The following is a 115343-nucleotide window of genomic DNA, read 5'->3' as shown; positions in this document are numbered from 1 at the left end:
GGTGCGCATCCAGACGGCCCGGACGGGCACCTCCATGCCGAGCATCCGCTCCACCGCGAGCACGACGCCCAGCTCGTTGGCGAACGCCGACAGCCAGTCGTGCCGGTTGGCCAGCACGATGATCTGCCGGTAGTCGCGCACCTCGAACAGCTTCTCCGCGCCGCGGTGCATGTAGCCCACGATCGGCTCGGCCGCGCTGATCCGCTCCCCGTCCAGCGTGAGCCGCAGCCGCAGCACCCCGTGCGTGGACGGATGCTGCGGCCCGATGTTGAGGACCATGTCCTCGGTCGCGAGCTCCTTGCCGCGCACTCCGTGCACGGCGTCCGCTCCGGCGCCGATCCCTACGCTGATCTCCCGGGGCGCGCCTGCGGCACGACGCTCAGTCATAAGGCCATGCTGTCACGTCAGTCCCGGTTGAGGAGATCCCGCAGAGCGGTGACCAGACGGTCGACGTGCTCCTCGGTGGTGCCGATCCCGATGGAGGCGCGGACGGCGGAGGCGGTGACGTCGTCGCAGCCGCCGTCCTTGGCGCCGAGGAGGTGGCGGACGAAGGGGTGGGCGCAGAACTTGCCGTCGCGCACGCCGATGCCGTACTCGCCGGACAGGACCTCGGCGACCTCGCGGGCGGTGAAGCCGTCCACCACGAAGGAGACGATGCCGACGCGGGGGTGGTCGGGGCCCCACAGGGAGAGCTCGTGGACGCCCTCGATGCCGGCGAGCCCGGCGCGGAGGCGGCCGATGAGACGCTCCTCCTCGCGGATCAGGGCGCTCCAGCCGGTGGCGCTCAGCGCGTCGCAGGCGGCGGCCAGGGCGATGGCGCCCAGGACGTTCGGGGTGCCGGCCTCGTGGCGGGCCTCGGGGTCGGTGTGCCACTCGGTCTCGTCGTCGTTGACGGCCTTCACCGCGCCGCCGCCCCGCAGGTACGGCTCCGCCGCCGCCAGCCAGTCCGTCCGGCCGATCAGGGCGCCCGTGCCGAAGGGGGCGTAGAGCTTGTGGCCGGAGAAGACCACGTAGTCCAGGTCCAGCGCGGTCAGGTTGAGACGGCGGTGCGGGACGAGCTGGGCGGCGTCGACGAGGATGCGGGCGCCGTGGCGGTGGGCGATGTGGGCCAGGGCGGCGATCGGCCAGAGCTCGCCGGTGACGTTGGAGGCGGCGGTCACCACCAGCAGCTTGGGGCCGTCGATCCCGGCCAGCGCCTCGTCGGCGGCGCGGACCGCCTCGCCGGGGAAGGCGGGGGGCGCCAGCCGTACGGCGTCGGCCCAGGGCAGGAGCGAGGCGTGGTGCTCGGTGTCGAAGACCACGGCGGTGGTCCCCTCGGGCAGGCTGCGGGCCAGCAGGTTGGTGGCGTCGGTGGTGTTCCGGGTGAAGATCACCGAGTCGTCGGGGCGCGCCCCGACGAAGGCGCGGACCGTGTGCCGGGCCTGCTCGTAGCGGGCGGTGGTGAGCTGGGAAGCGTATCCGGCGCCGCGGTGGACGCTGGAGTAGGCCGGGAGCGCGGCGGCGACGGCGGCGCTCACCGGCTCCAGACAGGGCGCGCTGGCGGCGTAGTCGAGGTTGGCGTAGGGGACGAGCCTGCCGCCCTTGACCGGGACCTCAAGGTCCGAGCCGAGCACGGCGGGGATCCGCCGGCCCCCGGAGGCGCGGGTCGCCGGGACGGTCACGGCTGCGGTGGTGGTGGCGGAGGTGAAGATCGTCAGTGCGGACACGCCGAGGCTCCCTAAGAGGTCATCGGACCCCAAGCCGTGGCGTTGGTGCGTGGAGCCCGCGCTTGCCCGGCACACATCGCGCCGGACCAGGTCCTCACCCGGGGCACCCCGCCGCGGACGCGAGGGTTGCCGGCCAGCGAGCCGGGGCTTGTCACTGGCACTCATGACCTACAGCGGAACTATAACCGACACCCGGCCGGGCTCCGCAAGTCTCCAAAATGCGCAGATGTGATCCCGGTTCAGGAACTCCTGGAGGTGCTCACCCGTCTAGGCAGTGACCCCGCAACGCCTGCTGAAGGAGTGAACGATGGATTGGGTGACCAACCCGGAGATCTGGATAGGGTTTGTCACCCTTGTCGGTCTGGAGATCGTGCTCGGCATCGACAACATCATCTTCATCTCGATCCTGGCGGGGAAGCTCCCGCCGGAGCAGCGGGACAAGGCGCGCAAGCTGGGCCTCCTCGCCGCCCTGCTGAGCCGGCTCGCGCTGCTGCTGGCGCTGTCGTGGGTGGTGAAACTCACATCACCCCTGTTCGAGGTCTTCGACCAGCCGGTCTCGGGGCGCGACCTGATCCTGATCTTCGGCGGTCTCTTCCTGCTGGGCAAGAGCGTCTTCGAGATGCACGACAGCCTTGAGGGCAAGTCGGGTCACGCCAGCGGCAAGGTCGCCGCCTCCTTCACCTCGGTGATCCTCCAGATCATGGTCCTGGACATCGTGTTCTCCCTCGACTCGGTGATCACCGCGGTCGGCATGGTCGACGAGCTCGGCGTCATGGTCGCGGCCGTCGTCGTCTCGGTCGTCGTGATGCTCTTCGCCTCCGGCCCGATCAGCCGCTTCGTGGACAAGCACCCGAGCATCAAGATGCTCGCCCTGTCGTTCCTGGTCCTGATCGGGGTGGTGCTCATCGCCGAGGGCTTCGAGCAGCACATCTCCAAGGGCTACATCTACTTCGCGATGGCGTTCTCGCTCGCCGTGGAGCTGCTGAACATCCGGCTGCGCAGCAAGTCCAACGGGGAGAAGCCGGTCGAGCTGCACCAGCGTTACGAGGCGGACAAGCAGACTGAGTCCTAAGTCAACATTACGATGTTGACGTGCGCTTTGATCCTTGGAATCCGGAATTCGTCGCCCATCCCTATGACGTCTACGAGGAGCTGAGGCGGGAGCGGCCGGTCAGCTTCTTCGAGCCGACCGGCCAGTGGCTGATCGCCCGGCACGCCGACGTCAACGCGCTGCTGCGCGACCGCAGACTCGGCCGCTCCTACCTGCACGTGGCCACGCACCAGGAGTTCGGCAGGCCGGACGACCCCGGGTTCCAGGACCCGTTCTGGCGGGTGGTCAGGGCCGGGATGCTCGACGTCGAGCCGCCGGTCCACACCCGGCTCCGGCGGCTGGTGTCCAAGGCGTTCACCCCGCGCATGGTCGAGGCGCTCCGCCCCAAGGTCGCCCGGATCGCCGGGGAGCTGGTGGACCGGTTCGCCGAGCGCGGCGGGGGAGACCTGATCGCCGAGGTGGCCGAGCCGCTCCCGGTGACCGTGATCGCCGAGATGCTCGGCGTGCCCGAGGCCGACCGGCACCTGCTGCGGCCCTGGTCGGCCGACATCTGCGGGATGTACGAGCTCAACCCCTCGGTCGAGGCCCAGCACACCGCCGTGCGCGCGGCCGAGGAGTTCTCCGGCTACCTCGTCGAACTGGCCCGCGCCCGCCGGGCCGACCCCGGCGACGACCTGATCAGCGCGCTGGCCCTGGTGGCCGACGAGGGCGACAAGCTCACCGAGGAGGAGCTGGTCGGCACCTGCGTGCTGCTGCTCAACGCCGGGCACGAGGCCACCGTCAACGTCACCGGCAACGGCTGGTGGTCGCTGTTCCGCAACCCGGCCGAGCTGGAGCGGCTCCGCGCCGACCACGGCCTGCTCCCCACGGCGATCGAGGAGCTGATGCGGTGGGACACCCCGTTGCAGATGTTCGAACGCTGGGTCCTTGAGGACATCACGGTGGGCGGGGTGGACATCCCGCGCGGCACGGAGGTGGCGCTGCTGTTCGGCTCGGCCAACCGCGACCCCGGGGTGTTCGCCGACCCCGACCGCCTGGACGTCGGCCGGGTGGACAACCCGCACATCTCCTTCGGCGCGGGCATCCACTTCTGCCTGGGCGCGCCGCTGGCCAGGATCGAGCTGATCGAGTCGTTCGGCGCGCTGCTGCGCAGGGCGCCGAAGCTGGAGCTGACCGCCGAGCCCTCGTGGGGACCGGGCTACATCATCCGGGGGCTCACCTCCCTCGACGTGCGGGTCTGACCCTGGGGTGAGGGTCTGAACCGGCCGCTCGCCCCCGAGCTCTTCGGGGGCGAGCCGCCCGGACGCTCTGGGCGGGCGCGCGGACCGGGGCGCCGGCCGTACGTGCGCGCCGGTGGCGCGGTCGGTCAGAGAGCGGTCGGTCAGGGAGCGGTCGGTCAGAAATGGGCGATGACGCGCCGGGCGGGGCCGTCCACGGTCACCAGCCCGCCGTACGGCAGGACCCACTGGGGATCGGTGTGCCCGAAGTCGACGCCGAACACCGCCATGGCCTCGGGACTGTAGTGGTCAAGCGCCCGAAGGATCGCCTCGCGCTGCTCGGCGCGGTAGCCGTCCCGCTCGTCGGACGCGGTGCGGCGCTGCAGGCTGCTGGCTTTGGCCGTGCCGACGAGGATGGCCGGGAACTGCGCGAGCAGCCCGCGTTCGCCCGCGTTGCGCAACATGTGGAACACCTCCGGGGCCGAGGGCATCTCCTCGGAGGTCTCCAGCAGCAGCACGCAGCCGGCATAGTCCTCGACCGGACGGATCCATCGGTCCGCGGCCAGGTTCCAGTGCAGGATCTCCAGATTGCCGCCCCAGGTGGGGGCGGTGACGACCCGGTCGGGCCGGTGCCAGGTCCAGCCGGGGCTGGGCCGGGTCGGCGCCGCGCGGTTCAACGACGCGGGATCGCCCCAGTCGAGCTCGTCCTCGCTGAACACCTCGACCGGATGCAGCTCCATGTCCCCGCCGGTCAGCAGCGCCGCCCGCAGCGAACCGGCCGACACCGGGTGCAGACCGCCACCGCGGCCGAGGTGCACCATCGTCGATCCGCCGTGATAGCCCGCCACGCCGAGGTTCCACAGCCAGTTGAGCAGGTTGGTGTTGTCGCTGTAGCCGACGAACGGCTTGGGGTCGGCGGTGACCACGGCGGGATCCAGGAAGGGCAGCACGCCGAGCTGGTCGTCCCCGCCGATCGTGGCCAGCACCGCGCGGATGCCCGGGTCGGCGAACGCGTCCATCAGATCGGCCGCCCGATCCCGCGCCGTGGCGCCCAACCGGCGGGTCGTCGGATATTCCACGGGCTCCAGCCCGAACTCGTCGCGGAGCCGCCGCATCGCCAGCTCGTGCACGGCCGGGAACATCCCCGGCGCCGCGAAGGAGGGCGACACCACCGCCACCCGGTCTCCGGCCGTCAGCTTCGGGGGGAGAGTCAGATCAGGACGCATGTCCTCATCTAACCGGGTTGCGCAACCGGAAAATTCGACCGGGCCACGCACCTGGGAACGATGCTCTCCTCAGAGGTGTGTCTGTGACAGCCAGCCGAATCCGCCGAGCCCCTCGACGGCGATCAGTTCGGCCTCCTCGGAGGCCCTGGCCAGGGCGCGGAGATAGCCGCGCGGGTCGCTGCGGGCCTGCTCGACGGGCGGGCGAGCCCCGGTGACGCCGAGGGCGCGCAGCGCCTGCCGCTGCGTGGTCAGGGCTGTCGTGGCGGCCCCGGCACGCTCTCCGGCGGCCGCGCAGGCGTCCAGGGCCACGTGCGCGGTGATGTCGCACGATCCGTCCGGCACGGGTGCGACGGCCGCCCCGTCACGGTAACCGGCCAGCGTCCCGCACGGCGGGCGGTCGTCCACAGGGTGTGCGTAGTCGATCGCGACCGCACGCCCGCGGGCCAGCCGTACGATCACCGATGCCCAGGCCTCGTCGCGTGGCCTGCCGATCTCGGCCCGCTCGCCCGCCGCCCGCATCGGCCACCAGCGGGCCAGCCAGGCCAGGTCGGCGGCCTGCGGCCTGTCTCCGAGCCGTTCCGCGCCGTTCGACGGGTCGACCAGGACCAGCCGGGGGCCGTCTGCCGTCTGCTCGGCGATGTCCACGGGCACGTTGTCCAGCCACTCGTTGGCGATCACGAGCCCGTGGATCCCGTCCGGCACGGACGCCGTCCACCCGATCTCCTCCGGCAGCCGGGCGGGCCGGTGGGCCAGGTCCACCCCGGTCACCCGCAGCCGGGAGCGGAGGCCGGGCGGTGCGGCGGCGAGCACGCCGGACGCCAGGAGGCCCTCGCCCGCGCCGATGTCCACCAGGTCGATCACCGGCGGGGCGCCGAGTGCGTCGTCCACCGCGACGAGCTCGCGCAGCACCGCCTCGGCGAAGACAGGGGAGGCGCCGACCGAGGTCCGGAAGTGCCCCGAGGGGCGCTCCCGCAGGTAGAAGCCGTTGTCGCCGTAGAGCGCATGCTCCATCGCGTCGCGCCAGGTGAGCCACACGTCAACAGACGCTACAGCGCCCGGCCCGCTCACCTGAGGAGTACGGCTCAGGTCGCCTCATGACCGGCCGGATGCCCGGCCGAAGGGGACAGGCGCCCGTCGCCGTCCGCCGATTCACGCCGTGACGTGGCTGGAACGGCTCGGCCCGTTACGCTGGTCACCTGGGCAAGGAGCCCAGGCGGTCGAAGGACGGGACGTCGTGACTCCTCCACTCCCTGAAGGGAGTGGCTTCTCGCTCTCCTCAGCCGAGGTGGGCGACGGACAAGCCCTACCCGTTTCGGATGAAAGAACGCTGATGAAGCGATTCCCCTGGCGGATAACCCCGGCAGTTCGCTCGCTAGATCTGATGGGCATCTGATGGACACACGTGATCGCCCGGCACGGCTGGCCGTCGGAGTGGTCGGCGCGGGCCGGGTCGGCTCGGCACTCGGCGCCGCGCTCGCGCGAGCGGGCCATCGAGTCGTCGCCGCGAGCGGGGTCTCCGACTCCTCCAGGGAACGAGCGGCGGAGCGGCTCGGCCTGACACCCACCCGCCCCGAGGACGTGGTGTCGAAATCCGACCTCATCCTCCTGACGGTCCCCGACGACGTCCTGCCCGACCTGGTCTCCGGCCTGGTCGGCACCGGCGCCGACCTGCGGGGCAAGCTGGTGGCCCACACCAGCGGCGCGTACGGCCTGGCGGTGCTGAACCCGGCGATCAAGGCGGGGGCGCTCCCGCTGGCCCTCCACCCGGTGATGACCTTCACCGGCAGGGACGACGACCTCCGCCGGCTCGTCGGCATCTCCTACGGCGTCACCGCGCCCGACCCGCTCCGCCCGGTGGCCGAGGCGCTGGTCATCGAGATGGAGGGCGAGCCGGTCTGGATCGAGGACGAGGACCGGGCGCTCTACCACGCGGCCCTGGCGGGAGCGGCCAACCACATGGTGACGCTCGTCGCGGAGTCCTCCGAGCTGCTGGAGAAGATCGGCGTGGAGCAGCCGGGCCGGATGCTCGGCCCGCTGCTGGGCGCCGCCCTGGAGAACGTGCTGCGGCTCGGCATCGCCGGGCTGACCGGCCCGGTGGTGCGCGGAGACGCGGGGACCGTCCGCAAGCACGTGGACGCGCTGATCCTGGCCGCCCCCGAGGCCGCGGACGCCTATGTGGCCCTCGCTAGGCTCACGGCGGACCGGGCGCTGGCGGCCGGGCTGCTCAAGCCCGAGGCCGCCGAGCGCCTCCTGGACGCCCTGGGAGGCAACATATGGACGTGATCGTGGCGGGTGACCGCGCCGAGCTGGCCGAGGCGAGGCGGGCCCTGGGGATCGGCGGGCCGGCATCCCCGGGGAAGGCCGCCCTGGCGCTGGTGCCGACCATGGGCGCGCTGCACGAGGGGCACCGTTCGCTCATGCGGCTGGCCGGCGAGCACGCCGAGCACGTGGCCGTGAGCATCTTCGTGAACCCGCTGCAGTTCGGCCCCGGCGAGGACTTCTCCCGCTATCCCCGCACGTTCGACGACGACCTGGAGGTCTGCGCCGCGGAGGGCGTGAGCATGGTGTTCGCCCCCGCCGCCGAGGACATGTATCTGCCGGACCGGCAGGTCGGCGTCTCGGCGGGGAAGATGGGCGCGGTCGTCGAGGGGGCGTTCCGGCCGGGGCACCTCGACGGCGTGCTGACCGTGGTGCTCAAGCTGTTCAACCTGGTCCGGCCGGACGTGGCGGTGTTCGGGCAGAAGGACGCCCAGCAGCTCGCGATGATCCGCCGGATGGTCGCCGACCTCGACCTGCCGATCTCCGTCGTCGGGGCGCCCACGATCAGGGAGGCCGACGGCCTGGCGCTGTCCAGCCGCAACCGCTACCTGTCCCCGCAGGACCGCCAGGCGGCGCTGGCCCTGTCCCGGGCCCTGTTCGCGGGGGCCGGGCAGCGGACCCCGGGGGAGATCCGGCGGGTCGCGCGTGCCGTGCTGGCGGAGGAGCCCTCGGTGGCCGTCGACTACCTGGTCCTGGTGGACCCGGCGACCTTCGCGGAGGTCGGCGAGGGCCACACGGGCGAGGCGATCCTCGCCGTGGCCGCAAGGGTCGGCTCGACCAGGCTGATCGACAACGTGACGATCGGCCTCTAGGGACAGCCGGGCTTCAGGGACGGCGGGTCTTCAGAGGTGACCGGGCTTCAGAGGTGACCGGGCTTCAGCGGTGGCCGGGCTTCAGGGACGGCCGGCACCGAGACCGGCTTTCAGCGGTGACCGGGCTTCGGGGGTTCGGGGGCGGAAGCACTGCGGCGTTTCCGGGGTGTCGGATATATTCCGCGCAGGCGTGCACGCCACCAGGCGGCGCGACCGAGTGAGAGGTGATCGACACATGCTCCGCACCATGCTCACGTCCAAGATCCATCGTGCCACCGTCACCCAGGCCGACCTGCACTACGTGGGATCGCTGACCGTCGACGAGGATCTGCTGGACGCGGCGGGCCTGCTCCCCGGCGAACAGGTCCACGTGGTGGACATCGACAACGGCGCCCGGCTGGTGACCTACACGATCGCGGGCCCCCGCGGTTCCGGGATCATCGGCATCAACGGCGCGGCCGCCCGCCTCGTCCACCAGGGCGACCTGGTGATCATCATCGCGTACGGCCAGCTCGACGACGCCGAGGCGCGGACCTTCCGGCCCAGGGTCGTCCACGTCGACGGTGGCAACCGGATCGTCGAGCTCGGCCACGACCCCGCCTCGGCCCCGGAGCCCGTCACCGATCTCCTGCGCGGTGACGTGCTCCACCGGCCGGCGGGCTGAGAGCCTTTTTCGCGGGGAGACGCGTGGGCGGCGGAGCGGAGGGCCCTCCAGCGCCTCTCAACCCCTCCCACCGCCCGTATGCGGACGGGCTCCGTCAGTACACCGGCTCGCCGGAGTCCAGAGGCCGGTTGTAAGTGATCATGGAATCCCAGTAGTCGCTGCCGTCCTTGAGCCCATCACCCTTGTAGGCGCTCTTCGCGTCTTCGCTACGGGGGGTGGGGACGATGGTCTCGATCTCTGCGGGAAGCATGTCGTAGGCGGCTTTCACGTACTGGTTGAGGTCGCGCAGGTAGTCGCGGGCGCGGTCGTGCGCGCCGCCGCCCGACGGGAGCAGCCAGTCCGGCAGGTCGTCGTCGAACTCCCAGTCGCCCAGCTTGACCACGGATTCGAAGTTCACCTGATATCGGTGGATCACGTTGGCCAGCCAGATGATCGTTTCGCCGGTCGTGCCGACAGAGTGGGCCAGCGCCCTGGCGGTGGCGTGCACCTTGCGGAAGGCGTCCAGGGCGAGTTCGGCCGGCTCGCCCCGCCAGGCGCCGGCCAGCTGCCTGGCGTGCTCCTCGACGAGGGACTGCAGGCTGGTCAACCACGTGGCCAGATCGGCGCACGCGCAGCCCTTGCGCAGCATGCTCGTCACATCGATGCTGGACAGCATGGACTTGATCTTGGGCGCGTCATAGTCCGAGACGTCGTCCCCTGGCCACCCCTCCTTCGTGGGCGAGGTCTGGTGGCGGACGCCTGCGCCGTTGACGGTGTATCGCAGCACGGAGATGTTCTTGTCGAAGACGCTGTCGGCCATGGCGTAGTTCGCCGAGGTCGCGAAGATCATGTTGCCGAAGCTGTCGTAACTCTCCAGGGCGAACTGGGTTCCGTCCGTGACACGGCCGCCGATGAGCCCCAGCGTCCACTGGAGTGCCCTGAACGCAGTCCAGTCCAGCCAGGCCAGGGAGTCGAGCTCCGTGATCATGTCGAGGTGGCCGACCTCGACGGCCATGTCCCTCCAGGGCTTCAGGGCGGAGGATTCGTAGCCGCGCGCGCCGTCCACCTCCATCGTGATCGCGTCACCGACCTTCCTGAGGCCGGCGGTGTCGACGTCGATGTCCGTGTGGGGGGAGGGCCACGAGCGGGAGAGCTCGGGCCCGCCGTCCCACTCTCGCCACTGTTGCGATTCTGGTTCACGCGTCACGGCGACGCCTCCGCTGCGATGGGTTGGGGATGATCATCGACTACATGCATGTTATGTAGGGCGGTTGCGTGCATGTCAACGACAGGTGAATAAAGATCAAGAAAATCACGAGTCCTGGAAGTGGCCGGCCCGACGTCGCAGATCTTCGAACATGCGCCCCAGGGAGTCCCGGTGGCCGCGGCGGGCTCTCGGCCCGCGCCCCCGCGACCCGCCGGCGGATGAGGTCGCCGCCCACCGGCCTCGCCGGGGAACGGACTCGACAGGGCCCCCGGGGAAGAAGCACGACGGCGCGCACGTTATCGTCAGGTTGACGAAATGAAGCCTCTCAACCCCCGCGAGGAGACGGTCATGGCGATCCCTGCCATTCCCCAGAGGTTGACCGCGCCCGCCCCGGGCTGGACGGTCGAGGCCGACGTGGTCGTGGTGGGATCCGGCATCGCGGGGCTGACCCTGGCGCTGCGGTACGCCGGTCTCGACCCCGAGGCGAAGGTCCTGGTCGTCACCAAGGACGTGCTGTCGTCGGGATCCACCCGCTGGGCGCAGGGCGGGATCGCCGCCGTGCTCGACCCGCAGGACACCCCGGCCGAGCACCTGTCCGACACGCTCGTCGCGGGGGTCGGCCTCTGCGACGAGGAGGCCGTACGGGTCCTGGTGACCGAGGGGCCCGGTGCGCTGCGCGGGCTGATCGCGGCGGGCGCCCGGTTCGACACCGACGACTCGGGAGAGCTCCAGCTCACCCGGGAGGGCGGCCACCGGCGCAACCGCATCGTGCACGCGGGCGGGGACGCCACCGGCGCGGAGGTGCAGCGGGCGCTCGTCCAGGCCCTCCGGGAGTCGTCGATCGAGGTGATCGAGCACGCGCTCGTGCTCGACCTCCTGAAGGACGCCGGCGGCCGGGCCGCCGGGGTGACCCTGCACGTCATGGGCGAGGGCGAGCGCGACGGCGTGGGCGCGGTCAGGGCCGGGGCCGTGGTGCTGGCCACCGGTGGCATGGGCCAGGTCTACGCGGCCACCACCAACCCCGTCGTCTCGACCGGAGACGGGGTGGCGCTGGCGCTGAGGGCCGGCGCCGTCGTCAGGGACCTGGAGTTCGTCCAGTTCCACCCGACCGTGCTCTGGCTCGGCGAGGACTCCACCGGCCAGCAGCCGCTGATCTCCGAGGCGGTCCGCGGCGAGGGCGCGGTGCTGGTCGACGCCGAGGGCGTCCGCTTCATGAAGGACGTCCACGAGCTCGCCGACCTCGCGCCCCGCGACGTCGTGGCCAAGGCGATCATGCGGCGGATGCGCGAGACCGGCGCCGACCACATGTATCTCGACGCCCGTCACTTCGGCGAGGAGAAGTGGCGCACCCGCTTCCCGACGATTCACGCGGTCTGCCGGGAACACGGCATCGACCCGGTCACCCAGCCCATCCCGGTCGCCCCGGCCGCCCACTACGCCAGCGGTGGCGTCCGTGCCGACCTGCACGGCCGTACCAGCGTGCCGGGCCTGTACGCCTGCGGCGAGGTGGCCTGCACCGGCGTGCACGGCGCCAACCGGCTGGCCTCGAACTCGCTGCTCGAAGGCCTGGTCTTCGCCGAGCGGATCGCCGCCGACATCCACGCCGTACGGCGGGCCGCATCCCCGGCCGCCGTACGGCCCGCGCCGGGCGAGCCGGCGGCCGACGACCGGCCCACCGGCCTGGTCGACCCCAGGGCCAGGCCCAGGATCCAGGGGCACATGAGCCGGGGGGCGAGCGTGCTGCGCGGCCAGGACTCCCTGAACGAGGTCGCCAGGGCGCTGGTGAGCACCCGGTGGACCCCGGTGGCGGTCGAGCCGTGCACCGAGTCATGGGAGGCGACCAACCTGCTGACGGTCGCGTCGGCACTGGTGGAGGCCGCCCGTAATCGCGAGGAGACCCGCGGGTCGCACTGGCGCGAGGACTTCCCCGAACGGAACGATGCCTGGTGGCTGGGCCACCTCGACGTGACTCTGACAGCGGAGGGAATGACCATGACGTACGTGCCGCACGGACAGCGCGCGACCGTGCTACCGCCCCGGGTGGAGACGGACCTGATCGAGGCGGGGCTCGACCCTGCCACGGTGACGGCCCTCTTCAGGGTCGCCGAGGACGAGGACCTCCAGGCCCCGGGCGACGTCACCAGCCTCGCCACCATCCCGGCCGGGCAGACCGACACCGCCGACGTGGTGGCCCGCGCGGACGGGGTGGTCTCCGGGCTCGCCGTCGCCGAAGGCGCGTTCTCCCACCTCAGCCAGGGCCGCCTCACGGCCGAGCGGCTGGTCAAGGACGGCGAGCGCGTCACCCGGGGCGACGTGCTGATGACCGTCACCGGCCCCACGCGGGACCTGCTGACCGCCGAGCGGACCGCGCTCAACCTGCTCACCCACCTGTCCGGCATCGCGACCCTCACCGACCGCTGGGTCCGGGCGGTGGAGGGGACCGGGGCGCGGATCAGGGACAGCCGCAAGACGCTGCCCGGGCTGCGGGCCCTGGAGAAGTACGCCGTGCGGTGCGGGGGCGGGGCCAATCACCGCATGTCGCTTTCGGACGCGGCGCTGATCAAGGACAATCACGTGGTGGCCGCGGGTGGGGTGGCCGAGGCGTTCCGGGCGGTGCGCGACGCCTACCCCGGCCTGCCGATCGAGGTCGAGGTCGATCGGATCGACCAGATCGAGCCGGTGCTCGCCGAGGGAGCCGAGGAGATCCTGTTGGACAATTTCACCGTGGACGACCTGGTGCTGGCCGTACGGCTGGTGGACGGCAGGGCGCGGCTGGAGTCCAGCGGCGGGCTGACCCTGGACACCGCCCGTGATGTGGCCGAAACAGGCGTTGACTACCTTGCGGTGGGTGCGCTCACCCACTCGGCGCCGGCTCTTGACATCGCATTGGACCTTCGGGGGAATTGATGCTGCTCGCCATCGACGTCGGTAACACGCACACCGTTCTCGGCCTGTTCGAGGGCGACGAGGTCATCGAGCACTGGCGGATCGCCACCGACGCCCGGCGCACGGCCGACGAGATAGCCGTCGTGCTGCAGGGGCTGCTCGGGCAGTCGCCGCTGCTGAAAGGCGCCGACGTCGACGGCATAGCGCTCTGCTCCACGGTGCCGTCGGTGCTCAACGAGATGCGCGAGATGTGCCGCCGCTACTACGGCGACGTCACCGCGGTGATCGTCGAGCCCGGCATCCGGACCGGGGTGCCGGTCAGGATGGACAACCCGAAGGAGGTCGGCAGCGACCGGATCGTCAACGCGCTGGCGGCCATCCAGCTGTACGGCGGGCCGTGCATCATCGTCGACTTCGGCACCGCGACCTCCTTCGACGCGGTCTCCGCCAAGGGCGAGTACATCGGCGCGGTGACGGCCCCCGGCATCGAGATCTCGGTGGACGCGCTGGCCGCGGCCGGGGCGCAGCTGCACAAGGTGGAGCTGATCCGGCCCCGGTCGGTGATCGCCAAGAACACGGTCGAGGCGCTCCAGTCGGGCATCATCTACGGGTTCGCCGGCCAGGTCGACGGGATCGTCGAGCGGATGGCGGCCGAGCTGGCCGACGACCCGGACGACGTCACCGTCGTCGCGACCGGCAGCGCGGCGCCGCTCGTGGTCAGCGAGGCGCGCTCGATCGACGTGCACGAGCCGTGGCTCACACTGATCGGTCTCCGGCTGATCTATCACCGCAACACCGCTTAGCACGGACATCGGTAACCTTGCCCTGTGACCGATGAAGTGACGAACCCAGCCGAGGATCTGCCCGAGCAGATGCGCGTGCGCCGGGAGAAGCTCGACCGCCTCCGTTCCGAGGGCGTCGACCCCTACCCGGTGAATTTCCCGCGCACCGCGACCAACGGCGAGATCCGTGAGAAATACGCCGATCTCGCCGCTGACACCGCGACCGGCGACCGGGTCGGCGTCACCGGACGGGTCATGCTGTCCAGGACCGGAGGCAAGCTCTGCTTCGCCACGATCCGGGACGGCTCCGCCGACCTCCAGGTCATGATCTCCCTGGACAAGGTGGGCGAGGAGTCCCTGGCGGCGTGGAAGCGCGACGTCGACCTCGGCGACCACGTCGGCATCGAGGGCGAGGTCATCACCTCCCGCCGGGGCGAGCTGTCCATCCTCGCCGACCGCTGGGCGATCACCTCCAAGTGCCTGCGCCCGCTGCCGGAGAAGCACGCCGGGCTCACCGACCCCGAGGCGCGGGTCCGCCAGCGCTACCTGGACCTCATCGTCAACGACGAGGCGCGGAAGATGGCCTACACCCGTAGCGCCGTCGTGCGGGCGATGCGTGACTTCTGGCACGGTGAGGGCTACCTCGAGGTCGAGACGCCGATGCTCCAGCCGATCCACGGCGGCGCGACGGCCCGGCCGTTCAAGACCCACATCAACGCCTACAGCATGGAGCTCTACCTCCGCATCGCGATCGAGCTCTACCTCAAGCGGCTCGTGGTGGGCGGCATCGAGAAGGTCTTCGAGATCAACCGCAACTTCCGCAACGAGGGCGCGGATGCCACCCACAACCCCGAGTTCACCATGCTCGAGGCCTACGGCACGTATCTCGACTACAACGACATGGCCGACCTGACCCAGCGGATGATCCAGAGCGCGGTCGTGGCCGCGCTCGGCCACTCCGTGGTGACCCACGAGGGCCAGGAGATCGACCTGGGCCTGCCGGAGTGGCCGAGGATCACCCTCTACGGGTCGGTCTCGGAGGCGCTGGGCGAGGAGATCACCACCGAGACGCCGCTGGAGCACGTCCGCAAGCACGCCGACGCGCACGAGATCCACTGGGACCCGAAGTGGGGCCAGGGCAAGCTCGTCCAGGAGATCTTCGAGGCGCTCGTCGAGCACACCCTCATCCAGCCCACGTTCGTCATGGACTATCCGCTGGAGACCTCCCCGCTGACCCGCCAGCATCGGGACAACCCGCTCCTCACCGAGAAGTGGGACCTGATCGGCTTCGGCACCGAGCTCGGCACCGCCTACTCGGAGCTGGTCGACCCGGTCGAGCAGCGCCGCCGCCTCACCGAGCAGTCCCTGCTCGCCGCGGGCGGCGACCCCGAGGCCATGCAGCTTGACGAGGACTTCCTGACCGCCCTGGAATACGCGATGCCGCCCACCGGTGGCATGGGGCTCGGCGTGGACCGTCTCGTCATGGCCTTCACCGGCAAGAACATCCGCGAGACCATCCTGTTCCCGCTGGTCAAGCCGGCGGGCTGAGCCCGCGGGCAGCCGGTGCCGCGCGGCGGGAGACTCAGCTCTCCCCGCCGGGCGGCACCGACTTCCCACGCCGTGCCTCCGTACGGCGGTGCCGGGCCGGTCCGGCCGGACCCGGGTGCCGCCGTCGGAGGACGGCGGCACGAGCGCGTCCGCGCGGCGTGCGCCCACGGCGTGCGCTCACGCCTCCGCGGAGCCCGCGCACCGGGTGGCCGCGCTCCCACGGAGCCCGTACGGCGCGCGGGCGGAACGGGGGCGGAGGGACACTCCCCTGGAGGCCGGCGGCCCTTCAGGTGCCTCATGGCGGGTCTCCCGGCGTTGCCCACGGCCGGTCTCCCGGCGCGTCCGGTGCCCACGGCGGGTCTCCCGGCGCGTCCGGTGCCCATGACGGGTCTCCCGGCCCTTCAGTGCCTCACGGTGGCTCTCCCGGCGTGTCCGGTGCTTAGGGCGGGTCTCCCGGCGTGTTCACGAGGACCTCCCGGCGTGCTTACGGCCGGCCTCCCGGCATGCCGGCCGCGGGGGCTGCGGCGGGTTGGCGGCCGCCGGTCCGGGAGGGTGGGCGAGTCCGGCCGTAAGCCAGCGCAGCGCCTCGGCGAACAGTTCGGACGGCACCGCGGCGCGGTCGACGCGGCGCTGCGTGACGAGCCCTTCGAGGAGCCCGATGATCGCGGTCGAGACGGCGACCGGGTCGTGCGCGGCGCAGTGCGGGGCCACCAGGCGGGCGACGGCCGTACGGGGAGCCCGCCAGTGGGCCGCCAGACGGTCGAGCAATTCCGGACGGGTCAGCGCGTAGCGCAGAAACTCCATTTCCAGTGTGCTCCATACCGTGTGGCGATCGGCGATCTCGGCCAGATACTCACCGAGCGCGGCGAAAACGGTCTGGTCCTCCTCCCATTGGGAGGCGATTTCCTCGACGCTGTCAAGGCGGTGGGCGGCGTGCTCGTCGAAGAGAGTGAGGAACAACTCATCTTTCCCGGCGAAATGGGAGTAGAGGGCACCGACCGTGTGGCCCGCCCTGGAGGCGATCTCGTCGACGGAGGCCCCAGCGAAACCTTGTTCTGCGATGACTTCGGCGGCCGCGGCCAGCAGGCGGTTGCGGGTGCGCGCCTTGGCTTGGCCGCGACTTAACCGCAAAGGCACCGACATATCATGAGTACTTCACGTAGCGCCCGCTATGTCAATAGCGCTCGCCGCCTCTATGAAGAGGGGAACTTGACGACCTTTGAACAAGGCGTTTACCGTTCCTGACGGGCGACATTGATATCCAACATACTCACGCCTGAGTTCCAGTGCGGGGGGAGCGACTCTAGATGGCATATCCAGAAGTGGATTCCCGTCGCGGCGACAGCCTCCTGGGCATGGGCGAGATCGGTCTCAGTGACGAAGATCTCGTGCTCCTGGCAGAGCTTGCCAAGGGCGTCACCGTGGACCGGGTGGGTCGTCGCCTCGACATCAGCGGCCGGACCGTCCGGCGCAGGCTCCGCGGAATCTGCGACCGCATCGGCGTCGCCACGGCGATCGAAGCCGTGGCCTGGGCGGCTCGCCGCCGCCTGATCTAGCCGCGGGGTCCGTCGCCCGGTCTGTCCTGGTCGCGCGCTCCGCCGCGGTCCGACCGGATCGGGTGGTCCGCGGTCTGTCGTGGCCGCGTGGTCCGTCGCACTCCGATCCGATCGGACGGTCCACCGTCCGGTCTGGTCGGGCGGACCTTCGCCCGTCTGACCGGACGGTCCGCCCGTCTGATCGGGCGGGCCTTCGCCCTCCGGTTCAGTCCGCGACCCGCACGCCACCGGCGAAGGGCCGGTTGTCGATCGAGGCGATGTGGATGACGTCGCCGGTCCGGGGCGCGTGGACCATCAGGCCGGCGCCGATGTAGATGCCGACGTGGTGCAGGTCGTTGTAGAAGAAGACGAGGTCACCGGGGCGCAGCTCGTCCCTGGAGATGTGGGTGCCCGCGGTCCACTGGTCACCGGTGTAGTGCGGCAGGCTGATGCCGACCTTCTGGTAGGCCCACATGACCAGGCCGGAGCAGTCGAAGGAGTTGGGGCCCTCGGCGCCCCAGACATACGGCTTGAGCTGCTGGGAGAGTGCCCAGCGGGCGGCCTCGGCGGCCTTGCCGCTGCCGACGATCGGCACGCTGATCTTCACCCGGCTGCCCCGGCTGTTGGACTTGGCCCGGCTGCGCACCTCGCTGAACAGGTCGCTCTCGACCTTGTCGACGAGCCCTTCGATCTTGGTGCGCTTGGTGCCGATCTCCGACAGGAGGTCCTTGACCTCGGTGGTCCGGGCCTTGGCGCTGGCCTGCGCCCGCTCGGCGGCCTCGATCGCCCGGGCGACCTGGGCGACCTCCTCGCTCTGCTGCTGCTGGAGGGCGTAGTTCGTGGTGGCCTGGTCGAGGAAGGTGTCGGGATCGGTCGGCTGGCTGAAGACCATGGCGGCGCCCAGACCTCCCGACATGTAGGAGCTCTGCGCGAGGAGGGTGGCCTTGGCGCGCCGGGACGCCAGCTCGGACTCGCTGACGGCGAGGGTCTTCTTGGCGCTCGCGGCGGCGCGCTGCGCCTGCTTGAGCTTGACGCGCTCGCCGTTGTACTGCTCGGTGAGCGTTTCGATGTCGGTGTGCAGCTTCTCGACCTGCTTGGCCAGCTCCGGAAGGCTGGGCTTCGGGTCGGCGGTGGCCGCGACGACAGGGGTGCCGAGGGTCAGGGAGGCGAAGGCCAGTCCGATGAGCGCCATCCGGCGGGTGAGTCCACGCGGGGCGTGTTCTCGACGGCGGGCATGTCTGCCCGTGTTTTTCCCCCCACGGTCACGCGTGCGCTTCACCAACAGGCTCCTCTCTCGGCCGCCTACCGGGTTAGCTGACGGGTTCGGGCCGGAGGTAGCCCTACCGAGGGTGCGGGGGCACCTCGGATTCACCCCAGGGGACTAAAGGGTGGGTCCCCGGTTCCCCGGGTCCGGGGATTCGGCGGTTCAGCGCTTTAACGTCGCTGACATCGAGCACGGACATTAGTGCAATTGGAGGTTCATGCTCAACCAGAACTACAAACTCGGTAGAGCTTTCACAACCGGAATGTCACAAGAAGATCACACATCTCCATGATCAACATGTGCATTACGCTGGTTTTATGTGCTCTCGGTCAAGGGGAGGTGGAGGTCTTCGCAGCTCCAGGACCATGCGAAAGGCGAGTTTTGGCCCGTCACCGGCGCCCGCGGCCCAGCGTCATGGCGTGACTACCATCTGTCATCTGTTGGCCGTGGGGCGTGAGTTAAGGGTGAGCCGTAATTCGCGCGTGCCGAGGACGTACGCTGATCGGTTATGGAGCAGGTTGCGGAGCATTCCCCCACCCCGGCCGTTCGCGACACCGAGATCGCGGGACGACGCGCAGTGGCCGGGGGCGGAGACGTGGACGCGGAACGGGACCCGCGGGACCGCCCGGCGGACGCGGCGGAGGCCGCGGCCGAGATCACGGTACGGCGCGCCCGCACTCCGGACGTGCGCGCCATCCGGCGGCTCGTCGACACCTACGGGGGAGCCGGCCCGCGCCTTCTGGAGAAGGCCACGGTCACCCTGTACGAGGACATCCAGGAATTCTGGGTGGCCGAGCGGGCGGGCGCCGTCGTGGGCTGCGGGGCGCTGCACGTGCTCTGGGAGGACCTCGCCGAGATCCGCACCGTCGCCGTCGACCCCGCCTGCCGAGGGCTGGGCATCGGCCACCGGATCGTCTCGGAGCTCATCCGCACCGCCGGCGGGCTCGGGCTCCGGCGGGTCTTCTGCCTCACTTTCGAGGTCGGCTTCTTCGCCCGGCACGGCTTCCGTGAGATCCAGGGCACGCCCGTCGCACCGGAGGTCTACGCCGAACTTCTCGCCTCATATGACGAGGGCGTCGCGGAGTTCCTCGACCTGGAGCACGTCAAGCCGAACACCTTGGGAAACACCCGAATGCTGCTCCACCTGACCCGGGATCGCGACTGACGTGACCTTGACGGTTACCGATCAGAAAGATGACTGTTGATACCTATGTCGATACCTTGTGCTGCAGCAAGCATGTGAGTCTCACGTATGCCACATGCGCCGTCGAAGTAGTGAGGTGACGCGGTGAGCACCGGACAGCCGCCGTATCAGGATGATCCCGACCGCGATCGCACACCGTCGGGGCAGCCAGAGTACGGACAGCACAATGCGGGTCGAGCCCCTGGCGAACATGACCCTGACATGACAATTGTGGGATATCGATCGGAGACCTCACAGCCGCACACCGGTCCGGGCCAGACCCAGCCCGGTTACGGGCAGCAGGGGTACGGCCAGCAGCCGGGTTACGGGCAGCAGCAGGGCTACGGTCAGCAGGGGACCGGCGCCTACGGGCAGCAGCCGGCCTACGGCCAGCAGCCCTCCCAGGAGCAGTCCCCCTACGGCCAGCCTTCCCAAGAGCAGTCGCCTTACGGGCAGCAGGCCTCCCAGCCGGGCTACGGCCAGCAGCCGGGTTACGGGCAGCAGCAGGGCTACGGTCAGCAGGGGACCGGCGCCTACGGGCAGCAGCCGGCCTACGGCCAGCAGCCCTCCCAGGAGCAGTCCCCCTACGGCCAGCAGGCCTCCCAGCCGGGTTACGGGCAGCAGCAGGGCTACGGTCAGCAGGGGACCGGCGCCTACGGGCAGCAGCCGGCCTACGGCCAGCAGCCCTCCCAGGAGCAGTCCCCCTACGGCCAGCCTTCCCAGGAGCAGTCGCCTTACGGTCAGCAGCCTTCCCAGGAGCAGTCGCCCTACGGGCAGCAGGCCTCCCAGCCGGGTTACGGCCAGCAGCAGGGTTACGGTCAGCAGGGGACCGGCGCCTACGGGCAGCAGCCGGCCTACGGCCAGCAGCCCTCCCAGGAGCAGTCCCCCTACGGCCAGCCCTCCCAGCCGGGCTACGGCCAGCAGCAGGCCTACGGTCAGCAGCAGGCGTACGGCCAGCAGCAGGCGTACGGCCAGCAGCAGGCCTACGGCCAGCAGGTCCCCGCCTACGGCCAGGGGTACGCGCCGCAGGGCGCGATGCCCCCGGGTGTGCCCGCGCCGCTCGCGGAGTGGTGGCAGCGTCTGGTGGCCCGCATCATCGACCTCCTGATCGTCGGCATCCCCGCGGGCATCCTCGGCTTCGTGGTCTCGCTGCCGTTCGCGCCGTCGTTCGATCCGGCAACCTACGCCGTCAGCGGCAGCGCCGCCCTCTCGACGCTGGTGAGCTCGCTCATCATCGCTCTGGCCCTCATCGGCTACGAGATCTTCATGCTGGGGCGCAACGGCACCACGCTCGGCAAGCAGATCATGGGCATCAGGGTCGTCCGGCTGGGTGGCCAGCTCGCCGGCGGCATCGACACGGGCAGCGCGGCCAAGCGGGCCCTCGTGCTGTTCGGCTCCTACATCATCAACGCGTTCGCCGGCCTCCTGGGCTGGCTCGGCCTGCTGGTGAATTTCGTGGTGGGCATTTTCCTGCTGGTGGACGTGCTGTGGCCGTTGTGGGACAAGCCCCTGCAGCAGGCTCTGCACGACAAGGTGGCCGGGACGGTCGTCGTCAAGACCAAGTAGTTCCGTGAATATCGGGGCCGGCGGGATGAACCGCCGGTCCCGATTTCATGCGCGGGTGAGAAAAACAGGCGTCGTAACGGTGTTCGGCCGCAGTGCGATGGAAGCGCAAACCCATACGCGCCGCCGGGAGGAACGTTATGGCAGCCTCCCCGGGCCCCGCCGCCGACAATCCCGGTCAACCGGCGCCCCCATCGCCCGCGAGAGGCTATGAGAGGCCAATGGGCGGCCGGTCGCCGCCGCCGAGAGTTCCCGGACCGGCGGCCGAATGGCGGGAGCGCCCGCCCGCCGTCATCGCCGGCGGTTCCGTCTCCGTGACGCTCTACCGGATTCTCTCCTTCTACGCGCGCCTTCCGCACCCGTCTTCTCGGCCCGCCTTCTACGCCGCCTTCCGGGCCATCCGTCCGGTGGGCGAAGGCGTTCTCGCCGATCCGGGGCCGGGCTCCGCGGTGTTGCCGGGGTTGTTGGCACGCCTGATCGCGTTTGGTGGTTATACGGGCTACGACTATGTCCCGCATGCCGGAGGCGGACGTACTCTTGGTAAGAAAGCGATGAAGATCCGCCTTGTTCCCTACGATGGTGTTGCGCCGCGAGCCGCCGGCCCGATGAAGCGGGCAGCTCTCCAACCGGGTGTTCTCATCACGGCGGGCATTCCGTGGTGAAGCTCGGGGAAGCGGTCCTCGGCTCCGGGGTAAGTCCGTTCGTCCTTGTCCACAGGCTCTTTGAGCAGGGGCTTCGCGGCCGGATGGCGGGGGCGCGGGGTTCCGGGACCCGGAGCGGCATTGGTTTTCCGGCAAAGTTGATCATCGCGTGATCGCTCTGTCGGTTTTTTCCGAGCAGCTTTACGGAGTGCAACCGGTAAGACGGCTGGAGAGAAGCATTAAGGTAGTGAAGGGCCGACATGGCCGCCCCGGTGACGTGCGCTGCTCGACGGTGACGCTATGGTCATGTGTGGGTGGATCCAGAGTGATCGAGCGAGCCCCCGGCGCGGCCGGGGATGCCGCCGCCAAAAATTCCATGGTCCCCAGAATGTCATCCCCGGTACGGAGCGAGGACGAATGAGCGACGTATTGTCCGCGTTGATACCTCCAGCGGTCGTCGGCGGGGCCTTCATCTACGGAGTGGTCAAGCTTCTTCGTAGTGAAGCCGCCGGCCGCCGTCCGGCAAAACGGCGGGATCGGGCTGAGTCGCAGAACAGCTGATCCACTCGCCGTCTGGGTTCCCGGCGAGAATCGCCGGGCTCCCGGAATTGCCGCTCTCCGATTGCGGGTATATGTTTAGCTAGCGAATGAAACAATACTCCGCGAAAGGATTGCGTAGATGGCCAAGCAGATCCAGGAGATTCTCATCGACGACCTCGATGGGGGCGAGGCCAATGAGACTGTCGCCTTCGCGATTGACGGCACCAGCTATGAGATTGACCTGAGTGACGTAAACGCGAAGAAGCTCCGCGACTCCCTGTCGCCTTTCGTGCAGAGTGCTCGCCGTTCCGGCGCGCTGGCCCCTCGTCGCCGCCGTGCAGGTGGCGCCCGGGCACTGACGCGGGAGAAGAGCGCCGACATCCGGGCATGGGCGAAGTCGCACGGCCTTAATGTCAGCGAGCGCGGTCGAATCGCCTCCAAGATCGTCGAGCAGTACGAAGCGGCTCACTAGATCGTTGAATCATGCGGTTATGGCGGCCACGGTGGGGTCCGGTGGCGGCCATGACCGCATGACGCGTTTGAGTGGCCGATAAACGTCGTTCGCTTGCGGCGTATCGGGAACATCCCACCCCCTGTAAGTAGTTGGATGGAGGGTGAACGCCCTGCTCTCGGGGAACGTCTTCTGCATAGAGCGGTCGCCGGGTCGGGGCTACCATGCGGGATGACAGGGCCCGGACATCCCGGACCTGCCTGACCGCTCTGTGAGGAGCGACGAGATGTTCGAGAGGTTCACCGACCGCGCACGGCGGGTTGTCGTCCTGGCTCAAGAAGAGGCCCGGATGCTCAACCACAACTACATCGGTACGGAGCACATCCTTCTTGGTCTGATCCACGAAGGTGAAGGCGTTGCCGCCAAGGCTCTGGAGAGCCTCGGCATCAGTCTTGAAGGTGTGCGTCAGCAGGTCGAGGAGATCATCGGCCAGGGACAGTCTGCGCCGTCGGGGCACATTCCCTTCACCCCGCGCGCGAAGAAGGTCCTTGAGCTGTCGCTCCGCGAGGCCTTGCAGCTGGGACACAACTACATCGGCACCGAGCACATCCTGCTCGGCCTCATCCGTGAGGGCGAGGGCGTCGCCGCCCAGGTGCTGGTGAAGCTGGGCGCGGATCTCAACCGCGTGCGGCAGCAGGTCATCCAGTTGCTCCACGGCTACCAGGGCAAGGAGCCGGCCGCCGCGGGCGGCCCGCAGGAGGCCGCGCCGTCGACCTCCCTTGTGCTGGACCAGTTCGGCCGCAACCTGACGCAGGCCGCCCGTGAGGGCAAGCTCGACCCGGTCATCGGCCGGGAGAAGGAGATCGAGCGGGTCATGCAGGTCCTCTCCAGGAGGACCAAGAACAACCCCGTCCTGGTGGGTGAGCCCGGTGTCGGCAAGACCGCCGTCGTCGAAGGGCTGTCCCAGAAGATCGTCAAGGGCGAGGTCCCGGAGACGCTCAAGGACAAGCAGCTCTACACCCTGGACCTGGGCGCGCTGGTGGCGGGCTCCCGCTACCGCGGTGACTTCGAGGAGCGCCTGAAGAAGGTCCTCAAGGAGATCCGCACCCGTGGCGACATCATCCTGTTCATCGACGAGCTCCACACACTCGTCGGTGCGGGTGCCGCCGAGGGCGCGATCGACGCCGCCAGCATCCTCAAGCCGATGCTGGCCCGCGGTGAGCTGCAGACCATCGGGGCGACCACCCTCGACGAGTACCGCAAGCACCTGGAGAAGGACGCCGCGCTCGAGCGCCGCTTCCAGCCGATCCAGGTGGCCGAGCCCAGCCTCAGCCACACGATCGAGATCCTCAAGGGCCTGCGCGACCGTTACGAGGCGCACCACCGGGTCTCCATCACCGACGGCGCCCTCGTGGCCGCCGCGCAGCTCGCCGACCGCTACATCAGCGACCGGTTCCTGCCCGACAAGGCGATCGACCTCATCGACGAGGCCGGCTCGCGCATGCGCATCCGCCGCATGACCGCGCCGCCGGACCTGCGTGAGTACGACGAGAAGATCGCCAACGTGCGGCGCGACAAGGAGTCCGCGATCGACGCGCAGGACTTCGAGAAGGCCGCCGCGCTGCGCGACCAGGAGAAGCAGCTCCAGCTCAAGCGCGAGCGCCGCGAGAAGGAGTGGAAGGCCGGCGACATGGACGTCGTCGCCGAGGTCACCGAGGAGCTCATCGCCGAGGTCCTCGCCACGGCCACCGGCATCCCGGTCTTCAAGCTCACCGAGGAGGAGTCCCAGCGACTGCTCCGCATGGAGGACGAGCTGCACAAGCGGATCATCGGCCAGGACGACGCCATCAAGGGTCTGTCCCGCTCGATCCGCCGTACGCGCGCCGGTCTGAAGGACCCGCGCCGTCCGGGTGGCTCGTTCATCTTCGCCGGTCCGTCCGGTGTCGGTAAGACCGAGCTCTCCAAGGCGCTGGCCGAGTTCCTGTTCGGGGACGAGGACGCGCTGATCATGCTGGACATGTCCGAGTTCATGGAGAAGCACACCGTCTCCCGGCTCTTCGGCTCTCCTCCCGGCTACGTCGGATACGAGGAGGGTGGCCAGCTCACCGAGAAGGTGCGGCGCAAGCCGTTCTCCGTGGTCCTCTTCGACGAGATCGAGAAGGCCCACCCCGACATCTTCAACTCGCTGCTGCAGATCCTGGAGGACGGTCGCCTGACCGACGCCCAGGGCCGCGTGGTGGACTTCAAGAACACCGTCATCATCATGACGACCAACCTCGGCACCCGCGACATCTCCAAGGGGCAGGGCGTCGGGTTCGCGAAGTCCAACGACACCGAGTCGAACTACGACCGGATGAAGTCCAAGGTCCAGGAGGAGCTCAAGCAGCACTTCCGGCCCGAGTTCCTCAACCGTGTCGACGACATCGTGGTCTTCCACCAGCTCACGCCGAAGGAGATCATCAAGATCGTGGACCTGATGCTCGCGCAGGTGGGCGAGCGTCTGAAGGACCGCGACATGGGTCTGGAGGTCACCCAGGACGCCAAGCAGTTGCTGGCCGACCGTGGCTACGACCCGGTGATGGGCGCCCGTCCGCTCCGCCGCACCATCCAGCGTGAGCTGGAGGACTCGCTGTCGGAGAAGATCCTGTACGGCGAGCTCCGTCCCGGTCAGATCGTCAAGATCAGCATCGAGGGCGAAGGCGACAACGCGAAGTTCGTCTTCGTGGGTGAGGCCGCGCCTGCCGACCAGGTTCCGGACTCGGCGGCCGCCATCGCGGAGCCGATCCAGAACTAGTTCCACAGGTAAAGAGAGACCCCGCCGTGAGGAGATTCACGGCGGGGTCTACTCATTTGTTATGCAATAAGGTATGCCGCCACCATAGGTAGTACTACACTCTGTAGAGTGAATCCGGCTCATCTCACCGAAGTGATCCACAAGTCGTACTGATTGCGGTGAGGGCGCCCCCGAGGTCAGCCCAGCGACGTACCGAGGAATCCACTCCGGGAGTGACGCGGAGATCGGTGCCCGTGCGGGATGCTCGGCGGGCCGGGCCGAGTTCCCGGCAGGGACGGCCTGTTGACCCATGACGCCACAACCACCGGCGTAGGGCAATCGAGGTCGCTTACACGGAGCACGCCTGGGAGGCATCGGATGCGTTTGCGGCACGAGGACGGGACGCTCGTTCACCTGTCCTACAACGCGGGCGTACATCCCGCTGAGGACCTGGAGAACCTGATAGCGCACCTGACCCGATACGCGGTCCCGGTGCGCAAGCGGCTCGGCGTGGAGCGGATGGGCGTGGGCCTCTGGCTCTCCCCGAGCGTCGCCGACCATCTCACCGCCGACCGGATCGAGCTGGTGCGCCTGCGCCGTTCCCTTGAGGAGCGCGGCCTGGAGGTCGTCAGCCTCAACGGCACCGGCGGGCGCAACCAGGACGCCCCCGGCCCCGACTGGGCGAAGCCCGAGCGTTACCGCTACACGATGGCGCTGGCCAAGATCCTCGCCTTCCTGCTGCCGGAGGACGTCCGGTTCGGAAGCATCTCCACCATTCCCATCGGCTGGCGCCGCGACTGGCCGGCCGACCTGCACGCGATCGCCTCGCGCCGCCTGGAGCGCCTCTCCCGCGAGCTGCGCGGCCTCTACAGCGTCACCGGAAAGACGATCAGGGTCGGCTTCGAGCCGTGGCCCGGCTGCGTGCTGGAGACCACCAAGCAGGCACTGGAGCGGGTTGGCGACATCGACTCCGACCACCTCGGGGTCTGCCTGGACGCCTGCCACCTCGCCGGCGGCTCGGAGGAGCCCGGAGCCGCCCTGCGCGGCCTCGCGGCCGCCGGTGCCCCCGTGGTGAAGCTCGGCCACGTCCACAACCATGTGAGCGAGACCCGCCACGAGCTGCCGAGCACCCGCTCGGTCCTGGAGGACACCCTCACCGCCATGCTCTCCGGCGCGGTGAACGGCACCGCCCACATCGAGGTCGAGACCCACGACCTGGCCGTGCCGCTGCGGACCAGGGGCCCCGGCGCTCTGGTCGACATGCTCGCCGAGGAGCTCGACTGGGCCCGCACCAACCTCACCGCACTCGGCCTGCGCCTGGCCGCCTGAGCCACTCTCGGAGCCGCGCCGGGCGGTGGGCCGGACCCCTTCCCCTCGCGGACCGCTCACCCCGGAAGGCGGTAGGTGCCGTCGTCGAGGACCTCGGCCAGGCCGTCGGCGATCAGGCCGTCGAGGGCGCGCTCCCGCTGCGGGGCGATGTCCCAGACCACGTCGAGGGCGTCTTTGGGGACGGGGCCGTGAGCCTGGCGCAGGACGGCCAGGAGGCGGCCGCGGCACTGGCGGTCGGTTCCGGCGTAGGTCTGCCCCTTGCGGGCGGGGCCGTCGTAGGCCGGCTTGCCGGCCAGGCGCCAGGCGCACAGGTCGCCGATCGGGCAGTCGGCGCACCGGGGCGCGCGTGCCGTACAGACCAGAGCGCCCAGCTCCATGACGGCGACCGCCCATACGGGGGCGTCGTCGGCGCCTGGGAGCAGTGACTCGGCGAGCCGGCGCTCGGCGGACGTGGTGGCCTTCGGGGGATACTCCTCGCCCCGTACGGCCCGTGCCAGGACCCGGCGGACGTTGGTGTCGAGAACGGCGTGGCGGCCCTTGAAGGCGAAACTGGCCACCGCGGCCGCGGTGTACTCGCCGATGCCGGGGAGCGTCAGCAGGGTGGCGTGGTCGGAGGGGACCTCGCCGCCGTGGTGGTCGGTGATCGCCCGTGCGCAGGCGTGCAGGTTGAGGGCTCGGCGCGGGTAGCCCAGCCGGCCCCAGTGGCGTACGGCCTCACCGGGGGGCTCCTCGGCGAGGGCGGCGGCCGTGGGCCAGCGCTCCATCCACTCGGTCCAGACGGGCAGCACCCGGACCACCGGTGTCTGCTGCAGCATGATCTCGCTGACCAGGATCGACCAGGGGGAGGCGCCGGGGGTGCGCCAGGGGAGATCGCGGGCGCTCTCGGCATACCAGTCGAGAACGGGTTCCAGCAGGAGGTTCGACTCGGGCACCTCTCGACGATAGTGCCGAGCCGGAGCCTTTCCCTCCTCTTCGCCGGCTGAAACGGCAGGGGTAGCGGCGGGTCGTCCCTCATCACTCATGAGAAATCTTCATACTGTGTGTATGGATCCGGACACTTTCCGTAGCGATATAGGGGTGGACGTCTACTGGCGGCGTCGGATGGCCGCGCTCGTCGGTGTGCTCGTGGTGGTCGCCGTCGTGGCCTGGGCCTGCTCGTCGAGTGGGCCGGAGGACACGTCGAAGGTGCAGGCCCAGCTCGGCGGGTCGCCCACACCGGATCCGATAGTGACCGTGCTGCCCACGGTGACGGTCACCCCTTCGCCGAGCCCGACGACGACTTCCGGATCGGCCAAGGCGGCAGTCAGGGCCAAGCGGCCCGGCGACGCCTGCGAGTCTCCCGACCTCGTGCTGAACATGCAGGGCCAGGGCGACGTCTACGCGCCGGGCAGCCGGCCCCGGTTCATCCTGACGCTGGTGAACATCGGCAAGGTGACGTGCACGGCCGACGTCGGACCTCGGGCGATGGAGGTCCGCATCACCTCCGGCAGCGACCGGGTCTGGTCGTCGGCCGACTGCGTCAGCGGCGAGATCGACGACATCCGCAAGCTCGACCGCGGCATCCCGTACGTCCGGGAGATCCAGTGGGACCGCCGCCGGTCCGGCGGCGACTGCACGGCCGAGCGTGACGACGCCCTGGCGGGCACCTATGTGGCCGTGGTCCGCGGTCCGGGTCTGAAGAGCCGCAGGACCGTCTTCCACCTCCGTTAGGCCTTGCTCAAAGCGCTAGACGTAGCGCTCCAGGATGGAGGACTCGGCCAGCCGGGAGAGGCCCTCGCGGATGTGACGGGCCCTCGCCTCGCCGACCCCGCCCACCTCCTGAAGGTCGCCGATGCTGGCGGCCAGCAGTTTCTGCAGGCTGCCGAACTGGTCGACCAGCCGGTCGACCACCGTGCCCGGGAGGCGGGGGACCTTGGCCAGCAGGCGGTAGCCCCGGGGGCTCACCGGGCTGTCCAGGGCGTCGTTGCCCGAGTGGCCGAGAACCTGGGCGACGACGGAGAGGTCGAGCAGGTCGCTGGAGGACAGCTGGTCGAGATCGTGCAGGGCCTCGGCGAACTTGCGGGGACGACGGCCCGCCATCGGCAGGTAGTCGCGCACGATCAGCTCGCGGTCGGTCTCGGTCCCGGCCACCAGCTCGTCGAACTGCAGGGACAGCAGACGGCCGTCGGTGCCGAGCTCGACGACGTAACCGGCGATCTCCTCGGAGATGCGCCGGACCATCTCCAGCCGCTGGGCGACCACCGCGATGTCGCGGACCGTCACCAGATCCTCGATCTCCAGAGCCGACAGCGTGCCGGAGACCTCGTCCAGGCGGAGCTTGTAGCGCTCAAGGGTGGCCAGGGCCTGGTTGGCCCTGGAGAGGATCGCCGCCGACTCCTCCAGCACGTAGCGGAAGCCGTCCAGGTAGAGGGCGATGATCCGCATGGACTTGCTGAGGGAGATGACGGGCACGGACGTCTGCACCGCCACCCGCTGGGCGGTGCGGTGCCGGGTGCCCGACTCGTCGGTGGGGATGGACGGGTCGGGCATCAGGTGCACGGCCGCGCGCACGATCCTGAGGTCGCCCGCGTTCAGCACGATGGCGCCGTCCATCTTGGCGAGCTCGCGCAGCCGCGTCGCGGAGAACTCGACGTCCAGTTCGAACCCGCCGCTGCAGATCTCCTCGACCGTGCTGTCATGGCCCAGGACGATCAGACCGCCTGTGTGGCCGCGAAGGATGCGTTCGAGGCCGTCGCGTAGCGCGGTGCCCGGAGCGACCGCGGCGAGGACGGCCCTGCGACGCTCGTCGAGCCCTTTGTAGTTTGCTGGCACATGACCCCCGTGGTCTGCGTATCACGCTCAGCTTACCGGCGGAGGCCCCGGGAAGGCCGGAATCGCCGGATGGTCGCCTCTAGGTGACGTGGGTGAGGGCGTCCCAGACGTTGTCCGCCTCGACGACGTCGAAACCCGGCAGGAAGTTCGTGCTCCGGCCGCCGACCGGGACCAGGGAGCGTTCGCCGTTCTTTCTCTTGCCCGCGTCGAGGGAGCCGGCCGGGACCAGGGCGCGGGTGAAGCCCAGCCGTGCCGCCTCCGACAGGCGGCGGCGCACGTCGCGGACCGGGCGCAGCTCCCCGGCCAGGCCCACCTCGCCCATCACGACCAGCCCGGGGGGCAGCGCCTTGTCTCCGGCGGCGCTGGCCACCGCGAGCATCACCGACAGGTCCACCGCCGGATCGCTGAGCTTGATGCCGCCCACGGTCGCGGTGAACACGTCGCATCCGCCGAGCTTGGCGTTGAGCCGCCGCTCCAGCACGGCCAGCACCATCGTCACCCGGTAGGTGTCGAGCCCGGAGGAGGAGCGGCGCGGCTGCTGGGCCTCGGTCCGCGCGACCAGGGCCTGGACCTCGGCGGGCAGCGGCCGGGTGCCCTCCAGGGTGACCGTGACGCACGTGCCGGGCACCGGCTCGGCGCGGTGGGAGACGAACAGGCCGCTGGCGTCGGCGATCCCCTCGATGCCGCCCTCGTGCAGGTCGAAGCAGCCGACCTCGTCGACGGGGCCGTACCGGTTCTTGATCGCGCGGACCATGCGGAGCCGGGAGTGCCGGTCGCCCTCGAAGTGGAGCACGACGTCGACCAGGTGTTCGAGTGTCCGAGGGCCGGCGATCGAGCCCTCCTTGGTGACGTGGCCGACCAGCACCGTGGACATGCCCCGCTCCTTGGCCAGCCGGACCAGGTTGCCGGCGACCTCCCTGACCTGGGTGACCCCGCCGGGCACCCCGGTCGCCTGGGCGGAACCGATCGTCTGCACCGAGTCGACGATGAGCAGGTCCGGCTGGACCTTCTCCACGTGGGCCACCAGCGCGCTGAGGTCGGTCTCGGCCGCGAGGTAGAGCTGGTCCTGGATCGCGCCGATCCGGTCGGCCCTGACCCGCACCTGGGCGGCCGACTCCTCGCCCGTGATGTAGAGCACGGTCTGCTGCCGGGCGATCTTGGCCGCGGCCTCCAGCAGGAGCGTGGACTTGCCGATGCCCGGCTCCCCGGCCAGCAGCACGACGGCGCCCGGCACGAGGCCGCCGCCGAGCACCCGGTCGAGCTCGGGCACGCCGGTGCCGCGCGCGTGCGCCACCTCGGCCTTGACCTGCCCGATCGGGACGGCGGGGGCCGACACCGCTCCGGCGGAGGCGACGTTCACGCCACCGCGGGCCGTCTCCTCCTCGACAGTGCCCCAGGCCTGGCACTCGCCGCAGCGGCCCACCCATTTGGCGGTCTGCCAACCGCACTCACCACAGCGATAGCCGACCTTCTTAGCCATGGCGGCACGTTACCGGTCCCGACCGACAACTTTCACCCGGTACGGCCCGCGCCGAGCCGTGCCGGGAGCGGCTCGCCCGGTTCCACCGGCCCGGGGTCGTCTCGCGCCGGCTCTGCATCAGCCCGCCGCCCGGGGCCCGCCCGAGCGGTTCCGCAGGAGCCGGGGCCCACCCGGGGCAGCCCGAGCGGTTCCGCGGGAGCCGGGGCCCGCCTGAGCGGTTCCGTGGGTTCTGCGGGCCGCCCTGTCTGCGGGTTCTGCGGCCCGCCTAGATGTGGTCTTCGAGGTCGGCGAGGAGCATGCGCTTGGGCTTGGCGCCGACGATCTGCTGGACCACTTCGCCGCCCTTGTAGAGGTTGAGCGTCGGCAGGCCCATGACGCCGTAGCGGGCCGCGATCTCCTGGTGCTCGTCGTAGTTGAGCTTGGCGATCGTGACGCGGTCGCCGTGCTCGGCCTCGATCTGCTCCAGGATCGGCGCGATCATCCGGCACGGCGGGCACCACTCGGCCCAGAAGTCGACCAGGACGGGCTTGTCGCTCTGGAGCACCTGCTCGGCGAAGTTCTCGGCGGTCAAAGTGATCATGATCATCTCTGCTTTCTCAGTACGCATCCGTGACAGGACTCGGTCAGCTGGCCGGCCACCTCGGCCCGCCGGGCGAGCAGCGTGCGGATCTCGTCGTCGATCTCGGCCAGCTTGCGCCGGTAGACCGCCACCGACTCCGGGCAGGACCCGCCCGAGGCGTGTCCCGCCCGCAGGCACGCCACGAACGGCCGGGCGTCCTCCAGGGTGAACCCGACGCCGAGCAGCGACCTGATCTCGGTGACGAGCTTGAGGTCCGCCTCGCCGTACTCCCGGTAGCCGTTGGCCTTCCGCCCTGCCGTGATCAGCCCCTGCTGCTCGTAGTAGCGCAGCGCGCGGGTGCTGACCCCGGCCCGTCTCGCGAGCTCACCGATCCGCATCCGTCCTCCTTACGGCTTCACGCTAAACGTTGACATCAACGACAAGGTCAAGCGATTCCGGAGGGCTTTTCATCCTTGCTGCCCGACTGCTGGACCGGCGGGCGGTCAGTACAGCTTCCAGCGCAGGAGGTTGGGGTAGGCGAGCTCCAGCCCGGGGGTCTCGGCGATGGCCCGGTCGGCGATCGCGGGGGAGAACTCGATGCGGAGCACCGCCTCCAGGTCGGCGCGGCGCTCGAAGGACATGCGCAGGTCGAGGGGGCGGCTCTGCCAGCCCTGGCGGCTCCAGAACTCCTCGACGGACCTGGCCGAGTGGGTGGGGACGGACTGGCTGAACCAGCGGCCGAAGGCGCCGCGGGTGGCGTCGAGGTCGATCACGAAGGCCGCGCCGCCCCGCCGTACCACCCGGGAGAGCTCGGCCAGGCCCGGCTCGCAGCCGGGGCCGAAGAAGTAGGCCCAGCGGGCGACGGCGACGTCCACCGAGGCGTCGGGCAGCGGGAGGGCCTGGGCGGTGGCCGCGTGGACCTCGACGTCGGGCAGCGGCCGGCAGCGGCGCCTGGCCAGCTCGACGAGGTCGCCGTGCGGCTCGACGCCGATCACCCGGGCGGCGGTGGCCGACAGGGAGGGCAGGTGGTAGCCGCTGCCGCAGCCGATGTCGAGGACCGTCGCGCCGTCCCACGGCCGGATGGCGGCCATCGCCGCGTCGGCCAGCCCGTCGGGGTCGACCGCCCGGTTCTCCAGCTCGTAGATGTGAGGGGTGTTCCAGATGTTCGGGCTGGGAATGGCGCCCTGCATGAACCGCGGCATGTCCTCACCGTAACGGTGTGATCTCCGCTGCATCAGCGAGGGCGGACTCCACTCATCCGCTGTCCCGCTTAGGCTGGCATCGTGAGTGAGCGAAGCGAGCGGGCCTGCGGGCACGGCGGCGTCCGCTCACGCGAACTCCAGCCGGAGGCGAGGAAGCCGTATGAGCGTTATCCGAGTACCTAGTGCGAAGATCGCGCTGTCCACCGCGTCCGTCTACCCGGAGCGCACGCCGGACGCCTTCGAGCTGGCCGCGCGGCTGGGATACGACGGCGTCGAGATCATGGTGGGCGCCGACCCCGTGAGCCAGGACATCGACGTCCTGGAGCGGCTGTCGGACCACTACGGGCTGCCCATCCTGGCCATCCACGCGCCGTGCCTGCTGGTGACCCAGCGGGTGTGGGGCAAGGACCCGTGGGCCAAGCTCCAGCGGGCGCAGCGGGCCGCCGAGCGGGTGGGCGCAAGGACGGTCGTGGTGCATCCGCCGTTCCGCTGGCAGCGCGACTACGCGCGCGACTTCGAGGTCGGCCTGGCCAGGATGCGGGAGGAGACCGACGTGGTCTTCGCCGTGGAGAACATGTTCCCGCTGAAGGCCCGGGGCAACGAGGTCGTGCCCTACTCGCCGGACTGGAACCCGGTCGACTACGACTTCCCGCAGGTGACGCTGGACCTGTCGCACACGGCGGTGTCCGGGGTCGACGCGATGGAGATGTTCACCAAGCTCGGTGACCGGCTTGCCCACCTGCACCTGGCCGACGGCGTCGGGGTGGCCAACAAGGACGAGCACCTGGTCCCCGGCCGGGGCGGCCAGCCGTGCGCGCCGATCCTGGAGCGCATGGCGGGCAACGGCTACGACGGCCTGGTCGTGCTGGAGATCAACACGCGCAAGGCCGCCAGCCGTACGGAGCGGATCGACGACCTCGCCGAGGCGCTGGCCTTCGCGCGCCTGCACCTCGCCACGTCCTCCAGCGTGTGAGCGGAGGAGCGGCGATGAGCGTACGACCTCCGGACGGACGGCCCGCGGGCGCCACGGCAGAACAAGACGGCAGAACAAATCGGTGAGTGAACGACCTGTGAGCGAACGACCCGCGGACGACGCGGGAGAACGACCGGCGAGCGGGCGGCCCGCGGGCGAGCGGCCCGAGAGCGGCAGGAGGCGTCCCGGGCGCAGGCCCGGGTCGGCGGACACGCGCGGGCAGATCCTCGCGGCCGCCCGCGAGACCTTCTCGGAGAAGGGGTTCGACAAGGCGACCATCCGGGGCATCGCCCGCCAGGCGGGGGTGGACCCGGCGCTGGTCCATCACTACTTCGCGAGCAAGGAGGGGATGTTCGTCGCGGCCATGGAGCTGCCGGTCAACCCCGACGAGGTCATTCCGATGATCATGAACGGGCCGCGCGAGGAGATCGGCGAGCGGCTGACCCGGTTCGTCCTGACGATGACCTCGGAGGCCGGGGCCCGCCAGCCCGTGCTGGCGCTGGTCCGCACCGCGATGACCAACGACCGGGTGGTCTCGATGGTCCGCGAGTTCCTCACGCACGCGATCGTGAACCGGGTCGCGGAGGGCCTCGGGATTCCGGCGATCCGGATGGAGGTGGCCTTCGCCCAGCTCTTCGGGGTGGTCCTGATGCGCTACGTCGTCAAGCTGGAGCCGCTCGCCTCGGCCGAGATCGAGGAGCTGGTGGAGCTGCTCGCCCCCACGATCCAGCGCTATCTCGACGGATCCTGACGGCGCCGGCGGGCGGATCCCGGGGGCTCCCTGGTGGACGGATCCCCGCGGATCCCCGCGGGCCCAGGCGGGCGCCGGCAGGCGGATCCCGGCGGTGACATGTGTGCAGAGCATTGTTCTGGGCATCGAAGTGACCATATGGTGACCACGTTCGCCACGGGTCGCGGCCGGAGAACATGTTACCCATCGGTAGGATTTGTGGCGACCCGTCGTCACCGTGGATGACCGGCGGTCGTACGCTGGCAGCCAACGCCGTCTGTGGGAGGACCCGTGCTCTGGGTAGCGATCATCGGGCTGGTCATGACAGCCGTCGCGGTCGCGCTTGCCGCGCGCCGTGTGCTGTTCCTCTACCAGCTCGCCACCGTCGGGCCGCCCGCGCCCGAGCGGATCGAATACGCCAAGAACAATGTGGGCGACGAGATCAAGGCCCAGCTCGTCGAGGTCTTCGGGCAGAAGAAGCTGCTCAAGTGGACGGCCTCGGGCACCGCGCACTTCTTCGTCATGTGGGCGTTCTTCATCCTGGCGACCGTCTACCTGGAGGCCTACGGCTCGCTGATCCAGGGTGCGATCACCGGCACGCCCGACTTCCACATCCCGCTCATCGGGACCTGGGCCGTCCTGGGCTTCCTGCAGGACTTCATCGCGGTCGCGGCCCTGATCGGCCTGATCGCCTTCGCGGTCATCAGGATCAAGAACTCGCCCAAGAAGCTCGGCCGCAGGTCCCGCTTCTCCGGCTCGCATCTCGGCGGCGCCTGGCTCGTCCTCTTCATGATCTTCAACGTGATCTGGACGATGTTCCTCTTCCGCGGCGCGGCGTTCAACACCGGCAACCTCCCCTACGCGTCGGGGGCGTTCGCCTCCGAGGCCACCGCCGCCCTGCTGCGTCCGATGGGCGCCTCGGCCAACGAGGCCCTGGAGCACGTCGGGCTGCTCCTGCACATCGGCGTCATGCTGGTGTTCCTGGTCATCGTGGTGAACTCCAAGCACCTGCACATCTTCACCGCGCCGCTGAACGTGATGTTCTCCCGCCGCCCGGACGGCAACGGCCCCGCCCAGCCGATGCGGATCGACGGCAAGGTCGTCGACTTCGAGGACGAGGACCTCGACGGCGACAGGCTGGGGCGCGGCAAGATCGAGGACACCACCTGGAAGGGTTTCCTCGACTTCTACACCTGCACCGAGTGCGGTCGCTGCCAGTCGCAGTGCCCGGCCTGGAACACCGACAAGCCGCTGTCGCCGAAGATGCTCATCCTCGACCAGCGCGACCACGCCTTCAAGGTCGCCCCGTACCTGACGGCCACCCAGGACCAGCGCGCCGACCTGCACGAGGACGTGCTGGCCCTGCTGGACAAGCCCCTGGTCGGCGAGGACGGCGTCATCCATCCGGACGTGCTGTGGTCCTGCACCAACTGCGGTGCCTGCGTCGAGCAGTGCCCGGTGGACATCGAGCACATCGACCACATCCTCGACATGCGCCGCTACCAGGTGATGGTGGAGTCGAACTTCCCGTCCGAGGCCGGCGTCATGGTCAAGAACCTTGAGAACAAGGGCAACCCGTGGGGGATGTCCGAGATGAAGCGGGCCGACTGGATCGAGGAGCTCGCCGGGCGCGAGGTCGACCCGATCGAGGTCCAGCTCATCGACGAGAAGATGCCCGAGGACACCGAATACCTGTTCTGGGTCGGCTGTGCCGGAGCCCTGGAGGACCGGGCCAAGAAGACCACCAAGGCGGTCGCGGAGCTGCTGCACGTGGCGGGGGTGAAGTTCGCGGTGCTCGGCCCGATGGAGGCCTGCACCGGCGACCCGGCCCGCCGCCTGGGCATGGAGTACCTCTTCGACATGCTGGCCAAGCAGAACATCGAGACGCTGAACGAGGCCGGGGTCAAGAAGATCGTCGCCACCTGCCCGCACTGCTTCAACACCCTCGCCAACGAGTATCCGCAGCTCGGCGGGACCTACGAGGTCGTCCACCACACCCAGCTCCTGGCCAAGCTGGTGGACGAGGGCAAGCTGGTCCCGGTCACGCCGATCGAGGAGAAGATCACCTACCACGACCCGTGCTTCCTCGGCCGCCACAACAAGGTGTACTCCCAGCCCCGCGACATCATGGCCAAGGTCCCGGGCGTGCAGGCCCAGGAGATGCACCGCCACAAGGAGCGCGGGTTCTGCTGCGGCGCCGGCGGCGCGCGGATGTGGATGGAGGAGCGGCTCGGCAAGCGCATCAACACCGAGCGCGTGGACGAGGCGCTGACCACCGACCCCGACACCATCTCCACCGCCTGCCCGTTCTGCCTGGTCATGTTGGGCGACTCGATCAACGAGAAGAAGAACACGGGCGAGGCGAAGGAGACGCTGGAGGTCGTGGACGTCTCCCAGCTTCTGATCAAGTCCATCAAGGGACAGCCCGTCGAGGCGTCCTGAATCCGGGTCATGCACGGTCCGCTTTGCGGACCGTGCATGACAATCGGTAAAGATGTTGAGAAAAGGACGTTAGGTCCGAAACTCTTCCTGTCGATTACGGAAAAATCACGGTAACCTCAACGTCGCGTAGCTCATTGACGGGGAGGGAGCTGACGATGCATGTCGTCGTCACGGATGCCGAGGTCACTCTGGCCGACGTCCTCTCGCTCCGCCTGTCCCTCCGCGGGTCGCTCGCGGGCGGCGCCGAACTGATCCTGCGTCACCGGGTCACCGCCGTCGAGCGCACGGTGGCGCTGGGCACCCCCGGAGCGGAGGCGCGCGACGCGACGCTCGCGGTCTCGCTGGTGCCGCTGGCCCTCACCCCCGGCCGCTGGGACGTCCACCTGAAACAGGAGGGGACGCGCACCCGGCTGCGGAGCGTCGATCCCGGCTTCTCCCTCGACCACCTCGACACCTACGCGCTGAGCCGCCGGACCCTGGCCTACCGGGCCTACCGGACGCGCGGCGGCTTCCTGGCACTGAAGGTCGACGAGGCCGAGCCCGCCGCGGAGGTCCGCGCGGTCTGGTTCCGGGAGGGCCGTTTCGAGGTCACCGGGCTGCTGGCCTTCACCGGCCTCGACGACGACGAGTCCCGGCACGAGGCGCGGCTCGCGCTCCGCCGCAACCACCCCGACGCCGAGCTGACCGCCGTCGCGACGGTCCAGGGGGTGCGCTTCCACGCCGCACTCTCCCTGTGCGACGTGCTGGCCGCCGCGCCCGAGCAGTCCGGCACCTGGGAGCCCTCCCTGGAAGTGGACGGCCTGGCCGCTCCGCTCCGCCTGGGTTCCCGGCTGGACGACGTCGACGGCAAGCGCCGCCGCCTGCACTACCCGGCCGAGGAGATCGACGGGGTGCCGATCCGGCCCCGCTACACAGCGGACGACGAGCTCAGGATCGAGGTCGGCGGGTGAGGATCTGCCTGCTTGTCCCCTCCGTCTACGGCATGCGGGGTGATGTCCGGTCGGTCGTCAACCTCGCGGGGGAGCTGGCCGAACGCCACCAGGTCGAGATCATCAGCGTCCGGCGCCACCGGGAGCGGCCGTTCTTCCCGGTGGAGCCGGAGGTGACGCTGTCCTGGCTGGTCGACGCCCAGCCCGGCGTGCGGCACCTGCTGCCGCAGGGGCAGATGCGCACCGAGGTCGCGCTGTGGCGGCGGCTGCGCGCGCTCAAGGCCGATGTGATCATCAGCACCAGGCCGGGGCTGAGCGTCCAGGTGGCCAGGCACGCGCCCCGCGACGCCGTACGGATCGCCCGGGAGTGGGGCCGCCCGCCGGTGCCCGGACCGATCAAGAGGTTCTACCCCCGCCTGGACGCGGTCGCCACGGCCACCGAGAGGAGCCGTCAGGAGTGGGACGACCTGCTGGCGGGCGGCATCGAGGTCGGGCTGATCCCGGACGCGCTCCCCGCCGGTCCCTGGCCTCGCTCGCGGATGGACAACCGCATCGTCGCGGCGGGCGGACGCTTGGTGCCGGGGAAGGCCTACGACCGGCTGATCCGCGCGTTCGCCACCATCGCCGGCAGGCGTCCCGACTGGCGGCTGCGCCTGTACGGCGGCGGCCCGGAGGACAGGCGCCTGCGCGACCTGGTCCAGGACCTGAACCTGCACAACCACGTCTACTTCATGGGCACGACCTCCGATCTGACCGGCGAGTTCGCCAAGGCGTCGATCGTGGCGACGACCTCCCGGACCGAGGTGCTCGGGATGACCGTGATCGAGGCGATGGCCAGCGGGGTGCCGGTGATCGGCTTCGACAGCCCGAGGGGGCCGGGCGAGTTCGTGACCGACGGCCGCAGCGGGGTCCTGGTCCCCGAGGGCGGGGACGAGATCGAGGCGTACGCGTCGGCGCTGCTCGCGCTCATCGACGACGAGCGCCGGCGCCGGGAGCTCGCGGCCGGGGCGCTGGGGGCCGCGGCGGCCCATTCGGCGCCTTCTGTGGCCGAGCAGTGGGAGAAACTGATCGCGGCTACCTCCCGCTGAGCCTCGCCCGGGTACCGTTGGGGCATGCATGGGTACAGCGGAGACAAGCAGGCTTATCTGACCCGGCTGCGGCGGATCGAGGGGCAGATCAGGGGCCTGCAGCGGATGGTCGAAGAGGATGCCTACTGCATCGACGTGCTGACACAGGTGTCAGCCGCCACGCGGGCGCTCCAGGCGGTGGCGCTCGGCCTGCTGGAGGACCACGTCAGGCACTGCGTCGCCGACGCGATCAGCACCGGCGGCCCCGAGGCGGAGGAGAAGGTCAAGGAGGCCTCGGCGGCGATCGCCCGGCTCGTCCGTTCGTGACTAGTCACCGGACCATCTTTCCGAACCACGTCCCGGACCCCTGTCGAGGAGTCCGGGACTAGGTCGTCTGGACGGTTCTCTCATCGGCTTCAGCAGATCGCCGAAGCACTCAATCCGAGCGCGTTGTCGAGCTCCGCCAAGGTGAGTGGCCGTTCGCTGATGGCGACGGCGGTAAGCACCTCGGCATAGAGCGCGATCTCGTCCAACGCGACACGGTCGTGGACCCTAGAGTCCAGGTCGTCGTGCCCCACCGCGTCGTCCTTCCTTCCGCAGCCCACACCCACTTCGAGGTTACGGCGGGCGGTCTTGCGTGCCCATGGCCCATCGGGACCATTCCTTCCGGCACGGTCCCGCCCTCAGAAGGATCATTTCCCGATGGGGAGATCACGATTCAGGCAATCAGCCGATGCGTGGGGGGATACAGGGATATAAGGAGAGTAAGGAGAAAATAACTCCATTTGTGGTTTAAGTATGCTGGCCCGTGTCAGAAGTGGCGGGGGAAGGTTCCTGATATGCCGGGGATCGGGTCGTCCCGCTCGTGTGTCAGGCGATGCACGACCGCCGAGGCTGTGGCGAACCCCCGGTCCGGCACCGTGGTCCCGCTCAGGCGGCACCACGCGAGCCCGGTGGCGTAGGCGGCGCCCAGCAGGGCCGCCGCCGAGGCCCGGTCCGGCGGGTGGAGCGCGGAGTGCAGCTCGCCCGAGCGCGGCCAGCAGCCCCGCAGCGGGTGCGACGGGTCGGTGAGCACCACATGGAGGATGTGCCGCAGCTCCGGATCCAGCCACGGGTAGAGCACGTCGGCCGCCCTGGGCGCGGACGCCGCCAGGTCGGCCGCGAGGAGCGAGGCCGCCACCGCCCGGGGGTCGGCGCCCTTCGGGACGAGGAACCCCAGTGCCTGGACCAGGTCGTAGAGCGCGTGCTGGAAGTGCTCCCCCGGGGAGGAGTCCGGCAGCGTCACATGGGGCGGGCAGCGCGACAGCCACGCCTGCCGTACGGCGTCGTCGCCGTAGTGGGCGACGGCAGGGTCGGGGCCGGTACGGCGGAGCACCGGCTCGATCATGGTCAGCAGGGCCTCGGCCCGGGGGCGGAACCGCCGGTCGCCGCGGACCGCGTCGGCGGTGTCGGCCATCAGCGCGACCAGCCGGAGGCCCGCCTCGGGGTGACCCGCCCGGACCCGCTCGCCGTACAGCGCCACGAGGTCGTCCAGCGAGGCGGCGGGCAGCCAGCGGACCCACTCGTCACCGGGGAGCGGGCGGGCCAGGAACTCCCCGAACATCGACAGCAGCACCTCGTTGCCGTCGAACGCCGGGGCGTAGGCACACCACATGAGCGTGCCCCAGACCGCCGCGACCGGGCTGGCGACCTCCCTGGCGAAGAGGTCGGAGAACGGCCCGGTGAGCGGGAAGTCCTCCCTGCGCCTGCCACGCTGGGCGATGACCAGCTCGCGGACCCGCTCGGTGATCTCGGGGGGCACGTCCGGGCCGACGAACCCCTGGACCGACCCCCGGTCCGAGGTGAAGTCGGGGCCGCCCGGGACCAGCTGAGGCGAGATCATCGAGGTGACCTGGACCACCTGGGCCGCCGCCCGGAGACCCGGGTCGGCCGGTGGCGCGGCCAGGTGCCAGCGACCGTCCGCGGGATCCTGCCGGTACCACCGGGCGTGCGCGCCGAACAGCCAGCGTCCGCCGTCCGGGGTGGCCAGGGTGCGCAGCGCGACGGCCTGGGCGCGCGCGGGCAGCGCGAGCGTCGCCCACCGATGGTCGGCGACCATGGAGCGCACGTCGCTCTCGATGGCGTCGAAACAGTCCCACTGCCGCACGGCGGTCATGTTACCCATGCGCTCCCGGCACGTCAGCGATCCGTACCCGCGTCGCCCGTGACGGGGACGGCCGCCCGGTGCCGCGCCGCCTTGGCCATGTAGTTGCCGGGGGTGCGGGCGAAGGAGGCGCGGTCGTCGTCGGTGAGCTCGCGGACGATCCTTCCGGGCACGCCCGCGACGAGCACCCCGGCCGGGATCTTCTTGCCCGGCCCCACCAGGGCGCCGGCCGCGACGAGCGAGCCCGCGCCGATCCGGGCCCCGCCGAGCACGATCGCGCCGATGCCGACGAGCGCGCCGGTCTCCACGTGGGCGCCGTGCACCATGGCCTTGTGGCCCAGGCTGACCCGGGGTTCCAGCACGGCGGGTTCGCGGGGGTCGGCGTGCAGGCAGCACAGGTCCTGGATGTTGCACTCCTCGCCGACCTCGATGAGCTCGTCGTCACCGCGGAGGACCGAGCCGTACCAGACGTTGGCGGCACGGCCGAGGCGTACCCGGCCGACGACCACCGCGCCGGGTGCTATGTAGGCTTCTGGGTGGATCTGGGGGGTCGCGCCACCGTCGAGGGTGGCGATGTAGGGGCTGGTGTCCATGGGATTGATGTTACGGTGAGTGAGCTTGTCCGATATTTCCGCAAGCAGGTCGGGCGTTCCGGTTGCGGACTTGGACAGTAAGCAGGAAAGTCGTCTCCTGACGTCTCCTTTCCCGCCACACAACCTCCACGGGCAGCGCTATGACAAATCAGCACGAGAGCTTTCCCGATCTGATGCATGAGGACTCGTTCGAGGTCGTCATGCGCGGCTACAACCGTCGCCAGGTTCACGACTACATGAATCGCAACCGCCACCAGATCCGCGATCTGGAGGAACGGCTCGCGCGGGCGATCGAGCAGGCCGAGCGGGGCCGCATCGAGCTGTCCGAGGCCCGGCGGAGGCTCTCCGACGCCCCGCAAGACTACGACGAACTCGGCCAGCGGCTCAGCCAGATCCTGAAGCTGGGCGAGGAGGAGGCGGCCTCCAAGAAGCAGGTCGCCGACGCCGAGGCCAGCAAGCTGCGCGAGGACGCCTCCGAGGAGGCCCACCGGCTGGTCAACTCGGCCCTGGAACGGGCCGAGGGCATAATGAACGCCGCCCAGCAGGAGGCCGAGCGCCGGGTCGCCGAGGCCACCGCCGCCGCCGAGCACATGCTCGCCCAGGCCGGCGGGGACGCCGAGGAGACCCTCAACGCGGCGCGTACGGAGTCCGAGGAGACCCTGCGCGGCGCCCGCGCCGAGGCCGACCGGATGGTCACCTCGGCCAGGAGCGAGGCGGAGCGGACGATCGAGAGCGCTCGGGCCGAGGCGGAGTCCACCCTGGGCAGCGCCCGGGCCGAGGCGGAGTCCACCGTGTCCTCCGCCGCCGCCGAGGCCCACGCTATGCTGACGGCCGCCCAGCAGCGCTCCACGGTCCTGGACGAGACCACCGGCCGCCGGGTCTCCTACCTCACCGACACCCACCGCGAGGTCATGCGCCGCCTCAACGAGATGGGCGCCGTGCTGGGGGACCTGATCCACCGCGAGAACGCCGCCGGAGCCCTGATCGACGAGGGCTCCGTGCTCCCTCAGTTTCCCGTCCAGACCGCCCCCGCGGCCGTCCCGGCGGACGGCGCTCCGGCCGAGGTGACGGTCGTGTCCGGCCACGGGCCCGAGCTCGGGGCCGACCAGGGGTCCGGACCCGAGGCCGAGGCCGATGTCGAGTCCGACGTCGAGGCCGTCCGGGTGATCGTGGACGACGAGCACGAGGGCCGCGACGACCACTTCGACGACGACCGCCGTGCCGAGACCTTCGACGACACCGACGTGCACCTGGGCCGGGCCGCCAAGGAGAACGACGAGTACGCCGCCCGGAAGTGACGGCCGTGTCCGCCGCGGGCGGAGCCGCCGACATTCCACAGCCCCGCGGCCGCTGACATCAAGCGGAAGCCCCCGCCCCCGATAGGGTCGGGGGCTTCCGCGATTGGGGGCCCGGCGCCGGAGCCGCGCGAGATCCGCTGACCCGGGCACCGGGCGGCTACCAGGAACCCCTTCCGTCGGAACGGTCCTGTTGTTCGCGTAACTGCTCTCGCAGTCCTTCCGGTTCGTCCGCGTCGATGGTCATCGCGCAGCCGAGGTCACGCTGGGCGGGGGTCAGCGGGTGGTGGCGGGTAGCCCACCACCGACCCGCGTCGCTCCGCCAGATCGTCCAGTCGGGGAACTCCCGGGCGATTTCCGCCAGATGCCGGTCGAATGACATCTATGCACCTTCCCCGCGCCCAGGTCCGTCTGTGTGACGCTCCACCTCCGAAGGTGAGGCACTTCTCTAGAGAAATCAATGATCGTAGGAGACAGGTCAACCTATCGGTTGACGGATGGCCTTGATCTATGAGTCGAAATCGTATTGAAGTACATAAGAGGCGGCGTCGAGGATCATCTCGTTGACCTCGACCGGGAGGCCGGTCGAGGTGTAGGCGATCCGGCCGATCACGATGACGGGGGTGCCGGCCGGCAGGTCGAGCTGGACGGTCTCGTGCGGATGGGGCATGCGGGCGCGCACCTCTTCGCTGAAGCGCGCGGGGGCGTGGCCGAGGTCGCCCAGGCGCGCGTAGACGCCTCCCGGGCCGGTGTCGTGCTGTGTGATGGCGGTGTTCTCCACCAGGGTGGCGGGGAAGTGGGAGACCGAGAGCTGAACCGGCCTGCCGTCCACCGAGTAGCGTCGCCGCCGTACCCACACCTCGGCGCTGTTCAGGACCCGGGCCACGGCGTCCTCGGCGACCTCCCTGTCGATGTTCACGTCGTCCACGGTGTAGGGGCGGCCTCTGGTGTCGGAGTCCCAGATCGCCTGGCCCTGTCCCCACTGGTCATGCGAGAGTCGCCGGGAACCGTGCCGCCTGATCGGCCGGAACTGGCGGACGTAGACTCCTGAGCCGCGCTTGGGCACGGCCAGTCCTTCATTGATGAGCACGGACAGGGCCTGCCTGGCGGTGGCACGGGCTATGCCGTACTGCGCCATCAGGGCGTTCTCGCCCGGAAGCCGGTCCCCGTCTCGGAGATCGCCGGACAGGATCGCTTCGCGAAGCCCGTCGGCGATGCGCCGATAGATCGGGGGCTCGGGAGGTACCGGGGATTGCTGCACGTTTGATCACCCTCTGTCACCAACCGGGTTTGGCGTCTCCAGAGAACTTGCCCCGTCTTGTCCACGATCGCACAGATGCAGAGGTTGGTTCCGTGCTTCTTTTGAGCGGAACGTACCCGTGTGGCGATCTCCGGGGGTTTTCCCGGTCCGTTACCGTGGAACGGTCCTATCCACTATTCGCCGCGCCCACCACCGGCGTGTGACGGCCGCGGCCAGTACGGCACCCGCTGTGTTGACCAGCACATCGTCGACGGAGCTCACCCGGCCCAGGCGCAGGCCGTACTGGAGGAGTTCGACGGCGAGTGACGCGGCCGCCGCCACGGCGGCGACCCTGACGAGTGAGGCGGAGCGCGCCGAGCGGACCGGGAGGAGCGCGCCGAGCGCGGCGAAGACCAGCAGGTTCCCGCTGACCTGCACGAACGCCGTCTCGCCCGGCCCCTGAAGCACCGTCCACAGATCCCTGAGCGGGACGAGGCTGAGGCCGCTGGTGCCCGTCCCCGGGGTGAGGATCATCCAGATCCAGGGGGCGGTGCCGGCCACCATGCCGACGTCGGCGACGGCCGTGCGGACGGGGAAGGGGTGGCCGCCGCGGATGCGGTGGAGGGCGAGGAGGCGGGCGGTGATGAGGGCCGGCGGAACCGCCAGAACCGCCGCGATGACGATGTTTCCCCATACATGCCACACCTGATGCATGGGGCAATGATGCCGGGGTCGGCCGCCCGCCGGACGGCTTCCGGGGCTACGGGAAGGTGACCTCCAAGCAAGGGCCCCAGTAAGAGGACCCTCCCGCGTCCCCGGCCGCCGAGGCCGGCGCTCCTCTCCCACGGTCGAGGCCCGAATCATGAGCCCGCGTCCCCGGCCGCCGAGACCGGTGCCCTCCTCACGCGGGGCGCCGTGCGGCCTCGCCTCCCACGCCCCCGGCGCCGGGCTCAACCGAGGTGACGTCTGAGGAACTCCACGGCGCGCGCCCAGGCGACCGGCGCGGCCTCGGCGTCGTAGAACTGCGGGGCCTCGTGGTTGAGGAAGGCGTGTCCGGCCTTCTCGGCGACGTGCGTCTCGATGCCCGGCCGTCCCGCCGCGGCCTCCTCCACCTTGGCGACCCGCTCGCGGGGGATGTAGGGGTCCGAGCCGCCGAACACGAACAGGACCGGGGAAGTGATCTTCTCCATCAAGCCCGTGGCGTCCGGTACCGCGGAGCCGTAGAACGACAGCACCGCGTCCACTTCGACGGTGGCCGCGAGGAGGTAGCCGATCGAGCCACCCAGGCAGAATCCGAGCACCGCGGCCCCGCCCCCGGCCTCGGGCAGCGCCTTCAGGTGCGCCAGCGCCAGGGCCGAGTCGGCCACGCCATGCGGGACGTCGAACTCGGCGGCCATCTTCAACGACGCAGCCAGCCCGGCCTCGTCGTGGTCGGCCACCCAGTTGGGCCGCAGCCGCCAGAACAGGTCGGGCGCGCCGACGACGTACCCGAGCCCCGCCAGGTCCTCGGCGACCTTCCGGATGTATGGGCCGACCCCCCAGATCTCCGGGATCAGCAGGACGACCGGTCCGCGTCCCCTCTCCGGCAGCCACAGATGCAGGTCGAACGAGCCGTCGGCGACGGTGACCGTCTCGGTGCGGGCTTCCATGGATCCTCCCTGAGGACTGATCGGATTGGACGATCAGTGAACCGCATACCCACTGGGACGGAAGAGTTGCGACCTCTCCGCAGAGGTTCGAGAGGCCGGCCGCGCCGGGCCGTCTCCATCCCACCCGTGAGGCGAGTACTCCGCTGAAGCGCCCGATGCCCGCCCCCGCCCGGTCCGTTCCACAGGAATCGGGAGACCCGTCACAGAGAAGCGAAAATGTCGATGATCAGTGTCTAGAGATCCGTGCCGTTCACCGGATATCTGACGCGAGTCCGGCGCAGACCGTTGTGGCTGACCGCGAAAACGAAGGGCTCGGTCACCCGCCTTACTGCGTTGATGATCCGGGACTCGTTGCTGAGGAAGAGGTCGGCCATCTCCCTGCCGACGCATCGGCCTTCGCGAGAGCAAAGATGCGCGCACCGCTCATATAGATGACTCGGGCCTCGACGAGGTTGTAGGTGATGGCCAGGTCCTTGCAGAGCAAGACATCGCCTCGGAGGGTCGCCTCCTCGATCCACTGCGTATCGGCGATTCGCTGGGATTCGTCCTTGCCGTATCGCTCATCCATGGTCTCCAGGACCCACCCGGCTTCGCGGAGGGCGTTGGGGACGATGCGTGAACCCAGCCCACGATCGAGGAAGAAGGTCAGCCCGGACGTCCGTGCCTCGACTGCCACCGTCCGGACCTCACGCGGCCTGCGGGAGAAGCGCCTCGACCTCGTTCAGTTGCAGGTCGTAGTCCTCTGCGACCTCTCCGGCCCCCTCTCCCGCTCGCAGGCGACTGAGGACGTCGGCCACCCGGATGCCTCGACGCGTCAGGGTCGGCTGCCCGCCGTTGATCCATGGGTCCACGGTCACGTCCACCCGTCCGTAACCGGGGAGGTGGATCACCTTCATCCAGCCGTCCTGGTAGGTGACGCGTCGCAGGTAGTCACGCACGACCGGACGGAAGACCTGCTGCCCGCTGCGCGCCACGACCAGTCCGTCCACCGCCTCCCGCTCGGCCGGGTCGTCGGTGTGCTCCTTGAAGTCCCACAGCACCTCGGCCCCGTCCGTCATCAGGCGCTCACTGGCGAGTGCCTGCTCCAGGCCGATGTTCTCCTCCAGCCAGCGGATCGCGGGGCGGATGCGCTGCATCGGAACCTTCGCGCTGCGGAAGGCGGCGAGCATGTAGGCCTCGGCGAGTCCGACGAATGGCACCGTCGCCCCGTGAGCTCCAGCGGTGGTCACCAGTGGTTCGGCGGCCACGACTGGCTGGTCGATGCGTTTGTAGACGTATCCGACGGCCCAGTTGCGGAAGGTCTGGCGAGGAACGTCGATCAGATCCGCTGCCTGCCCTTTGGTGTAAAGAGGGGTGACATAGCGGAAGTCGCTGATCAACCCAGCCCCCGGGCCGGCGTCCAGTGTTGCCACGATGCCACCTCCTTTGATCTCAGCGTAGAGAAAACGCAGGCTGTGCGCACACGATCCATGCCAGGTGTCACCGCGGTTCACAACCGCCTGTTCGGCCTCGCCGAGGAAGCGGGAGATTCGGCACCGTGGCCGGCGGCGATCGCATCGATGTGGTGCGCGAGCTCGAAGTCCTTGACTGTGAGGCGGTTCCCAGCGTCGTGAGTGGTGATCACGAAGCGGATCCGTTGCCAGGTGATGTGAACGTCGGGGTGGTGGCCGACCTCCCGGGCCTTGGCCGCGACGTACATCGCCATGTGCACACACTCGTGATACGTGTGTGTGAAGGTGCGGGCAATGGCGTGGTCCTCGCGCTCCCATCCCGGTAGCCCGGCCAGATGGGCGGCGATTTCCTTTTCGGACAACGGCTGCGGGAGCATCGGCATCTCCACGTCGATGGGTCAGGCGAACTGAGAGATGATCTCAGCCAATTCCCGGCCAGGGGCGGTATCTGCCCAGGAGGTCGCTCGTCGCGGAATGGCTTGGAGTTCCTGACGCAGCCTCGTCGATCCGGTGCCGTCGACAATCGACGCAGTGGCTGACGCGATCTGGACAACCCGTTCCGGTTCAGGGATCGCGGCCAGAGCACTTGCCTGGCGCGCCCAGAACACACCGTTGTCGCGTCGTGCCGACTCCGGTGCCGTGCCGAGGATCCCCGTGTCCGAGTGTTTCAGCTGGTCATGATCTCCTGCTCCCGGCCGACGCCTTCGTTAATCGGTGGGCTGGTGGTATGACAGCTCGTAGAGGTGGCCACCCTTGATCAGAACTGAGACTTCCACCGGTCGGTCGGCATCGCTGTAGATCACTCGAAACTGCCGGAACACCGGCACCTCGGTCGGCAAGTCCAACCCTTCGACTTCTTCTGTCGTGGGCTGGCGAGCAGATACGCGATCCTGGAAGTGCCGCTGCGGGAATCCAAGATCGGTCAATGCCTGGGGCGCACCTCCGCGGATCTTTTCTCGACCTGCCAGAGGACTCCCAGCGGCGATGCTGAGCGGGTAGTAGGACCACGACAGTTCAACCGGATCGCCGTCGTGCAGCAGTAGCCGGTGACGCATGATGACCAACTCGCCGTCATCGAGCGCGAGCGCTGCGGCGACGTCAGCTGGCGGCTCCAACTCGCTGACCTGGAGCAGTTCGTAGGTGTAGCCGCGCGGCGTAGGAGCCTTGTAGGCGGTGGCCTCGACGACAAGAGACTGCTTGTCGCGTACATAGACCCCCTTACCTGCGTAGCCACGCACGGACCCCTCATCCTTCAGTGCCTGTAGAGCGCGCTGGATCGTCGCATTGGCTGCGTTGAAGCGTGCGACCAGGTGTGGAGTGGAAGGCAACTGCTCACCGGCCTTCAATACGCCGGACATGATCTGGGCACGCAGTTCCGCTGCGATCTGCTGATGCCTGGGACGAGGGTCCAGCCGCCTTGCCAAGATTGTTGAGCCTCCCATCACATGATCATTTTGTAACGCAGTTCGCGGCCATCGGCGATCATCGTCATCACGGTGGCTTCAATTGGCGCGCCGTTGTCGGTTCGCAGAATCCTGGTAAGGACCAAGACCCACTCCTCCGGCTGAATCTCGAGCAGCTGTCGCTCTTGATCTGTCGCGGGGCGTGCCCTGACGCCCTCCTCTGTCTCGCGCGGCTCATGGCCGAGTTTGGCGAGCATGGTGATGGCTCCGCCAGGGATCTTGCGCGTCTCGGCGAGCGGCGTGCCACTGGCGATCGCCACAGGGTAGTAGGAGTCGGTGAGCTCTATCGGCCGTCCGTCCAGCAACACCAGCCGACGTCTGACGACCGCGACGTCTCCCTGGCTGAGGTTGAGTGCCTGGGCGACCTCGCGTGGTGGCTGAACCTCGCATACTTCGCGAAGTTGATGCGTACCGACGTGACCGCGCTGAGCGGCCTCCTCGGCCCACGCATCTGGTTCTCCTGATTTCCGTGGTCGCACATAGGGCGCAGAGACGCTGCTCCAGGTGGTGTCCGCCATGCGCTCCTCCCTCGACTGCGAAGGCCTCTGGCAGCCCACCGTACCTGTTGGGCGGCATGACCTGCCGATCAAGAGGTCCGCACCTCTGACGGTAACAGTCTTGATGCCTTTCGTGAATCGCAGTATGGTTACCCAGTGTTATGAATCATACGGGTCTCTATGTAGTCGGGGTTGGTGCTTCGGTGCCGCTCCGAGCACGAGACGGGCCCGTCACGACGTTTGCGCCGTCGGACGGGCCCTTGATTAGGAAGTGAGTCCTGAGTCATGACCAACCCTGGTGCTCCGGTCCTCGATCGGCATCTGACGATCGGCTGCGGCTGCTTCGTCGACGCCCTGCCCTTGCCGATGGGCTGCGCCGTCTGCGGGCATGCCCCTTATGCGTACGGCTGCCCCGGTCGGGCCGCCGATCACGAGTACGCGCAGCCCTCCGGCACGCTGATGGCCACGCGTCTGGAGGCCCGCCGTACCGGGACGCGCCACCTGCCCGCCTTCGAGTCGCCCGCGACCGTGGCCCCGGCCGAGACGATTCCGCTGGTGCCCGCGCGGCCCCGCCCCGAGCAGGCCCCGATCATCACGCCCGCCGTACCGGCGCCTGTGCCCAGGCGGGTGCTGCGCCCCGTGCGACGCCCGGCCTGCATGCCCCGGCCCGCCGTCGTCTCCTGGCGCGGAGGTGGGCGTCGGCCGATGCCCTGCGGTGCGCGCGGCGTCGGCGCCGCTTCGCGCCCACGGCCGTTCCTCTCGTACGGCGGGCTCCAGACACTTCTTCCTCACCCCACAAAGCGGACCTATCCGGCGTTTGCCACGATCGGACGGGTCCTTGATCGGCTGGAGGTCCGATCCATGGAGGATGCTGGATCCACAACGCCCGAGCCCGCGATCCCCGGCTGGCGGGTGATCTGTAGCGACGCCGGACGCTACTGGGCCAGCCGGGAGAAGCCCTTCCCTGGGAAGACCTCATGGGGCCGGCCCCCTTTCCGCACGGTGGACGCCGATACCTTCGACGATCTACGTGTCGAGGTCGAGCGGCAGGAGAGCGCCGCCCAGGAGGCAGCCGGGCAGGTGGCATCGTGATCCGGCGACGACCCGCCCGCGCTCCCGGACGGCACCGCGACGGACGGCACCCCACCACCGTCCCTCGCCGCGTGTGGGATCACGAGGCTCGGGCCGAGGCCGAACCGGCTGGACCGGGCGTGGCCGGGCTGGACCGTCCTGTACGGCACCGGCAGCCGCCGCTTCTACGCCATGGCGGTCTGGCCGACGGTGGAGGCGCTGATCGTCTCCGATCGCAGCCCCGAAGGGGTGGAAGCACAGATGCGAGAGGCGGAGACGGCCGGAGTCAAATACATGATCACTCACTCCTCGCCCGAAGCGCTCGGCTCGGCACTCGCCGTCCAGGTCGAGCTGGTGCACCGGGCGCAGGTCCGGCAGAACCTCACCCCATGCGCTGGCGCGGCGGCACGGAGCGCCCCCGTCCCGTGCCGCCGCGCCGTCCCATCCCGCGAGCGGCGGTGCACGACCAGGGGCCGCTCGCGGGGCAGACGTGACCACACGAACGCCGGGCTGGGCGGATCCGCGAATGCAGGTCACGCCGTCACCCCGGCCGGGGAGTGTGAGGGGCCGGAAGGCCCCTCGCCTGGGGTTTGGGGCGAAGCCCCAAGGACACACAGCCTGAGCGCGAACCGCGCGTAGCGCGAAGACTCGGCGAGGCCCGTCGGGCGGGCTGGGCCGGATCCGCCGATCCGGCCGCTCGGCCCGTCCGACCTGCCCGCCGGAGTGGTCAGATGGTCCTGGCCAGGGCGCGGGAGATGCCCAGGGCCGCGGCCTTGACGACGGGGGCCAGGCGGGTGGGCTGGAACCGGGCCAGGGGGACGGAGACGGACAGGGCGGCGACCGCCATGCCGTCGCTGAACACCGGGGCGGCGATGCAGGCTCCGCCGAGCTGGGCCTCCTCGCGTTCGTAGGCCAGGCCCGCCGCCTGGATCTGGCCGATGGTCTCCTCAAGGCGCTGCGGGTCCACGATCGAGTGGGGGGTCAGGCGGCGCAGGGGACGGCCGAGGACCTCGTCGATCAGGTCGGGGCCGGAGTAGGCCAGCAGGGCCTTGCCGATCCCGGTGCAGGTCAGGGGGAGCCGGCCGCCGACGCGGGAGGGCAGGGCGAAGGTCTCCTGGCCGCGGATCTTCTCGACGTAGACGACGTCCAGTCCGTCGCGCACGCCCAGGTGCACGGTCTCGTGGGTGGCCTCGTAGAGGTCGTGCATGAAAGGCAGCGCCGCATGTCTCAGATCCCGTTCGAGGGGCACGATGCAACCAAGCTCGAAGAGGCGGCGGCCGAGGTAGTAGCCGTCCTCGCGGCGGGCTATCGCGCCGATCTCGGTGAGCTCGGTGAGCAGCCGGAAGGCGGTGGTCTTGGGCAGGTGGCAGCGTTCGGCGACGTCGGCCAGGCGGAGAGGGCCTCCCGTGGGGCGGAACGAGTCGAGCACGAGCCAGGACTTCTCCAGGACCGAGAGGCGGTCGGGGTTCCGTTTCACGGAACGCATTGTTGCCGATAAACCACCTCCACCTCTATACCCGTACTTAGTGACCAAGAGGGGTCCTACCCTGAGGAGAAGTCTTGTCTGACCAGGTGACCCACTTCATCGGTGGGGTGCCGGTCGCCGAGGGCGCGACGTTCGCCACGTACGACCCGGTGACCGGCCAGCCGGTCCGCCGGGTCCACGAGGCGGACCGAGCCGTCGTCGACCGGGCGGTCGCCGCCGCCCGCGCGGCCCTGCCGAGATGGGCGGCGCTGCCGGTGGAGGAACGGGCCGCCTGGATGCGCCGTCTCGCCGACGCGATCGAGGAGCGGTTCGAGGAGCTGGTGGCCGCGGAGATCGCCGACACCGGCAAGTCGATCACGCAGACCCGCACGCTGGACATCCCGCGGGGCGCGGCCAACTTCCGGTCCTTCGCCGAGATCGCGGCCCAGCGCCCGGAGAGCGCGTTCCACCTGCGGGACGTGCTGAGCTACACCGTGCGCAGGCCGCTGGGCGTGGTCGCGGTGATCGTGCCGTGGAACCTGCCGTTCCTGCTGGCGACCTGGAAGATCGGCCCCTCGCTCGTGGCGGGCAACACCATCGTGGTCAAGCCCTCGGAGCACACGCCGGGCTCGGTCGCGGTGCTGGCGGAGATCGCCGCCTCGGTCGGGTTGCCGCCCGGCGTCCTCAACGTCGTGCACGGGTTCGGCGGCGGCTCCACCGGCCAGTTCCTGGTGGAGCACCCGGGCGTGGACGCGGTCACCTTCACCGGCGAGAGCCGTACCGGATCGACGATCATGAAGAGCGTGGCGGACCGGGTCAAGCCGGTCTCGTTCGAGCTGGGCGGCAAGAACGCCGGGCTGGTCTTCGCCGACGCCGACCTGGACGCGGCCGTCGAGGGGAGCGTGCGCTCGGTCTTCACCAACGGCGGCCAGGTCTGTCTGTGCACCGAGCGGCTCTACGTGGAGCGGCCCGTCTTCGAGGAGTTCACCGCGAGGCTGGCCGAGCGGGCGGGGCGGCTGAAGTTCGGGCGCCCCGCCGACGAGGACACCACGATGATGCCGATGATCTCGGCCGAGCACCGGGACAAGGTGCTCTCCTACTACGAGCTGGCCAAGGACGAGGGGGCCGAGATCCGGGCGGGCGGCGGCGTGCCGCGCTTCGGCGACGACCGCGACGGCGGCTACTACGTCGAGCCGACCGTGCTGACCGGGCTCTCGCGCGACTCCCGGGTGAACCGGGAGGAGATCTTCGGCCCGGTCTGCCACATCATGCCGTTCGACACCGAGACCGAGGCCGTCGAGCTGGCCAACGACAGCGAGTACGGCCTGGCGGCGACGGTCTGGACCTCCAGCCTGAACCGGGCCCACCGGGTCGCCCGGTCGCTGGAGGCCGGACTGGTCTGGGTCAACACCTGGTACCTGCGGGACCTGCGCACCCCGTTCGGCGGGGTGAAGCTGTCGGGCATCGGCCGCGAGGGCGGCACGCACTCGCTGGACTTCTACTCCGAACCCACCACGATCACGATCAAGCTGGAGCCAGGACATGACTGAGTGGAGCGAGGCCACCGACGTGCTCGTCGAGGCGGCCGACCGGTTGTTGGAGGCGGCGAGGAGCGGCAAACCCTGCCCACCGGTGCGGGAGACGCTGCCGGGCCGGACCGCCGAGACCGGCTACGCCGTACAGGAGATCAACACCAGGCGGGCGCTGCACGACGGACGGCGGCTGGTCGGGCGGAAGGTCGGCCTGACCTCCCAGGCGGTCCAGCGCCAGCTCGGCGTGGACCAGCCGGACTTCGGCATGCTCTTCGCGGACATGGCCTTCCTCGACGGCCTGCCCATTCCGACCGGCCGTTTCCTGCAGCCCAGGGCCGAGGCCGAGATCGCGCTGGTCCTCAAGGGCGACCTGGTGGGCGGCCCCTTCACGGTGGCCGAGGTCATCCGGGCGGTCGACTTCGCGCTGCCCGCGATCGAGATCGTGGACAGCCGGATCGCGGGGTGGGACATCACGCTCGTGGACACCGTCGCCGACAACGCCTCCAGCGGCGCCTTCGTCCTGGGCAACACGCCCGTCCCGCTCACCGGCCTGGACCTGCGCCTGGCCGGGATGACCATGACCCGGCGCGGTCAGGAGGTGTCCACCGGCGCGGGCGCGGCCTGCCTGGGGCACCCGCTCAACGCCGCCGTCTGGCTGGCCAACGCGCTGGGCGGCAGGGACTTCCCGCTGCGCGCCGGGGACATCGTGCTCACCGGCGCGCTCGGCCCGGTGGTGGCCGTCGAGCCCGGCGACGTGTTCGAGGTCGTCATCGACGGCCTCGGCTCGGTGCGGGCGGTCTTCTCATGACCCACGACGAGCCCGGCAGGGACGCACGACGGGTCAAGATCGCGATCATCGGCTCCGGGAACATCGGCACCGACCTGATGTTCAAGGCGCTGCTGTCCAAGCGGGTCGAGGTCGTCGCCATGGCGGGAATCGACCCCGATTCCGACGGCCTCGCCCGCGCCCGCCGGCGTGGGGTGGCGACCACCCACGAGGGGGTCGAGGGCCTGGTCGGGCTGCCGGGGTTCGCCGGCGTGGACGTCGTCCTCGACGCGACCTCGGCGAAGGCGCACCTCCACAACGACCGGGTGCTCAGGGAGCACGGCAAGCGGGTCATCGACCTGACCCCCGCCGCCGTCGGGCCCTACGTGGTGCCTCCGGTCAACCTGGACGCCCATCTCGCCGAGCGGAACCTCAACATGGTCACCTGCGGCGGGCAGGCGACGATCCCGATCGTGGCGGCGGTGGCCTCGCAGGTCCCCGTCCGCTACGCCGAGATCGTCGCCTCGATCGCCTCCAGGTCGGCCGGCCCCGGCACCCGCGCCAACATCGACGAGTTCACCGAGACGACCTCCCGGGCGATCGAGGAGGTCGGCGGGGCCGCCAGGGGAAAGGCGATCATCGTCCTCAACCCGGCCGAGCCGCCGCTGATCATGCGTGACACGGTCTACTGCCTGGTCGGCGACTGCGACGAGGCCGCCGTGGCGGGAGCCGTGCGGGCCATGGTGGAGAGGGTCCGCGACTACGTGCCCGGCTACCGGCTCAAGCAGGACGTGCAGTTCGAGAGGATCCCGGAGGGGGAGCCGCTGCCCGACGGAGGGCGGGGCGGCGGGACCAAGGTGAGCGTCTTCCTGGAGGTGGAGGGCGCGGCCCACTACCTGCCCGCCTACGCGGGGAACCTGGACATCATGACGTCGGCCGCGCTGCGCACCGCCGAACGGCTGGTCGACCTGCCGGACCGTACCGGACAGACTGTGGACACGGGGGTGCGCGCGTGAGGCTCTACGTCCAGGACGTGACGTTGCGGGACGGCATGCACGCCATCCGGCACCGCTACACCACGGCCCAGGCCGCCGAGATCGCCGCCGCGCTGGACGCCGCCGGTGTGGCGGCCATCGAGATCGCCCACGGCGACGGACTCGCCGGGGGCAGTTTCAACTACGGCGCGGGCGCGCACACCGACGACGAGTGGATCGAGGCGGTCGCGGGAGCCGTACGGCGGGCGCGGCTGACGACGCTGCTGCTGCCCGGCATCGGCACCATCCACGACCTCAGGCGCGCCCACGCGCTCGGCGTGACCTCGGTCCGGGTCGCCACCCACTGCACCGAGGCCGACATCTCCGCCCAGCACATCGCCACCGCGCGCGAGCTCGGCATGGACGTCGCGGGCTTCCTGATGATGTCCCACATGGCGCCGGCCGACGAGCTGGCGCGGCAGGCCAAGCTCATGGAGTCGTACGGCGCGCAGTGCGTCTACGTGACCGACTCCGGCGGCCGGCTGACCATGGACGGGGTCCGGGAGCGGGTCCGCGCCTACCGCTCGGTGCTCGACGAGGGCACCGAGATCGGCATCCACGCCCACCACAACCTGGGGCTGGGCGTGGCGAACTCGGTCGTGGCCGTGGAGAACGGCACCTACCGGGTGGACGCCTCCCTCGCCGGGATGGGCGCGGGCGCGGGCAACTGCCCGATCGAGGTGTTCGTCGCGGTGGCCGACCTGATGGGCTGGGAGCACGGCTGTGACCTGCATGCCCTGATGGACGCGGCAGACGACCTGATCAGGCCGCTGCAGGACCGGCCGGTCCGGGTGGACCGGGAGACGCTGACGCTGGGCTACGCCGGGGTCTACTCCAGCTTCCTGCGGCACGCCGAGGCGGCGTCGGCGCGCTACGGGGTCGACACCCGGACCATCCTGACCGAGGCGGGCCGCCGCCGGATGGTCGGCGGCCAGGAGGACATGATCGTGGACATCGCACTGGACCTGGCACGCGCAGGGGGAACCCCGTGACCGACATCCACAAGCTCGCCGCCGTGCTGGACGAGGCCGCGCGCACCGCCCGCGCGGTGCCGCAGCCCGAGCAGGGCTACGACGTGGCCGCCGCCTACCGGGTCCAGGAGGAGCTGCTCCGGCTCCGGTTGGCGCGGGGCGACCGGCTGTCGGGGGTGAAGCTGGGCTTCACCAGCGAGGGCAAGCGCCGCCAGATGGGCGTGCATGACGTGATCTTCGGCCGCGTTCCGGAGTCGTCGGCCATCCTTGACGGCTCATACGCCGATATATCGGGCTACATCCATCCCCGTGTCGAGCCGGAGGTCGTCTACCTGATCGGCCGCCGCATCGCCACGGTCGCCGACGCCCTCGCGCCCGGCGCCATCGCCGCGGTCGCCCCCGGCATCGAGGTCATCGACTCGCGCTACGAGAACTTCCGGTTCTCCCTGCCGGACGTGATCGCCGACAACACCTCGGCCGCCGGATACGTGGTCGGCCCGTGGCAGCCCTACGATTCCGCCCGATGGAACCTCGGCGTCGTCTTCGAGATCGACGGCCGTCCCGTCCAGACCGGGTCCACCGGTGCCATCCTGGGAGACCCGCGCCGGGCCGTCGCGGAGGCCGCGCGCCTCGCCGGGGCGCACGGGGTGGTCATGGAGCCCGGGTGGATCCTGCTCGCCGGCGCCGCCACGCCCGCCGAGCCGCTGGCCCCCGGAGCCCACGTCAGGGCGGAGATCCGGCACCTGGGCTCGGTCTCCTTCACCGCGGACGGGGGGCAGTCGTGACCGACGGAATCGTCATCAGGGGAAAGGCCACCCCGCGCGGGAGGTTCCCGCACGTCAAGCGGGCCGGAGACTTCATCTACGTGTCCGGCACCAGCTCCCGCAGGCCGGACAACACGATCGCCGGAGCCGCGGCCGACGAGTTCGGCACGGTCACGCTCGACATCGCCGAGCAGACCCGGGCCGTGATAGAGAACATCGGCGACATCCTCAAGGCGGCCGGGGCCGACCTGAGCGATCTCGTCCAGATCACCGCCTACCTGGTGAACATGAACGACTTCGGCGGCTACAACGCGGTCTACGCGGAGTACTTCGACGAGGCCGGTCCGACCCGCACCACCGTGGCCGTCCACCAACTGCCCCACCCCCACCTGCTCATCGAGATTCAGGCCGTGGCCCACCGACCGGAGGAGCGACAGTGATCCCCCCCATCGACTTCAACAAGTGGATCGACGAGCACGCCCACCTGCTCAAGCCGCCGGTGGGCAACAAGATCATTTTTGAGGACTCCAGCGACCTCATCGTGATGGTCGTCGGCGGCCCGAACGCGCGGACCGACTTCCACGTCGATCCGTACGAGGAGCTCTTCTACCAGGTCCGCGGCAACATGCACATCAACGTCATGACGCCCGAGGGGCCGGACACCGTCCACGTCCGCGAGGGCCAGATGTGGCTGCTCCCGCCGAACATGCCGCACTCGCCGCAGCGTCCCGAGGAGGGCTCGGTCGGCTTCCTGGTGGAGCGGATCAGGCCGGAGGGGGTGCTGGAGAAGTTCCGGTGGTACTGCCAGGAGTGCAGCGCCGTGGTCCACCAGGTCGAACTCCAGGTCCGCGACATCGTGGCCGACCTGCCGCCGATCTTCCAGTCCTTCTACGACGACGAGAAGGCCCGCACCTGCGACGACTGCGGCGCGCTCCACCCGGGCAAGGGATAACCCTTGATCATTGATGTTCACACGCACTACGTCCCCAAGGGCTGGCCGGACCTCGGCTGGCCGGGGGCGCCCCGGCTCCGGGTGGAGTCCGAGCGGGAGGCCATGATCCTGCTCGGCGACCGGGAGTTCCGCCGGATCCAGGACGACTGCTGGAACCTCCCGGCCCGCCTGGAGCAGATGGACGCCGACGGGGTGGACGTCCAGGTCGTCTCGCCGACGCCGGTGTTCTTCTCCTACGAACGCCCGGCGGCGCAGGCCGCGGGCGTCGCCCGGGTCTTCAACGACCTGGCTCTGGAGATCTGCGCGTCCGAGCGGCTGGTGCCGTTCTGCCAGGTGCCGCTCCAGGACCCCGACCTGGCCTGCGCCGAGCTGGACCGCTGCCTGGCCGCCGGGCACGCGGGCGTCGAGATCGGCAACCACGTCGGGGACCGCGACCTCGACGACGAGGGGATCGTCCAGTTCCTCCAGCACTGCGCCTCGGTGGGCGCGCCCGTCTTCGTCCACCCGTGGGACATGCCGGGCGGTCCCCGGCTGCAGCGCTGGATGGCCCAGTGGCTGGTCGGCATGCCCGCCGAGACGCACCTGTCGGTGCTCGCCCTGATCCTGGGCGGCGTCTTCGACCGGGTGCCGGACTCCCTGAGGATCTGCTTCGCGCACGGTGGCGGCTCGTTCGCCTTCTGGCTCGGCCGCTTCGAGAACGCCTGGCGCCGCCGTAACGACCTCGTCGGGGTCTCGGAGTTCCCGCCCTCCGCCTACCTGGAGCGCTTCAGCGTGGACTCGGTCGTGTTCGACGAGCGGGCGCTGCGGCTGCTGGTGGACACGATGGGGGAGGACCGCGTCATGCTCGGGTCCGACTTCCCCTACCCGCTGGGCGAGTCACCGGCGGGATCGCTGATCCGGGGGGCGAGGTTCCTCACCGACGACGCCCGCGCCAAGCTGCTCGGCGGCAACGCCGCCCGGTTCCTCGGCCGGTGACCCCGTGCTGTCGCTGCACCGGGTGACGATGTGCTTCGGCACGGTCAAGGCGGTGGACGGGATGGACCTGGCGATCCGCCGGGGCGAGCGCCGCGGGCTGGTCGGACCGCCCGGGTCCGGCAAGTCCACGGTGATGCGGCTCATCGCCGGGGTGATCCGGCCGACCGGGGGCCGCGTCGAGTACGACGGGCACGACGTCACCGACCTGTCGGAGAGCCGCCGGCCCGGCATCGCCAGGATCTTCCAGCACGGCACCGCCGTGGCCGGGCTGACCTGCGTGGAGCACGTGGCGATGGCACTGGGCGCGCACGGTCGCGGAGGGTTGCCCGTCCCGTCCCCGCCGGACCGGCGGCACGCCCTGACGGTCGAGGTGCTCGACCTGCTCCGGGCCGCCGGTCTCGCCGGGGAGGCCGGCGAGGCGACCGACCGGTTGCCGCCGGGGGCCCGCCGCAGGCTGGAGATCGCCGTGGCGCTGGCCTCGCGGCCCCGGCTGCTGCTGCTGGACGAGCCGATGGCCGGGATGACCGCCGAGGAGCGCGTCCGTTTCGCGGACCTGCTCCGAGGGCTGCCCGCCGGGCTGACCGTGGTGCTGACCGGCTGTGACCGGGACGCCGTGGCGGCCGTTTCCTCCCACGTCACCACGCTCGAACGGCCCGAGCAGATCACGGTCCCCGCCTGGCGGGTCCGGCGCCGTCCGGCCCGCCATGTCGAGCGGAAGTTCCATGTCCCGGAACCGCCCGATGCTCTGACCTTTGCGGATGCCGGATGATGGAGGGGTTGGTAAGCACCTAACCGGGAGATGATTCGTGACCATCAGCCGCGCGGACTGCGTCGCCCTCGACGCGGACGATCCCCTCAAGCACCTCAGGGACGAGTTCGTCCTGCCCGACGGAACGATCTATCTGGTCGGGAACTCGCTCGGCGCGATGCCCAGAGCGGCCGCGGCCGCCACGGCACGGGTCGTGGAAGAGGAGTGGGGCCGGCAACTGGTCGGCGGCTGGAACTCCGCCGGCTGGTTCGACCTGCCGCTGACCACCGGTGACCGCCTGGCCCCGCTGATCGGCGCGGGTCCCGGACAGGTCGTGGTGGGCGAGAGCACCTCGATCGCCATCGTCAAGGCGGTCTCGGCGGCCATGGGCCTCCGCCCCGGCCGCCGGGTGATCATCTCCGACCTGGCCAACTTCCCGACCGACCGCTACATGGTCGAGGGCCTCGTCAAGGCGCTGGGCGGCTACGAGGTGCGCGACATCGGGGTCCTCGACGAGGTGCTGGGGGACGACGTCGCCTGCGTGCTGATGTCGGAGGTGGACTACCGGACCGGAGAGCGCCACGACACCGCGGCGGTGACCGCGAAGGTCCAGGCGGCGGGCGCGTTGATGATCTGGGACCTGTGCCACAGCGCCGGCGCCTTCCAGGTCGACATGTCGGCGGCCGACTTCGCGGTCGGCTGCACCTACAAATACCTCAACGCCGGCCCGGGGGCCCCGGCGTTCGTCTACGTCAACCCGCGGCACCACGCCCGGGCCGAGCACATGCTGACCGGCTGGCACGGCCACGCGGCGCCGTTCGCGTTCGAGCCGGGCTACCGCCCCGCCGAGGGCATCCGGCGCTTCACCGTGAGCACCCCGCACGTGCTGTCCTACGCCCCGCTCAACGCGTCGCTGGACATCTGGGAACGGGTGGACCTGGGACAGGTCCGGGCCAAGAGCGTGGCCCTGACCTCGCTCTTCATCGACCTGGCCGAGGAGCTCCGCGCGCCGTACGGGGTCGAGCTGGTCACCCCCAGGGACCCGGAGCGTCGCGGCAGCCAGGTCAGCCTCCGCCACCCCGACGGTTACCCGGTCATGCGCGCGCTGATCGACCGCGGCGTCCACGGGGACTTCCGCGCCCCCGACATCCTGCGCTTCGGCTTCGCCCCGCTCTACATCCGGTTCGCCGACGTCTACGACGCGGTCGCCACGCTGACCGAGGTGCTGGAGAAGGAGCACTGGCGCGACGAGCGGTACCAGCGGCGCCTGGCCGTCACCTGAGTGCCGGCGTTCCGTGAGATGGAACCCTTCCGGTTCCATCTCACGGAACGGGGCGTGGCCTGGAGGGGGACGGAACCGAAAGCCTGAGGGCGTTCCTCCCTTTCCTGTGAAAGGTCGCGCCATGCGCCACTTCCTCCGGCATGCCCTGATCACCTCCGGCGTCGCGGGTCTCGTCCTCGCCTCCGGTACGGCGGTGCGGGCAGCGGCCCCCGACGATCCGAACATCCCCTCCGTCTGCGGCGACCGCCGCCCGGCCGACCCCCAGGCCGGCACGTACGGCATGCAGCTCGACGGCACCTTCCGGCACCCCTCCCTGACCCCGGCCGGCGAGGAGCGCTTCTCCTTCCCCGGCGGCGCCCAGGACCTGTTCGGGAAGACCAAGGGCTACGACCCGAAGTCCTACCTAGAGGGTCCGATCAAGCTGGAGGCCGCCTACCGGGGCGCCGAGTTCACCCCGGACTACTTCCACAGCTGGCAGAACATCGTCGACTTCGACGGCCGCCGCTACCTGTTCCAGTACGACCGGAGCGAGGGCCGCGTCTACGACGTGACCGACGTCAAGAAGGTCAAGATCGTCGAGTCGCTCAGCCGCAACGACATCAAGGCCGAGTACGGCGAGAACGTCGAGCTCAAGGACGGCAAGGACTGGAAGGCCCACGACTACTGGGGCGCCTCCACCATCCAGTGGAACGCCAGGCTCGACGCCTACGTCATGGTCCAGAGCTTCGAGCAGAAGCGCCAGGTGGGCGAGCTGGGCGACTCGGTGGAGCACTCCAAGTTCCGCAACGCCGAGGGTGTCAGGAAGCTCCGTGAGACCACGAGCTTCAAGGGCTTCAAGGTCTACCAGCTCAACGGCCCGCGCAAGAAGGACTGGAAGCTGCTGGCCACCGTCACCACCGACGGCTCGGCGGACAACCCGCTGAACGCGCCGGTCGACGGGCCGCAGCAGGGCTCGGGCTCGCTGGACGTGCCGTACTGGACCGGCGGCAAGTACATGTTCGTCGCCGCCGCGCCGCTGGACACCTGGAGCAACACCGAGGTGCCCACCTACCTGTACTCGGCCGGCTACCAGGCCTACGACATGTCCGACCCGGCCAAGCCGAAGAAGATCGGTGAGTGGCACAGGAAGGGCCAGCTCGCCGGCGAGTCCGCCGACTACGCCAAGAACCCGCGCTGCGGCAACCAGACCTCCTGGATGGGCGCGCGCATGCCGCTGTTCATCCCCAAGCCGGTCGAGGAGGGCGGCAAGTACGGCTTCGCGGCCCTGGGCGGCTACGGCCTGTCGGTGCTGGACATCTCCAACCCCGCCAAGATGAACGAGGTCGCCCACCTGGACCTGCCCATGTCGGTCGGCGGCACCGAGGCGGACAACGTGGACGTCTCCCAGTTCGAGAAGACCGGCATGATCTACGTCTCCGGCTACCCGCTGGGCGAGGACTGCCACGAGCCCTACAAGGACATCTTCCAGATCGACGTCCGCAACCCGGCCAAGCCCCGCATCGTCGGCGCCCTGCCCCGGCCCGAGCCCGCCGCGGCGGCCCCGTTCGGCGACTACTGCCAGCGCGGCGGCAGCTTCGGCCCCAAGCGCTCGGGCTACTACACCTCACCCGGGGAGCCCAAGCAGGGCCTGCTGCCGTACGCGTTCTACAACGCGGGCGTGCAGTTCTTCGACACCCGCGACCCGAAGCACCCGAAGATCGTCGCGCAGTTCGTCCCGGCGGGCTTCGCCAAGGGCGTGCCCGACTACGCCCTGGGCAACCAGACCCACGGCACCTACGTCGAGTGGGACCGCAAGATCGCCTGGGTCTTCACCAACGACGGCATCTACGCGATCTCCTCGAAGAAGCTGCTCGGCACCCCGAACCTGGGCAAGCCGGCCAAGCCGTTCCGCACCAGCGCCCGGTGACGCCTCACCCGGCCGGGGGGATCCCCCCTCTCCCGGCCGGGTGACCGCGGGATCTCCCCGGATGCAGGGGATGAGCGCGCCCACAAGGCACTTCGCGCCATCCGATGCTCAGGGAGACCCCGGTTCCATGCCGGCGACCTTCGCGGTCCCGGCCGGCGGCTCTACTTGTCGGACAGCCTGCGGCCCTTGTACATCGGGTGCCTGGTCTCCCAGTACCTCCAGCCCTCCACCCGCGCGGGGACGCTCGCGATCCCGGTGACGACCCTGTGCGTGCTGCAGTCGGTGAGCTGGCGCCACTGGGAGAAGCCGATCCGGTAGCCGAAGACGCGGTACCACATGTTGCCGTACATGCCGTCGCTGATCTCCTGCGTGTACTCGTGCCCGGCCTCGATGATGAGCTCCTCGGCGAGCAGGGGGTTCACGTTGTTGCGCAGCCGGCGGATCAGGTTTTTCGTGTCCACGGCGTCGGTGGCGTTCGTGTCGGCGGTGGTCGTGCCGGCGGCGTCCGGGGCGGGGGTGGTGGTGGTGCTCCTGCTCCTGCTCCTGGCCCTGTCCCTGTTGATCTCGGAGCCCTTCTCCCTTTCGATCTCGACCTCGAAGTAGACGCGGTGCTGCCGCCTGACCGTCGCCGTCATCGAGCCGCCGGGGCCGTCGATGAAGTGGGTGCGGGGGATGAAGAAGTTCCTGGGCTCGAAGTCGTGGAACCTGAAGAAGTTCCTGGGCGAGCACTTCCTGTCGGCCTCATCCCTGATCGAGTGATTAAAGGGGACCGGAGGGGGACTGGGGGTGGAGGGGCGGGTCGTGGCGGCGGCCAGGCTCCCCTGGGACGGTGAGGTGACGGCGGAGGCGGAGACGGTGGCGGTGAGAGCGATGGAGAGCGATCCGGCCAGGGTCAACGCCATCGCCCCCTTGGACGGACGGCGCCTGTTCGGCCGGGTGTGCGCGGCCGTGGCGTTCATTCGGGGATTGGGCGTGAACATGGAGATACCGTTCCTTTCGGAACGCGGCCCGCGGCCGCGACTAACTCGCTGGCCGGAATGCGGCCCATACTCGCCCGTTGAGTAACTCAACGTGACAGTAAGGATGCTTACAGTCGTGGATGAGGGCCTTGTGATGCCACGCCGCCCCGGAGTCCCCTAAAAAGGGAAAGGGCGGGTGAAAAGGTTTCTATGCCGAGTCGTCCGGCATTCTGCGGTCTGATCTGGCCGGAAACGTCCGGTGTGGCGGCGGAGAGAACCTCACGCCGTTTCTCCACGGGGTCGATCGCGCACGGGGGCTCCGGCAGCCGCGCGCCACCGGTCGAGGACCCGGTCGATGGCCGTCCGGATCCGGTCCCTGGCCTCGGCGCGGGGCACCCCCGCCATCAGCAGCCGGTCGTAGTCGGTGTCGAGGTGCCGCACCGAGGCGACCACCGCCAGCGTGATCGCGTTCGTGTCGAACACCTTGGCGGCGGCGGTACGGCCCACCCGGCCGCTACCCCGCTGGCCGGCGTGCCGGGCGATCTCCTCGGCACGCTCGGGCGGGCAGCCGGGGAACATCCGGGTGATCTCCATGGCCATCCCGGCCTGGAACTCCACGTCCTCGCCGGCCCGCCGCTCCCGGTCCCGCTCGCGGCGGCGCAGCCGTACCTCCTCGTCGGCCAGGCACTGCTCCTCGGCCAGCGCCAGCGCGGCCTCCTCGACGAGGATGCCCCGCCGCTCGTAGCGCTTGCGGCGCGGGTTGAGCCTGACCACGACGGCGGCCAGCCCGCTCTCCTTCTTCGCCCGCCGGCTGAGAGCCGCGTCGCCCGAGGGCAGGAAGACGAGGTGGTCCATGTCCGCGCAGGTCAGGCAGTGCGGCCCGGCGCTCTCCATGATCAGATAAGGGCCGGTGTCACCGCAGCCCGCGCACTGCCAGGCCTGCTGCTCCACCACCACCAGGTCGGGAGCCTTGCTCTGCCGCTCGGCGAGCTGCCGCCGCCGGGCCTCGCTCATGTCCGGCGAGATCCAGTGGACCCGGAAGGCGCTGTCGTCCCCACCGGCGACGAACCGCAGCTCTCCCCGGTCCCGGCCGCCGGACACGTAGGCGGTCTCGCTCGGGGTGAGCCCCTTGGCCAGTGCCCAGCGCCGGAGCGCGGCCACCGCGTCGGCCATCTTGGCGCCGTCGACGGCCGAGAGCTCCTCCAGCGCGGCCACCCGGCCCTGCCGCCACGTGTCCACGTGCCGGGTGTGCAGCCAGCGGATCCCGGTCAGCACGTCGATCGCGGTGACGTATTTCCGCTGCGCGAGCGCGGCCTCCGCCGCCTCCACGATCCGGCGCTCAAGTCTGCTCACCCCATCAGCTTGCCGTACCGGGCGCGCTCACGTACCCGGCGTGCTCGGGCACCGGTACGGCGAGGCGGCACGCCCACGTTCCGGCGACGCTCCCGGCCGTGCTCCCGGCGACGCTCCCGGCCGTGCTCCCGGCGACGCTCCCGGCCGTGAGCACGGGCGCGCTCCCGGCGGCGCTCACGGGCGCGGGATGTTCCGCAGGTTCGCCCTGGCCATGTCGATCATGCGTCCCACCCCGCCGGTCAGCACGACCTTCCCCGCCCCCAGAGCGAACCCCTTGACCTGCTTGGCGGTGATGCGCGGCGGCATGGAGAGCACGTCGGGGTCGGTGACCACGTCCACCAGGTACGGCCCCGGCGCCGCGAAGGCGGTGGCCAGCGCCTCCCGGACCTGCGCGGGCTTCTCCACCCGGACCGACCCCAGCCCGATCGCGGCGGCGATCGCCGCGTAGTCGACGGGCGCGACGTCGGTGCCGAAGTCGGGCAGCCCGTCGACCAGCATCTCCAGCTTCACCATGCCGAGCGAGGAGTTGTTGAACACCACGATCTTGACGGGCAGGTCGTACATCCGGGCGGTGAGGAGCTCGCCCATGAGCATGCCGAGCCCGCCGTCGCCGGAGAGCGAGACGACCTGCCGCCCGCGGCCGGCGAGCTGCGCGCCGATGGCGTGCGGGAGCGCGTTGGCCATGCTCCCGTGCTTGAAGGAGCCGATCACCCTGCGGCGGCCGTTGGGAGTGAGATAGCGCGCCGCCCAGACGTTGCACATGCCGGTGTCAACGGTGAACACCGCGTCGTCGGCGGCGAGCTCGTCCACGACGCTCGCCACGTACTCCGGATGGATCGGTGTGTGGTGCTCGATGTCGCGGGTGTAGGCGTTCACGACGTTGTCCAGCGTCTTCACGTGCTTGGACAGCATCTTGTCGAGGTAGCGCCGGTCCGTCTTCTGCGCGACCTGGGGCAGCACCGCGAGCAGCGTCTCGCGGACGTCGCCGTGCACGGCCAGCTCCAGCGGGGTCCTGCGGCCCAGCTGCGCGGGGTCGTGGTCGATCTGGACCGTCCGCCTGCCCGGCAGGAAGTCGTCGTAGGGGAAGTCGGTGCCGAGCAGCACCACCAGGTCGGCCTCGTGCATGGCCTCGTAACACGCGCCGTAGCCGAGCAGCCCGCTCATCCCCACGTCGTACGGGTTGTCGTACTGGATCCACTCCTTGCCGCGCAGCGCGTGCCCGACCGGGGCCAGCGTGCGGGCGGCCAGTGACATGACCTCCTCGTGCGCGCGGCGCACCCCGGCGCCGCAGAACAGCATCACCTTCTCCGCGCTGTTCAGCGCCGTGGCCAGCTCCGCCACCTGGTCGGAAAGGGGCCGGATCGTGCCCTGCCGGGTGAGGAACTCGTGGGTGCCGGTGCCGCGCGCGGCCGGCAGGTCCGCCACGTCGCCGGGGAGCACCACGACCGCGACGCCGCTGTGGCCGATCGCGTGCTGGACGGCGATGCGCAGCACCCGGGGCATCTGCTCGGCGCTGCTGATCATCTCGCAGTAGCCGCTGCAGTCCACGAACTGGCGGTCCGGGTGGGTCTCCTGGAAGAACCCCGTGCCGATCTGCGCGCTGGAGATGTGCGAGGCAAGGGCGAGCACCGGGGCGCCGCTCCGGTGGGCGTCGTAGAGCCCCTGGACCAGGTGCGTGTTACCGGGTCCGCAGCTCCCCGCGCAGACCGCCAGGCGGCCGGTGATCTGCGCCTCGGCCGCGGCGGCGAACGCCCCCGCCTCCTCGTTGCGCACGTGCACCCACTCGATGCCGCCGGTCTTGCGGATCGCGTCCACGACCGGGTTCAGGCTGTCGCCCACCACCCCGTAGACCCGCTCCACCCCGGCCTGGCGCAACACCTCGACGAACTGCTCCGCAACGGTGCCCATGGTCCCCCCTCGCCTATCGCGTCATCGGGGTACCTCACCGGATTTCGCCGAGTCACTCCCCCGGGAGGGGGCCGATCGGCCGGTGGGAGAGCTCACCACGCCGATCCGTCCGCATGGGCAAAGCCGCCCGCCCCGGGTGGTCAACGCCTAGCATGCGAGGGCAAGATCATACGTTTCTCAGGAAGGGAAGTGCGTGACCGGGCAGAGCTCTGCGATCACGTCCGAATACGTCTTCGACAACGACGGGGCCCACTCCGCCGACCAGCACCGGTATCTGGCCGAACTCCTCGACCCCCTGACCTCCGAACGGCTTGGGCAGACCGGCGTCACCGACGGCTGGAACTGCCTGGAGATCGGAGCGGGGGGCGGCAGCGTGGCCCTGTGGCTGGCCGAGCGGGTGGCACCGACCGGCCGTGTGCTGGCCACCGACATCAAGCCCGGCCTCATCCCCGCCCGTCCCGGGCTCACCGTCGTCAGGCACGACATCGTCGACGACCCGCTGCCTCCGGACGAGTTCGACCTGATCCACGCACGGCTCGTGCTGAGCCATCTGCCGGAGCGGCAGCGGGTGCTGGAGCGTCTGCGCGCCGCGCTGCGGCCGGGGGGCTGGCTCCAGGTCGACGAGATCGACATCAGCAACTGGTCGCCGCTGCTCACCCCCGACCGGGGGGCGCGGGAGCTGTACGAGACCTACATCGCCGCCATGGCCCGGGTGCTGGGCGCCGCCGGCAGCGATCCGACCTGGGGCGCATCCGCCGCGCAGGCGATGAGCGAGGCGGGCCTGGTCGACGTCGACCCCGAGTGCCGGATCGAGGTGTGGGGTCCGGGCTCCGCCGGGATCGGCCTGCTCACCAGCAACAGCCTCCACCTGGAGGAGCGCTTCCTGGAGGCGGGCATGACCAGGACCCAGCTCGGGGACGTCCGGGCGGTCATGGCGGACCCGGGATTCAGGGCGGTCTCGTTCACCGTCCACTCGGTCCTCGCACGCAGGAGCCTGTGACCTGCGAACGTCCGCGAATCCGGCGTCGGACGGCAGGAGTCGCCGGCGGCGTACGGCGTGCGGGCGGCCGGCGCGGCCGGCGCGTCCGCCCGACGTGCAGGATGCCCCGTCCGGCATGACGGCATGTGACGCCTTAGGGTGGTCGCCGTGCAGGAATGGGAGCCGGCGAACACGTTCGAAGAGTATCTGGGGTCGGCGTTCGCGGCCGGTGATCTCGTCCTCTGCCTGAGCATGCTGCGGCATGCGGAATTCGCGCTGCCGATCACTCCGGCCGCCGCGGAGGGTCACGAGCCGGCCGTCTGGCCGGTCGAGGCCGACGACGAGCGGACCTGGCTGCTGGTCTACACCTCGATCGAGGCGATGCGGACCGGGACCGGCGGCGCCGTCCGGCACTGCCGGGTCGTCACGCTGCCCGAGCTGGCGGCCGCCTGGCCTGACCTGCGCTGGGGGCTGGCGGTCAATCCCGGCCTTCCAGTCCATTTCTTCCTGGAGTCCGGCGCGGTGGCCAGGCTCGCGGTGCCGTCGCTGGCCCAGGACCGCGAGGCCGAGCCGGAGTCCGGAGTGGCGATCGTGCAGAAGTTGCTCCGGCCCCGTGACGTCCACGCCTACCTCGCCGACGGCGGGTCCCGGGTCTCCGGTTACTGCCACCACGCTCTGGACGTCGCGCATATCGCGACTCCGACCGTGCTGGTGGACGCGCTGGGGCAGTCCGCCGACGAGATGGTGACCGAGGAGGGGTCCGTCGTCATCCTGCGGTGGTACGCGGTCGGGCCGGACCTCTACCGCACCCCGTACGGCGGCCTCGACGAGGAGACCATGGCCGCGGTGGGCGGGTGGGTGATCGAGGAACCGCCGTTCATCGGCATGGGGCTGGTGCCCAACGTCGACCAGCTGATCCGCGAGTACAAGGTCGACGGGGTCGAGCTGCCGTACGGTGCCGAGATCTGCGAGCTGACCATCGAGGGGGTGGAGCGCAGGCACGCGATGTACAACGGTGATCTCGGGCGGTGGATGCCGATCCAGGACGCGCCGGCCGGTGCTCCCGACCGGGGGCGTGGATCGGAGGGCCACCCGTGACGAGGCGGCACTCCTACCGGGCACGCTGGCGGGGGGCCGAGTATCCCTCCGCCCTCGACCAGCATCCGGACCGGCTGTGGATCAGGCTGCGGAGCCCCGAGCCGGCGGAGGGCTTCGAGGAGCAGGCGCCGGGCTGCTACGTCCGGCCGGTGCCGGCCGAGGACTGCCAGGCGGTCTACTCCGTCACGACGGTCGGCGAGTGGCGCGGCGCGGCGTGCCAGATCTGCGACGAGCGTGACGGCGAGCTGCTCGTCGAGTACATCGGCGGGCTGGTGCCGGTCGCTCTCGGACTCGGGATGGAGCGGGTCGAGCGGGGTGTCTACCGGCGCTGGGTCCCGGGTCACGAGGTGGACGGGGTCCGCGAGAACGTCGTGCTACTGGCCCTGTGACGGCACCCCGGTCACCGAGAAGAATCGGGGGAGAGCATGGCGTTATGTCACAATTTGGCCGGGTAGGCCGATGTGTGATCTTTTGTCCCGATTAGTGGAGAAACTAGCTCTTGCAGAAGATCGTTCGGGAGTGTCAAAATGCCAGGAAGTTAACTACAGGTGTTTCCTGTGTTAAATCGGGGTCGCGTGGTGCTGCTGGGTGAACCCGTCGGCGTTGCGAGGGGGCGGCGTGGAGCAGTTCGAGCCGGTGGACGTGGCGGGCATGCGGGCCTACGCCGACGAGTTGCGGACCACCTTCAAGCGACTGCAGGACGAGGCTCCGGCGCTGCACGAGGAGGCGCGAGCCGTACAGGTGACGGAGAAGTCGCCCGACGGGCTGATATCGGCGACGGTCGGTGCGCGCGGTGACCTCGTCCGGCTCGACATCGACCCGCGCATCTACCGCAAACCGGACGCCCGCCAGCTGGCCGACTCCATCGCGGAGACCATCCACCGCGCCGCGGCCAAGGCCCAGGAACGGGTCATCGAGCTCTTCGAACCGCTGGTCCCCGGCGACCAGATGAAGGCGCACCTGGAGGGAGACCTCCAGGGCGTGCTGGAGCAGATGGCGAACCAGCTGCTCGGGAAGAGGTGACCGGCCATGCCCAACGACTTCGACCGCGTCGACATCGACATCGACCCCGCGGTGGCCGCCGAGCTCAGCCAGTGGGACCGGGTGGCGTCTGACCTCCATGCGATGTGGAAGGAGAAGATAGCCAAGATCCAGCAGCTCAACAACCCCTCGACCTGGGGCGCCGACACCCCGGGTCTGGCGTTCCAGGCGTCGTACTACCAGGGCGGCTCCCTTTTCCAGATGATCATTAATGGCGGCCAGATCATCGCCGATGTCGTCGCGGAGCCGGCACGGATCCGCAAGGCCGTCGCGAACTCCCTCACCACGGACCATGACCAGGGCCTGATGATGAACAACCTTCAAGCTTAGGGAACACGACCAGACGCTGAGCCGCTCTCCTCGCAGCCGGCGGGATGAGGGCGCGTGAGCACGCCGGCCGGCCGGCGTGCGCCCGACGGACGACGGAAGCCAAAACGGGGGCGACGTGAGCGGCAGCACGAGTTCCAGCACGAGTTCCAGCAACACCTCCGTCGTCTCCGGCGGGTATCTCGCCGAGGATCCCGGCGACGGCTTCGCCACCGATGTCACACCCGCGTGGGGCGAGAGCCTGCCGGCCTGGGCCGACACCCTGATCGCGCTGCTCTCCGCCGGCCAGATGTGGCCCGACGGCAGCGAGAGCACGCAGTGGCGGCTGCGGACGCTCTGGCACGAGCTGGCTCAGGGCCTGGACGCCCACGTCGAGGAGGGCGTCCCGGTAATCGACAGGACCCTGCAGAAGTGGGACGCGCCCCCGACGGACAACTCCGTCGCGAATCTCGAATCCCTTTACTCGCCGGACTCGGGCGTCCCCGTCCTGAAGGAGAACGCCTCCGCCTACGCCGCCAAGCTCGGCAACTTCGCACTGGAGACGCAGTACTCCAAGCTCTCGATCAACGTGGCGTTCTGGATCTCGTTGATCGCGATCTCCATCGGGCTCGTCGCCGTCTTCTTCACCGGGGGACTGGCCGCCCGGCTCATCGTGCTCATCGCCAAGAAAACGCGCTGGGACATCGACACGATCCTCCGGCGGCTCGCCGCGGCGGCCGGACGCTCGGCCGGGGCCAGGGCAGTCCTCCCGGCCGCCCAGCGGGTCGCGGCTGCGAGTAACGCTTCCACCCGGACGATCCTCAGCAGTGCCGGCAGGAAAGCCCTCGTGGTGGAGACCGTCGAGGAGAGCACCGAAGAAGGCGTCATCGAAGGAAAGGCCCAGGGTGACCAGATAAAGCTCGGAACCCGGGACAGGTATGACTCGCGGAGAATCATAGACGCGACGATAGGCGGGGCCGTGGGCGGGATCGTCGGCATGAAGGCCGCTCCGGGGGTGTCCAGAATGTTCGGCCGCGGCATGGCCTCCAGGGGATTCCCCGGCCGGACACTTCAGGGCATCACGCAGGCCGGCGTGGTCAACATCATCGCCTCGGCCGCCGGAGGCGTGGTCGTCGGCCTGGGCCACGGCCGGCTCACGCTCCCGACGGGGGAGAGCAGCATCGGCGCGTTCGCCGGCGCCGCCGGCCGGTACGGCTCGCTCAGCCCGTTCAACGGGGCAGTCATCCAGGCCGTCCGTACGCCCGTCACGACGTTCCAGAGCGGCCTCGCCGCCTCCTTCGCCTCCTATGACGCGACCACGGCGGCGAACACCACCAACCTCGCGACCGCGACCACCCCCCCGCCCGATCCCGCCTCCTCGGAGTCGTCCCCAAGCGGCGCATCCCCGGCGGGAACGCCGCCCACCGGAGGCGGCCCGACGGTGGCCGGCGGAGCTCGGAGCACGAACGGCCAGGCGGCGCCCGGGGGACAGGCCGCGCCGGCCAAGTCCGCGCCGGCCGCGGCCACGCAGGGGGCCCCGGCCGGATCGACGTCTGCGGGGCAGACCGCGTCCGGTCCGTCCGCGCAGGGTGGGCAGACGGGGGCGAACCCGTCGGGTCCAGGTACGGCCGCGCAGGGCAGCCAGGGCGGGCCCGCGCAGGGTGGGCAGAGTAGCCAGACCGGGTCCGCGCAGGGTGGTCAGGCCGCGTCCGCGCAGGGTGGTCAGACGGGGTCGAACCCGTCGGGTCCGGGTACGGCCGCGCAGGGCAGCCAGGGCGGGCCCGCGCAGGGTGCGCAGGGCAGCCAGGCCGGGTCCGCGCAGGGTAACCAGACCGGGTCCGCACCTGTCGGGCAGGGCACGCCCGGTCAATCCGCGCCGGCCGCGCCGGATCCGTCGGCGTCGGGTGCGCAGGGAAGCCAGAGCGGGGCCGCGCAGGGTAGCCAGGCTGCGCCTGCGGGGCAGAGCGCGCCCGGTCCGTCCGCGCAGACCGCGTCGGCCGCGCCGGATCCGTCGGGGGCGGGTACGGCCACGCAGGAAAGTCAGACCGGGGCCTCCGGGCAGAGCGCGCCCGGTCCTTCCGCGCAGACAGCGCCGGTGCAGAGCGGAGGGCCCGTTCCGGTCACGGCCACGCAGGGGGCCGCGACCACGCAGAGCGCTCCGGCCACGCAGACCAACACGGCCACGCAGAGCGCTCCGGCCACGCAGGGTGGGCAGAGCACGGCAAGCTCCCCGACCACGACGGAGCTCGCCCAATCGGCGATGGCCGAGGTCATGGACATACTGACACCGGATGCCCAGCTGATGGCGGGCGGCAGCCTCCGGCTGCCCAGGCCGGACGGAAGCACCGTCCATCTCCCCGCCGCCCCCCTCCGCCTCGTGCGGGAACGGCTGGAGACCCGGGCCGCCGACGGTGCCGGCCCGCACCGGCTCCGTGCGGAGGCGGCCGCCTGGCTGGGCATCGAGATCGCCCGTGCCGCAGACAGGCCGCGGCTGGAAGGTGCGATCCAGGCGCTCCACTGGCTGGCCGAGGCGTCTCCCGAGACCGGCGACGCGGCCCTGCGGGTGGCCACGGAAATAGTCATGGACAACCCGACCGGCGTGGACCGCTCCGAGCTGACCGCGCGCGCGGGCCGGTTCGCGGACACGCTGGTCGCCGCCGCGAACGAGCCGGTGAGTACGCCGGTGGACGAGCACGGAGCACTCCGTCCGGGACGACAGGTCGAAACGGCCGAGGAGATCGCCCGGAAGGTCGAGGAGATCAGGGCCGAACTGGCCGGGAAGGCGTCGAAGCCGGCCGGGTCGTCCAGCCTGTCGCGGCCTTCCCGGCTCACCGAGCTGTCCAAGCAGGTGCGGGAGCTGACCGCGTCCTTGTCGGACGCCGAGACCGGCCTGAAGGAACGGGAGAAGGCCAAGAACGACGGCGCGAGGGCGGCCGAGAAGAGCGCCCGCGACACCGTCAAGAAGGTGAAGAAGGCCGAGGAGGCGGAGCGGAAGGGCGAGAAGCTACCGGGAGAGCGTGACCGCAGGGCGCCGGAGCGGCGCCGCCAGGCCCGCGCGGAAGCCCTGCTCAGTCGCGAGGAAGCGGCACGCGACCGGAGGATCGCCCACAGGTACGGCGAGGCCGCCGACCAGGCCAAGGCCGCGCGTGAGGCATTCAAGAGCGCGTCCGACGCGATGAGGCGGCTGGCCGCGGAGTCGCGGCCGGGTCCGGCCGCCGCCTTGGCAGCCGAGGTCGCCGGGCTCGTGCGCGAGGCGAACTCCCGGCTCGCCGAATACCAGGAGGCGCTGAAGAAGGCGCTGCCGCCGAAGGCGGGGCAGGCCGCGGGCTTCCCGGCCGGGGACCTGCCGTACCTGACCGCTCTGACCGAGAGGATCAACAAGACCCTGGCCCGAGAGAAGATCGCCTACAGATTCACCGCCGCCGAACTGGAGGGCAAGCTGCGGGCGGAGTTCCACCAGCTCGTGTCCGGCGATGGAGCGGTCCTGAGGGTGGGGGACGGCCGCGACGCCGAGATCAGGGTCAAGCTGCGACTGAGCGACCTCGTGGAGGTCCTCGCCCCGGAGGTGCTGGCCTCCGAGCTGATGCTCGGCCGTATGCGGCAGGGGAACCAGGCGGTGTCGGTCAGCATCGGCGCCAACACCGGCACGGCGGCGGGCGTCGACGTGCCGGGACTGATCGGAAGCCTGATCAAGATGCTGCCGGAGCACAACGCGCTGCGTACGTCGCTTGAGACGGTGCTGCCCTACGTCTCGCTTGAGGGCGGGGTGAGCCATGGTTCCGGGGAGTCGAACAGCGGCAAGGCCACCTCCTACGTCACGGGCGGCGGGGTCACGGACAACCGGGGCACTTCGACGAAGTTCAGCGCGGACGCCCTGCTGGAGGTCGAGATCCGCACCCCGAAGAAGAAGGGGGAGCAGGGGGAGCAGGGGTGGCGGTCGGCCGGGCGGGTCACCGAGGGCTCCCCCGGCGACGCGACGCACGCCGAGGTGTGGATCTCCCACGCCCACATCGAGCACGGCCCCGAGAAGACCGTCCAGCTCCGCTTCGACCAGGGGAAGACGCCGCCGCTCCCGGAGGCGGTCCAGGTCATCAGCATGACGGGCCTGGAGGAGGCCAACACGAAGCTGCTGGCGGAGCTGGGGCCCGAGCTCGCCGCGATGGGCAGCATGGCCCAGCACGAGATCCGCACCATGGTCGTCGAGGAGCTGCCGAACAACCTGCCGAAGCTGGTCAACAACCCGGACGGGATCCGGCGGACCATCACCGCCGACGGGGGGGCCGTGGTGGAGATCCAGGCCAAGGCGGAGCTCAGATGGATACCGGCGGCGAACGGGCAGGTGGAGCTGGACGCGAGTGCGATGGGGACGCCCAGCACCAAGCAGCTCGGGGAGAAGCTGGGCGTCTCGTTCTCCGAGGTGTCGGGAGGGCGGGGGGACAACCGGTCGTGGAACGCGAACGCCGGGGCGGGCGTCAAGTTCGGCGGCAAGGCGTTCAATCCGGAGATCGGCCCGTTCGACATGGCGGACCACAAGGGGCTGTCGGCGAAGGCCGGCGCCAACGGTTCCTACGGAAGGTCGCGCTCCGGCGGGATGAACGTGGGCGGCACGTCGATCGTGCCGATCGTGGGACGCGAGTCCGGGCACAACCAGGCCGGCACGTTCAAGGTGGTGACCACGTTCACCGTGACGGTCCACGGTGAGAGCAAGCCGCGTGCCCCGATCACCGAGACACTGGACGTGACGGCGCAGATGCCGGAGACGGACGCGTACAACGCGGGGTTCCCGGTCGACGAGGCGATGATCCAGCGCGACATCGACGGTTCCCCGACGTTCCGGGACGACCTGGTGCCCGAGCCGCCGCCCGGCAGGAAGGACGAGCCGGCGTCCTGGCAGGGAGAAGGCCCGCACCAGGTCCGCACGATCGGCATGGGGCACGCGGAGGTGCTGACCGACCTCGCCGACATGCGGCGCAAGACGAAGGAGTATCTGCGCGGGATAGGCATGTCCGACCCGGACGTCATGGCCGACGTGGACGAGCAGCTGTCCGAGCTGCGGCTGGGGACCGACTTCAACCAGCTCGTCAAGGACGGAATCCTCGTCCGCGTCACGGACAAGCGGAGCGGTCGGCGGCCGCAGCAGGCGGTCCTGCGCGTCCGGGTCCCCCGGGAGTGGGGCAACATCGGTTACGTCGGGCACGGGACCGCCAAGACAGTGGTCACGCTGTACATCGGATCCGACACCGGGTCGAGCTCAAGCGGCATGTCGACCTCCGGATCGGGGGGTGTCGCGGCCGGCGCAGAATTCAAGTCGGGTGACGGGGAGAGCAAGTTCTCCGGCGACGGGGGCTACGGCAGGAACGGGGGCCGGAGCTCCGGCGACAACGAGGGCCTCACCACCAACAACGTGCTCCTGGCGGAAGGTCGCACGACTACGGCGGAGAGCAAGGAGACGGCCAGGATCCTGATCGACCACCTGAAGGGTGACGAGACGGTGAGAGTCGCCTCCGAGGATGTGCGGGTGGTGCATCGGATGCCCGCCGGCATGCTCGCCGCAGCCGGCTCCACAGGGCCCTCGGCCACGTTCCAGACCCCCGGGAAACTCCTGGACAGGGCCAGGCCGTGGGCGGTGGACCTGGGCGTCGGCACCGACGTCCTCAACGAGCTCGCCAAGAAGATGGGCATCCCGCGGGACAGCGAGGCCTACTACGCCATCGCCCAGTTCCTGAGCGACTCCAGCCTCCTGTCCCACACCCAGTTCCTGCAGACCCCGTACGACATCGAGTTCGTCGTGGAGTCGGCGGGGGCCCGGCCACGCCGCTGGTCGGTGTCGATCTCCGGCGAGGTGGGCGACTCGCGGCACATCACCACCGGCGAGATGGTGGACGGCGACATCAACCTCACGCTGGGCAGCCACGGCACGTCCTCCGGCAAGCGCAGCGGCGGGGGGCTGAACGGCTCCGTCGGGGGAGGCGTCAGCCAGGCCGAGAACCCCACGACCGGCGGGGGCGCCGGAGGGTCCCGGTCGACGAGCCGTTCCACCTCGACCGGGAGGCTGCCGATCTCGGGACTGGAGACGCTGGGCATCGACGTCGGCGACCAGGCCCTGTTCGCCGCGGGACTGACCACCACCGTCACCGTCACCGAGGTGGGCACGGGAAAGACCGAGACGGTCACGGCGGCCGACGGCACATACATGTACCTGAAGCCCGAACGCGACGTGTTGCACATGTACGCGCGGGGGGAGATGCCGCTGCCGCTGGACGAGGTGGCCGACGCGGTGGAACGGTTCCTGTACGGCCACCTGACGCTCCGGCGGGAGACGCAGGCACTCCTGGTCGAGCGCTACCTCCGGGACATGAAGGCCGCCCGTCTCTCCGGCGCCGAGCTCGGGCTGGCCGCCGAGCACACGCCTAAGGTGCTGTTCGACCGGCTCATGGTGCTGTTCGGCAACCACAACCCCGACATCCCGAAGGAGGGGGGCCTCGGCCGGCGACTGGCCGTCCTGCTGGCCAGCGAACGCCGTCGAGCGGCGACTCCGGACCTGGTGGAGCTCGCGGAATCCGTCCGGAAGAAGCTGGGGCAGTCCCTGCCCACGGAGATCATCCTGCGTTACGGGAAGGACGGCCCGGAGACCGATCTGCACCGCGCGATACTCGACGCCATCGAGGTCTACGCGCCGGGCCTCCTGCGCACGAATCCGGTGCTGCGGCGCGGCCTGTTCAGCGGCTTCGCCGGCCGCAACTGGCTGGGCGGGAAGCTCAGCAACATGCTGAGCAGGGCCGGATTCGTCTATTCCCCGACGGTGCGAGCCGATCTGGGGAACGGCACGATTCCTCCCGTCCGGGTGCAGATGGACTTCGGAGACGGGCCGGTGGAGCTGATCGCCCACCACACCGACCAGGGCATAATCATCCAGCGCTATATCTACAACCAGCTCACCGTGTCCGAGTCGTCCGGCACGACGTACGGGGGCAACCTCGGCGTCAACGGTTCGGTGGGGAGCGCCGACATCAATGTCGGCACGTCGGGCTCGGGAGACGTCAGCTACAGCCACTCCGGCTCCGCCTCCAGGACAAAGCAGCTGACCGAGCTGCAGCGGATCTTCAACTTCGGTGTGGACGAGGTCCGCCACGCCCTCAACGCCACCATCACGGTCGGGGACGAGAACGGCGCCCGCCCGCCCGTCGTGGTCAAGCTGGAAGGGCAGATGACCCGGCTGGTGGCGTCGGATCTGGTGCAGCCGGAGCAGTCGCAACGGGTCCCCGACCCCCGGCCGGTGAAGCTGCCGAAGTTCTTCATGGTGGACGGAGTGGAGGTCGACGGGCTGCCGGAGGCCGTCCAGGCAGTACTGGCCGACGACAGGCTGCTCGGGAAGGAGGGGGCCCGGGAGGTGCTGGAGACGCTGGAGCGCGACCTGTCGCAGATGCGCCAGGCCGCCAGCTTCCGGCAGATGCTCACGCCTGAGGGGTCCATGACGATCCGCTTCACCGACCCGAGGAAGCCGGGCAAGGTGGTGGAGCTGACCCTGCGGGTCCGGCCGCAGGACATGCACGTCACCGTCACCGGCCGCAAGAACACCGAGATCGGCTGGGTGAACCGGATCCAGCACATCAGCGAGCGGGTCGTCATCTGGAGCCGGAAGCTCTCCATCGGCAAGGTCTCGCGGTTCTTCGGGCTGAGCAGGTCGAAGTCCAAGGGGTGGTCGATCTCCGTGCAGTCCTCGGTCAGCGGCGGGAACCGCACCGAGATCAGCGTCTTCCAGAAGGGCACCGCCGCCAGCGTCGAGGTGCCGGTGGTGTTCGACGTCACGGCCGAGGTGACGACCGTGAAGCGCGGCAGGGTCGAGACCGGCCTGCGGATCGAGGCGCGGGACGCCGCGACCGGCCAGGCCGACATCACCATGTTCGAGCGCGACCTGCGGCAGACCGAAGCCGGGCGCGGCGCCGAAGGCCGGCGACGGTGGGGCTGGAACCTCGGCGATCCGGCGGTCACCCGCACCACAGGCACCACCGAGCGCCCCGGCTGGCGGGCGCGGTGGCGGAGCGGGCCGCCGGCGGCGACCGCCCCCTCGCTCGACCTGGACACGCTGACCACCCAGGCGACGGACGCCGCGACGGCCGAGGGGAAGGCCGGAGTCGGCATCACTCCCGACGTCCTGCACCGGAAGATCGTCGAGACGGCACGGGAGAGCCTGGCCGGCCGCTGGACGCCCGGCACGCCGATCCCGATCACCGCCACGGCGAGCGCCCCGGGACAGATGGGCCCGGTGACCCAGGCCCGGCTGCTGGCACGCGGACTGCGCACCGACGTCCTCATCGAGCTGCGCGAGCCCGACGGCACCGTGCACCGTTACCGCGCCACCCCCAAGGGCAAGCTGTACAGCGAGGTGCCCGACGGCGGGTTCGCCTCGGCGTTCGCCACGCTCCATCCCGACCTGGTGACCCTCGCCGACCAGGCCGGTGTGAACCTGCGCGTGCTGCACAACGGCTCGCCGGAGGAGGGAGACTTCGCCGGGCGGGTCCGCGAGGCGCTGACCGCCACCGCGCCCGCCGCTCCGTCCACTGCGCCCGCCGCCGCTCCGTCCGCTCCGTCCACCGCGCCCGCCGCCGTGCCGCAGAGCCCCGCCGGCCCGGCGGCGCCGCAGCAGCCGAGCACGGCACGGCCGAGCGGCAGCACCTTCCAGCCGGGCGCCACGGGCTCGGTGCCGGCGCGGGCGGCGTCCGCGCCGCGCCAGGGCGTGATCCGCCGCTTCCTGCTGGCACCCCTGACCGGCACGAGCAGCGAGTACGTGTCGGCACGGTACAACGAGTACCGGCATCTGGCGGAGCGGTGGCAGAAGGCGGACACGGCCATCCGCTCCTTGGAGCAACAGCTCAGTGCCCCGGGGCAGGGGCGCACCGCTTTGGAGGAGCAGCTCGACGCCCTGGCGAAACGGCGCGACGCCTTGGCGCAGCAGCTCAACGAGGTGGCGGAGGACCTGCGCGAGCGCGGTCAGGTCCCGCCGGTGCCGCCGTGGGAGGCCGGGCCGCAGACGGGGCCGGGTGGCGCGCTGGCGAGCCTCCTCAACCGGTCCGACGGCGAGACCCTCCCGCCCAGCCACTGGGAATCCCAGTTCTGGGACCGGATGCGCCGGCTCTCCAACACCACCGGCCTGCCGGAGGAGGAAGCGGAGGAGCCGTGCCTCTGCCCGCCCGGCGAGCCGTGCGTCTGCGGGCGGCGACCGCAGGTGCCCGGCCCGCGGTCCGGCACCCCGTCCCCGTCCCCGTCCCCGACTCCGTCTCCGGCTTCGCCGTCCCCGTCGCCCTCCCCGAGCGGCGACTCGCCGTCGGCGAAGCCGTCACAGCCGGAGAAGGCGGAGAACTCGCTGTCCGCGGACGGCCATACCGTCACCACCGGCCCGGACAGCACGCTGTGGGAGATCGCCGAGGAAGCCTATGGCGACGGCCGCTACTGGAAGGACATCTGGGAGCGCAACCGGGAGAAGATCGGGTCTGACCCCGGGGCCCTGCCGGTCGACCTGGAGCTGGTCGTCCCGGACCGCCCGAAGTCGCGGTGATCGACCTCGCGGCCCGTCCGCGCCCGGTCGCGGGCGGGCCCGTCCAGTTCGGCGCCGGCGGGAGAGCCGGCCGGGAGAGGGGATTGCGATGCCGTTTCCGGTGACGCGCAGCGGGGACGAGGCGCATCTCTACCTCGACCTGCACCCGTGCTCGTGCGGTTCGGCCGGTACGGCCTGGGAGAGCGCGCCGGGGAGCGTCGACGGGGAGCCGGTCGCCCGTTACTCCGGCACGTGCCCGGACTGCGACGCGGAGCGGGAGTTCCTGTTCGGCCTGCCGGAACGCGAGGTGCCGGCCGTACGGTTCCCCACGTTCGGCGGCCCGGAGCCGTCGCAGTTGCTGGATGCCGGGGAGTGGATGTGGGTGGCCGACCTGACGGCGGGCAACGTTCCGGCCGACGAGCCGCGCGAGGCGGAGCAGGCGCTGACGATCGCGACGGCGGCGGTCGAGGAAGTGATCAAGTTCATCCCCCCGGGGGAGGACGAGGTGCCCGAGCGCGCGTTCTGGTCCGACCGCGGGCGGCGCGTGCGCGGCGCCGAGCCGTCTCGGTTCGTCCTCGACCGGTTGCTGGTCGTCCGGAACACCTACCGGGACGCCGCCGCCGCCATCCGGTAGCGGACCGGGCCGTTCTCCGGAGACCGCCATCCGGTAGCGGACCCGGCGGCGCTCCCGGCCGTCCTCGGAGACCGCCACCGGTCACGCCCCTGACGACGGACCGCCGCCGCCCCGCCTCGGACGCCGTACGGCCCGCGCCCGTGACGCGCGGGCCGTACGGCGGGCGGGTGTTCAGGGACTGGGAACGGTGTCCACCCAGGCGGTCGAGGCAAACCGGTAGCCGGTGACCCGGTTCAGCACCTCGGCGGGGGCGACGACCTCGTTCTTGGAGTGGTAGAACCAGTCGACCTGCTGGACGTAGCCGCGCTGGGCCGAGCTGCCGACCAGGCCGCCGCTGATGAACCAGAGGTTGAAGTTGACCGACTGCGCTGTCTCCGGATAGTAGACGCCGCCGTGCTCGGCGAAGAGGGCGCCGTCGATGTAGTACCTGATCCGGCCGCCGGAGACCTGCAGGACCAGGTCGTGCCAGCCCGCGTAGCTCTGCCGGACCTCGTTGTGGACGTTCACCGCCTCCCAGGGCTCGTTGCGGTAGGTCTCCCACGACGTGGCGTACATGATGTTGCCGGGCTCGCCCCAGCCGCCGTTGGGCAGATACTCGAAGTCCTGCTCGCTGTAGTCCGGGTCCATGTCGAAGGCCAGGGGGGTGATCGTGAAGAAGGTCTGCACGATGTGGTCCCCGTCCGGACCGCTCACCGGGGCGTCGGAGAACTTCACCCGGGCCGCGTAGGTGCCTTCGAGGAACTTGCGCTGGTGCAGCACCTCCGACTGCCGGGTGCCCGCCCCGGTGCCGTCGGTGTCGGCCCTGAGCTGCAGTGCCTTGTTCGCGCCGGAGACCGTCGGGAAGGTGACGTTCTCCTTGGGCCAGGTGGCGCCGGGCACGCCGGGGCCGCCGCTGTTGGTCCGCACGGTCCAGTGGTGGGCGGTGAGGGCCGGGTCGTCCGAGGTGCCGTAGGTGAAGTCGTCGAACACCACCCCGCCGCCCCCGGGGTTGGTGGGCGTGACCGTGGGGGTCGGCGACGGGGACGGGTCGCCTCCCGTGGGCGCGGTACCCCAGACGAGGGCGCCGTTCCGGTGGACGGTGACCCTGGTCCAGTCGCCGTAGGTCGTGCGGGCCGGACCGAAGGAGTGGTCGTCGCTCTGCGTGATCCGCTGCCAGTCGGACCGGTGGAAGCGCAGTTGCAGGTCACCGGTCCGCGCCCCGGCCGCCAGGTTCCCGGAGGTGAAGCCCACCTCCAGGTAGCGGTCGGCGGTGGCCGTACCGGGCGCGATCGTGCCGAAGGTCCCGGTGACCGTGGAGCAGGAGACCACCGCCCAGGAGCAGGCGAAGCGGTACTGCGACGCGCCGGGGTCGGCCTTGAAGTAGTAACGGATTCTCACGCCGCTCAGCGGCACGGCCGAGGCGCCGTCGTTGACCAGGTCGAACCAGGGCTCGACCTGGTCGGCGGTCCCTCCGGCGGCGCTCGTCCTGTACTGCAGCCGCAGCGACTGCTGGGCGCTGGCCGGGCCGGCGGCCACACCGATCAGCGTGAGCAGCATGGCGGACACCAGCCCGCCGAGTAACACCTTTGCGCGCACTCTCTTTCCTTTCCTGGTTGCTCCCCGAGACCTGGTTGCCCCTCCGGGATTCACGGACGGGCGGGATTCATGGACGGGCGGGATTCATGGGACGAGCGGGCCGACGCGGACGCCCCGGGCGCTCAGCCGGGCGAGGTGGGCGTCGAGCCGCAGGAGGAAGTCGGGATAGTCGCCGGGCGATCCCCAGGCGACCTCCGCGAAGGCGCACATCCGGGGGAAGGCCATGTACTCGACCTGCTCGGGGGTGGGCATGTATTCGGTCCAGAGCTGGCACTGGACGCCGCGCGCGGCCGGGTCGGGCGCGAAGGCGTAGGTGTCGGCCAGGGTGAGGACGCGTTCCTGGGCGGGCGGGTGGCCCGGGTCGGCCGACGGGCGGTAGTCGAAGTAGGTCCGCGTGTGCGGCGCCAGGATGACGTCGTTGTCTCCCCGGTCGGCCTGCTCGTCCCGCCACACCATGACGGTCGTGCCGGGGGTGGGCTCGCGGTCGGGCTCGTCCCAGCAGACCAGCTCGCGCGAGTGGCTCTCCAGGTGGGAGGCCATCCGGCCGATGAACCAGGCGCACGCGTCCCGCGGTCGCAGCCCCAGCTCCGCCAGCCGCCGCCGCGCCCCGGGGCTGCGCTCCCACTCGGTGACGGGACACTCGTCGCCGCCGACGTGCACGTACCTGCCCGGGAACAGCCCGACGACCTCGTCGAGCACGTCCTGGCAGAAGCGGATCGTGGACTCCTCCAGGTTCAGGACGTGCTCGCTGATCCCCCACTCCGACCAGACCTGCAGGTCCCGGGAGGGATCGTTGCCCAGCAGGGGGTAGGCGGCGACGGCGGCCTGGGCGTGGCCGGGCATCTCGATCTCGGGCACCACGGTGACGAACCGGTCGGCCGCGTAAGCGACGATCTCGCGGATGTCGTCGTGCGTGTAGAACCCGCCGCGCCGCGCGCCCACCTCCGTGAGCCGGGGATGGCGCTTGATCTCCAGCCGCCAGCCCTGGTCGTCGGTCAGGTGCAGGTGCAGGACGTTGAGCTTGTGCTCGGCGAGCAGGTCGATGAGGCGCAGCACGAACGCCTTGGGCATGAAGTGGCGGGCGACGTCGAGCATGACCCCGCGCCAGGCGAACCTCGGCCGGTCCTCGATCGTCCCGTACGGCACCAGCGGCCCGAGCTGGGAGAGGGTCTTCGAACCGTAGAACCGGCCGGCCGGTCCTCCGGCGGTCAGCTCGACGCCCCCGGGGGTGACGTCGAGGCGGTAGCCCTCCTCGCCGAGGGACGGGTCGTCGGGCGCCAGCCGTAGGTCGTCCGGCCGGAACGCGGCGGAGCCCCCGAGGACGGCCTGTTCCTGCGGCCGCGGAATGATCACGTTGTTCTTCCCTTCACGGCGCCCGCCGGGGCGCGCTCTGACGGAGGCGAGAGGACATGGGCGGAACGGGCGGTGCCCGCTCACCCCTTGACGGCGCCGGCGATCATCCCTGAGGTGACCCGGCGCTGCAGGACCAGGAAGACGAGCAGCACCGGGAGCATGAAGAGGGTGGAGGCGGCCATGGTGGCGCCCCAGTCGGTGCCGAAGACGTTGCTGAAGGAGGAGAGCCAGACGGGCAGGGTCCGGTCGTCCTGGTTCTTGATGATCAGCGCGTTGGCGAAGGCGAACTCGTTCCAGGCGGTGATGAAGCCGAACAGCGAGGTGGACATCAGGCCGGGGGCGAGCAGAGGCAGGACCACCCGGCGGAAGGCCGCCGTCCGGCCGCAGCCGTCCATCTGCGCGGCCTCCTCCAGCTCCGCCGGGATCGCGGCGAGGAAGCCGCGCAGGGTCACGATGGTGAACGGCAGCGTGGTCATGAAGTAGACCAGGGTGAGCATCGACAGCCTGTCGAGCATGCCGGTGTCACGGGCGATGATGAACATCGACACCAGCAGCGCCTCCCAGGGCGCCATCTGGGCGATGAAGACCATCAGGATGAACCCCCGCCGCCCCCGCCAGCGCATCCGGGCCACCGCGAACGCGGCGAGCAGCGCGACCGCCAGGGCCAGCAGCACCGCGCCGACGGTGACGGTGAGGCTGTTGCGCCAGAACGTCCAGAAGCCGTCCGCGCTGACCGCGGTCGCGAAGTGCTCCAGGGTGGGGTGGGCGGGCCAGAAGCCCGGGGTCCGCGCCTGGATGTCCCGGGTGGGCTTGAACGCGGTCAGCACCATCCAGTAGACGGGGAAGACCGAGACGGCCAGGACGGTCAGGGCGGCGAGGTTCAGCGGCACGCGGCGCAGCCGGCGGCCGGGCGTCGGGGCGGTCACAGCTGCTCTCCTTCGTGCTTGAGCATCCGCCGGAGATGGGTGATCAGGACGGCGACGAGGATCAGTACGGTCAGGGTGGAGATCGCGGAGCCGAGGTCGTACTTGTGGAGTGACTGCGCGACCTGGAACGCGTAGACGGGCAGGGTGGTGGTCGCCCCTCCCGGGCCGCCCCGGCTGATCGCCCAGATCTGGGCGAAGCACTTGAACACCCAGATCACCTCCAGGGAGGCGATCAGCCCGAACAGCGGCCGCAGGATCGGGAAGGTGACGTCGGCGAAGACCTGCCGCCCGGTCGCCCCGTCGATCCGCGCCGCCTCGTACAGCTCGGCGGGGATCGTGGTCAGGCCCGCGTAGAGGGTGAGCGCGGCGAAGGGCACGGACTGCCAGACGACCAGGGCGACGAGGATGACGAAGGTGGAGGTGCCGTCGGCGAACCAGGTGTAGTCCCGGAACGACTCGAATCCGAGGGTGACCAGCAGCCAGTTGACCACCCCCAGCCGGGACTGGAAGAGCCACTGGAAGATCGTGGTGGCGGCGAGGACCGGGGTCGCCCAGGTGAGCACCAGACCGCTCATCACGGCCAGGCGCATCCTCCGCCGCAGGCGGGTGATCATCAGTGCGACCGCCGTGGAGATCACCATGATCAGGACGACGTTGACGGCCGTCCAGACGAGGGTCCTGCGGACCACGGCCCAGAACTCCGGGCTGCCGAGCACCTCCCGGTAGTTGTCCAGGCCGACGAGCGCCGCCCCGCCCCGGATCAGCTCGCCGGTCCGGAAGTGCTGGAAGGAGATGACGACGCTGCGGATCAGCGGATACAGGAGCAGGTAGGCGGTGCCCGCCAGGGTGGGGGTGATCAGCAGGTACGGCCACAGGGCGGTCGGCCGGCGCGGGCGCGCGCGGAGCCGCGGCGCGGGCACGGGGGCGTCCTGCTCGTGGGCGCGCCGCCGGGTCGGGGTCTGGGAGGCAGCGGGCATGGCACTCCTCGGGTGGGAGCCGGCGGGGACGGGGGTGGGGCGGCGGGAGCGGCCGGGGGACGGGGGACCGGCGCCGATCGGCGGGGGCGGGACGGCCGGTGCGGGCGGTCCGGGCCCGCGCCGGGGGTCAGGACGTGGTGTTCAGGATCTCGGCGATGCTCTGGTCGGCCTTGCCCGCCTCGACGGCGGGGTCGCCGCCGGTGAGCACCTTCGTGAGGTACTCCTTGATCAGGTTCTTGGCCTCGACCGCGGCCCAGTTGGGGGAGTTGGGGGTGGCGTGCCCGTTGGCGGCGCCCGCGGCCATCGCGGCGGCCGCCTCGTCGCCGTCCAGGACGCCCGCGAAGGAGACCCGGTTGGGCACGTAGCGCATCTCCCTGGCCATGTCGGTCTGGAACCTCTCGCCGGTCAGCGCCTTGACGACCTCGTAGGCCGCCTCCTGGTTCTTCGAGGCCTCCGGGATGATCAGGTCGGAGCCGCCGGTGAACACCGCGCCCGGCCGGTCGGCGGACTTGCCGGGGATCGGGAAGAAACCGAGCTTGCCCTTCAGCTCCGGGTTGGCCTTCTCGATGGCGGTCGCGCCGCCGGGCGCGGCGATGAGCTGGGCGACGTCGCCCTTGGCGAAGACGTCGAACTGCGGCGGCCTGGCCTCGTCGGAGTCCTTGGGACCCTCGCCCAGCGCCTGCAAGGACGCGTAGAACCGGACGCCGGCCAGTGCCTGGGGAGTGCCCAGCCCGCCCTTCCAGGTGCCACCCTGGTTGACCGCGAGGTCGCCTCCCTCGTCCCAGATGAACCCCGCGAGGGTGTACCAGTTCTGTCCGGGCAGGTAGATGCCCTGGTCGCCGCCCTTGTCGAGCTTGGCCGTGACCTCCAGCCACTCCTGCCGGGTCCTGGGCGGAGCGGTGATCCCGGCCTTGGCGAACAGGTCCTTGTTGTAGATGACGACGCGGTTGGCGGCGTACCAGGGGATGCCGTACTGGCGTCCGTCGACCTTGCCGGGTTCGGCCAGTCCGGGCAGCCAGTCGCCGCCGCCGAGGTCGGCCACCTTGTCGGTGAGGTCCTTCACCCCGCCGCTGGCGGCGTACTCGGCGACCTGGGTGTTCCCGACCTCGATGACGTCCGGGGCGTCGTTGCTGGCCAGGGCGCTGGTCACCTTCTGGCCGATGCCGTCCCACTCCTGGATCTGGATGTCGAGGGTGGTGCCGGGGTGGGAGGCCCGGAAACCGGTGCGGAAGCGGTCGAGAACCGCGTCGGAGAAGCTGTCCCTCATGATCCACACGGTCAGGCCGGTGGAGCTCCGGCCGGTGCCGGTGGAGGCGGAGGGCTCGGAGGAGCCGCACGCGGTGAGGCAGGCGGCGAGCGTCAGCACTGCCGCGGTGGCATGGAGGCGGTACCCCATCGGTACTCCCAGAGGTCAGTTATTGGTAAGTAATTGGCCTGCTCCGCATAGGGTGGCTCTAACCAGTTGTGCCGTCAAGGCCCCTTCTTGAACGGCCTTCTCCGGATGAGTGGTAACAAACAGGTAAGATCTTGGTAAGGTGAAGGCGTGACGCTAAACATGAGGTCCGGGCTCAAGCGCGACCGGGTGCGCGACGTCCTGCTCGACTTCATCGCCGACATGAAGCCGGGTGAGGCGATCCCCTCCGAGCGGGATCTCTGCAAGGAGCTCGGCGTCTCCCGGCCCACGGTGCGCGCGGCGATCGACGACCTGGTCAGGTCGGGCCTGCTGGTCCGCGAGCACGGGCGCGGCACGTTCACCGGCCCCCACCGGGTCACCCAGGCGCTCGCCTCGACGACCGGCAACTCGTTCTACGCGCCACCGGCGGAGGGCACCTGGCTCAGCCGGATCCTGGACTTCGGCTCCGCCCCCGCCGGCGCGCGGCTCGCCACCCGTCTCCAGCTCTCTCCCGCCGACCCCGTCCTGCGGGTCGTACGGCTGCGCGTCGTCGACGACGAACCCATGGCGATCGAGCGCATCCACCTGCCGCACGCCCTGGTGGACGGCCTGCTCCCGGCCGACATGGAGTCGGGATCGTTCTACCGGCTCCTGCGGGAACGGTTCGACGTCGACGTCCGCACGGCCGTGCAGACCATAGAGCCCACCGTCACCGACGAGACCGAGGCCGCCCTGCTGCACGTGCCCCAGCACGCCCCGGCCCTGCTCTTCGAGCGCACCACCCGCGACGCCGGCGGCCGGATCGTCGAGTTCACCCGCTCCATCTACCGGGGCGACCGCTACCGCGTCACCTCCGAGCTGTCCTTCAACGCCGATTCCGGCTGAGCCTCGCGACCCGCGGCGTCACGCCCGTCACGGCGCCCGCCGGGACGCGCGGCGGTGCTCCCCGGCGGACGGGCCCGCACTCTGGCGCGAACGGCGATACTCGCCGGGCGTCTGACCGCACCAGGTGCGGAAGGCGAGGTGGAAGCCGACGCCGGACCGGTAGCCGACGCGTTCGGAGACGCGGTTCTGCGCCAGCGTCGTCTCGGTCAGCAACCGTGCCGCCTCCTGCATCCGGCGGCCGGTCAGATGGCGCATCGGCGGCTCGCCGACGAGATCGCGGAAGGTCGCGGCGAAGGCCGACCGTGACAGCCCGGCCTCCGCCGCCAGCGACTCCAGCGTCCATGGTTCGGCGAACCGGCTGTGTACGGCCAGCAGCGCCCTGCTGATCGCCGGGTGGCGCAGCGCGCGCAGCACCGGCTCGCCGAACGTGAGCTCGCTGAGCACGGCGCGCAGGGCGAGCACGAACGTCAGCTCGAACGCCCGTAGCGCCACCAGCCCCGCCCCGGGCTCGCCGTCCGCCCACTCGCAGGTCAGCCCCCGCAGCGTGTCGGCCAGCAGCGGCTGCCTCTCCAGCATCGGCCGGTCGAGCACGAACACCGCGGGCAGCGCCCGGTACAGCGGGGCCGTGGCGGCTCCGTCGTAGTGCAGGCCGCCGCACAGCATGGTCGTGACCGGCCCCGGGCCGTCGATCTCGACGGTGCGCACGGTGCCGGGCCGCCGTCCGGGGAGGAGCCCGGACAGCGGGACGGTGGGGCGGCCGGGCCGGTCGGCGAGCCGGTGCGCGCTGCCGTGGGGGAAGACGGCCAGGTCGCCGGCGCGCAGCCGGATCGGCCCCGCCGCCTCGGGCAGCTCCACCGTGCACTCGCCTTCCTGCACGTAGTGCAGAATCGCGCAGTGCTCGCTCTCGCCCGCCACGCCCCAGGGCGCCCGCGCCGACCAGCGGCTCTGGAAGACGCCGTGCAGGCGCAGCGGGGCGAGCAGCTCGCTCAGCAGGTCTCCGTCGCACTCCACGGACGATCCTTAAGCATCAAGAGACAAATGTATATCGATCGTATCGAACCGGAGCACGCAGACTGGTCTCCGATCCACCGAATCCCCAGTGACGGAGTGCGTGATGACATCGATCGAGCGGCAGCGGCACCTTGTGGTCGGTGCGGCGGGAGCACAGGGCGGCGCCGTCGCCCGGCGGTTGCTGGCGCGGGGCCACCGCGTGCGCGGGCTGACCCGCTCGGCGGAGGGCCGCGACCGCCTCCCGGAAGGGGTGGAACCCTTCGTCGCCGACCTCGGCGACCCCGAGCAGGCCAAGGCGGCCTTCGCGGGCACGACGCACGCCTCGGTCCTGCTGCCCATGATCTACGAGCCGGAGCGGGTCGCCTCCTACGTGCGCAACGTCGCCGACGCGGCGCTCGCCTCCGGCCTGCGGCGCCTGGTGTTCAACACCGGCAACCGGCTGCCGGAGGCCGTGACGGGGGTGGCGGCGTTCGAGACCAGGCGGGCCGCCGCGACCGCGATGCTCGGCTCGGGCGTGCCCACCGTCGTCCTGCGTCCGCCGATCTACCTCGACAACCTCTGCGCGCCCTGGGTGGCGGGGCCGCTCGTCCACGACGGCGTGCTGCGCTACCCGCTGCCCGCCCGCTCCCCGGTCGCGTGGCTCAGCCACGACGACCTCGCCGCGGCGACGGTGGCCGCCCTCACCCGGGACGGCCTGGCCGGCACCGTCCTGGACCTCGGCGGTCCCGACACGGTGACCGGCCCGGAACTGGCCGCGGCCTTCACCGCTGAGCTGGGCCACCGGGTCGACTACGCCGCCCAGGACCCCGCCGGGTTCGAGGCGGGTCTGGCCCACGCGCTCGGCGCCCCGGCTGCGGCCGGCGTGGCCTCGACCTACCGGTGGATCGCCGGCGCCGGCGAGACCCTGTACGGCGTGGACCGCCAGGCGGTGGAGGAGACGCTGGGCATCAGGCTCACGCCCCTGCGCACCTGGATCGCCGCCCGCCCCTGGCGCCTCCTCGCCGGGACCGCCCGATGACCGGGCCACACGAGGCGGCGGGCGGTACGGCGCGCGGGACGGTCGCCGGGAGCGTTCACGGGACGGACGCCGGGGGCGTTCGGGAGGCGGCGGACGGGAGGTCCCGCGAGGCGGATGCCGGGAGCGTTCGGGAGGCGGCGGACGGGAGGTCCCGCGAGGCGGACGTCGCGGCGGCCTGCCGGGCGGAGATCGTCCGGCTGCACGAGGTCATCGAACGCTGGCTGTCGGGGAGAGCGCCGCGCACCGCCGAGGAGTTCGACGCCTTCGCCGGGTCACTCCTGCCGGGCTTCACGCTCAGCGGGCCGGACGGCCCGTCGCTGACCCGCGATCAGGTGCTGGCCTGGGTCGAGGCCGAGCACGGCCGTACGCCGGGGATCGAGATACGGATCCGCGAGGTGGAGCTGGTGGCGGCGGACGGCTCGCTGCTCGTGGCCGCCTACCAGGAGTGGCAGCGCGGTACGGGCGCGGACCGGAATCGCCGCTCCACCGCGGTGTTCCTGCGCGATCCGGCGGCTCCGCACGGACTGCGCTGGCGGCACCTGCACGAGACATGGATGCCCGGGACATGGATGTCCGAGACCCCGGCACCCCCGTCTGGTTGATTGTCACGGGCCCGCCCGACGGGGCGCCGATCGACATGGTCGGAGGTTTCCCGGCGCCGGCGTGGCCCGAGGGGAGCCGGGCAGGTCAAAGGCCATGGACCGGCGAATGTCACGATTTCAATATCACGCTGCCGTTGCCGCGATATATCGGATCTATCACCGTATTCGCCGCAAACTTGCCTGTAGCGCTGATTCCCCGGAACGTGCGTACATCGGGGCGCGATGAATGCACGGAAGCCGGGTTCCGCGCGGAGACGGACACCGTTGGCCTTCCGGCATGTGTTCGGCGGACCGCCCCGGCTGGTCGCGGCCTTCGGCGCGATCCCGCTCGCCGCCACGACACCCGTCAGGCTGACCTGTACGCCACCTCCGTGGCGGACGGGGGCGTCCGCCGGACGCGGAAGAGTGCGGTGATCGGGACCGCCGAGGCCGTGATCGAAAGCGGCTCGGAGCCGCTGGGCGCCGGATCCCGGCTGATGGCGTGCGGTGCCGGACGGGTCACGGCCGGTTCCGGAGAGGCCGGCGGGGCGGGCAGGGCGAGTGTGGCGAGGCCGATCCGCTCCCGCTGTCCGGCCGGGTGGGGAGGTCGCGGTGGGAGCGTCCCCTGTGCCGGTCGCGCCCGGCCGGGCATGAAACCTCGATCATGGTATAGGTAAAGCCGTACCATCGCGCCATGCTCAAACCTCCCTTCGACGCCGCCGAGCTCACCGTCGGCCAGCTCGCCGCGCGCTCGGGCGTCGCGGTCACCGCCCTGCACTTCTACGAGGACAAGGGCCTCATCCACAGCCGCAGGACCGCGGGCAACCAGCGCCGCTACCCCCGCGAGACCCTGCGCCGGGTCGCCTTCATCCGCGTGGCGCACCGGGTCGGCATCCCGCTGCGCATGGTCGCCGAGGCTCTGGCGGAGCTGCCCGAGGGCCGGACTCCCACCCGCGCCGACTGGTCCCGCCTGTCCGCCGGATGGCGTGCCGAACTCGACGTCCGCATCGACCGGCTCACCCGCCTGCGTGACGATCTGTCGGACTGCATCGGCTGCGGCTGCCTGTCCGTCGACCGGTGCGTCCTGAGCAATCCCGACGACCGGCTCGGCGACGAGGGGGCCGGTCCGCGCCGCCTGCTCGGCGAACGGCTCCCGGGCGAGAGCCGGCACGGGCCCGCCTGACGTCGCCGCTCCCCGGGAGCGGCGGGAAAACCGGGCTCCCTGTCAAATTCCGGGCTGGCAGGAAGTGGTTGCCGGTGGACAACTTGATGCCTCCGAGCCGTCTGGTCCATGGAGGGCGGAGAACGCAGAGTTATTTGTGTGAGGACATATGAACAGCTCTGCAAAGGAGTCAGGAAATGACAAACGCAGTCGCCTATCCAGCCCGCCCGAATGTTGCCGAAAAACTGTCGGACATACTTTCTTCCCGTGCCCCGTCCTGTGATGTGGAATGGGCGGACCGCACCCGTCCGGGCCAGTTCAACCATGAGGGGGACTCCACGCCTCACATCGCTCTCAACTCCGACGAACCCGGAATTCGAGGCCTGTTCAAATACCGGCCGGATGCGGCTTTCCCGCTGAACGGGCTGGTGGAGGTGCTGCTGTTCCGGGAGAACTCCCTGTCGCGTGGGGAGCGGGAGCTGATCGCCACATATGTTTCGGCGCTGAACGAGTGCAGGTTCTGTTTCTTCACCCACGCGGCCATCGCGGCCGCGCATCTTCCCGAGGGGATGACACTGGTGGAGCAGGTACGCGCGGACCTGGACGCGGCACCGGTCTCGGAGAAAATGAGGGCGTTGCTGGTCATCGCGGCCGCGGTCCAGCAGGGCGGGAAGAAGGTCTCCAGGGCGGACGTCGACGCCGCCCGGGCGGCGGGTGCGACGGACATGGAGATCCACGACACGGTGCTGATCGCGGCGGCGTTCTGCATGTACAACCGCTACGTCGACGGCCTGGGCACGATCGCCACCGATGATCCCGCGCACTACGCCGTGCGCGCTCAGCGGAGCGACGGCTACCTGGCGGTGCTGACCGACGCGCTGAGCCAGGGCTGACGGCGGCGCCGGCGGGTGCGCGCCCGCATCCGGGACGGAGACGGGGAAGGAGCCGGAGAAGAACGGAGGAGAGCCGGGGAGGATATGCCGGCTGTGTGGCAGGCCCCACCACCACGGAGGTTCTCGGCGCAGATCGGATTGTGCGGAAAACAGCCGACTGGCGGTAGGGCCTGCTGTGATCGACCGATAGCCGGTATCAGCGCCGAATGGTCACCGGGATGGAGCGGGAATGGCGCATCCTGTTTACTCGAAGAACGCGTCGATGTTGTAAAGGTCCTGCGGGTAGCTCCAGCGTTCGCTGATCTTGCCGTCGGTGATGCGGAACACGTGGACACCGCGGTCGTCCAACTGCCGGCCGGCGCGCTCTCCGTGGACGCGGACCGTCACCACGGTGCGGTCCTCGCCGGGGATGATGGAATCGGGCTCGAAGCGGACCGAACCGTCGGTCATTTCGGTGAACTTCGCGAGATAGCCCAGCACCTGGTCTTTCCCGCGATATTCACCGGCCAGAGGGCCTCGGCCCGGAACATGGAAGACAACCTCGTCGGCGAGCAGGTTGTCACGGACGTGATCCAAGTCTCCCTTGGCGAGCGCGTCGTAGCTGTCACGGGCAAGGGTGATTTTGGGATCTTCAGACACGAATGTCCTCCTTGCGGTAGCTGATGGGTATTTGCGCGCATTGGTGACGCTAGCTTGGCTGGCACGGGCGGACAAGGGAGTGAGGACACACTTACCGTGGAGCTATATGGCCGTGACTGGACCAGTCAATGGCCGATGGCCGCCGAATAATGTGTTGTCCGGATCCTAATAATGCGATGTCCGGAAAGGGGCCGTTGACAGCCGTACGCCAATGTGGCGATCATGAGCATTTGTCGGATGATTTGTGCGCTAAGGCGGCGTGAGAGATGCCTTCGTCTCGCCGGTAAGGGAACATCTATGCCCCACATCACGCTCAACTCGGACGCGCCGGGAATCCGGGGCCTGTTCATGTTCCGCCCGGAGACCGCCCGTCCACTGAACGAGCTGGTGGAGGTGCTGCTCCGGCAGGAGAGCACCCTGTCGCGCGGGGAGCGGGAACTGATCGCCGCTTACGTGTCGGCGCTGAACGAGTGCCGATACTGCTTCTCCTCGCACGCCGCCTACGCGGCCGCGCAGCTGCCCGAGGGGATGGCGCTGGTGGAGCAGGTCCGTGCGGATCTCGGGGCCGCGCCGGTCTCGGAGAAGCTGAGGGCACTGCTGGCCATCGCGGCCGCGGTCCAGCAGAGCGGGCAGAAGGTCTCCGAGCAGGAGATCGCCGCCGCCCGCGAGACGGGCGCGACGGATCTGGAGATCCACGACACGGTGCTGATCGCGGCGGCGTTCTGCATGTTCAACCGCTACGTCGACGGCCTGGCCACGATCGCCCCCGACGACCCGGCCTCCTACACCGCACGGGCACAGCGGATCGTCTCAGACGGTTACCTGGCGTTGCTGGCCGAATCGCAGCGCCAGACCTGAGGGTCCGCATCGGGGAACGCACGCCTGTGCCCTTGAGAGGCGCCGAGAAGACCACACGCCGATCACCCGGCGGACCCGACCACCGCGGAGGACACCCATGGCGAGCCACTCAGGCGCGTTACCGGCCAGAACAGGCCCGATCGGTTCGATGAACACCGACTACCACCGGATCGGCGTGAACGCCTTCCTGGTGATCGTGCTGGCGCACTGGGCCGAGCACGTGACGCAGGCCGTACAGATCTATGTCATGGGCTGGCCGGTCCCGGAGGCGCGCGGGGTGCTCGGGCTGCCGTTCCCGTGGCTGGTGACATCCGAGTGGATGCACTACGGCTACGCGCTGGTCATGCTCGCCGGGCTGATCCTGCTCCGGAAGGGCTTCACCGGTCGCGCCCGCACCTGGTGGAACATCTCCCTGGGCATCCAGGCCTGGCACCACCTGGAGCATCTGCTGCTGCTCGGCCAGGCGCTCACCGGGCTCCACCTGATGGGCAAGCCGGTGCCGACCAGCATGATCCAGCTCCTGGTGCCCCGCGTCGAGCTGCACCTGTTCTACAACGCGATCGTGTTCGCGCCCATGGTGGTCGCCATGTGGCTGCACCGCAGGCCGAATGAGACCGAACGGGCAGCCATGAATTGCCGCTGTGCCACTGTCGCGGCCTGAGCGATGTGATCTCCTGAGACCGTTGCCCCGTGAGGCGGGAGCCGCCGGTAGCGCCGTCGGCTCCCACAGGGCGCGGCCCCCGCACCTGGGGAGTCTGACCGGACGGGACCGCTCACGCCGTGCGTGAGGCGTCCCGCGTTCCCGACCGCACGAGGAGTGCCCTTGCCACCCACCGCCCTGACCACCGACGCCCCCGGCACCGCCGGCCACATGGACCTGCCGGCCGGGACGGAGCGTCGAGGCCGATGACGACGGGATCCGGCGAGCACATCCACCGTTACCTGATCATCGGGGCCGGACCCGGCGGTCTGCAGATCAGCTACTTCCTGCAGCGTGCCGGCGCCGACTACCTCACCCTGGAGCGGGAGGCCGAGCCGGGAGGCTTCTTCCGCCACTACCCGCGCCACCGCAGGCTGATCTCGCTGAACAAGGTCCACACGGGTGAGAAGGATCCGGAGATCGCCCTGCGCTGGGACTGGAACTCCCTGCTCAACGACGCGCCCGGCCTGCTGTTCCCCCGCTACTCGCAGGAGTACTTCCCCTCCCCGGAGGACCTGCTGCGCTACCTGGCCGACTTCCAGCGGGAGCACGAGCTCAACGTGCGCTTCTCCACCGCCGTCGACCGGGTCGAGAAGGTGGACGGGGTCTTCGTCGTGCACACCGCGGGCGAGGTGTTCCGCGCCGAATGCCTGATCATGGCGACGGGCTGGGGCGGGCCCAACATCCCCGACATCCCGGGGATCGAGCTGGCTGTCGGATATGAGGACATGTCGACCGCCCCGGAGGATTTCACCGACAAGCGGGTGCTGATCATCGGCAAGGGCAACTCGGCGTTCGAGACCGCCCAGGCCATTCTCGGCCATGCCGCCGTCGTCCACCTGGCCAGCCCGCGTCCGGTCCGGTTCGCGTGGACGAGCAAACACCCCGGCGACGTGCGCGGCCAGTACGGCGCGCTGCTGGACAGCTACTGGTTCAAGACCCTGCACGGCGTGCTGGAATGCCAGATCGACCGGCTCTGGCGGGAGGGCGACCGGTTCAAGGCGGAGATCACCTACACCCTCGCCGAGGGCGAGCAGGCACTGCTGGAGTACGACACGGTGCTGCGATGCACCGGCTTCACCATGAGCACCGCCCTCTTCGACGACTCCTGCCGGCCCGAACTCGCCCCGAACGGGCGGATCCCGGCGATCGGCCCCGACTTCCAGTCGACGAACGTCGACGGCCTGTACTTCGCCGGCACCCTGATGCAGGGCCGCGACTTCAAGGGCGCGTCCTCGGCGTTCATCGACGGGTTCCGCTACAACCTGCGCACCCTGGCCCGCCTGCTCGACGAACGGTACGGACAGGTCCCGCTCGACCACCGGCTGCTGCCGGTCGACGCCGACCAGCTGACCGCCACCATGCTGGAGCGGGTGAACTACAGCTCGGCGCTGTGGACCCAGTTCGAATACCTGTGTGACGTGTACGTGGTCGACCAGGCCACCGGCCGGATCCGGCACTACGCGGACCTGCCGGAGGACTACGCGGTCGACCGGTTCGCGGAGCATCCCCTGTACTTCACCCTCACCCTGCGGTGGGGGCGCGGCGACTACGGTGACGTGTTCGCCATTCAGCGGCACCCGACCCCCGACCGGGCACACGAGAGCGCCTTCCTCCACCCCGTCGTCCGGGCCTGGAACCATCGCGAGATGGTCGCCGAACAGCACCTGCTGGAGGACCTGCTCGCCGTGTGGCGTCACCCGGTCCGGCACGTGCAGCCGCTACGCGCGTTCCTGACCTCCCGGCTCACGCCCCCGGCGGAGGCGCCGGACTCCGCTCAGCCCCACATCCCCGAGCCCTCCTGATCCACCAGATGCCCGATCAGGTGGTCGACCACGTCGGCGGGCCGCCCACGGCGATCGTGGGCCGCCCGCTGACGCGCCGCCCCGCTGCCGGCGGCGCGCAGCCGCTTCAGCCGCGCGGTCACCGTCTCCAGGTCGCCGGTCCGCTCCAGGGACGGGCCGATGTGCCGCAGCAGCGCCTCGCACAGCTCGGCGGCGGGGGCCAGGCGGCCGGTGAGCGGGTCGATCCCCTGTCCCTCCAGGCCGTCACGGGCCGCCTGCCAGTAGGCGGCCCGTAGCAGCTCGGCCGACAGGCGCGGGCCGGGGTCACCGGAGTCCACCCGCTCCAGCGACACCACCACCAGTGCCCGCACCACGGCCGCGAGCAGCGCGGACTCCTCGGCGGTGGCCGGCACGTCGGTCACCCGGACCTCCAGCGTCGGCAGCCGCGCCGAGGGCCGGATGTCCCAGAAGATCGTCCCCGGGTCCACCAGCACCCCGGCCCCGGTCAGCGTGCCGATCAGCTCCTCGAACTCGGCCAGGGAGGCGAAGTACGGCGGCGGCCCGGCCACCGGCCACTTCCCCCAGCTCAGCGTCCGCCAGCTCGCGTATCCGGTGTCACGGCCCGCCCAGAACGGGGAGTTGGCCATCAGCGCGATGAGCACCGGCAACCACGGCCGCAGGTGGTTGCTGACCAGCACCGCCCGCTCGCGGTCGGGCAGGTGCACGTGGACGTGTCCCGCGCAGATGCTCTGCTCGTCGTGGAGCGCCCGGTAGGTGTCGATCCCCACGTCGTAACGCGGGTGGTCGGTGATCGGCGGCGGGACGACCTCGCCCAGCACCGGCGTGCCCGAGGCGACCACCGCCAGCCCTCCGGCCCGAGCCGCGGCGGCCATCGCCGACCGCATCCGCCGTAGCCGTCCCTCCAGCTCGGAGATGTCGGCGCACGGCGGCGTCTTGGCCTCCACCTGGAACCTGGTGATCTCCGTGCTCACCTGCTCGCCCAGCTCGGCGGCGGCACGCTCCACCACCCCGGCCGCCTCCGGCGCCACCGCCCGCGTCGACGGGTCGACGACCAGATACTCCTCCTCGACCCCCACCAGGGGGCAGAGCGCGTCGAAGGTCGGTGGATCCGATGCGTCCACGGTCGCCGTCATCCCTACTCCCGCCCGGGGCAGATCGCCCGTGTCCGGTGGCGTTCCTACCGACGTCACGCTACCTATTCGATCTTGTTTCCGCGGGCGTAAAACGGCATCTCTCCCAGAAGATCATCACGATTCGGGGCGCCGGAGGGCGGGGGCCGGACCGGCGGACGAGACACGGCTTCCGCGGGAGTGCGCCGGGGCCGTGAGCGTCAGGCCGAGAAGCGCGCGACCCACTCGCGGGCTCCGGGGAGAATCTCCTCCACCGGGGGGATGCCCGGAAGCCGGCGCCGGCTGATCAAGATCCGGTGAGGGGCCGGGCTGTTAGCCTTGCTCCTGTGCCGGGCAGAGAACACGACAGCGGAGCGAAGCGGGGCAGTCGCGCCAGGACGCGCGGGCCCCTCGCGGCCGCGCCGCCTCCCGCACAGGCCACCCGGCCCGGGCGGGTGCCGAAGGTCACCGCCCGCAACGCGCTCTTCCAGCAGTGGCAGGCCCTGCTGACCAACCGCACCAAGCGCCAGCGCACCGGGGAGTTCCTCATCCACGGCGTGCGGCCCATCACGCTGGCCGTCGAGCACGGCTGGCCGCTGCGCACCCTGCTGTACCCGGCCGGCCAGCGGCTGTCGGCGTGGGCGCGGCGCCTGATCGACGACAGCGGCGTCCCGCTCGCCGAGGTCGCCCCCGAGCTGCTGTGGGAGCTGGGCGAGCGGGAGTCGGAGACGCCCGAGCTGATCGCGGTCGGGGCGCTGCTCCCCGACGACCTCGACCGGCTGCGGCCGGGGCCGGGCTTCCTGGGAGTGGCCTTCGACCGCCCCGGCAATCCGGGCAACATCGGCACGCTGGTGCGTTCGGCCGACGCCTTCGGCGCCGCGGGCCTGATCGTGACCGGTCACGCCGCCGACGTCTACGATCCCAAGTCGGTGCGGGCGAGCACCGGATCGCTGTTCAGCCTGCCGGTGGTGCGCCGGCCCTCGCCGGACGACGTGCTCGACTGGGTCGGCGCGCAGCGCGACGGGGGGCTGCCGATCAGGATCGTGGGCACCGACGAGAGCGGCTCGACGCCGATCTCCGGGTGCGACCTCACCGTCCCCACCCTGCTGGTGGTCGGCAACGAGACCGCGGGCATGAGCGCGCGCTGGCGTGAGATGTGCGACGAGGTCGTGCGGATCCCGATGGGGGGTGCCGCCAGCTCGCTCAACGCGGCCTCGGCCGGCACCCTCGTGCTGTACGAGGCCGCCCGGCAGCGCGGCTTTCCCGCCACGATCCAGTGATCCCGCCCGCGCCCACCCGGCTGACCGGACGGGACGGACCTGTGCCGCCGGTCTGCGCCGGGTGAGGACCTCCGACGGTCACGAACGGGTCTTCCGCGCGCCGACGGCGTGTTCGAAGAGGTCGGCCAGCTCGCGGGCGTGCGCTTCGAGATCGTGCTCGGGGTGCGCGGACCAGTAGGCGAACATGTTGTCCATGGCCGCCAGGTGGCTGACGGCCATGACGCGGACGTCGAACGGCCTGAACTCGCCGCTCTGCTGTCCGAGGCGGTAGATGTGCTCCAGCGACTGGAACAGCTCCTCGCTCGCGGCGACCCCGTAGCGGGGCCTGCCGTCCGGCAGGCGCAGGTTGGAGAAGATCTCGCCCAGCGCCTTGACCTGGGCGCGGTGCTCGCGCATGTGCTGGGCACCGGCGATGATCTGGGTCCTGAGCAGCGCGGTCGCGGTCTCCTGGCCCTCCATCCTGGCCAGGATGTATCGCACGGTGTCGGCGTAGACCTGGCTGACCACCTCCTCCATCAGCTCGTCCTTGCCGGTGAAGTGGTAGGAGATGACGCCCTTGCTGATCCCCGCGTGTTCGGCGATGCGGGCCAGTGAGGCGCCGGCGAACCCGTGCTCGGCGATCACCTCTATGGCGGAGGCGACGATCTGCGCCCGGCGGGCCGTCTCGATGAACGACCTCGAATTTTGGCCCACTGGATTATTTTCTGGCCGCATGGAAAAAATCTAACAGGTCCGGCCAGACGGCTGCGGGCCCGGCACGCCTGCCGGACGGTCGATGCCGGGCGAGGCCTTCCCCGGCGGGCCGCCGGGGCGGACTTCCGATCGTGGCGGCTCGCTACACTCGCGGGCCATGACGACGATCGATGAGTTGGTCCGCCTTGTGCCGCCGCCCACGGAACCGGTCGATGCGCGGGGCGACTGGAGTGAGGTCGAGGCCGCCCTCGGGCTTGAGCTGCCCGCTGACTTCAAGACGCTCGTCGAGCGATACGGGCGCGGCCAGTTCGTTGACCTCATCACGCCGCTGACCCCGTTCGGCGCTCACGACCTGCTGATCCAGCGCGCTCAGCAGCTGCTTGGCAGGGAGAGGTCTTTCCGTGAGAAGTATCCCGACGAATGCCCCTACCCCTTCTACCCGGAACCCGGTGGGCTGCTGGAGTGGGCCGGCACCGACAACGGTGATTCGCTCTGCTGGCTGACCGAGGGAGAACCGGACAGCTGGCGCGTCGTGGTCTGGAATCCGCGCAGCGTCGCCTACGACGCGCATGACATCGGCGCGGTGGAGTTCCTCCACGGCTGGCTGAGCGGGCGGATCACCACGCCGATATTGCCCGGCGAGGTCGAGGCGTCGCCGTGGTTCGAGCCGTTTCTCGAGCGCGAACACGTCTACATCAGGCTGTCCGAGAGCGAGTCGCCCTACCACGAGCGGCTGCGGATCCTGCGTGACGCGCTCGCGCCCACGGCGGACCGAGGCAGCTACAGCGACGAAGACGATCACGGCGACGAGGACGATGCCCGGCAGGACCACTTCGCCGCCACGGACCTCGGCTGGCTGCTGACCTACGAGACGGTCTACGGCCACCAGATCCGGGTCGCCTTCCCGCCCGGAGACGGAGAGAGGGCTCGCGTCGCCCTGTTCGACGCGGCCCGCCGTATGGGCTGCCAGGTGTTGTCGACGACGACGCGCCTCGGAGAGCCTGTCTGGACCTGAGCGGCGGGGCGGCCGTCGACGGGCGGGCCGGCCTGTTCGGCGCGCCCCTGCTCGGCGCGATGTCCAGCCGATACGTCGCCGGGAGCCGGCCGCCGGCCATGATGCCGGCCGGCCGGCTCGTCCGGCACCTCCCCGCACGCTGGACGCCGCCCTGTCCGGCTGAGCGAGGACCGGGTCAGGCCGCCGTCAGCCGGATGATCTCGCGGGGCCGTACCTCGCGCTCGTCGTAGGCCAGATCGAGGCCGGCCGCCTGCACGGCGACCAGGGAGGCGGCGAAGGCCTCCTCCGACTCCCACTGCACGATGGAGGTCACCGCGTCGTCGGTCTGCCAGCATTCGGCCGACAGGCACCCGGGCGTGCTCCGGAACACCTCGGCGACCTGGTGCACGCGTGCGACGAACTCCTTCCGGTGCGAGGCGTGCGGGTAGTGGTGTGCGATCATCCCGACCTTCATGCTGCGCTCCTCTGCCATCCGCGTCCGATCATGTGAATCAGGGCCGGGTCCACGATCAGGTGGCGGAAAGGCCTGATCGCGGCCATGTAGGCCCTGCCGAACAGCCCGTTCGGCTTGACGAGCACGGCCATCTGCCCGCGGTAGCCGCCGCGGGAGTCGGGCACCCAGCCGATGTGCATGACGGTGTGCACGGTCTTGTTGGCCAGTTCCGTCACCCACTCGTTGTCGGTCAGGTAGACCGAGGTGAGCGGCACGGCGATGGGGTCCGGTACGGTCGGGCCGTCGCGCAGGTCGGCAGGGAGCCGGTTGCGCAGCGTCTCCACCCGCGCGCCGAGGCCGGCGTCCGGCCGGTCCCAGCCGAACAGCCTGCCGATCTTCCAGCGCAGCGCGAACAGGCTCCGAGCGGCGCCGGAGAAGTGGCCCTGGCCGGTGACCATCTGCCGCACCAGCCGCTGGAGGTCGTCGGGGCCGCCGGGGGTGGGCAACTCCCAGACGTCCTCAAGCCGGAAGTCGGGTGTCAGGGTGTGGATTCGCCAGGGGCGTGAGGTGTGGGCGGTGTCCGGGAGTCTCATGAGCGGGCGGCCTCCCATTCGGCCATCAGGGCGAACAGCGCGAACCTGTCGAGCACGGGCTGCTCGGGATCGATCTCCCGGTAGCGCCGGTAGATGTTGACCACGATCCGCTCGGCGTCCAGCCAGGAGGCGTAGTCGGCCAGGTCGGCGGCGAACGCCGCCTCTCGCAGGTTCAGGCCCTTGGCGTGGGCGAGGTCGGCCTGCTCGACGACGTGGGCGAGGTAGGCGCGCACGGCGCGGATCCCGTCCGGGTCCGTCACCGGGCCGTGGCCGGGGACGACGGTCGGCGCGTCCAGGGCGAGCATCGTGTCGCAGGCGGAGATCCAGTTGGCGATGGGGCCGCTCCACACGATCGGCGTGCATCCGATGAACAGCAGGTCGCCGGCGAACAGCACGCCCGCGTCCGGTACGTGGACCACCGTGTCGGCCTCGGTGTGGGCCGGCCCGAGGTCGAGCAGGCGCACCTCGCGGCCGCCCACGTCGAGGGTGAGCCGCCGCTGGAAGGTCTGGTCAGGCTCGCGCAGGCGGATGCCCCCGAAGTCGAAGCCGCCGAAGCGCTCGCGCATGTACGGCGTGAGCACCGGCCCGAGGTCCATCACCTGCAGCGCCGCCGTCAGCTCCGGCGGCATCTCGGTGCGCATCCCATGCGCGGTCCCCTCGGCGGTGATCACGCGCACCTGGGCGGGCAGGAGCCCGCCGCCGTGGGTGTGGTCGCCGTCGGCGTGGGTGAGCACGGCGTGGGTCAGCGGGTGCCGATCGGTGACGACCCGCATGCCGTCCAGCATCTCCCCGGTCAGTGACAGGTCGTAGAGGGTGTCGACCAGCAGGGACGCACCCTCGCCCGTGACCAGGCCCGCGTTGCTCCTGCCGTAGCCGCCGTCGGGTAGCAGCCACGCCCAGACGCCCTCGCCGACCTGGTGGAGCCCCGCCGTGTACGGCAGGGCGGAGGGGGCCGGGTTGCGGCGCGGTCGTCGTGGTCCGGCGGCGGGATCGGGCCGGGCGGCCAGCGGGTACGGTGCGGCCGAAGCCCGCGCGGTCTGCCGGATCTCGCCCAGTCCCTCGGCGCTCAGCCGTACCACGTCGCCGTCCTTGAGCCAGCCGGGGAAGGCGGCCAGGTCGGCGAAGCTGAGGTGCTCGATGAGGCAGCAGCCGGGCACGGTGCCGGAGCCGAAGACGTCGCCCGGCTGGAGCTCGGCGCCGCGGGAGGCGTAGGAGATCACCTCGCCGAAGGACCAGTCCATCGCGTCGGCGCGGCCTTCGCCGACGGTGACGCCGTTGACCTCGGCGCGCACCGCGACGGCGAGGCCGGCGGGCAGCTCGTCGGGGGTGACGAGCCAGGGGCCGAGCGTGGTCGCCCCGTCCTTGCCCTTCGCCTGGCCGATCTTGAGCTGGCTCTCCAGGCCCTGCAGGTCGCGGGCGCTCCAGTCGCACATCAGGGTGTAGCCGGCGATGTGCTCCTCGGCCTGCTCGGGGGTCAGGTCGCGGCCCGCGGTGCCGATCACCGCGCCGATCTCCAGCTCGAAGTCGAACCATGCGCTGCCCGGCGAGATGGGTACGTCGTCGTGGGGTCCGATGACGGTGGCGGGGTTGGCGAAGTAGAAAGCCGGGATCTGGTACCAGGTGGGCTCCAGGTCCCCCGTGCCACCGGTGGCTTTCAGGCAGCCGCGCATGTGGTCGAGGAAGCACAGGCAGTCCCGGATGGACGGGGGCCTGGGGATGGGGGCCCGCACCATGACGTCGGACAGCGGCACGACCTCGTCCGGTTCGGCGAGCGCCTGCTCGCCCGCCTGCCGCAGCCCGGAGCCGAGCAGTCCGAGCAGGGTCGTCCCCGGGGGAAAGGCGTGGATCAGGTCGCCGTCGAGGACGCCGGCACGGTCACCGTCCTCGGCGGCATAGGTCACGAAGCGCACATCAACCTCCTGTGTTGGCCAACATAGAATATGATTGTTAGCACAAGGGGGGTGGCGTGACAACACGACGAGAGCAGACCAGCACCGAGAGCCGCGAGCTGATCCTCACCGCGGCGGCGCAGCTGTTCGCCGAGAAGGGCTACCGGCAGACGACCTTCATCGACGTCGCGGAACGCTCCGGGATCAGCCGGGGCTCCATCCCGTGGCACTTCGGCAACAAGGAGGGCCTGCTGCTGGCCGTGCTCGAACACTCGGTGGAGATGGTCCGCGCCGGCCTCGCCGAGGTGCCCGAGGAGGTGGAAGACGGCCTTGCGCGTTTCGAGGAGGGCTTCAGTGCCCTGTTCGCGCGGCCGACCACCAAGCTCTTCGTCACGCTGCTGGTGGAGGCGCTGGAGCCCGGCTCGCCGATCCACGGCCGCTACGTCGAGATCCACAACACCCTGCGCGACCACTGGAAGCGCTGGCTGGAACGACTGCCCCTGCCACCCGGGCTGACCGCCGAGGCGCTGGCCGTCACGATCGTCGGCGCCGGAATCGGCATCCACCAGCAGTGGCTGCTGGCGCCCGAGCGGGTCGACGCCGAGCAGGCGCTGGCCGCACTCCGTGCGATGACGGCCGGACTGCTGTCGGCCGGATGATCACCTCCGCACGTGGGAAGCCGATCCTCCGCCCGCGGGATGAGTGGCACCCGGGACAGACGTGATCCTCGCAGAAGCCGGCCCGTGACCCCGTTCGAGGAGAACCCGTGACCGCTCACGCCATGACGGTGACATCGACGGGTACGGCGTCTCCTGGCCGCCGAGCGGAGATCGGCCTGCGCCAGGCGAGCCGAGGGCGGTAGCGGATTGATGATCGCGCATTGACGGGATGCCTGGTTCGTGTGATCTTAGGGTCAGCGCTGAGCTCCGTCCTTGCGCCGATCTCCGAACGGGAGAACGACGTATCACAGATCTCAGCGACAAGTGCCGTTCCTTGAGAGGCGGTTTGTCGTGCCCGCTGTTCTGGCTGGTCTCGTTGCAGTGACTCCGTGGCTCGTGGGTGTCTTCGCCTGCTGTCTGCTCGGAACATATGTCGTAGCGGTTCTGACGGCTCTTCTGCATTCCGATCCGAAACGCCGAGCCGATGCGAGAGCGGTTCTTGATCGGCATGCCTTCACAGTGCTGCACCGGAAAAAGAACTGACGGTCGTGCGGTCCTGCACGTGCGTGGTCGTCCAGCCACACGTGTGCTTGATCGTCGCTCAGTGTCGACGAGTATGGAGATGAAGACTGGCCATGGACGGTCTCCGGGACCGTCCAGAGCCGTTCACCGCGCCGCTCGTCATGGCTCCGGCCGTTCGGATCCGTCCGGCTCGGTTCATGTTGACCGACGTGCTCAGTGAATACCCAGGCGCCTTCGTTGTACGTGAGTCCCGTGGCGAACTTGTCACGGAGCCGCTGGCCGAGCCCGGGAACGACAGGTGGCGGATCGGCGGTCGCCAACGGCCGAAGTGCGGATGCCGCTGCTTCGTTCATCCGAACGGTGAGCACCGTGGCACGCTACCGGCCCCGATGCCAGGCCACCAGCCGGGAAGATCGCGGTCCGCGCCATGCCGATCTGCTGCGCCACAGGCCAAAGGCCGTCCGCCTGGCTCAACGCCGGAGTCCATGCGTCAGAGGCGGCGGAGCGGGCGGGGCACGGGGTGGACGTGCTTCTCAAGGTCTACGCCGGTGGTCCTATTCCGCGTATGTTCCGGGTCTTCACCAATGCGAACCGTCATGCGAGTTCGTCGTGCCAGTCCGGAGGCGTAATCGTCCCGGAAAGCCAGTCACGCCGGAGGATCGCATAACCGATCGAGTCATGGCGTGTGCCATCCGGAGCCGGCCACGCCTCCCGGTAGTGCGACTCCTTCGCATAACCGTTCTTGCGAAAGGTCGCTCGCATCGCCTGGTTGTCCTGGCGCGTCGTGCCCTCGATCCTCACGATGCCGGGCAGCTCCGTGAACAGATAGCCGGTCAGCCAGGCCACCGCCTCCGTGCCGACGCCTCGCCCTCGCCAAGCCCGCCCTATCCGCAGGTCGAACATGGGCGTGTCATCGGTGAGGTCCTGAAGTTTGACCAGCCCCGCGCGCTCACCGTTTACGAGCACCTAGAACGTCCTTGTCTCCTCGCTGTCATAAAGGCCTTCGGCGGCCCGGCGCCGGACCGTCTCCCTGTCCTGTGTTCCCACGTGGTACGGCCACTCTTCCCCCGCCAGGAAATCGGCGAGCACTTCCACATCGCCGGGTGAGAACCTCAAGAACTCAATGCTCATCCCTTGATCGTCTCGGTCGGCCATGTGGCGGTCAAACACATTTCCGCCCGCCCCGGGTAGCGAGAGGTCACTGAGGAGAGACCCACATCCGGCTGAGCCGAGGTCGCGGCCGCCGAATCAGACGCTCTGAAGGGTTGTGAAACGAGGTGAACGATCGCAATCAAGCCGCACTGTCAGCTTGGGAATCATCCACTGACCTTGCCGCTCTGAGACGGGTCATCGGTGGCGTCCGTGGAGCTCAGCACGAGTGCAACAACCAGCCGCGTGATCAAGGCCGGTAGGCGTCAGACAGCGGCAGATAGGAGCTGAAGTGGTCGACCACGATGTCTGCCACGGCCTCCGCATCGTCGAGCCCATCAACCTCAAGGACTCGTATGCCCAGGCGGCCAGCGGAGCGGGCGGCCTCGTCGGCGACGAGGCGGTCTCGGGCGAGTCGGTTGCGCTGTGCTCGATCAGGGTCGCTGACCGCGTGATCGACGGCGGTGGCACGGGGCAGCTCGCGGAGCTGACGCTCACGGAATTCCTCGCTCGGCACCATAACGATCATTCGACGGGGTGAGTCGATGATGGGGGCGACCAGTTCGGGACGTAGTCCCCAACCTTCGGCGATGATGGGTCGCCCCGATACCAGGCCGCGCAGGTCGTCCAGAGCCCACTCGAACCGCATGGGGAAGCCGGCCAGGGTCTCGTCGGCCATCTCTTGAGGGCTGGTGTTCACCCAGACACTGTCCGGGGCGGGGTCTGCGATGGGCTCGCCAAGTCGCGCTCGGCGTGCGATCCGACGGTCATTGTGTGCACGCGCGTCGTGATAGTCGTAGTGGTACGCGGTCAGCCCGTACCGGATGGCCAGCAGCCTGGCGACGGTGGATTTGCCGGCCCACTGGCCACCTCCGATCCATAGGGCGCTGCGCAAAGTGCCGAGCGGATCCCAGACCTCACTACCTGTAGCGTTCACGGTTACAGCCTGACGGCGTACAGACCGAAGAAACAGTCTTGTTCTGCCTGCCTGGCCGGAAGATGATCGTAGAGAGGGGAAGCGGCACACTCTCCGCTCGCAACTTGTCGAACGCCTCTGGCGCCGCAGCGCCTCCTGCCCCTTGAGTGTCCACCTGCAATCCGCCGGTCCAGGGTTCCAGCTCGGAGATCAGCCACGTCGCTCGGTGACCCACGGGTGAGGAACGAATCCTGGCTCAACGCCGGAGTCCACGCACCAGAGGTGGCGGAGCGGGCGGGGCACGGGGTGGACGTGCTTCTCAAGGTCTACGCCACGTGCGTCGACGGGCAGTGTGAGATGGCGAACAAGCGGATCCTGGAAGCGCTCACGACGTGACATCCCTGACAACGGAACGGGCAGGACTCCGGGTAGCTCTCGGGGTCCTTCGTCGTGTCGGCTCCCGCGCCCTCGGAACCGTTCCGCGCGCTTCCGGAACTCCCTTGCTGACCTGGGGAAACGCCGTTGGTCCCATTCCGCGTATATTCCGGGACCACTGGCGGACAGCTGCATTCGACTGCATGTGCCGGTAAAGATCGCCAGGAACGTAGGCCCAGGTCAGAGCCTACGTTCCTGCTCGCGAGTGGTAGGGCGCCTGGGACTCGAACCCAGAACCTACGGATTAAAAGATCGCCCTCGGCCTGTTCCGGATGGTTCAACGCAGGTCGGAGGGCATGCGTGGCCCATCCTGAACGGCTCTGAACAATCCTGCACTGCAACGGGAAATGCAACTGCTCGGCAGGCCGATCACTCCTCTCCCTTGGAGTTCGTAGGCATGGAGTCGTCCTGAGGGACAGCGCTTCGAAACTCTTCGATCAGCGGCCACAGCGGGCTGTCCTTCTGGTTGAAGGTGTCGATATCGATGCGCTGATCTTTGTCGATGATCCTCGCGTTCGACGCGTCGTCCTCCTCGGTCGACTCAGTGACCGATCGACTCACCTTCTCCGGACTGTCGCGACTGGCCAGATGGACTCCGACTACGAGAATCAAAGCAATGCCCGAGAGGACCATCAGCCAGGAGCGCCACGCCCGACCAGCCCTGGACCGCATTGGGTCTTCCATGATCACCTGTCTACTCCGATGCGCACGGCAAGTCTGGCGTTTCACGAACAGGCCGCGAGAGCAGTAAGGGTCTGGCGCCTTGTCGCCAGTTTGGAAGATTTCGACGCGCGACTCTCTGACTTGCCGCACTCCAGGTCCGAGAGCTTTTGGTTCCCGCGAGTTCCCGTCACCCCCTCCTGACCCCTGGCCCTCCTGGCACGTGAGTGGCACGGCTGGGGTGGCTACGGTCTCCAGCCCCGTTGCTCGGTGGGCTGGGGCTGAGGCACGAAGTCCCAGACCTTCGATCGCCCCCAACCCCGGACGGAGATCGGCCATCGTCAGGCGATCGCCAGGGCGGCTCCATAGATTTAGTCTGCAACCGTCAGGCAAAGTGGGTAAAACGCAAGGAGCGAGTAATGACCGGGACGGCCGCACTCGTTGCTCTGGGCTTCTGGCTTGCCATGGGGCTGATCCTGTTCTTCATCATTTATGGGGCCGTGAGGCTAGCGCTCAAGCACGACCGTCGAAGCCGGGGACTCTGACACGGCGAAGATCAGCGCCAGCAGTCGATGCTTTCCGGGCGGCGGTGCGGCCCTGGTACGGCGCAGTGGTTGAGGACGGCGAGTGCATGGTGCGGCGGGCGGCCCGTGGTCCCGCCGCCGGCCGAGACCGGCGCCCACGCCGCACGCTCGGGCGGCGTTCGGGCGGCGGCGCGCCGCGCCGCCGCGCTTGATACCCATAAGAACAATTCGGCAAAGCTCGTGGTATGCATTTAGGCCAGTCGGCGACTCATCAAGTGATCAGGCTGGTGTCAGCCGGGGAGCCGGGTCTCTTCCTCGATTGGGCCGTGGCCAGCGCGTGTGTACTTGCCCCCGCCTTGAAAGCGGACAACCGCAGCAGGTGGTTGAGCACCGGACAGATCTCCGCCCACCGGCTGAGTGCCGTTGACCGTGAGCAGTTGCAGCACAGGGTGGGACTCGTCACCGTTGCGGTGACCGAATCTCCTATGCGCGGCAAAGCGCCCCACACCCCTGTCCGTCATTCCTTCGACAAGACCGGCCGCACCGCCAGGACGCCGGGCATCGGCCCGATGGCGGGGGAAATCGCGCGGGCGAGAGCCGGGTCGGAGAACTTGATGAAGAAGGAACCCGGGTAGGTCTCATCCAACTCGGACTTCGGATCGGAGAGCTTCGCGAGTTTCAGGGCGTGACCGGGGTCTTGGAAGTAAATCGTCTCCACTCCGGGCAGGTCCCGCAGTCGAGCGACGATCGCCGTCTTCTCCCGCTCGGTGACCATCCTCGCCGCTCCCGCGCGCTGGGTCTGCTGACACTTTGATGCGGCCTGGGAGAGGATGTCTTTTCCACATAGAGAGATCTGAGCCTCAGCTCTGCCTGCCCAGAAATTCACCCCTGACCGTGTCACGGTGGAGACCCTCGGCGCCGACCTCATCTTTTCGACCACGGCAGGGAAGTCCTCGGTGCGACGGAGTGTGCCATGCAGGACGTCGCCGGAGAGACCCGAAATCTGCGCTTGCCTGACGTCACCGATCCGTTCGAAGCTTCTGCGCCACTGATCGGACAGATCCTGACCGCTCCGCACCTCGACCGACATCACCTGGGGCAATGCCCGGAGCATGGTCTCGGTTTCCTGTTGTTGCTCAACGGTCGCCGCGGTCAGGCCAGGACATCCACACATGACCACCTCGAAATCTAAGGACGGGGACAGTGCGATATCCGGCGGAGGCTGGGGCAGCCAGGATCGCTCGTACAGATACCAGCCGCCGACCCCGGCCAGGCCGAGCACCACAAGCGCCACGGCGCAGGTAGCCAGCAGCTTGGTATGCGCCGCCACCCAGGGGCCGAGCCCCGGCTCGTGGTCAGGGTCGTCACCGCCAAAGGCCAACTCCTCATATTCCATTCACTCGACTATGTCGACCTTTTCGTGTTCTGGTCAAGGCGTATCGAGGGGCACCACGGTCACGTCCCGGCCTCTGGTGTTGGTAAGGCCGTGCATGCAGATGATGCGTATTCCTACTGGAATACCTGCCTAATCGTTACTTCTCGTGGCCTTCGGGAACGAAACATTTCTACGTTCCGACTGCCTCGCGAGTGAGCCACAACTTGCGGTCTAGCGTGGATACTTCGGGCAGTCTTGGCGACTGTTCATTTCCCTGTTACGGAGACCTGATGCACGAACACATTGAAGTCCGTGTCACTGCCAGCAGCCGCGAGGAGGCGGATCGAATCTGTTCGGCAGTTGTCGGGCAGCGACTGGCCGCTGACTGCCAGATCCTCGCCCCGATCGAGTCCACCTACTGGTGGGCGGGAGAGATCCAGCGCTCTGAGGAGTGGCTGTTGCTGATGAAGACCACCGTTGAGCGTTTCGATGAGCTCGCGCGGCGGGTGCGGGAGTTGCACTCGTATGAGGTGCCGCAGATCGTCGCGGTTCCCGTGGTGGCCGGCACCGCTGACTACCTGGAGTGGATCAGGCGGGAGACGGCCCGAGTGTCCGGCGCGTAGAGACGATGTCGCCGAGCAGGTCCCGGGCGGCCTGGTCCTGCTGGGTGGAAAGGGCCTTCTCCACCGTCGTGAGGTGCTGGAGTCCCCAGGTCGATTCGCCGCGCTGGGCGGCGTCGAGCGCCCGACGGGCGTAGGCGATTCCTTCGGCAACGTCGCCTATCTGGAGCTGGGCCTGGGCGATGTCGGCGTAGATGACGGCCACTTTCTTGTGGTCGGCGTCCTGGGCGACGGCCGACAGCGCGGCCTGGCCGGCCTCGATCACCTGACGTTCGTCGCCGAGTCGTACGTAGGTGGACAGTTGAAAGGCGGCCATGCGGCCGGGGTCGAGGAAGCGGGTCCAGGCGCGTTCGCGGTGGGGTCGTGCTCGACCGTAGGCCTCTTCGGCCTGGTGCAACAGGTCGACGGCGCGGCGGTCACCGAGGGCAGCCAACTCTTCGGCTTCCCTGCTGAGCAGCCATGCCCGGGTGGCGTCGTCGCCCTGGGCGGGGAGGAACTGCTGTGCCTGCCGTACGGCCTCGTAGGCGGTGTGGCCTTCGGCGGCATTGGACCTGTAGGCGTAGGTGCACGCCTGGATGATCGGGTGCCCGCTCTCCTTGGCGGCCAGGGCGGAGACGCGCTCGAATGAGGCGGACTGGCCGGGCTGCTTGAGGTCCCAGGCGATCCAGGAGGCGAGGGTGGCGGCTTCGCCGGCGGTCGCGGCCAGGCGTCGGCGGAAGCGGTCGGGCGGGCCGCTCTGGAGCAGGTTGCTCAGTTCGTTGATGTGGGTGGTGAGCCCTTGGTAGATGGCTCGGGCGGGGAGCACGTACTCCAGGCGGTGGAAGCCGATGGTGCGGGCTTCGAGGCGTTCGATGGTGTCTTCGTCGAGTGTCTGTGGTCCGGTCAGCGCGCGGGACAGGCGCTCCCAGGGGTCGGCGATGGTGGCCGCGGTTTCGGCGGTCATTCCGGCGGCGAGGATGAGCATCGTTCGGCGGTCCATGTGAGAGTCCAGCCTTCCCACAATCCAGGCCAGGGTCAGAACGTCGACGTCCCTCGGAGGCTGGCCAACGGCAACAGCGCTCTCCACGCTAAGCAGGGCACTTGTTGGCGTTCCATCCCGAGACGGGATGACTGAGGCGGGATGGGTAACGGCGTCGATCACTCGTGGTGCCGCCGGCCGGGTAGGGGCCAGGCCCAGGGCCATGCGGGCGGGGTCGGGCATGCGCAGGCCTTGGGCGACGCGCTCGAACACCTCGAAGGAGGTGACTTGGGCGGTCCCCTTCATGATTTAGCTGACCTCGCCCTGGCTGAGATTCACCGCGACGCCGATACGGGTCTTCTGGCAGATCAAGCGGTTCCGTTACCGGCACGGTTGCAAGGACCCGCACGCCTGCGGCGCTCGTCACCACCGCTACCCCTGCCTCAAGGACTGTCCCAAGGCCAAACGCACCTCTGGCCGGCGGCATGTCTGCCTCGTCGCGTGCCGTAAGAACTGCACGAAGCACGGGGGCGCGTGCCCGAAGTTCTGCGCTCCGGACTGCACGAAGCATGCGGTCGCGTGCCCGGATCGTGTCGGGAGCTGGACCTTCACCAAGCCCAAGGGCAAGGGCAAACGGTCCATCGCCCTACCGCCTCCGCTCGTCGCGCTCCTCAAGCTTCATCACGAGGCGCAGAAAGCCGAACGGCAGGCCGCAGGGGACAGATGGAAGGACTGGGACCTCGTGTGGTGCATGTCGGATGGAAGCCCTATCGACGCCGGGGATGACTGGGACGAGTGAAAAGCGATCCTGGAACTCGCCGAGGTGGACAAGGACGCCCGTGTCCATGACGCGCGTCCCACGGCGGCAACCCTCCTGCTGGAACAGGGGGGGACATTCGAGTGATTCAGGTGGTGCTCGGTCATTCGCAACTGACCACGACCAAGCGCTATACCCACATCACGGAGACCCTGGCGAGTGAGGCGGCGGCGCGGATGGGGCGGGCGCTGTGGGACGACTGACGGCCACGTGACGGCAGCGAATGCAACGGAAAATGCAACTGGGCAGGCTTCCCGATCAAGGAGATTGGGAAGTCTGCCCAGTTCAGCGAGGTAGGGCGCCTGGGACTCGAACCCAGAACCTACGGATTAAAAGTCCGCAGCTCTAACCATTGAGCTAACGCCCCGCTGGAGACAGCGTACCGAGGATAGTGTCCACTAACGCCCGTCGCCAGGCCTGCGGGCGATCACCTGTTTACCCAATAGCAGACAGAACGGGGAGTCAGCTCTCATACAGTGGCACTCATGACGAGCTCGGGGCTTGATCCCGCCCGTAGTGGCCACCTGTCCGCGAGGCGGGGGTATGTCGTGGTCGACGTGGAGACCACGGGCTTCTCGCCGGCCAAGGGGGACCGGATCTGCGAGATCGCACTCGTCTCCCTGGACGCCGACGGCACCACCGTCGACGAGTGGCACTCGCTGGTCGATCCCCGTCGCGGCACCGGGGCCGTGCACGTCCACGGCATCACCGAAGCGATGGTCGAGGGCGCGCCGGTGATCGAGGAGGTGCTGGACGAGGTGTGGCAGCGGATCGCCGGGCGGGTCCTGGTGGCTCACAACGTCTCATTCGACCTGCGTTTCCTCAAGGTCCTCCCCGGCAGCCACTGGCTGACCGAGGCCCTGTGCACGCAGCAGCTCGCCCCTGACCTCATCCCCGGCGGGAAGTGGACTCTCGGCGCCTGCTGCCAGCGCGCGGGGATCCCGTTCTCGAACGCCCACGCCGCGCTGGCCGACGCCCGTGCCACCGCCGAGCTGTTCCGCTTCTACCTGGGCCGCGGTCTCTCATGGCATGACTCGCTCGACAGAGCGGCTGAGGCCCCGGACTGGCGTCCCTGCGGCCTGCCCCAGCGGCAGCCCCGGCGGCGGCACGCGCGGTGAAGCGTGCCCCGGTTGACGGGGACGCGCAGCTCGACGGGCGAGGAGGCGTGCCTCAGTGGAAGGCGTCGAGTCCGGTGAGCGCCCTGCCCAGGGTGAGAAGGTGGATCTCCTCCGTCCCCTCGTACGTCAGCACGCTCTCCAGATTGGTCATGTGCCGGATCACCGGATACTCCAGGGTGATGCCGTTGCCGCCGAGGATCGCGCGTGACCGGCGGGCGATGTCCAGGGCGGCGCGGACGTTGGCGAGCTTGCCGAAGCTGACCTGCTGAGGGGTGAGGGTGCCGGCGTCCTTCAGGCGGCCCAGATGGAGGGCGGTGAGCTGGGACTGCCCCAAACCCACGTACATCCAGGCGAGCTTCTCCTGGGTCAACTGGAAGCCGCCGATGGGCTTGCCGAACTGGACGCGGGTCGTGGCGTAGCCGACGGCCGCCTCCAGGCAGGCGCGGGCCGCGCCCACGACGCCCCACAGGATGCCGAAACGGGCCTCGGACAGACACGACAGCGGCCCCTTCAGGCCACGGACCCCAGGGAGTACGGCAGACGCCGGGAGGCGGACGTCGTCGAAGTACAGGGACGAGGTCACCGAGGCCCGCAGTGACATCTTCTTGTGGATCTCCGGCGCAGAGAAACCGGGCGTGTCGGTGGGGACCACGAAGCCGCGGATGCCGTCCTCGGTCTGGGCCCAGACCACGGCGACGTCGGCGATGGAGCCGTTGGTGATCCACATCTTGGCGCCGTTGAGGATCCAGTCGCCGGAGGCGTCCTGTTTGGCGTGGGTGCGCATGTTCGCCGGATCGGAGCCGTGGTCGGGCTCGGTCAGGCCGAAGCAGCCGATCGCCTCACCGGCGGCCATCCGGGGCAGCCACTCCTCCTTCTGCTCCGCGGAGCCGTACTTCCAGATCGGGAACATGGCGAGCGAGCCCTGCACGGAGACGAACGACCGCAGTCCCGAGTCTCCCGCCTCCAGCTCCCGGCAGGCGACGCCGTAGGAGACGGCGTCCAGGCCCGCGCAGCCGTACCCTTCGAGATGCATGCCGAGCACGCCGAGCGAGCCGAGCACCGGACCGAGCTCGCGGGCGGGGAAGACGGCCTCCTCGAACCAGTCGCCCACGTGGGGGAGGATCCTGTCGGCCACGAACGTCTTGACGGTGTCGCGGATGAGGCGCTGCTCCTCGGAGAGCCCGTCGTCGATGCGCAGAAGGTCGTCCATGGGATGTTCCTCTCTCGTCGGCCCCTGTCAGGGTATTGCCGGTGCTCCGGGGAGGGATGTCAGGGTCGTGCCAGGGGGAATCCCGATGTGATGGGGGCTCCGCATTGGGCAGTCTGAATACATGAACGAAAACGACTTCTCGGGCGTCAAGCAGCTCCGCAGGACCAAGGACGGACGGATCATCGCGGGTGTGGCCTCCGGCCTCGGACGCTACATCGGCGTCGACCCCAACATCATCCGCGCGGCCCTCGCCATCGCCACCTTCTTCGGCGGCCTCGGCGTGGGGATCTACGCGATCGGCTGGCTCCTCCTCCCCGACGAGAGCAAGGACAGGTCGATCGTCCAGGATCTGGTCGACAAGAACAAGGACAACCCGGTCTGGCAGGACGCGCGGTCCAAGGCCGAGCAGGGCTGGGCCAAGGCCGAGCAGAGCTGGACCAAGGCGACCACCCAGAACCGGGCGCCGCACCAGCCGGCCCACCAGGGTCCGGCTCCGGAGTATCCGGCCCCGCACGACCAGGCGCCGCGCTACCCCACCCACCAGGACCCGGCTCCGCGGTACTCCGCTCCGGCGGCCCCGCAGAACCCGGCTCCGCAGAACACGGTCCCGCAGGACACGGCTCCGCAGAACGGCGACGAGCCCAAGCCCCAGGCGTGACTCAGACGGTCGCCTCCGCGCGAACCTTCTCGATGATCTCCTTGCAGGACCCGGCCCAGAGAACGGCCAGCGCGGCCGCGACGGACAGACCGGCCGCGCCGGCCATCGCCACCACGTGCGCGGGGTTGAGCACGTCGGCGGCGGCACCTCCGACGAGGATGCCGACGCCCTGAGAGGCCAGCAGGCCCGACTGCACGAGACCGAACGCCAGGCCCCGCCGTTCGGCCGGCACGCACTGCACGAACGCGGCGTTGGCCGCGAGCTGGTAGGCACCGCCGATGCCCGAGAGGAACCACAGGACCAGCACCACGGCGAGTGGCGGCTCCATCGCGCACAGGATCAACGGCGCGCAGGTCAGCATCGCCATCCAGCCCATCGCCCGGAGCCGTTTCGACGGGTTGACGTATCGGCTGAAGAGGAACGCGCCCACGACCGTCCCGGTCGGCATCGAGCCC

At 70.0% G+C, this 115343-nt stretch carries 106 protein-coding genes, 1 tRNA gene and 2 riboswitches (2 of these 109 only partly in view); of the genes, 57 read left to right on the top strand and 50 right to left on the bottom strand.

The window, feature by feature from the left end:
• Both SROS_RS44265 and SROS_RS44260 read right to left on the bottom strand, forming a co-directional pair.
• Positions 1-387, bottom strand: the 5' end (the start) of a protein-coding gene (locus SROS_RS44265) for an NADH-quinone oxidoreductase subunit D (protein ID WP_012895514.1). Its footprint begins 810 nt before the window's first position; the window shows 387 of its 1197 coding nt (coding positions 1-387); its start codon is at positions 385-387; the stop codon falls past the left edge of the window.
• 17 nt (positions 388-404) lie between these two features.
• A complete protein-coding gene (locus SROS_RS44260) occupies positions 405-1706 on the bottom strand; it encodes an aminotransferase class V-fold PLP-dependent enzyme (RefSeq protein ID WP_012895513.1) in 1302 nt (433 codons plus the stop codon).
• Between the two features lie 53 nt (positions 1707-1759).
• Positions 1760-1875, bottom strand: a riboswitch (SAM riboswitch).
• 138 nt (positions 1876-2013) lie between these two features.
• Between SROS_RS44260 and SROS_RS44255 the strand changes: the two genes are divergently transcribed.
• Both SROS_RS44255 and SROS_RS44250 read left to right on the top strand, forming a co-directional pair.
• Positions 2014-2778, top strand: coding sequence for a TerC family protein (locus SROS_RS44255; protein WP_012895512.1), 765 nt, complete (start codon positions 2014-2016; stop codon positions 2776-2778).
• A gap of 20 nt (positions 2779-2798) precedes the next feature.
• Entirely contained in the window at positions 2799-3998 is a 1200-nt protein-coding gene (locus tag SROS_RS44250) for a cytochrome P450 (protein ID WP_012895511.1), read from the top strand.
• Between the two features lie 155 nt (positions 3999-4153).
• Here SROS_RS44250 and SROS_RS44245 read toward each other — a convergent pair whose 3' ends face one another.
• Complete coding sequence (locus SROS_RS44245; RefSeq protein WP_012895510.1) at positions 4154-5200, bottom strand: S66 family peptidase; 1047 nt, start codon at positions 5198-5200, stop codon at positions 4154-4156.
• Positions 5201-5269: 69 nt separating this feature from the next.
• Positions 5270-6235: an SAM-dependent methyltransferase gene (locus tag SROS_RS44240; RefSeq protein WP_012895509.1), complete on the bottom strand. Its 966-nt coding sequence runs from the start codon at positions 6233-6235 to the stop codon at positions 5270-5272.
• 357 nt (positions 6236-6592) lie between these two features.
• Between SROS_RS44240 and SROS_RS44235 the strand changes: the two genes are divergently transcribed.
• The 3 genes from SROS_RS44235 (at position 6593) to panD (ending at position 8995) form a co-directional block, all read left to right on the top strand.
• Positions 6593-7483: a Rossmann-like and DUF2520 domain-containing protein gene (locus SROS_RS44235; protein ID WP_012895508.1), complete on the top strand. Its 891-nt coding sequence runs from the start codon at positions 6593-6595 to the stop codon at positions 7481-7483.
• Positions 7474-8331 carry a pantoate--beta-alanine ligase gene (panC, locus tag SROS_RS44230; RefSeq protein ID WP_012895507.1) on the top strand — a complete coding sequence of 286 codons (858 nt, stop codon included), beginning with the start codon at positions 7474-7476 and terminating at the stop codon, positions 8329-8331. The genes SROS_RS44235 and panC overlap by 10 nt, the downstream gene beginning before the upstream one ends.
• Before the next feature lie 235 nt (positions 8332-8566).
• A complete protein-coding gene (panD, locus tag SROS_RS44225; RefSeq protein WP_012895506.1) occupies positions 8567-8995 on the top strand; it encodes an aspartate 1-decarboxylase in 429 nt (142 codons plus the stop codon).
• A 94-nt stretch (positions 8996-9089) separates the two neighbouring features.
• Here the strand turns inward: panD and SROS_RS44220 are convergent, their stop codons facing one another.
• On the bottom strand, positions 9090-10181 hold the full coding sequence (locus SROS_RS44220) for a hypothetical protein (protein ID WP_012895505.1): 1092 nt from the start codon (positions 10179-10181) through the stop codon (positions 9090-9092).
• A gap of 315 nt (positions 10182-10496) precedes the next feature.
• Between SROS_RS44220 and SROS_RS44215 the strand changes: the two genes are divergently transcribed.
• The 3 genes from SROS_RS44215 to lysX are packed head-to-tail and all read left to right on the top strand — an operon-like array spanning position 10497 to position 15397.
• Positions 10497-13088, top strand: coding sequence for an L-aspartate oxidase (locus SROS_RS44215; protein WP_012895504.1), 2592 nt, complete (start codon positions 10497-10499; stop codon positions 13086-13088).
• The gene (locus SROS_RS44210; protein ID WP_012895503.1) at positions 13088-13870 is read left to right on the top strand and encodes a type III pantothenate kinase; all 783 of its coding nucleotides are present in this window, start codon (positions 13088-13090) and stop codon (positions 13868-13870) included. Before SROS_RS44215 ends, SROS_RS44210 begins: the two co-directional genes overlap by 1 nt.
• 24 nt (positions 13871-13894) lie before the next feature.
• Positions 13895-15397 carry a bifunctional lysylphosphatidylglycerol synthetase/lysine--tRNA ligase LysX gene (gene lysX, locus SROS_RS44205; RefSeq protein WP_012895502.1) on the top strand — a complete coding sequence of 501 codons (1503 nt, stop codon included), beginning with the start codon at positions 13895-13897 and terminating at the stop codon, positions 15395-15397.
• A 462-nt stretch (positions 15398-15859) separates the two neighbouring features.
• On the opposite strand, the gene SROS_RS46770 is transcribed toward lysX, so the two are convergent.
• Positions 15860-16534 carry a TetR/AcrR family transcriptional regulator gene (locus SROS_RS46770; RefSeq protein WP_169369513.1) on the bottom strand — a complete coding sequence of 225 codons (675 nt, stop codon included), beginning with the start codon at positions 16532-16534 and terminating at the stop codon, positions 15860-15862.
• A gap of 218 nt (positions 16535-16752) precedes the next feature.
• Here SROS_RS46770 and SROS_RS44195 point away from each other — a divergent pair, with 218 nt between their 5' ends.
• Positions 16753-16953, top strand: a complete 201-nt coding sequence (locus SROS_RS44195; RefSeq protein WP_031157992.1) for a LuxR C-terminal-related transcriptional regulator — start codon at positions 16753-16755, stop codon at positions 16951-16953.
• Between the two features lie 205 nt (positions 16954-17158).
• Here the strand turns inward: SROS_RS44195 and SROS_RS54155 are convergent, their stop codons facing one another.
• Positions 17159-18124: a C40 family peptidase gene (locus SROS_RS54155; RefSeq protein WP_012895500.1), complete on the bottom strand. Its 966-nt coding sequence runs from the start codon at positions 18122-18124 to the stop codon at positions 17159-17161.
• 92 nt (positions 18125-18216) lie between these two features.
• A riboswitch (cyclic di-AMP (ydaO/yuaA leader) is annotated at positions 18217-18366 on the bottom strand.
• 485 nt (positions 18367-18851) lie between these two features.
• Between SROS_RS54155 and SROS_RS44185 the strand changes: the two genes are divergently transcribed.
• The 6 genes from SROS_RS44185 (at position 18852) to SROS_RS44165 (ending at position 26676) form a co-directional block, all read left to right on the top strand.
• Positions 18852-19361, top strand: coding sequence for an amino-acid N-acetyltransferase (locus SROS_RS44185; RefSeq protein ID WP_043658269.1), 510 nt, complete (start codon positions 18852-18854; stop codon positions 19359-19361).
• Between the two features lie 240 nt (positions 19362-19601).
• The gene (locus SROS_RS46765; protein WP_012895498.1) at positions 19602-20945 is read left to right on the top strand and encodes an RDD family protein; all 1344 of its coding nucleotides are present in this window, start codon (positions 19602-19604) and stop codon (positions 20943-20945) included.
• Between the two features lie 311 nt (positions 20946-21256).
• Entirely contained in the window at positions 21257-21604 is a 348-nt protein-coding gene (locus SROS_RS50555) for a hypothetical protein (RefSeq protein ID WP_148269415.1), read from the top strand.
• Positions 21605-22262: 658 nt separating this feature from the next.
• Complete coding sequence (locus tag SROS_RS44175) at positions 22263-22595, top strand: histone-like nucleoid-structuring protein Lsr2 (protein WP_012895497.1); 333 nt, start codon at positions 22263-22265, stop codon at positions 22593-22595.
• A gap of 265 nt (positions 22596-22860) precedes the next feature.
• Entirely contained in the window at positions 22861-25368 is a 2508-nt protein-coding gene (locus SROS_RS44170) for an ATP-dependent Clp protease ATP-binding subunit (protein WP_012895496.1), read from the top strand.
• A 357-nt stretch (positions 25369-25725) separates the two neighbouring features.
• The gene (locus tag SROS_RS44165; RefSeq protein ID WP_012895495.1) at positions 25726-26676 is read left to right on the top strand and encodes a TIM barrel protein; all 951 of its coding nucleotides are present in this window, start codon (positions 25726-25728) and stop codon (positions 26674-26676) included.
• A gap of 56 nt (positions 26677-26732) precedes the next feature.
• Here the strand turns inward: SROS_RS44165 and SROS_RS44160 are convergent, their stop codons facing one another.
• Complete coding sequence (locus SROS_RS44160; protein WP_012895494.1) at positions 26733-27608, bottom strand: HhH-GPD family protein; 876 nt, start codon at positions 27606-27608, stop codon at positions 26733-26735.
• Positions 27609-27720: 112 nt separating this feature from the next.
• Between SROS_RS44160 and SROS_RS44155 the strand changes: the two genes are divergently transcribed.
• The gene (locus SROS_RS44155) at positions 27721-28386 is read left to right on the top strand and encodes a hypothetical protein (protein ID WP_012895493.1); all 666 of its coding nucleotides are present in this window, start codon (positions 27721-27723) and stop codon (positions 28384-28386) included.
• A 15-nt stretch (positions 28387-28401) separates the two neighbouring features.
• On the opposite strand, the gene disA is transcribed toward SROS_RS44155, so the two are convergent.
• The 5 genes from disA to SROS_RS44130 form a co-directional block, all read right to left on the bottom strand.
• Positions 28402-29487, bottom strand: a complete 1086-nt coding sequence (gene disA / locus SROS_RS44150) for a DNA integrity scanning diadenylate cyclase DisA (RefSeq protein ID WP_012895492.1) — start codon at positions 29485-29487, stop codon at positions 28402-28404.
• A gap of 79 nt (positions 29488-29566) precedes the next feature.
• Positions 29567-30967 (bottom strand): DNA repair protein RadA, encoded by a 1401-nt coding sequence (radA, locus tag SROS_RS44145; RefSeq protein ID WP_012895491.1) that lies wholly within the window; start codon positions 30965-30967, stop codon positions 29567-29569.
• A gap of 265 nt (positions 30968-31232) precedes the next feature.
• The gene (trxA, locus tag SROS_RS44140; protein WP_012895490.1) at positions 31233-31553 is read right to left on the bottom strand and encodes a thioredoxin; all 321 of its coding nucleotides are present in this window, start codon (positions 31551-31553) and stop codon (positions 31233-31235) included.
• Complete coding sequence (locus SROS_RS44135; RefSeq protein WP_012895489.1) at positions 31550-31924, bottom strand: MerR family transcriptional regulator; 375 nt, start codon at positions 31922-31924, stop codon at positions 31550-31552. The genes trxA and SROS_RS44135 overlap by 4 nt, the downstream gene beginning before the upstream one ends.
• A gap of 105 nt (positions 31925-32029) precedes the next feature.
• On the bottom strand, positions 32030-32728 hold the full coding sequence (locus tag SROS_RS44130) for a class I SAM-dependent methyltransferase (RefSeq protein WP_043654224.1): 699 nt from the start codon (positions 32726-32728) through the stop codon (positions 32030-32032).
• A 160-nt stretch (positions 32729-32888) separates the two neighbouring features.
• Between SROS_RS44130 and SROS_RS44125 the strand changes: the two genes are divergently transcribed.
• The 6 genes from SROS_RS44125 to SROS_RS44100 all read left to right on the top strand — a co-directional run bounded on the left by SROS_RS44125 (position 32889) and on the right by SROS_RS44100 (position 39196).
• On the top strand, positions 32889-33701 hold the full coding sequence (locus SROS_RS44125) for a sugar phosphate isomerase/epimerase family protein (protein ID WP_012895487.1): 813 nt from the start codon (positions 32889-32891) through the stop codon (positions 33699-33701).
• A 97-nt stretch (positions 33702-33798) separates the two neighbouring features.
• On the top strand, positions 33799-34452 hold the full coding sequence (locus tag SROS_RS44120; protein ID WP_012895486.1) for a TetR/AcrR family transcriptional regulator: 654 nt from the start codon (positions 33799-33801) through the stop codon (positions 34450-34452).
• Positions 34453-34722: 270 nt separating this feature from the next.
• Complete coding sequence (locus tag SROS_RS44115) at positions 34723-36873, top strand: (Fe-S)-binding protein (protein ID WP_012895485.1); 2151 nt, start codon at positions 34723-34725, stop codon at positions 36871-36873.
• Positions 36874-37028: 155 nt separating this feature from the next.
• Positions 37029-37823: a hypothetical protein gene (locus SROS_RS44110; protein ID WP_012895484.1), complete on the top strand. Its 795-nt coding sequence runs from the start codon at positions 37029-37031 to the stop codon at positions 37821-37823.
• Positions 37820-38890: a glycosyltransferase gene (locus SROS_RS44105; protein ID WP_012895483.1), complete on the top strand. Its 1071-nt coding sequence runs from the start codon at positions 37820-37822 to the stop codon at positions 38888-38890. The genes SROS_RS44110 and SROS_RS44105 overlap by 4 nt, the downstream gene beginning before the upstream one ends.
• Before the next feature lie 24 nt (positions 38891-38914).
• Positions 38915-39196 (top strand): metal-sensitive transcriptional regulator, encoded by a 282-nt coding sequence (locus SROS_RS44100; RefSeq protein ID WP_012895482.1) that lies wholly within the window; start codon positions 38915-38917, stop codon positions 39194-39196.
• A 484-nt stretch (positions 39197-39680) separates the two neighbouring features.
• Here SROS_RS44100 and SROS_RS44095 read toward each other — a convergent pair whose 3' ends face one another.
• Together SROS_RS44095 and SROS_RS44090 are read right to left on the bottom strand one after the other, a co-directional pair.
• A complete protein-coding gene (locus SROS_RS44095; protein WP_148269414.1) occupies positions 39681-41033 on the bottom strand; it encodes a hypothetical protein in 1353 nt (450 codons plus the stop codon).
• Between the two features lie 14 nt (positions 41034-41047).
• Positions 41048-41605, bottom strand: coding sequence for a gamma carbonic anhydrase family protein (locus SROS_RS44090; protein ID WP_012895479.1), 558 nt, complete (start codon positions 41603-41605; stop codon positions 41048-41050).
• Positions 41606-41745: 140 nt separating this feature from the next.
• Here SROS_RS44090 and SROS_RS44085 point away from each other — a divergent pair, with 140 nt between their 5' ends.
• On the top strand, positions 41746-42903 hold the full coding sequence (locus tag SROS_RS44085) for a DivIVA domain-containing protein (RefSeq protein ID WP_012895478.1): 1158 nt from the start codon (positions 41746-41748) through the stop codon (positions 42901-42903).
• Positions 42904-43060: 157 nt separating this feature from the next.
• Here the strand turns inward: SROS_RS44085 and SROS_RS44080 are convergent, their stop codons facing one another.
• The 9 genes from SROS_RS44080 to SROS_RS44040 all read right to left on the bottom strand — a co-directional run bounded on the left by SROS_RS44080 (position 43061) and on the right by SROS_RS44040 (position 49221).
• A complete protein-coding gene (locus tag SROS_RS44080) occupies positions 43061-43282 on the bottom strand; it encodes a hypothetical protein (protein WP_012895477.1) in 222 nt (73 codons plus the stop codon).
• A 126-nt stretch (positions 43283-43408) separates the two neighbouring features.
• Positions 43409-44161, bottom strand: a complete 753-nt coding sequence (locus tag SROS_RS44075) for a GntR family transcriptional regulator (RefSeq protein ID WP_012895476.1) — start codon at positions 44159-44161, stop codon at positions 43409-43411.
• 150 nt (positions 44162-44311) lie between these two features.
• Positions 44312-44854, bottom strand: coding sequence for a VanZ family protein (locus SROS_RS44070; RefSeq protein WP_012895475.1), 543 nt, complete (start codon positions 44852-44854; stop codon positions 44312-44314).
• 236 nt (positions 44855-45090) lie between these two features.
• Positions 45091-45789, bottom strand: a complete 699-nt coding sequence (locus SROS_RS44065; protein ID WP_012895474.1) for a dienelactone hydrolase family protein — start codon at positions 45787-45789, stop codon at positions 45091-45093.
• A 325-nt stretch (positions 45790-46114) separates the two neighbouring features.
• Entirely contained in the window at positions 46115-46465 is a 351-nt protein-coding gene (locus tag SROS_RS44060; protein WP_043654219.1) for a PIN-like domain-containing protein, read from the bottom strand.
• A gap of 10 nt (positions 46466-46475) precedes the next feature.
• On the bottom strand, positions 46476-47201 hold the full coding sequence (locus SROS_RS44055) for a DUF433 domain-containing protein (RefSeq protein ID WP_012895473.1): 726 nt from the start codon (positions 47199-47201) through the stop codon (positions 46476-46478).
• Between the two features lie 77 nt (positions 47202-47278).
• Positions 47279-47617, bottom strand: coding sequence for a 4a-hydroxytetrahydrobiopterin dehydratase (locus tag SROS_RS44050; RefSeq protein WP_012895472.1), 339 nt, complete (start codon positions 47615-47617; stop codon positions 47279-47281).
• Between the two features lie 330 nt (positions 47618-47947).
• On the bottom strand, positions 47948-48664 hold the full coding sequence (locus SROS_RS44045) for a GntR family transcriptional regulator (protein ID WP_043658259.1): 717 nt from the start codon (positions 48662-48664) through the stop codon (positions 47948-47950).
• Between the two features lie 17 nt (positions 48665-48681).
• Positions 48682-49221, bottom strand: a complete 540-nt coding sequence (locus tag SROS_RS44040; RefSeq protein ID WP_012895470.1) for a GntR family transcriptional regulator — start codon at positions 49219-49221, stop codon at positions 48682-48684.
• A 264-nt stretch (positions 49222-49485) separates the two neighbouring features.
• Between SROS_RS44040 and SROS_RS44035 the strand changes: the two genes are divergently transcribed.
• Entirely contained in the window at positions 49486-50292 is an 807-nt protein-coding gene (locus SROS_RS44035; RefSeq protein ID WP_012895469.1) for a hypothetical protein, read from the top strand.
• 706 nt (positions 50293-50998) lie between these two features.
• Here SROS_RS44035 and SROS_RS44030 read toward each other — a convergent pair.
• Positions 50999-51757, bottom strand: coding sequence for an IclR family transcriptional regulator (locus SROS_RS44030; RefSeq protein WP_012895467.1), 759 nt, complete (start codon positions 51755-51757; stop codon positions 50999-51001).
• 74 nt (positions 51758-51831) lie between these two features.
• On the opposite strand from SROS_RS44030, the gene SROS_RS44025 reads away from it, so the two are divergent.
• The 11 genes from SROS_RS44025 (at position 51832) to SROS_RS43975 (ending at position 62666) form a co-directional block, all read left to right on the top strand.
• Complete coding sequence (locus SROS_RS44025) at positions 51832-53286, top strand: 2-hydroxymuconic semialdehyde dehydrogenase (protein ID WP_012895466.1); 1455 nt, start codon at positions 51832-51834, stop codon at positions 53284-53286.
• The gene (locus tag SROS_RS44020) at positions 53279-54076 is read left to right on the top strand and encodes a 2-keto-4-pentenoate hydratase (RefSeq protein ID WP_012895465.1); all 798 of its coding nucleotides are present in this window, start codon (positions 53279-53281) and stop codon (positions 54074-54076) included. Before SROS_RS44025 ends, SROS_RS44020 begins: the two co-directional genes overlap by 8 nt.
• Positions 54073-55050 carry an acetaldehyde dehydrogenase (acetylating) gene (locus SROS_RS44015; protein ID WP_012895464.1) on the top strand — a complete coding sequence of 326 codons (978 nt, stop codon included), beginning with the start codon at positions 54073-54075 and terminating at the stop codon, positions 55048-55050. Before SROS_RS44020 ends, SROS_RS44015 begins: the two co-directional genes overlap by 4 nt.
• The gene (dmpG, locus tag SROS_RS44010) at positions 55047-56060 is read left to right on the top strand and encodes a 4-hydroxy-2-oxovalerate aldolase (protein WP_012895463.1); all 1014 of its coding nucleotides are present in this window, start codon (positions 55047-55049) and stop codon (positions 56058-56060) included. The genes SROS_RS44015 and dmpG overlap by 4 nt, the downstream gene beginning before the upstream one ends.
• A complete protein-coding gene (locus SROS_RS50550) occupies positions 56057-56824 on the top strand; it encodes a 2-keto-4-pentenoate hydratase (RefSeq protein WP_012895462.1) in 768 nt (255 codons plus the stop codon). The genes dmpG and SROS_RS50550 overlap by 4 nt, the downstream gene beginning before the upstream one ends.
• On the top strand, positions 56821-57243 hold the full coding sequence (locus tag SROS_RS50545) for a RidA family protein (RefSeq protein ID WP_012895461.1): 423 nt from the start codon (positions 56821-56823) through the stop codon (positions 57241-57243). Before SROS_RS50550 ends, SROS_RS50545 begins: the two co-directional genes overlap by 4 nt.
• Positions 57240-57755 carry a 3-hydroxyanthranilate 3,4-dioxygenase gene (locus SROS_RS43995; RefSeq protein WP_012895460.1) on the top strand — a complete coding sequence of 172 codons (516 nt, stop codon included), beginning with the start codon at positions 57240-57242 and terminating at the stop codon, positions 57753-57755. Before SROS_RS50545 ends, SROS_RS43995 begins: the two co-directional genes overlap by 4 nt.
• A gap of 3 nt (positions 57756-57758) precedes the next feature.
• On the top strand, positions 57759-58730 hold the full coding sequence (locus tag SROS_RS43990) for an amidohydrolase family protein (protein WP_012895459.1): 972 nt from the start codon (positions 57759-57761) through the stop codon (positions 58728-58730).
• A 4-nt stretch (positions 58731-58734) separates the two neighbouring features.
• Positions 58735-59499: an ABC transporter ATP-binding protein gene (locus tag SROS_RS43985; protein ID WP_012895458.1), complete on the top strand. Its 765-nt coding sequence runs from the start codon at positions 58735-58737 to the stop codon at positions 59497-59499.
• 37 nt (positions 59500-59536) lie between these two features.
• Positions 59537-60760, top strand: a complete 1224-nt coding sequence (gene kynU, locus SROS_RS43980) for a kynureninase (protein ID WP_012895457.1) — start codon at positions 59537-59539, stop codon at positions 60758-60760.
• Positions 60761-60881: 121 nt separating this feature from the next.
• Positions 60882-62666: an LVIVD repeat-containing protein gene (locus tag SROS_RS43975; RefSeq protein ID WP_012895456.1), complete on the top strand. Its 1785-nt coding sequence runs from the start codon at positions 60882-60884 to the stop codon at positions 62664-62666.
• 161 nt (positions 62667-62827) lie between these two features.
• Here SROS_RS43975 and SROS_RS43970 read toward each other — a convergent pair whose 3' ends face one another.
• The 4 genes from SROS_RS43970 to SROS_RS43960 all read right to left on the bottom strand — a co-directional run bounded on the left by SROS_RS43970 (position 62828) and on the right by SROS_RS43960 (position 66886).
• Complete coding sequence (locus SROS_RS43970; RefSeq protein WP_043654211.1) at positions 62828-63625, bottom strand: hypothetical protein; 798 nt, start codon at positions 63623-63625, stop codon at positions 62828-62830.
• Positions 63626-63904: 279 nt separating this feature from the next.
• Positions 63905-64978, bottom strand: coding sequence for a DUF2293 domain-containing protein (locus SROS_RS43965; protein WP_043654208.1), 1074 nt, complete (start codon positions 64976-64978; stop codon positions 63905-63907).
• Between the two features lie 4 nt (positions 64979-64982).
• Positions 64983-65156 (bottom strand): hypothetical protein, encoded by a 174-nt coding sequence (locus SROS_RS50540; protein ID WP_169369509.1) that lies wholly within the window; start codon positions 65154-65156, stop codon positions 64983-64985.
• Positions 65153-66886: a pyruvate dehydrogenase gene (locus SROS_RS43960; RefSeq protein ID WP_012895453.1), complete on the bottom strand. Its 1734-nt coding sequence runs from the start codon at positions 66884-66886 to the stop codon at positions 65153-65155. Before SROS_RS43960 ends, SROS_RS50540 begins: the two co-directional genes overlap by 4 nt.
• Positions 66887-67079: 193 nt before the next feature.
• Here SROS_RS43960 and SROS_RS43955 point away from each other — a divergent pair, with 193 nt between their 5' ends.
• The 7 genes from SROS_RS43955 (at position 67080) to SROS_RS43925 (ending at position 80479) form a co-directional block, all read left to right on the top strand.
• Positions 67080-67886, top strand: a complete 807-nt coding sequence (locus SROS_RS43955; protein WP_012895452.1) for a class I SAM-dependent methyltransferase — start codon at positions 67080-67082, stop codon at positions 67884-67886.
• Between the two features lie 147 nt (positions 67887-68033).
• Positions 68034-68963, top strand: coding sequence for an SseB family protein (locus SROS_RS43950; RefSeq protein WP_012895451.1), 930 nt, complete (start codon positions 68034-68036; stop codon positions 68961-68963).
• Positions 68960-69352, top strand: a complete 393-nt coding sequence (locus SROS_RS51560) for a hypothetical protein (protein ID WP_012895450.1) — start codon at positions 68960-68962, stop codon at positions 69350-69352. The genes SROS_RS43950 and SROS_RS51560 overlap by 4 nt, the downstream gene beginning before the upstream one ends.
• 229 nt (positions 69353-69581) lie before the next feature.
• Positions 69582-69986, top strand: a complete 405-nt coding sequence (locus SROS_RS43940) for a YbaB/EbfC family nucleoid-associated protein (RefSeq protein ID WP_012895449.1) — start codon at positions 69582-69584, stop codon at positions 69984-69986.
• A 6-nt stretch (positions 69987-69992) separates the two neighbouring features.
• Positions 69993-70334: a hypothetical protein gene (locus SROS_RS43935; RefSeq protein ID WP_012895448.1), complete on the top strand. Its 342-nt coding sequence runs from the start codon at positions 69993-69995 to the stop codon at positions 70332-70334.
• A gap of 115 nt (positions 70335-70449) precedes the next feature.
• Positions 70450-79866: a LysM peptidoglycan-binding domain-containing protein gene (locus SROS_RS43930; protein ID WP_043654204.1), complete on the top strand. Its 9417-nt coding sequence runs from the start codon at positions 70450-70452 to the stop codon at positions 79864-79866.
• 88 nt (positions 79867-79954) lie between these two features.
• On the top strand, positions 79955-80479 hold the full coding sequence (locus tag SROS_RS43925) for a hypothetical protein (protein ID WP_012895446.1): 525 nt from the start codon (positions 79955-79957) through the stop codon (positions 80477-80479).
• Positions 80480-80650: 171 nt separating this feature from the next.
• Here SROS_RS43925 and SROS_RS43920 read toward each other — a convergent pair whose 3' ends face one another.
• The 5 genes from SROS_RS43920 to SROS_RS43900 form a co-directional block, all read right to left on the bottom strand.
• Positions 80651-82054, bottom strand: a complete 1404-nt coding sequence (locus SROS_RS43920) for a cellulose binding domain-containing protein (protein WP_012895445.1) — start codon at positions 82052-82054, stop codon at positions 80651-80653.
• 84 nt (positions 82055-82138) lie between these two features.
• Positions 82139-83407, bottom strand: a complete 1269-nt coding sequence (locus tag SROS_RS43915; protein ID WP_012895444.1) for a beta-N-acetylhexosaminidase — start codon at positions 83405-83407, stop codon at positions 82139-82141.
• 80 nt (positions 83408-83487) lie between these two features.
• A complete protein-coding gene (locus SROS_RS43910; protein ID WP_012895443.1) occupies positions 83488-84333 on the bottom strand; it encodes a carbohydrate ABC transporter permease in 846 nt (281 codons plus the stop codon).
• Positions 84330-85310 carry a carbohydrate ABC transporter permease gene (locus SROS_RS43905; protein ID WP_012895442.1) on the bottom strand — a complete coding sequence of 327 codons (981 nt, stop codon included), beginning with the start codon at positions 85308-85310 and terminating at the stop codon, positions 84330-84332. The genes SROS_RS43910 and SROS_RS43905 overlap by 4 nt, the downstream gene beginning before the upstream one ends.
• A gap of 127 nt (positions 85311-85437) precedes the next feature.
• A complete protein-coding gene (locus tag SROS_RS43900) occupies positions 85438-86706 on the bottom strand; it encodes an extracellular solute-binding protein (protein WP_012895441.1) in 1269 nt (422 codons plus the stop codon).
• A 147-nt stretch (positions 86707-86853) separates the two neighbouring features.
• Here SROS_RS43900 and SROS_RS43895 point away from each other — a divergent pair, with 147 nt between their 5' ends.
• A complete protein-coding gene (locus SROS_RS43895) occupies positions 86854-87588 on the top strand; it encodes a GntR family transcriptional regulator (protein ID WP_218919782.1) in 735 nt (244 codons plus the stop codon).
• A 27-nt stretch (positions 87589-87615) separates the two neighbouring features.
• Here the strand turns inward: SROS_RS43895 and SROS_RS43890 are convergent, their stop codons facing one another.
• Positions 87616-88599 (bottom strand): AraC family transcriptional regulator, encoded by a 984-nt coding sequence (locus SROS_RS43890; RefSeq protein WP_012895439.1) that lies wholly within the window; start codon positions 88597-88599, stop codon positions 87616-87618.
• 103 nt (positions 88600-88702) lie between these two features.
• On the opposite strand from SROS_RS43890, the gene SROS_RS43885 reads away from it, so the two are divergent.
• The 4 genes from SROS_RS43885 to SROS_RS43870 all read left to right on the top strand — a co-directional run bounded on the left by SROS_RS43885 (position 88703) and on the right by SROS_RS43870 (position 92253).
• Positions 88703-89617 (top strand): SDR family oxidoreductase, encoded by a 915-nt coding sequence (locus SROS_RS43885; RefSeq protein WP_012895438.1) that lies wholly within the window; start codon positions 88703-88705, stop codon positions 89615-89617.
• The gene (locus tag SROS_RS43880) at positions 89614-90219 is read left to right on the top strand and encodes a DUF4440 domain-containing protein (protein WP_012895437.1); all 606 of its coding nucleotides are present in this window, start codon (positions 89614-89616) and stop codon (positions 90217-90219) included. The genes SROS_RS43885 and SROS_RS43880 overlap by 4 nt, the downstream gene beginning before the upstream one ends.
• A gap of 673 nt (positions 90220-90892) precedes the next feature.
• Positions 90893-91381 carry a redox-sensitive transcriptional activator SoxR gene (gene soxR / locus SROS_RS43875; RefSeq protein WP_012895436.1) on the top strand — a complete coding sequence of 163 codons (489 nt, stop codon included), beginning with the start codon at positions 90893-90895 and terminating at the stop codon, positions 91379-91381.
• Positions 91382-91644: 263 nt separating this feature from the next.
• Positions 91645-92253 (top strand): carboxymuconolactone decarboxylase family protein, encoded by a 609-nt coding sequence (locus SROS_RS43870; RefSeq protein ID WP_245564510.1) that lies wholly within the window; start codon positions 91645-91647, stop codon positions 92251-92253.
• Between the two features lie 243 nt (positions 92254-92496).
• On the opposite strand, the gene SROS_RS43865 is transcribed toward SROS_RS43870, so the two are convergent.
• Complete coding sequence (locus SROS_RS43865) at positions 92497-92892, bottom strand: nuclear transport factor 2 family protein (protein WP_012895434.1); 396 nt, start codon at positions 92890-92892, stop codon at positions 92497-92499.
• Positions 92893-93189: 297 nt separating this feature from the next.
• Between SROS_RS43865 and SROS_RS43860 the strand changes: the two genes are divergently transcribed.
• The 3 genes from SROS_RS43860 to SROS_RS43850 all read left to right on the top strand — a co-directional run bounded on the left by SROS_RS43860 (position 93190) and on the right by SROS_RS43850 (position 96255).
• Complete coding sequence (locus SROS_RS43860) at positions 93190-93750, top strand: carboxymuconolactone decarboxylase family protein (RefSeq protein WP_012895433.1); 561 nt, start codon at positions 93190-93192, stop codon at positions 93748-93750.
• A gap of 148 nt (positions 93751-93898) precedes the next feature.
• Positions 93899-94411 carry a hypothetical protein gene (locus SROS_RS43855; RefSeq protein WP_245564509.1) on the top strand — a complete coding sequence of 171 codons (513 nt, stop codon included), beginning with the start codon at positions 93899-93901 and terminating at the stop codon, positions 94409-94411.
• A 245-nt stretch (positions 94412-94656) separates the two neighbouring features.
• The gene (locus SROS_RS43850) at positions 94657-96255 is read left to right on the top strand and encodes an NAD(P)-binding domain-containing protein (RefSeq protein ID WP_012895431.1); all 1599 of its coding nucleotides are present in this window, start codon (positions 94657-94659) and stop codon (positions 96253-96255) included.
• On the opposite strand, the gene SROS_RS43845 is transcribed toward SROS_RS43850, so the two are convergent.
• Positions 96228-97388 (bottom strand): carboxylate-amine ligase, encoded by a 1161-nt coding sequence (locus SROS_RS43845; RefSeq protein ID WP_012895430.1) that lies wholly within the window; start codon positions 97386-97388, stop codon positions 96228-96230. The genes SROS_RS43850 and SROS_RS43845 overlap by 28 nt on opposite strands.
• A 323-nt stretch (positions 97389-97711) precedes the next feature.
• Between SROS_RS43845 and SROS_RS43840 the strand changes: the two genes are divergently transcribed.
• The gene (locus SROS_RS43840; RefSeq protein ID WP_245564508.1) at positions 97712-98644 is read left to right on the top strand and encodes a TrmH family RNA methyltransferase; all 933 of its coding nucleotides are present in this window, start codon (positions 97712-97714) and stop codon (positions 98642-98644) included.
• A gap of 78 nt (positions 98645-98722) precedes the next feature.
• On the opposite strand, the gene SROS_RS43835 is transcribed toward SROS_RS43840, so the two are convergent.
• A complete protein-coding gene (locus SROS_RS43835; RefSeq protein ID WP_012895428.1) occupies positions 98723-99358 on the bottom strand; it encodes a TetR/AcrR family transcriptional regulator in 636 nt (211 codons plus the stop codon).
• A 136-nt stretch (positions 99359-99494) separates the two neighbouring features.
• Here SROS_RS43835 and SROS_RS43830 point away from each other — a divergent pair, with 136 nt between their 5' ends.
• Positions 99495-100352: an SMI1/KNR4 family protein gene (locus SROS_RS43830; protein WP_043654196.1), complete on the top strand. Its 858-nt coding sequence runs from the start codon at positions 99495-99497 to the stop codon at positions 100350-100352.
• 175 nt (positions 100353-100527) lie between these two features.
• On the opposite strand, the gene SROS_RS43825 is transcribed toward SROS_RS43830, so the two are convergent.
• From SROS_RS43825 to SROS_RS43815, 3 genes are read right to left on the bottom strand one after another with little or no spacing between them, the layout of a single operon-like run.
• Positions 100528-100806, bottom strand: a complete 279-nt coding sequence (locus SROS_RS43825) for an antibiotic biosynthesis monooxygenase family protein (RefSeq protein ID WP_012895426.1) — start codon at positions 100804-100806, stop codon at positions 100528-100530.
• Positions 100803-101378 carry a DUF2867 domain-containing protein gene (locus SROS_RS43820; RefSeq protein ID WP_012895425.1) on the bottom strand — a complete coding sequence of 192 codons (576 nt, stop codon included), beginning with the start codon at positions 101376-101378 and terminating at the stop codon, positions 100803-100805. Before SROS_RS43820 ends, SROS_RS43825 begins: the two co-directional genes overlap by 4 nt.
• Positions 101375-103288 carry a fumarylacetoacetate hydrolase family protein gene (locus SROS_RS43815; protein ID WP_012895424.1) on the bottom strand — a complete coding sequence of 638 codons (1914 nt, stop codon included), beginning with the start codon at positions 103286-103288 and terminating at the stop codon, positions 101375-101377. The genes SROS_RS43820 and SROS_RS43815 overlap by 4 nt, the downstream gene beginning before the upstream one ends.
• 56 nt (positions 103289-103344) lie before the next feature.
• Between SROS_RS43815 and SROS_RS43810 the strand changes: the two genes are divergently transcribed.
• Positions 103345-103926, top strand: coding sequence for a TetR/AcrR family transcriptional regulator (locus SROS_RS43810; protein WP_012895423.1), 582 nt, complete (start codon positions 103345-103347; stop codon positions 103924-103926).
• Between the two features lie 1116 nt (positions 103927-105042).
• Here SROS_RS43810 and SROS_RS43805 read toward each other — a convergent pair.
• The 3 genes from SROS_RS43805 to SROS_RS48450 form a co-directional block, all read right to left on the bottom strand.
• On the bottom strand, positions 105043-105414 hold the full coding sequence (locus tag SROS_RS43805; protein ID WP_218919781.1) for a GNAT family N-acetyltransferase: 372 nt from the start codon (positions 105412-105414) through the stop codon (positions 105043-105045).
• Positions 105415-105579, bottom strand: coding sequence for a hypothetical protein (locus SROS_RS52525; protein ID WP_218919780.1), 165 nt, complete (start codon positions 105577-105579; stop codon positions 105415-105417).
• A gap of 268 nt (positions 105580-105847) precedes the next feature.
• Positions 105848-106534 carry a hypothetical protein gene (locus SROS_RS48450; protein ID WP_012895422.1) on the bottom strand — a complete coding sequence of 229 codons (687 nt, stop codon included), beginning with the start codon at positions 106532-106534 and terminating at the stop codon, positions 105848-105850.
• A 216-nt stretch (positions 106535-106750) separates the two neighbouring features.
• Here SROS_RS48450 and SROS_RS51555 point away from each other — a divergent pair, with 216 nt between their 5' ends.
• Positions 106751-106909, top strand: a complete 159-nt coding sequence (locus SROS_RS51555; protein WP_169369507.1) for a hypothetical protein — start codon at positions 106751-106753, stop codon at positions 106907-106909.
• Positions 106910-107317: 408 nt separating this feature from the next.
• On the opposite strand, the gene SROS_RS43795 is transcribed toward SROS_RS51555, so the two are convergent.
• Complete coding sequence (locus SROS_RS43795) at positions 107318-107632, bottom strand: hypothetical protein (RefSeq protein ID WP_148269412.1); 315 nt, start codon at positions 107630-107632, stop codon at positions 107318-107320.
• A 1017-nt stretch (positions 107633-108649) separates the two neighbouring features.
• Positions 108650-109528, bottom strand: a complete 879-nt coding sequence (locus tag SROS_RS43790; RefSeq protein WP_012895419.1) for a hypothetical protein — start codon at positions 109526-109528, stop codon at positions 108650-108652.
• A 269-nt stretch (positions 109529-109797) separates the two neighbouring features.
• Between SROS_RS43790 and cutA the strand changes: the two genes are divergently transcribed.
• Positions 109798-110130: a divalent-cation tolerance protein CutA gene (gene cutA / locus SROS_RS43785; RefSeq protein WP_012895418.1), complete on the top strand. Its 333-nt coding sequence runs from the start codon at positions 109798-109800 to the stop codon at positions 110128-110130.
• Here cutA and SROS_RS43780 read toward each other — a convergent pair.
• The gene (locus SROS_RS43780; protein WP_483754803.1) at positions 110096-111310 is read right to left on the bottom strand and encodes an NsdA family TPR-like regulatory protein; all 1215 of its coding nucleotides are present in this window, start codon (positions 111308-111310) and stop codon (positions 110096-110098) included. The genes cutA and SROS_RS43780 overlap by 35 nt on opposite strands.
• 886 nt (positions 111311-112196) lie before the next feature.
• A tRNA-Lys gene (locus SROS_RS43770) sits at positions 112197-112269 on the bottom strand.
• A gap of 118 nt (positions 112270-112387) precedes the next feature.
• Between SROS_RS43770 and SROS_RS43765 the strand changes: the two genes are divergently transcribed.
• On the top strand, positions 112388-113020 hold the full coding sequence (locus SROS_RS43765; protein WP_043654190.1) for a 3'-5' exonuclease: 633 nt from the start codon (positions 112388-112390) through the stop codon (positions 113018-113020).
• Between the two features lie 52 nt (positions 113021-113072).
• Here the strand turns inward: SROS_RS43765 and SROS_RS43760 are convergent, their stop codons facing one another.
• Complete coding sequence (locus SROS_RS43760) at positions 113073-114230, bottom strand: acyl-CoA dehydrogenase family protein (protein WP_012895415.1); 1158 nt, start codon at positions 114228-114230, stop codon at positions 113073-113075.
• A 121-nt stretch (positions 114231-114351) separates the two neighbouring features.
• Here SROS_RS43760 and SROS_RS46750 point away from each other — a divergent pair, with 121 nt between their 5' ends.
• On the top strand, positions 114352-114888 hold the full coding sequence (locus SROS_RS46750; protein WP_012895414.1) for a PspC domain-containing protein: 537 nt from the start codon (positions 114352-114354) through the stop codon (positions 114886-114888).
• 1 nt (position 114889) lies between these two features.
• On the opposite strand, the gene SROS_RS43750 is transcribed toward SROS_RS46750, so the two are convergent.
• Positions 114890-115343, bottom strand: partial view of an MFS transporter gene (locus tag SROS_RS43750; RefSeq protein ID WP_012895413.1) — the 3' end only. The gene runs 842 nt beyond the window's last position; the window shows 454 of its 1296 coding nt (coding positions 843-1296); its start codon lies off the right edge, out of view — the gene reads right to left on this strand; its stop codon occupies positions 114890-114892.

The organism is Streptosporangium roseum DSM 43021, from assembly GCF_000024865.1.
Lineage (GTDB): Bacteria > Actinomycetota > Actinomycetes > Streptosporangiales > Streptosporangiaceae > Streptosporangium > Streptosporangium roseum.
Note: the sequence above shows the minus strand (reverse complement) of the source record. Positions and strands in the feature narration are given on the sequence as shown.

Excerpts from the sequence above, each read along its gene's own strand:
- SROS_RS44255 (WP_012895512.1), top strand. The coding sequence starts at position 2,014 with ATGGATTGGGTGACCAACCCGGAGATCTGGATAGGGTTTGTCACCCTT.
- SROS_RS44245 (WP_012895510.1), bottom strand. The coding sequence starts at position 5,200 with ATGCGTCCTGATCTGACTCTCCCCCCGAAGCTGACGGCCGGAGACCGG.
- SROS_RS44235 (WP_012895508.1), top strand. The coding sequence starts at position 6,593 with ATGGACACACGTGATCGCCCGGCACGGCTGGCCGTCGGAGTGGTCGGC.
- panC (WP_012895507.1), top strand. The coding sequence starts at position 7,474 with ATGGACGTGATCGTGGCGGGTGACCGCGCCGAGCTGGCCGAGGCGAGG.
- panD (WP_012895506.1), top strand. The coding sequence starts at position 8,567 with ATGCTCCGCACCATGCTCACGTCCAAGATCCATCGTGCCACCGTCACC.
- SROS_RS44215 (WP_012895504.1), top strand. The coding sequence starts at position 10,497 with ATGAAGCCTCTCAACCCCCGCGAGGAGACGGTCATGGCGATCCCTGCC.
- SROS_RS44210 (WP_012895503.1), top strand. The coding sequence starts at position 13,088 with ATGCTGCTCGCCATCGACGTCGGTAACACGCACACCGTTCTCGGCCTG.
- SROS_RS44195 (WP_031157992.1), top strand. The coding sequence starts at position 16,753 with ATGGGCGAGATCGGTCTCAGTGACGAAGATCTCGTGCTCCTGGCAGAG.
- SROS_RS54155 (WP_012895500.1), bottom strand. The coding sequence starts at position 18,124 with ATGGCGCTCATCGGACTGGCCTTCGCCTCCCTGACCCTCGGCACCCCT.
- SROS_RS46765 (WP_012895498.1), top strand. The coding sequence starts at position 19,602 with ATGACAATTGTGGGATATCGATCGGAGACCTCACAGCCGCACACCGGT.
- SROS_RS44175 (WP_012895497.1), top strand. The coding sequence starts at position 22,263 with ATGGCCAAGCAGATCCAGGAGATTCTCATCGACGACCTCGATGGGGGC.
- SROS_RS44170 (WP_012895496.1), top strand. The coding sequence starts at position 22,861 with ATGTTCGAGAGGTTCACCGACCGCGCACGGCGGGTTGTCGTCCTGGCT.
- SROS_RS44165 (WP_012895495.1), top strand. The coding sequence starts at position 25,726 with ATGCGTTTGCGGCACGAGGACGGGACGCTCGTTCACCTGTCCTACAAC.
- SROS_RS44155 (WP_012895493.1), top strand. The coding sequence starts at position 27,721 with ATGGATCCGGACACTTTCCGTAGCGATATAGGGGTGGACGTCTACTGG.
- radA (WP_012895491.1), bottom strand. The coding sequence starts at position 30,967 with ATGGCTAAGAAGGTCGGCTATCGCTGTGGTGAGTGCGGTTGGCAGACC.
- trxA (WP_012895490.1), bottom strand. The coding sequence starts at position 31,553 with ATGATCATGATCACTTTGACCGCCGAGAACTTCGCCGAGCAGGTGCTC.
- SROS_RS44135 (WP_012895489.1), bottom strand. The coding sequence starts at position 31,924 with ATGCGGATCGGTGAGCTCGCGAGACGGGCCGGGGTCAGCACCCGCGCG.
- SROS_RS44130 (WP_043654224.1), bottom strand. The coding sequence starts at position 32,728 with ATGCCGCGGTTCATGCAGGGCGCCATTCCCAGCCCGAACATCTGGAAC.
- SROS_RS44125 (WP_012895487.1), top strand. The coding sequence starts at position 32,889 with ATGAGCGTTATCCGAGTACCTAGTGCGAAGATCGCGCTGTCCACCGCG.
- SROS_RS44110 (WP_012895484.1), top strand. The coding sequence starts at position 37,029 with ATGCATGTCGTCGTCACGGATGCCGAGGTCACTCTGGCCGACGTCCTC.
- SROS_RS44100 (WP_012895482.1), top strand. The coding sequence starts at position 38,915 with ATGCATGGGTACAGCGGAGACAAGCAGGCTTATCTGACCCGGCTGCGG.
- SROS_RS44095 (WP_148269414.1), bottom strand. The coding sequence starts at position 41,033 with ATGGGTAACATGACCGCCGTGCGGCAGTGGGACTGTTTCGACGCCATC.
- SROS_RS44090 (WP_012895479.1), bottom strand. The coding sequence starts at position 41,605 with ATGGACACCAGCCCCTACATCGCCACCCTCGACGGTGGCGCGACCCCC.
- SROS_RS44085 (WP_012895478.1), top strand. The coding sequence starts at position 41,746 with ATGACAAATCAGCACGAGAGCTTTCCCGATCTGATGCATGAGGACTCG.
- SROS_RS44080 (WP_012895477.1), bottom strand. The coding sequence starts at position 43,282 with ATGTCATTCGACCGGCATCTGGCGGAAATCGCCCGGGAGTTCCCCGAC.
- SROS_RS44070 (WP_012895475.1), bottom strand. The coding sequence starts at position 44,854 with ATGCATCAGGTGTGGCATGTATGGGGAAACATCGTCATCGCGGCGGTT.
- SROS_RS44065 (WP_012895474.1), bottom strand. The coding sequence starts at position 45,789 with ATGGAAGCCCGCACCGAGACGGTCACCGTCGCCGACGGCTCGTTCGAC.
- SROS_RS44050 (WP_012895472.1), bottom strand. The coding sequence starts at position 47,617 with ATGCTCCCGCAGCCGTTGTCCGAAAAGGAAATCGCCGCCCATCTGGCC.
- SROS_RS44040 (WP_012895470.1), bottom strand. The coding sequence starts at position 49,221 with ATGGCGGACACCACCTGGAGCAGCGTCTCTGCGCCCTATGTGCGACCA.
- SROS_RS44035 (WP_012895469.1), top strand. The coding sequence starts at position 49,486 with ATGACCAACCCTGGTGCTCCGGTCCTCGATCGGCATCTGACGATCGGC.
- SROS_RS44030 (WP_012895467.1), bottom strand. The coding sequence starts at position 51,757 with ATGCGTTCCGTGAAACGGAACCCCGACCGCCTCTCGGTCCTGGAGAAG.
- SROS_RS44020 (WP_012895465.1), top strand. The coding sequence starts at position 53,279 with ATGACTGAGTGGAGCGAGGCCACCGACGTGCTCGTCGAGGCGGCCGAC.
- SROS_RS44015 (WP_012895464.1), top strand. The coding sequence starts at position 54,073 with ATGACCCACGACGAGCCCGGCAGGGACGCACGACGGGTCAAGATCGCG.
- SROS_RS43975 (WP_012895456.1), top strand. The coding sequence starts at position 60,882 with ATGCGCCACTTCCTCCGGCATGCCCTGATCACCTCCGGCGTCGCGGGT.
- SROS_RS43970 (WP_043654211.1), bottom strand. The coding sequence starts at position 63,625 with ATGAACGCCACGGCCGCGCACACCCGGCCGAACAGGCGCCGTCCGTCC.
- SROS_RS43960 (WP_012895453.1), bottom strand. The coding sequence starts at position 66,886 with ATGGGCACCGTTGCGGAGCAGTTCGTCGAGGTGTTGCGCCAGGCCGGG.
- SROS_RS43935 (WP_012895448.1), top strand. The coding sequence starts at position 69,993 with ATGCCCAACGACTTCGACCGCGTCGACATCGACATCGACCCCGCGGTG.
- SROS_RS43925 (WP_012895446.1), top strand. The coding sequence starts at position 79,955 with ATGCCGTTTCCGGTGACGCGCAGCGGGGACGAGGCGCATCTCTACCTC.
- SROS_RS43905 (WP_012895442.1), bottom strand. The coding sequence starts at position 85,310 with ATGCCCGCTGCCTCCCAGACCCCGACCCGGCGGCGCGCCCACGAGCAG.
- SROS_RS43900 (WP_012895441.1), bottom strand. The coding sequence starts at position 86,706 with ATGGGGTACCGCCTCCATGCCACCGCGGCAGTGCTGACGCTCGCCGCC.
- SROS_RS43885 (WP_012895438.1), top strand. The coding sequence starts at position 88,703 with ATGACATCGATCGAGCGGCAGCGGCACCTTGTGGTCGGTGCGGCGGGA.
- SROS_RS43880 (WP_012895437.1), top strand. The coding sequence starts at position 89,614 with ATGACCGGGCCACACGAGGCGGCGGGCGGTACGGCGCGCGGGACGGTC.
- soxR (WP_012895436.1), top strand. The coding sequence starts at position 90,893 with ATGCTCAAACCTCCCTTCGACGCCGCCGAGCTCACCGTCGGCCAGCTC.
- SROS_RS43860 (WP_012895433.1), top strand. The coding sequence starts at position 93,190 with ATGCCCCACATCACGCTCAACTCGGACGCGCCGGGAATCCGGGGCCTG.
- SROS_RS43855 (WP_245564509.1), top strand. The coding sequence starts at position 93,899 with ATGAACACCGACTACCACCGGATCGGCGTGAACGCCTTCCTGGTGATC.
- SROS_RS43850 (WP_012895431.1), top strand. The coding sequence starts at position 94,657 with ATGACGACGGGATCCGGCGAGCACATCCACCGTTACCTGATCATCGGG.
- SROS_RS43845 (WP_012895430.1), bottom strand. The coding sequence starts at position 97,388 with ATGACGGCGACCGTGGACGCATCGGATCCACCGACCTTCGACGCGCTC.
- SROS_RS43835 (WP_012895428.1), bottom strand. The coding sequence starts at position 99,358 with ATGCGGCCAGAAAATAATCCAGTGGGCCAAAATTCGAGGTCGTTCATC.
- SROS_RS43830 (WP_043654196.1), top strand. The coding sequence starts at position 99,495 with ATGACGACGATCGATGAGTTGGTCCGCCTTGTGCCGCCGCCCACGGAA.
- SROS_RS43825 (WP_012895426.1), bottom strand. The coding sequence starts at position 100,806 with ATGAAGGTCGGGATGATCGCACACCACTACCCGCACGCCTCGCACCGG.
- SROS_RS43820 (WP_012895425.1), bottom strand. The coding sequence starts at position 101,378 with ATGAGACTCCCGGACACCGCCCACACCTCACGCCCCTGGCGAATCCAC.
- SROS_RS52525 (WP_218919780.1), bottom strand. The coding sequence starts at position 105,579 with ATGAGCATTGAGTTCTTGAGGTTCTCACCCGGCGATGTGGAAGTGCTC.
- SROS_RS43795 (WP_148269412.1), bottom strand. The coding sequence starts at position 107,632 with ATGGAAGACCCAATGCGGTCCAGGGCTGGTCGGGCGTGGCGCTCCTGG.
- SROS_RS43790 (WP_012895419.1), bottom strand. The coding sequence starts at position 109,528 with ATGGAATATGAGGAGTTGGCCTTTGGCGGTGACGACCCTGACCACGAG.
- cutA (WP_012895418.1), top strand. The coding sequence starts at position 109,798 with ATGCACGAACACATTGAAGTCCGTGTCACTGCCAGCAGCCGCGAGGAG.
- SROS_RS43780 (WP_483754803.1), bottom strand. The coding sequence starts at position 111,310 with ATGGCCCTGGGCCTGGCCCCTACCCGGCCGGCGGCACCACGAGTGATC.
- SROS_RS43765 (WP_043654190.1), top strand. The coding sequence starts at position 112,388 with ATGACGAGCTCGGGGCTTGATCCCGCCCGTAGTGGCCACCTGTCCGCG.
- SROS_RS43760 (WP_012895415.1), bottom strand. The coding sequence starts at position 114,230 with ATGGACGACCTTCTGCGCATCGACGACGGGCTCTCCGAGGAGCAGCGC.
- SROS_RS46750 (WP_012895414.1), top strand. The coding sequence starts at position 114,352 with ATGAACGAAAACGACTTCTCGGGCGTCAAGCAGCTCCGCAGGACCAAG.